The sequence below is a fragment of the Pseudomonas sp. NPDC077451 genome (genome assembly GCF_044543345.1).
In the GTDB taxonomy this organism is placed as follows: Bacteria; Pseudomonadota; Gammaproteobacteria; order Pseudomonadales; family Pseudomonadaceae; genus Stutzerimonas.
This window is the reverse complement of the sequence record NZ_JBITVX010000001.1, coordinates 318,800-430,928: the sequence shown is the minus strand read 5'-3', so window position 1 is coordinate 430,928 and position 112,129 is coordinate 318,800. Positions and strand designations below refer to the sequence as shown.

Sequence of the window (112,129 nt, the reverse complement as noted above, 5' to 3'; positions counted from 1 at the left end):
ATCTAAGCATATAACCGTATCTAGCGATAAAATCCTTCCAGGTATACTCCCACCCGTATCAAGCCAAGCGAAGGAGCAAGCCATGAATGCCCGTGTTGAAGCGTTCTTCGATCCCGCGACCTTTACGTACAGTTATGTAGTCAGCGACCCAGAAACGCGTCAGTGTGCGCTGATTGACTCGGTGCTGGATTACAATCCGGCGTCGGGCCGCACCTCGCATGCCGGGGCTGAGCGGTTGGTCGACTACGTGCGCGAACACGACCTGAAAGTGCAATGGTTGCTCGAAACCCATGTGCATGCTGACCACCTGAGCGCCGCGCCATACCTAAAACAGCAGCTGGGTGGGACGTTAGCGATCGGTGATCAGATCACCGTAGTACAGGACACCTTTGGCACCCTGTTCAACGCAGGCAGCGAGTTCGCCACGGATGGCCGTCAGTTCGATCATCTCTTCCACGACGGTGATGTTTTTCAAGTTGGTCACATCCAGGCGCGGGCGATTCATACGCCAGGCCACACGCCAGCCTGCATGACCTATGTGATCGGCGACGCCGCGTTCGTCGGCGACACGCTGTTCATGCCCGATTACGGCACCGCGCGCTGCGACTTCCCCGGTGGAAATGCGCGGACGCTATACCAGTCGATCCAGAAACTGTTCACGCTACCAGCCGAGACCCGAGTGTTCATGTGCCACGACTACAAGGCACCGGGTCGCGAAGAGTTCCGCTACGAGACCAGCATTGCAGCCGAACGGGAGCACAACATCCACGTACACAGCGGCACCAGCGAGGACGAGTTCGTCGCCATGCGTACCGCGCGCGACGCCACCCTGGCGATGCCCACGCTGATTCTGCCGTCGGTGCAGATCAACATGCGTGGCGGTGAGCTGCCAGCGCCTGAAAGCAACGGTACTCGCTATTTGAAGATCCCTTTGGACGCGCTGTAACTGCCTGTGTGGAGGACGTCATATGCAAACCCTAAAACGCCTGACCCCCTTCATCTCGGTGGCCGCCCAGCTGGATCCGGCCGATATGGCCCTGCTGGCGGGAAGCGGCTTTCGCTGCGTCATCAACAACCGTCCGGACAACGAGGGCGAAGGCCAGCCGTCCAGCAATGCTATACGCGCTGCGGCCGAGCAATCAGGGCTTGAATACCACCACCTTCCGGTAGTTTCCGGGCAGATCAGCGATACCGATGTCGCCGCCTTTCGCGCGCTTCTGGAGCGGGTCAAAGGCCCCGTGTTGGCGTTCTGCCGGACCGGCACCCGTTCAGCCTCTCTCTGGGCGTTGGCCGAGGCTCATCATCTGGACCCTGATGAACTCATCCAAACCGCTCGACAGGCTGATTACGATTTGACTGCCCTGCGACCGCGCCTGGAGCAGTACTGGCAATATGCAGCGGGCGGACCGCCGCTGAGCCCTACTCCCACGTTCTCCGCCACGCCACGTTATGACGTGCTGGTAGTCGGCGGCGGAGCGGCAGGCTGCGCCGTGACGGCCAGTTTGCTCAAGCGCGACCCCGACCTGCGCATCGCAATCATCGAACCACGGGAACAGCATTACTATCAGCCGGGCTGGACGCTGGTCGGTGCCGGCGTGTTCGATCGCGCCAACACCGAACGCGCCATGAGCCGTTGTATCCCGACAAAGGCACAGTGGATTCGCGCAGCCGTAGAGGCCTTCGATCCGGAGCATCAGCAGGTGGTGCTCGAGGACGGCAGCCGCATCGGTTACCGCTCGCTGGTGGTCTGTCCGGGCCTGAGCCTCGACTGGGACGCTATCGAAGGTGTGCGTGACAGTCTCGGAAAATTCGGCGTGACGTCCAATTACGCCTTCGAGCTGGCGCCTTACACTTGGCAACTAGTACAGCATCTGCGCCATGGCAGAGCCCTGTTCACTCAGCCTCCTATGCCCATCAAGTGTGCCGGCGCACCGCAGAAGGCCATGTACCTATCCTGCGACCACTGGCTCAAGGGAAGCGTGCTGAAGGACATACAGGTGGACTTCTGCTCAGCTGGGGCGGTGCTGTTCGGCGTCGCCGAGTTCGTGCCTGGCCTGATGCGCTACGTGGAACGTTACGGCGCAATGCTCAACTTCAATAACAACCTGATTGCAGTCGACGGTCCGGCGCGTAAAGCCTGGTTCAAGGTGACCGACGGAACCGGCCAGAGCAGCACGGTCGAACGCGAATTCGATCTGCTGCACGTCGTGCCGCCGCAGCATGCCCCCGATTTCATTCGCCAAAGCCCACTGAGCAACGCCGATGGCTGGTTCGAAGCCGAGCATGAAACCCTTCGCCACCCCCGCTTCGGCAATATCTTCAGTCTCGGTGACGTCTGCTCTGCACCAAACGCGAAGACTGCTGCAGCGGTGCGCAAGCAAGCACCCGTTGTGGCGGAGAACGTACTGAGCGTGCTCAGGGGCAAGGGACCGCAAGCCATCTATGACGGCTATGGCTCCTGCCCTTTAACGGTCGAGTTTGGCAAAGTGATCCTCGCCGAGTTTGGATACGGCGGCAAACTGCTGCCGACTTTCCCCCTTGACCCCAGGGTGCCCCGGCGCCTGGCCTGGAAACTGAAGACACGGTGGATGCCGTCGATCTACTTCGACATGATGCTCAGGGGCCATGAATGGCTGGCCGAACCGAAACATCTGGACTTCGAGCCTCGGCCAGCCGAGGCCGTCAACGCCTGTGATTTCACTCAGGAGAAGAAGGGATGATGCAGCGGCTCGCCCGCCACCTACCGTGTCTGGAATGGGGGAAACAGTATGACAAGGCCGCTGCGGCCAAGGACAGTCTGGCCGCGCTGATCGTAACGCTCATGCTGATCCCGCAGAGCCTGGCCTACGCAATGCTTGCAGGCCTGCCACCGGTGACAGGCCTGTACGCCAGTATCCTGCCGCTGATTGCATACACGCTTTTCGGCACCAGCCGCACTTTGGCGGTCGGCCCCGTCGCCGTGGTATCGCTGATGACGGCTGCGGCCCTCGGCCCTTTGTTCGCATCCGGCAGCGCCGCGTATGCAGGCGCAGCATTGCTGCTGGCACTGATGTCCGGCGCGACCCTGCTGGCCATGGCGGTTCTACGGCTGGGTTTCCTCGCCAATTTCCTTAGCCATCCGGTGATCTCCGGCTTCATCAGCGCCTCGGGCATACTGATTGCCCTCGGTCAGCTCAAGCACATTCTCGGCATCTCAGTCACTGGTGACAACGCGCTGCAGCTGCTACGAGGATTGATCCAAGGCCTGCCAGAAACGCACGTGCCCACACTCGCCATCGGCACCAGCAGTCTGGTTTTCCTGTTTTTAGTGCGCAGCCGCCTGGGCCGCTGGCTGCAACGGCTTGGCATGAACGCCCGCACCGCTGGCACGCTGACCAAAATCGGGCCGGTCGTTGCCCTGCTCCTGGCGATAGCGGCGGTCAGCGGCTTTCAGCTCGCCGCTGCAGGGGTTCGAGTGGTCGGCGAAGTGCCCCAGGGGCTTCCATCATTGAGCCTGCCACCGCTAGACCTGGCCCTTATTGCTCAGCTTCTGCCTGCGGCAGTGCTGATCAGCCTGGTTGGCTTCGTCGAGTCGGTCTCGGTGGCACAAACCCTGGCCGCCAAACGCCGCGAACGCATCGAACCCAATCAGGAGCTAGTCGCCCTGGGTGGTGCCAATATAGCCGCGGCGCTGAGCGGAGGTTTTCCGGTCACCGGCGGTTTCGCCCGCTCGGTGGTTAACTTCGATGCCGGTGCACAGACGCCACTGGCTGGTGCGCTAACAGCAGTCGGCATCGGCGTGACGGTATTGTTCTTCACACCGCTGTTTCACAACCTGCCACATGCTGTGTTGGCCGCCACCATCATCGTGGCCGTACTCAGCCTGGTGGATCTCACCGCGCTCACCCGCACTTGGCGGTATTCCCGCCAGGATGCCGCCGCCATGGCTGCCACCATGCTCGGTGTACTGCTGATCGGCGTCGAGACCGGCATCATCATGGGCGTGGGCCTATCATTGCTGCTGTTTCTCTGGAGAACCAGCCAACCGCATATTGCGGTCGTAGGACAGCTCCCCGGCAGCGAGCACTTTCGCAACATCGAGCGTTTCGCCGTGGTACAGAGCCCCAGGGTGCTTTCGGTGCGGGTCGATGAAAGCCTCTATTTTCCCAACGCGCGGTTTCTCGAGGACCGCATTGCCGAGCTGTTGGGCCAATACCCACACGCCGAGCATCTCGTGCTGATGTGTCCCGGCGTCAATCTGATAGATGCCAGCGCGCTGGAAAGCCTCGAAGCCATCTCCGCACGTCTTCACACTGCTGGCGTCCAGCTTCACCTCTCCGAAGTGAAGGGCCCCGTGATGGACCGGCTGCGCCGCACCGATTTCCTCGAACACTTCGGCGGGCAGGTGTTCATCAGCCAGTACGAAGCGCTGCTCGCCCTGGATTCACAGACCACTCGACACGCACTTGAACGGCAGCGTTGCAACTGAACCAGCATGGGAGACCGTAGATGAAAAATGCACACGACCTCGTCGAACAGGCCCGGACCCGTATCCAGGAAATACCCCTAGGCGATGCCGAAGCGGCAATCCAGGCGGCGGATATTGTGATCGATGTACGCGAAGCCGATGAGTTTCGCGAGGGCCATATCAATGGCGCCACGAACATTCCGCGTGGCCTGTTGGAGTTCAAGCTAAGCGGTACGCCCGAGCTGGGCGCACGAGACATGAACATCGTGCTCTACTGCAAGACCAGTGGCCGCGCAGCGCTGTCAGCTGCATCGTTACAGGACATGGGCTATCTGCACGTGAAATCGATCGCCGGCGGTTTCGATGCCTGGACCGAAGCCGGCAAGCCGGTAGCGAAACCGAGCCTGCCGAGCTTTGAGTAACCCCGCAACGTCAGCATGTCCATAAAGCAGAAAACCGGCGTCAACGTCGGTCTTCTGCTGGACGAGCCTGCCCTCGCATCCTTGTCAGGGCTTGGTACTGCACGCCTTGCAAGTCTTGATACCGAGCAGCGTATAGGCCGGGCAAAAGCGGAAAAGGCCCGTGGCCAAAGGTAGCAGACCAATCCAGCCCCAGACGCCAATCATGCCAGCTAGAGTAAGGCCGATTAGCGCTAGGCCGATCACGATCCGCAGTGTGCGGTCAATGGTTCCGATGTTGGCTTTCATAATGACCTCCAGGTCAGCAAGCGCGCCGGCTTTCCAGCGCGGAGAACAGCAACATCCCGCCGAGCATGGCAAGGACAAACAAGAGCACCTGCCAGTGACCGCTGAGCAACACGGCGATCGCCGGGCCCGGACAAATACCGGCAATGCCCCAGCCAATACCGAATATCAGACTGCCGCCGATCAGACGCCCGTCGAGCTCGCGTTTGCTGGGCAATTGCATCGGAGCGTCGAGTAACGAGCGCTGGCGCGCCTTGGCCAGGCTGAAGGGCACCAGCGCCGTCCCGATCGCACCAACCATGACCATCGCCAGCGACGGATCCCAGGCGCCGAACAGATCAAGAAAGCCAATCACCTTGGCTGGGTTGGCCATGCCCGACAGCAACAACCCCAGCCCGAATAGCAGGCCGGCGGCAAACGAGGCCAGCTTGCGCATAGTCAGCCCCCGAGAAGATGACGAAGGACAAAGACGGTAGCGAAGCCGGCTGCCATGAAGGTCAGGGTCGCCACGATAGAGCGCGGGGACAGCCGGGAGATGCCGCACACTCCGTGGCCACTGGTGCAACCGGAGCCATAACGAGTACCGATGCCGACCAGCAACCCAGCCACTCCTAGCCCAAGCCAACCCGACTGAAACTCCAAGGCTGGTAAGGAGGTAAACGACACCCACAACAACGGCGCCAGCAACACGCCAAGAATGAACACCAGCTTTTCCCCCCGCCCCTCAGCATCGCGCTCCAGCAGGCTGGCGAGCAGACCGCTGATACCGGCGATACGGCCATTGAGCAGAACGAACAGCCCGGCCGCCGCACCAATCAGCACGCCGCCGGCCAGCGCGGTCCAAGGCGTGAAGTTGCCCCAATCGATCGTCATAGCTGATCCATTTTCCGAAACAAGTGGCAATGGGAGATGGCATGGCCGACACCACCGAAGCCCCGCCCTGCGACGAGCCTGATGCCTGACGCCGAGGAGTGTTCGCAACAGCGCCACAGGCTTATCCAGGTTGGCCGCCATCAATGAACATAGTTAATCGCATAACAATATATTTATCAATATATTGTTATGTAGCATAGACCGAAAGAAGTTGGCCGTAAGCGGTGGCATCGATAGCATGCCCCTACCGGTATGCAAGGCTGACTGGCCGTCCCGGTGACCGAGCATGTCAGCAGACGCCCTTTTCGTAACGCCAGGTATCAGCATGAATGACCAGATAACTCCCGCCGAATCCGTACAGTTACAGGATCAACAGCAGGCCATGCTGAAACGGCTGGCAAGGGTTGAAGGACAGGTGCGGGGCATCCAGGCCATGATCAAACGCGGCGAGGATTGCGAATCGATAGCCCAGCAGTTTTCCGCCGCTCGCAGCGCACTGGACAAGGCCTATCGGCTGATGCTGACTTGTCTGATTGAAGAGGCTATGCACGATCAGACCCAGGACACTGACGAGACGCTGGCGCGCGTGCGCAGCATTTTTACCAAGTACACCTGATAGAAAGGCGCGCGCAGTGGCGCCTGTGAGACAGCCAAAACCTTTGAAGAACGTCAGAAGTCGACTACCCGGACCACCCAGATATCCGCAGCGGCAAGCGGATAAACGAGGGTCCAGAAACGAAAAAAGCGACCCTTTAGGGTCGCTTTTTTAGCGCTTCGATATCTTTCAAAAAGACTCGGAGCAAATTTGGAGCGGGAAACGAGACTCGAACTCGCGACCCCGACCTTGGCAAGGTCGTGCTCTACCAACTGAGCTATTCCCGCAAATAATGGCGTCCCCTAGGGGACTCGAACCCCTGTTACCGCCGTGAAAGGGCGGTGTCCTAGGCCACTAGACGAAGGGGACGCTGCCCGGAAGCTACTGCTTTATCCGGCTTTCAACGTTTCGCTTTAGGGCTTCACGCTGCAAGTGGCGCGCATTCTATGGAGGTCGTTCATGGTCGTCAAGCACCATCTAGAAATATTTTATGAACCCAACGTATAGCGAGCGTTGAGCTATCAGCTTGCCATCCAACGCTCTACACTCGGAAAAAATCGTTCGGTCAGAGAGGTGCGTTTCGTGTCCCCAGTTCTGATTACTGGATTGGTCATTGCCGGCCTGTTCATCCTGATTGCAATTGGCGTCATCAATCAGATCGTAGAGAAGAACGGCTTGGAAAAGGCGCGCGTCCGCGCCGAACTCAGCGACCGCATGCGCCGCTGTGCCAACCTCTCCGAGAGTTTTCCAGGCCAGATGATGACGCCGGAACTGAAGCTGTTGCTGACGCGCCTGGAGCTGGGGCTGGGCGAGCAATTGCTCCCCCTAGACAAGAAGAACGCCACGCTCGGCCCCCGGCTAGCCGCTTTACGTAGCGCTGTTGCGGAAGGCGAAGACATTCCCGTGGCAAACGCGCCAGTCAAGGTCACCACCGAAGCACAAGCGAAGGAGATTCGCCTGTTGATGGAAGACCTGCATGCTCAGATTGTCTGGGCCAACAAGCAGAACCAGCTGGATACCACCGCTGCCAAGCGCTGGATCCAACAGATCCAGCGGATGATGGTGATGCTGCATGTCGAATACTTCAGCAATATCGGTCAGCAGTCACTTCAGCAGGGTAATGCGCACAAAGCGCGCCTGGCTTTCGAGCGCGGTATCCAGCACATCCGCAAGCAGCCCAACCCGGGCAAGTATCAAACCCAATTGAGCAAGCTCGAAGCGAGCTACAGCCACGCTAATAAGCTCGAGCAGACAGAACAACAGCCGAAGCTTGACGAACCGAGCGAGCTCGCCGAAGGTCTGAAGAGCCTCGAAAGCGAAGACGATTGGAAAAAGAACAACATCTACTAGGTACAGAGCGGACGAATTGAGACGGCCCGAGCGCCATGCTTAATTGATCCTCCGGCGTCCCCCTGCTGCCCTGCCCTGCCGTGGAGAACTGGTCATGCCCATAACCGTATTCGGTGCCCCGCTATCGCCCTTCGTTCGCAAGGTACGCCTTTGCCTGCAGGAAAAAGGCTTGGACTACGGACTAGAAGTCGTAATGCCATTCACGCCGCCCGAATGGTATCTGCAGCTCAATCCACTCGGCCGCATCCCAGCCATGAAGGATCAAGAGCTCTGCCTGGCCGACTCCAGCGTGATCTGTCAGTACCTCGACGAAGCTTACGACCAAACTGTTCGGCTGTATGGCGCCAACCCGACCGACCGAGCGCAGATACGCTGGCTGGAAAAATATGCCGATTACGAGCTAGCACCGCTGACGACATTCGGGGTCTTCCGCAACCGCGTCCTGAAGCCGAGCTCGGGCAAGCCCTGCAACGAAGAAACCGTACAGGCCGCATTGAACGAGAAGCTGCCACCGCACTTCGACTACCTTGAGCGTCAGCTGGGGGAGAACGCGTTTTTCATTGGCGAGCAACTGTCGATGGCCGACATCGCCGTTGCGTGCCAGCTGATCAACATGGAACACGGTGGCGAGGTGGTCGACGCGGGTCGCTGGCCCGCCCTGGCCGCGCACTACTCGCGCTTGAAGGCACGTGCATCGGTCGAGAACGTGCTGCCCGGCGAGCAGCGTATGACCGCCAAGCTCATCGAAATGGGCAAAAGGCCAACACCGCCGAACTGAACCTGATGCGCACCGCCCCAGAACCAAGCAACGGCCTCGGTTCCGAGGCGGGCCTCCTGCAAACTCCTGCCTACAGCAGGCGAATCCCCACCCACTGCCGAGCAAACTGATAAGCGCAACGGCCATTGCGGTTGCCGCGAGATGTGGCCCAGCGAATGGCGTCCTTTTCCAGCTCGTCGTCCCAGCTCCAGCTCAGCCCCGCCCGTGTCGCCAGCGAGCCGATCCAGTGCCGCACCACGTTGAGATAATGCGCCTGGCTGAACGGGTAAAACGACAGCCAAAGTCCAAACCGATCCGACAGCGCAATCTTGTCCTCTACCGCCTCGTTTGGATGCAGCTCCCCATCCACCATCTGCCAGTTTTCGTTGTCGCTCTGACGCTCAGGCACAAGGTGCCGGCGATTCGAAGTGGCATACAACAAGACATTCTCGGGGGCCCGCTCCAGCGAGCCGTCCAACACGCTTTTCAAGACCCGATAGTCGCCCTCGCCCGCCTCGAACGAAAGATCATCACAGAACACCACGAAATGTTGTGCCTGCCCAGCAAGCTGATCGACCAGTTTCGGCAGGTCAGCCAAATGGTCGCGTTCGATTTCTATAAGGCGCAGGCCCGCCGGTGCATGTTCAGCCAACAATGCTCGGATCAACGAAGATTTTCCAGTACCGCGCGCGCCCCAGAGCAGGACATGATTCGCCGGCAGCCCTGAAACGAACTGACGGGTATTGCGCGACAACAGCTCACACTGCCGGTCGATACCGATCAAATCGTTTAGCTTCATGTCGAGCGACACATTTAGCGCCTGCAGGTAGCCACCCTGCCCTTCACGATGCCAACGCGCGGCCAAGCTCGTGTCCCAATCCAGCGGTGCACGCTGCGCAGGAAGCAAGGGTTCCAGGCGCGACATCAGCGCATCAGCGCGCTGTAAAAAAGCTTTGAGCTCGGCATCCATTAAACGCCTCCAGAACGATCGCGACTGCAGCGTACAAAAGCGCTGTGGCGACCGGGAAATACAGGTTACAGATAAGCTTCGATATGCGCTGTCAGCGCGTCCGGCGAGGTTCGAGACGAAAAGCGGCTCACCGAACGCCCATTGTCGGTGACCAGAAACTTAGTGAAATTCCACTTGATCGCCTTGCTGCCCAGCAAACCGGGCGCGCGCTTTTTTAACTCCATGAACAAAGGGTGAGCATCGCTTCCGTTGACCCGGATCTTGGCGAACATCGGAAAGCTGACGCCGAAGTTACGCTCGCAGAACGCAGCGATCTGCGCCTCGTCCCCCGGCTCCTGATGGCCGAACTGATCACAGGGAAACCCGATCACCACCAGCCCCTGCTCGCGATAGCGCTTCCAGAGCGCTTCAAGCCCCTTGTATTGGGACGTGAAGCCACATTGACTGGCCGTATTAACCACCAGCAGAGCCTTGGCGCCAAAATCAGACAAGGTCTTCTGTTGGCCATCGATTGTGACGCAGGGAATATCCAAGAGCGCATCGTTCATGGGGTGCTCCATTGAGGCGTTGCGAAGCGCCTTTACGCGTCGCGCGGCTTGTGATTGAGAGACGCTGAATTGATGCAGTAGCGCAGCCCGGTCGGTGCCGGGCCATCCGGGAATACATGCCCCAAATGGGCATCACAGCGAGCGCACTTGACCTCAATGCGGTGCATGCCATGGCTGAAGTCGTCAATGCTGGCAATAGCTGTATCGCTAACCGGCTGAAAGTAGCTCGGCCAGCCACAGCCTGAATCGAACTTGGCGTCAGAATCGAACAGCGGTGCATCACAGCAGGCGCAGTGGTAGATGCCGGGTGCCTTGGTGTCGTTGTACTTGCCGCTGAACGGTCGCTCGGTCGCACCCAGACGGCAGACCTGGAATTGCTCGTCGGAAAGTTCTTCACGCCAGGTTTCGAGCGGTTTCTCAAGCTTATCCATCGGTACACCTCATGAGCTTAAAAAGGCACCTCTGTACCTTTTCCGGGGATCAGGCCGCACGTATGATGCGGTGCTCTTAAGACGCCTAGTCTGGCAGCGGGGTTTCATACTGCCAAGGCGCCCGGGTTCACGCCGTACGTAGCCAGCCCTTCAGAACGGCAGGCGCGTCATCACTTCGGGACACAAGGATCATGCAGGTCAGCAAATCGAACAAGCTCGCCAATGTCTGTTATGACATCCGTGGGCCGGTGCTCAAGCACGCCAAACGCCTGGAAGAGGAAGGCCATCGCATCCTCAAGCTGAACATCGGCAATCCGGCGCCATTCGGTTTCGAAGCCCCTGAGGAAATCCTTCAGGACGTGATCCGCAATCTGCCCACCGCGCAGGGCTACAGCGATTCCAAAGGGCTATTCAGCGCACGCAAAGCGATCATGCAGTACTACCAGCAGAAGCAGGTAGAAGGCATCACCATCGAAGACATCTATCTCGGTAACGGCGTGTCCGAGCTTATTGTGATGTCCATGCAGGCCCTGCTCAACAACGGCGATGAAGTGCTGATCCCGGCCCCCGATTACCCGCTGTGGACGGCCGCCGTGAGCTTGGCGGGCGGCAAACCGGTGCATTACCTCTGCGACGAGCAGGCCAACTGGTGGCCGGACCTGGCCGATATCAAAGCCAAAATCACGCCCAACACCAAAGCGCTGGTGCTGATCAACCCGAACAACCCGACCGGTGCGGTATACCCACGCGAAATACTCGCAGGGATGGTCGAACTGGCCCGTCAGCACAAGCTGGTGCTTTTCTCCGACGAGATCTACGACAAGATTCTGTATGACGAGGCAGTGCACATCTGCACCGCCTCGCTTGCCCCTGACGTACTGTGTCTGACCTTCAACGGGCTATCGAAGTCCTACCGCGTTGCTGGCTTCCGCTCCGGCTGGGTAGCGATCTCCGGTCCCAAGCACAAAGCGCAGAGCTACATCGAAGGCATCGACATCCTGGCCAACATGCGCCTATGTGCCAACGTGCCGTCTCAGCACGCCATCCAGACCGCCTTAGGCGGCTACCAAAGCATCAACGATCTGGTGTTACCACCAGGCCGCCTGCTTGAGCAACGCAACCGGACCTGGGAACTACTCAACGACATTCCCGGCGTCAGCTGCGTCAAGCCGATGGGTGCGCTTTATGCGTTCCCACGGATCGATCCGAAAATCTGTCCCATCCACAACGACGAGAAATTCGTCCTCGACTTGCTGTTATCAGAGAAACTACTGATTGTTCAGGGTACGGCCTTCAATTGGCCGTGGCCGGATCACTTCCGCGTGGTCACCCTGCCCCGCGTGGACGACCTTGAGCAGGCTATTGGCCGAATCGGCAACTTCCTCAAGACCTACAGCCAGTAGTGTTGGATGGATCTGCAAATCGATGACTTCTACCGGGACGCCGCGGCCGGGCTGCTGACGCTCTATCAGGCCTTTCCGCGGAAAGTCGCGCTGTACGTCGAGGACATCATCGGCCATGAAGAACCCGATGAGTTCGGCCTGCCCAGCAAGCGCCACCAAGGCTGCCTCGGCGCGCTGATATGGCTCGCCGAGGAAGGCTATCTGCGCTTCGAGAGTACCATTCATTTTCAGGCGCTCGACCAGGCTGTTCTCACCGAAAAGGCGTTCCTGCGACTGACAGGCACCATCCCTGATGCCTTCGCAGGTCTCGACGCACTGCCGCCGAGTGTCCGTCGGGTCCAGTCCAGCCTGGCGCATCAGCTACGCGAAGCGTTGCGTGAAGGGAACAGCGAGCGGCTGGCACAACTGACGCGCCAGCTGTTCGACAGCTCACTGCCTGAGCGCAGCTAAGCCCAGCCGGGCGGCAGGCGACATAGCTTGAAATAGTCGCTCGGTTGAATCGCGCCGGGCCGCCCCTTATATAGCCTATCGTTCTTTACTGTTCCTCTTGGAGTCTGCCGCAACATGATGCGCATTTTCTTGTTTCTGGCCACCAACCTGGCTGTGCTGGTCGTCGCTAGCATCACCCTCAAGTTGCTTGGGGTAGATCGCTACACGGGTCAGAACTACGGCAGCCTGCTGGCTTTCTGCGCCGTCTTTGGTTTCGCTGGTGCACTGATTTCGCTGTTCATCTCCAAATGGATGGCGAAAATGAGTACCCGTACAGAGATCATCACCCAGCCGCGCACGCGTCACGAACAGTGGTTGTTGCAAACCGTCGAGCAGCTGGCCCGTGATGCCGGCATCAAGATGCCAGAAGTGGGTATCTTCCCTGCTTATGAAGCCAACGCCTTCGCCACCGGCTGGAATAAGAACGATGCGCTTGTCGCAGTGAGCCAAGGGTTGCTTGAGCGCTTCTCCCCGGACGAAGTCAGGGCCGTACTGGCCCACGAGATAGGCCACGTTTCCAACGGCGACATGGTCACGCTCGCATTGATCCAGGGCGTGGTAAACACCTTCGTCATGTTTTTTGCGCGCATCTTCGGCAGCTTCGTCGATAAGACAATCCTGAAGAACGAAGATGGCCATGGCATTGGCTATTTCGTTGCCACGATCTTCGCCGAACTTGTGCTGGGGATCCTCGCCAGCATCATTGTCATGTGGTTCTCACGCAAGCGTGAGTTCCGCGCTGACGAGGCGGGGGCTCAGCTGGCCGGGACCAGCGCGATGATCGGCGCCCTGCAGCGTCTACGCGCAGAACAGGGCGTGCCAGTCGACATGCCGGACAGCCTCAAGGCCTTCAGCATCAACGGCGCCCTGCGCAACGGCCTGGCCGGCCTGTTGATGACTCACCCAACGCTGGAAGATCGCATCGAAGCCTTGCGCCAGCGCGGCTAAGCGAGCGAACCGAAACAAGGGCGGCATACACAAGCCGCCCTTTTTTTTCGTCTGCGATTTGCACGTAGTGGCTGTATGCCTGTCGAAGCAAGCGCCGTCTTCAGAAAAGGAACATCTCTACATGCGCCGCTTCTTTCTACTCGCCATCGCCCTGCTCACCCTGGCCGGCTGCCAGAGCGCCTATTACTCGGCAATGGAGAAGGTCGGATTGCATAAGCGCGACATTCTGGTTGACCGCGTCGAGGATGCGCGCGACTCACAGCAGGAGGCCAAGGAACAGTTCAAGGATGCCCTGGAGCGTTATCGCAGTGTGGTTCAGGTTAAAGGCGGTGAGCTTGAAGAGCGCTACGAGGCGCTGAACAATGAGTTCGAAGCCAGCGAAAACAGCGCTCGCGAAGTGCGGGACAGGATCGAAGCCGTCGAGGATGTAGCCGAGGCGCTTTTCGAGGAATGGAAACAGGAACTCGGCGAGTACAGCAACGCAAGCTTGAAAGCGACCAGTCAACGAAATCTGGAACGCACCCAGAAAGATTATCGTGTGCTGCTGCAACGCATGAAGGCAGCGGAAAAGCGTATCGATCCGGTGCTAGACGTATTGCGCGACCAGGTACTGTTTCTTAAGCACAACCTCAATGCACGTGCGATCGGCGCGTTGCAGGGCGAATACCGCACGCTGGAAGGAAATGTCGATCAGCTCCTCGCCGAAATGCAACGGGCCATAGACGAAGCCGACGTGTTTATCCGTCAACTCCAGCGCAACCAATAACCGAGATAACCGGCTGGTACTGTGGCGAAATCGTCGCGCAAGAACCACAACGGGCACGCCGCGGCGCGCCCGTCATCTCAACAGCTATCAGCACGACAGTCGATGCGCGCTAGGAGAGTTCACCGAGTCGGTAGCAGCTTTCTTCTAGGCGAGTGAGGCCACGCTGAAGAAATCTCCAATTGCTTTCGTTCAACACGTTGGCGCGCTCCAGCAGATCGACTTTCCAGTGCGCGCTCAAAGACATTCGAACTTCAGCATCACTCACAGCGAATGGCGGGCCGGACATCTGCTCCTGCTGGTAATCCAACGTGATCAGCAGCCCCTGACAGTTTGGCGCAAGGATGTTGACTAGATGGTTGACGTAACGCTGACGCATGTCGGCGGGCAATGCGATCAGCGCAGCGCGGTCGTATAGCGCCTGGCAGTCGGCCACATCAGCAGGTGTCATGGCGAAGAAATCGCCACAGCGGATTTCCACCATACCTGCCCGGTAAACCTTGAACTCACCCTGGACGCTGACGTCCGGGACTAGCTCGTGCTCGGCGAAAAAATCCTCGGCTGCGCGCTCGCTCAGCTCTACACCCAACACCGCAAAACCCTGATCGGCGAGCCAGGCCATGTCGAGACTTTTCCCACACAACGGCACCAGGACACGAGCCCCTTGCGCTAACTTCAAGCAGGGCCAATGGCGGCGCAGGTAGGGGTTGACCTCGTTTAGATGGAAGCCGATTTCGTTACGTGCCCAGCGACGCTGCCAGAACGCTTCGTCCATGTAGAGACCCTCTTGAGCGATGTTGGTCGGGGAGCTTATCAGAGCTACCTTCGTCCGGAACCCCGCTTCAACCGGAGCGCAGCGCCGACTCCGGGTCCATACCGGCATCGCGCATCTGAGCCAGTTTGTAACGAAGCGTCCGCGCACTGATACCTAGACGGTCAGCAGTCTCCTTACGGCGCCCGCGCTCGGCACGCAGGGTCTCGAGAATGACTTCGAACTCGCGACGGCGCAGGTCTTCACCCAACGCGCCAGCGACCTCGGCCGGCACTGAAACGCTCGCCGGGGCAGATTGCGTCGACACGATTGCGCTAGCGGCAGTACGCGCCAGCGAGGCGAAGCCGGCAGCAGCTGTCAGATAGAGGTCATCCGGACGAATAAATCCACCCTGCTGCAGGATCAGGGCTCGCTGAATCGCGTTGTCGAGCTCACGCACGTTGCCGGGCCAGGAATATCCGAGCAGGCACTGACGCGCCTCAGCTGTCAGCCTCGCGCCTGGCTGACGCATCTTTGTCGCATGATTGGCCAGCAACCGCTCGGCCAGCGGCACGATATCCGCCGGCCGGTCGCGCAATGCCGGCCAGGCGAGCGGAAAGACCGAGAGACGGTAGAACAGGTCTTCACGGAAGCGCCCGCTGCGAACCTCCTCAGCCAGGTCACGGTTGGTTGTGGCGACGATACGGATGTCGAGCGGTATCGGCTTGCGTCCACCCACACGCTCGACCTCACGCTCCTGCAGTACCCGCAGCAACTTGGCTTGTAATGCCAGCGGCATTTCGGAGATCTCGTCGAGCAGTAGCGTACCGCGATCAGCCAACTCGAACTTGCCTGGCTGCGTCGCGATGGCACCGGTGAAGGCGCCCTTCTCATGACCGAAGAGCGTCGCCTCCAGCATGTTTTCCGGAATCGCAGCGCAGTTGATGGCCACGAACGGCTTGTCGGCTCGCGATGACTGCTGATGAATAAAACGAGCTAGCACTTCTTTGCCAGTGCCCGACTCCCCTGAAACCAGCACCGTCGAATCGCTTTGTGCCACCCGTGCCGCCAGCGCCAATAGTTGCCGACTTGCAGGTTCAACCGCCACAGGCCCCTGCATATCGGTGGCACCAAGCTGGCCAAAGGCATGCCGGCCGACCAGGTCGAGCAACACCTTGGGCTCGAACGGTTTGACCAGGTAATCCACAGCCCCTAGGCGCATGGCCTCGACGGCGCGCTCGACGGCACCATAGGCAGTCATCAACAAGACAGGCGTTTGCGGATACCGATCGCGCACAATTGCCTGCAAGGCATGGCCGTCTATGCCAGGCATGTTCACATCACTGACCAGCAGGCCGAAACTCTCCTGATCCAGCGCATGCAACGCGGCCTCAGCGCACTCCACCGCGCGGTAGGCATAGCCGCCCAGTTCGAGGGTATCGCCCAGCGCTTCGCGCAAAGCGCGATCATCTTCGACCAGTAGAACTTTAACGCCCATAGGGCTACTCCGGGTGTGCGAGCGAGGACAGCGGAAGCAGCGGTAGCTGCAACGTGGCGCAGGTTCCTCTGCCAGGGCGAGAACGTAGCTCAAGTGCGCCTGAATGGGCTCGCGCTACTGAGTTGACGACGGCCAGGCCGAGGCCGGTACCGGTTGCCCGTGTGGTGAAAAAGGGCTCGCCGAGTCGGGCCAAGGTCGCTGCATCAATGCCTACACCGTTGTCGCTGATGCTGATGCGCAGCATTGAACCTCGTGCAAAGAGATGAACCTTCAGTTTTGTATCGCCGGTCGCCGCCTGGAGCGCATTTTCAATCAGATTGAGCAGTGCACCGACCAAGGTATCGCGATTGCACAACAGTGCACCGGTCCGGGCGTCGCATTGCCAGCGAACGGCGACGCCCTCTAACTTCATCTCGGTCGCCGCACGCAGCGCTCCCAGTAGCTCAGCGGGTGTTAGCCGGTCCTCCAGCGGCAGATCACCGCGCGCGAAAACCAGCATGTCACGAACTTGATGCTCCAACTCGTTCAGCCGGTCTTTCAAACGACCAGCAAACCGCTGCTGATGCTCGACCGACAATCCGCCCTGCTCCAGATGGCTTGCATACAGCAGTGCTGTCGATAGCGGGGTGCGTATCTGATGAGCTAACGACGCCACCATACGGCCCAGCGCAGACAAACGCTCATGACGCGCCAGTTGCTCTTGCAACCGCCGTGTCTCCGTCAGATCGGTCAGCAGCACCAGCTGCCCAGGCTCAACGTTCAAGGAACGGGTAGCGATAGAAACGCGACGCCCATCCCTCAATGAGATTTCGTGACCGTCATCCCTACGAGGCGAGAAACTCCGCGCGATCACCTCGCGCCAGAGCGCCCCTTCGAGCGGTGCGCCAAGCAGCTCAAGCGCAACCGGATTCGCTTCGCGAACCATACCCTGGCCATCGATGACAATCACACCGCCAGGCAACAGGTCCAGCAAGCTTTGCAAGCGGCTCGCCAGGCGCTCCTTCTCATCGAATTCCTGCAGGCGCTGCGCGGCGCTCTCCGCAAGCTGATCCTTCAACTCGGCTACTCGTGCCTGCAGCATGAGCTGGGACTCGCCCAATCTGCCGGACATGTGATGGAACAGTGCGAGCGATTGTTCAAGCTCGTCGCTTGAGCAGGCCTTGGCCGGGAATTGGACGGGATCAGGAGAGCAGGTCGCTGAAGTCACTGGCACACGTTTCCGTCAAAAGATGGTCGGTAACGTGAAGGTCAGCAAGGATCATGCCCAAGATGACTGATCAAGGAAGGGCCACGCCGCAAGCAAGAGCGACGTGGCAAAGGAAATCACTCGTCGAGATCGTCTTCGCGACGGTTCATTCCGTATTTACGCATCTTTTCTACCAGCGTGGTTCGCCGTACCCGCAGACGCTCTGCAGCACGCGCCACTACGCCGCCTGCATCTTCCAGCGCCTGCTGGATAAGCCCCTGCTCTAGGTTGCCCAGGTAATCCTTCAGATCAAGGCCTTCTACAGGAAGCATGGCATGTGCATCCGCCGGAATGATCGGGGAGTTTATTGCTGCACGCTCTTCCATCTCGTCATGCAGGCTGGTCGCGTACTGCTCATCGTCGTCATCGACGTGGCGGAATTTCTTTGGCAGCTCCATCACACCAATCACGCCGTACGGGTGCATGATGGCCATGCGCTCGACGAGGTTAGCCAACTCCCGTACGTTACCGGGCCAATCGTGACGACAGAGGGACATGATCGCCGCCGAATTGAAACGGATGGAGCCCCGCTTCTCGTGTTCCATGCGCGAGATGAGCTCGTTCATCAGCAGCGGAATATCCTCGATGCGCTCGCGCAAAGGGGCCATTTCGATGGGAAACACGTTAAGCCGGTAATAGAGATCCTCGCGGAAGCTGCCATCCACGATCATTTTTTCCAGGTCTTTGTGCGTTGCAGCGATGATGCGTACGTCGGCGTTCTGCGTACGGTTGCTGCCCACGCGCTCGAAGGTGCGCTCCTGCAGGACGCGCAGCAGCTTGACCTGCATAGGCAGTGGCATGTCGCCGATCTCATCGAGGAACAGCGTCCCGCCTTCGGCCAGCTCGAAACGACCGGCACGCGAAGTGATTGCGCCGGTAAACGCCCCCTTTTCGTGACCGAATAGCTCGCTCTCAAGCAACTCCGCCGGAATCGCTCCGCAATTGACGGGAACGAAAGGCCCATTACGGCGCTTGGAATGATAGTGCAGGTTGCGTGCGACAACCTCTTTGCCGGTTCCCGACTCACCGAGAATCAGTACGCTCGCTTCAGTGTCTGCAACCTGCTGCATCATCTGACGTACATGCTGAACTGCACGACTGGTGCCTACCAGGCTACGAAACAGATTTGGCTCGCGCTGCCGACCACGCGCCTTCGCCTTATCGTTCATGTCCCGGTAGATCTGGGCCCGGTGAAGCGAATCGAGCAGCTTGTTGTAGCTCGGCGGCATCTCGAGGCTAGTTAGCACGCGCTGGCGTATCTCATCCGGCCATTCGGCCGGTGCTGGCTCTCCAATCAACAGCAGGGGCAGGTTCTCGTCCCACTTGCTGATCTGCTTGAGCAACTCCACGGCGCCGCCCTTCGCTGCAACGTCACCAAGCATTACGCCGAGTATGCTGCGGCTTGATTCCAGGGTATCGACCGCAGCCTGCCATTCGCTGCTGGCGCATGACAAATGATCTTCGCTGAGAAAGTTCAGAATGACCGTCAGATCCCGGCGACGATCCTGATCGTCGTCTATCAACAAAATTTTGGTTTCACGCCACATCTTGTTTATAGCTCTAGAGGCTGAAAGAAAGCCCGCACACGTCCTTCGCAGAACGGCAGCGTCATCGGCAGATAGCCGGTAGTTAATTAAAAAAAACGGTCTGAGTCAAATTTATGACGTGATTCAACGACAAAATAGCAAGGAATGCATTCTGTTATTGACGTGGAGCAACTCGTTAGGAACGAGCCGGGATATGACGCGTTCAGCTTTTGCGTCTTTGCACTAGCTCAGGAGATCGAGACAGAACCGTCTGATTTCGAGCGGAAAGGTCAACTGTACGGCTAAGAATACCGTTGCTGACGCGGGCGTTTGAACCGCTTTGGTGTACCCAATTCGTTAAAATCGGGAGGTGAAAATCGTCACCTATCCGCGACCAATGGTCGCGGCAACTTTCAGGAACTAATCAGCCGAATAGTTTGTAGATATTGGCTCCTTGCTGCGACTGGTTAAGCTGAATCAGCTCATCTGCAACACGCTGCTTCTCGCTCTGACAAGTGCTAACCAGTTCGCGGTAGAGACACACCAGCTCTTGCAGACGCTGCCGAATTGCTGAGTCGTCCTCACGAGGCTCGACCATCGCAGCCTCAACAACTTGACGGCATTGCAGATCAAGCACGCTGATTGCTGTCCAGTCCTGCTGAGCCATGGCGTCCCGCAAGGCGTTGCCGGTTTCCTCAAGACGTTTGACTGCTGCACTCATGAATCCGCTCCGAATGAACTGGTAACAAGGCCGAACCGATACCGCCTGAACCACTGTCCGCGGCGCCTGATACTTTATCGGCAACCTCCACGTCGCCTTTAATTGCCACAGCGGAAAAATGTATGGTCAGTGCAAGCTGCGCAGCCCCGTTGGAACGCTAGGTGGCGCTACCGGCTCCCAGGGACCACCAGGCCGACCGGCGCAATACCAGTCGCCGTCCCAGCGGTAGTAGAGACGCTCGCGATAGAACAAGTCCTGCCCCTCCACAACGTAGACGCCCAGACGGTTGTCCCAATGCGCAGCAGCATGAGGCGGCGGCGCATAGCGTGGATGGCTTTTCTGGGTTGCCGGCGGGCGCGGTGCCGGTGGGGTGCGCACTGGGGGAGGCGTAGCAACCGGTTCGCGAGGCGGCGCCGATGCGGGCGGCGCCGGGGCGCGTGTAGGCCCGGACGCTTGGTAAGGATTGCCCGCACAGGCCCCAAGCAGCAACGCCAGCGTTACTACTGCGCTAACTCTGGCCTGGCGCTTAAACCTTGTTGAAACCCGCTCCTCCAGCATAATCAGTCGTCTCCCGAACCCCTGCGATCAGGGTGCTACAGGTTGGTCGATAGTCAGCTTGACCGCATCTGCATCATCCGGCGCCAACGGTTCGCTACTGCCTTGCCACTCACCGCGAGTAGCGTTCCCATCTCGGGATACGCGGGCAAACAATCTGACTTGTTCAAAGTTGGACAATCGAAGCTGCGGAGTCATTGCATCTGCGTCACTCAAGTTAACCGTCGCGGGTAAATCGGCAACCGTTATACGTTTCACGGCCAAGGGCATCGGCGGGCCGGACAACGCACGGGCGAAGATGAATACGGCATCGGTCGGTCGAACCTTGTCGACCACCTCGGCAGCCAGTTGCACTTCGACCGTCAGTCCCGCCCCGGTCTCGGCAACCATCTCGCCGGCCGGTTTGGTCACGCTCGCCGGAGCCGTCTCGCCGAGCTGCTCGCGTGCACGAGCGATACCGCCCTGAATGGCTTCACGCGATGGATCTTCCGCAGGCAGCGTTGCCACCAACCGCTCCCAGAACCCTATCGCCTCCGCGAACCGTTCTTCTTCGTAGGCGGCGATACCCAACAGCCCGAGGCTAGTGACCTCGTGTGGATCACCGCGTAATGCCTCGTCGGTCAGCTGTTGCAGCTGCTTGGACCATTGACGGTCACCAGCGAAATAGAGCGCCTGCGCCCACTGACCCAGGAGTTCCGGCTGACGCCCCGCCAGCTTGACAACCTGCTCGAAAGCAGTAGCAGCATCCGCTGGGCGCTCTCGGTTCATATAGGTCTTGGCCAGGAAATACCAGGCCTCGGCGGACTCGGGCTGAGCCTTCACTGCGCGCTCCAGCCGTCCGACCATCTCCTCCATCGTCGCGGGCTGCTCGGTGAACTCCCGCGCTAACTGCAGCTTATCGCTCGCGCCCCAGTGCAGATAGAGACCATATCCAACCAACGGCACAAGGATAGCCGCGATCAGCGGCACAACCCGACCCAAATGGTTATTGTGGCGAGTGGGGGTGGTGCCCTCGGTGTCATCAAGCAACTCGCGCGCCGCATCGGCGCGCCCTGCCTCGAGCTGTTCTGAATCAAGGGTTCCGGCCGCCTGTTGCGCCGCCAGCTCTCCAAGCCGCTCTTGGTAAAGCGCGACATTCAAAGCCGTCCGGTCTTCTTCGGCCTGTACACCGCGCCCACGCAACAACGGCAGCAGCAGGAACGCCAGGGCGGCCAGCAGCAACAGGCCTGCACCTATCCAGAAATCGATCATGGTTCTTTTCTATCCAACAACGTGGCCAGGCGCTCGCGCTCGGCCTCGGAAAGGGTGTTCGACGCGGGCTTATCGGACGCACGGCGACGACGTATCAGGATGAACGCCAAGACGGCGAATCCAATCACCAGCAGGACAATCGGTCCATACCAGAGAACAAGCGTTTTGGCATTGACGGGCGGTTTGTAGAGAACGAAGTCGCCGTAACGGGCGACCAGGTAGTCGACAATCTGCTCGTTGCTCTGCCCCTCTTCCAGCATGCGGTAGATTTCACGGCGCAGGTCCATGGCGATCGGCGCATTGGAATCGGCAATGTTCTGGTTCTGGCACTTCGGACAGCGCAACTCTTCCACCAACGTCCGGTACCGCTCGCGCTCGGCCTCGTTTTTGAACTCGTAGGCGTCAATCGCCGCCGACGCGCTGCCCAGCAGACACAGCGTCAGCAAAAGTCCGTGAATCAGCTGCTTCATTCGTCCACCAGTTGTTGATAAAGCGCGGCAAGCTGTTCACGCCAAACACGCTCGTCTATGACGCCGACATACTTGTGACGGATGATGCCCCGCTTGTCGACGAGGAAGGTTTCGGGCGCACCGTACACACCCAGATCCAGCCCCAAGCTGCCCTGCTCGTCGCGAATGTTCAGCTGGTAGGGATCGTGAAAGTCCTTAAGCCATTTCTGTGCTGCCGCATTGTCATCCTTGTAATTGACGCCATGGATGACCACGCCCTGCTCTGCAAGCTTGTTCAGCACTGGATGTTCGACCTTGCAGGCGACACACCAGGTCGCCCAAACGTTAACCAACGCGGGCTTGCCCTTAATATCCTCGGCGGTTACGACCCTCTGGGGATCCTCGACCGAGGGCAGCGAGAAGGAGGGCAGCGGCTTGCCGATCAACGCCGATGGCAACTCGGTCGGGTCCAGAAACAGACCGCGATAAAGAAACACGGCGACGAGTAGGAAGATCGCCAGCGGTAGCAACATCAACAATCTTTTCATCTCAGGCTCCTTGCTGCGCCAAACCGAGCGCCTCGCGAACACGGGTCCTGACCTTTACCCGGTAACGTTTGTCGCTCACCGACAGCACGCCCCCCAGCGACATCATCAGCGCACCTAACCAGATCCAGCGCACGAACGGCTTGATATGCACCCGGACCGCCCAAGCGCCGTTCTCCAGTGGCTCACCCAACGCCACGTAGAGATCCCGGGTGAAGCCCGCGTCAATGCCCGCTTCGGTCATCGGCATCTGTTGCACGGTGTAGAGGCGTTTCTCCGGATACAGTGTCGCCACCTGCTTATCACCTTCGAAGACGCGAATGGTGCCTTTGTCAGAGGTGAAGTTGGGACCTTCGAAGTGCTTGGCACCGTCGAACACGAAACTGTAACCACCGAGCTGCAGCGACTCGCCTGGAGCCAGACGCAAATCGCGCTCGTCGCTCTGCTGACTCGTGAACACCACACCCAACGCGCAGACCACCAGACCGAAATGCGCCAGCTGCATACCCCAATAACTCGGCGCAAGGCTCCGCAACCCCTTCAGCAATCCCTTGTGGCGGGTCTTGTCGAGGATATCGCGCACACCAGCGCTCACCACCCAGCCGGCAAGCATGCATACAGCCAGCACAGCCCAGTGGAAGTCACCGAAGAGCATCGAGCCCAGACCGCCAAGAACGGCACTGGTGATCAGCACGGGGGTCAGCATGCCGATCAACCATTTGACCGGCGTGTTCTTCCAGCGCACCAGCACGCCCACACCAAGGGCAAGCATCAGGGCGCCAACCAGCGGCAGGAACATCGCGTTGAAATAAGGCGGGCCGACCGAAAGCTTGGTATCGGATAGTGCGTCTAGCAGCAGCGGATACAAGGTGCCCAGCAGAATCATCGAGGTGGCAACAACCAACAGCAGGTTATTTACCAGCAGCAGCGTTTCACGCGACCACAGGCCAAAACCGATCTGGCTCTTTACAACCGGCGCACGCAGTGCGAACAGCGTGAGCGAGCCGCCGATCACGACCAGAAGAAAAGCCAGAATGAAGACGCCGCGCGCCGGGTCAGTGGCGAAGGCATGTACCGACGTAAGCACCCCAGAGCGGACCAGAAACGTGCCTAGCAAGCTGAGCGAGAAGGCAGCGATTGCCAGCAAGACGGTCCAGCTTTTGAACACGCCACGCTTTTCCGTAACCGCCAGCGAGTGGATCAAAGCGGTGCCCACCAACCACGGCATGAAGGATGCGTTTTCTACCGGATCCCAGAACCACCAGCCGCCCCAGCCGAGCTCATAGTAGGCCCACCAGGAACCCAGGGCGATACCGGTCCCCAGAAAGGCCCAGGCGATCAACGTCCAAGGGCGCGACCAGCGCGCCCAGGCCGCGTCCAGACGTCCACCGAGCAATGCGGCGATGGCGAACGCAAAGGCTACCGAGAAGCCGACATAGCCCATGTAGAGCATGGGTGGATGCACCACCAGCCCGAAGTCCTGAAGCAGCGGGTTGAGATCGCGCCCGTCCATCGGCGCCTGCGGCAGCAGCCGCTCGAACGGATTCGACGTGACGATCAGGAACAGCAAAAAGCCGATGCTGATCAGACCCATTACACCCAACACCCGCGCAAGCATGTCCTCCGGCAACTGGCGCGAGAAGATCGCAACCGCGAAGGTCCAGCCGGCCAGAATGAACGCCCACAGTAACAGCGAGCCCTCGTGCGCGCCCCATACGGCGCTGAACTTGTAGTACCAGGGCAAAGCGCTGTTGGAATTCTGCGCCACGTAGGCAACGGAGAAATCGTCCACCATGAAGGCATAGGTGAGACAGGCGAAAGAAAACGCCAAAAACGAAAACTGGCCCCAGGCGGCCGGTTGCGCCAGCCCCATCCATTGGCTGTCGCCGCGCCAGGCACCGATCAACGGCAGCGTGCCCTGCACAACGGCCAGACACAGCGCCAGAATCATCGCGAGATGACCGAGTTCAGGGATCATTTCGCATACTCCTGCTCGCCACCGCTGTAGGGCTTGCTCTTGCCACTTTTCTCCAGCGCTGCGGTGACTTCAGGCGGCATGTAGTTTTCGTCATGCTTGGCCAGCACTTCATCAGCGACCAGGACGCCGTCCGCGTTCACGCGCCCCAAGGCAACGATGCCCTGCCCCTCACGAAACAGATCAGGCAAGATCCCCTGGTACTGGATAGTGACCGCTTCGGCATAGTCGGTGACCCGAAAGGTCACCGTCAGCGAATCGTTACTGCGCTGTACCGAGCCCTCTTCGACCATACCGCCTGCCCGAATTCTTGTGCCTTCAGGCGCTTCGCCTGCCGCGATCTGCGTCGGTGTGTAGAAGAGGTTGATATTCTCTTGCAGGGCGGACAATGCCAGCGTTACCGCAACACCGACGCCAGCCAGAATCGCCAGAATGATGAACAGACGCTTCTTGCGCACAGGATTCACTTCATTTCCTCCCGGCGCAAACGACGCGCCTCGTCTTGCAGATAACGCCGACGCGCCATGACTGGCAGCGCCACGTTGAGAATCAGAACCGCCAGGCTGATGCCGTAGGACGTCCAAACGTACAGACCATGGTTACCCATGGCGATGAATTCCGAAAACGACGAAAAATTCATGCTTTACCCACCAGTGCTTTCACTTCCGCTTTGACCCAGCTGCTTCTCGACTCTCGCCGAAGCACCTCGAGGCGCATGCGCATCAGCAGAACCACCGCAAAGAAACAGTAGAAGCCCAGCACCATAACCAGCAGAGGCAGCCACATTTCCATCGGCATGGCCGGCTTTTCCGTCACGGTGAAGGTGGCCGGTTGGTGAAGCGTGTTCCACCATTCAACCGAATATTTGATGATCGGGATGTTCACCACTCCCACGATAGAGAGCACAGCACAAGCTTTGGCTGCGCTGTCTCGATTGGTAATGGCCTGCCCCAGCGCAATGATGCCGAAATACAGAAACAGCAGGATCAGCATCGAAGTCAGACGTGCATCCCACACCCACCAAGCCCCCCAGGTCGGCTTGCCCCACACCGCACCGGTGACCAATGCGATGACGGTCATCCAGGCACCAATGGGCGCCGCTTGCTGGAGTGCAACGTCGGCCAGCTTCATTTTCCACACCAGCCCGACCAGCCCCGCCACCGCCAGCATCACATAAATAGACTGTGCTAGAAACGCTGCCGGAACGTGGATATAGATGATCCGGAAACTGTTGCCCTGTTGGTAATCCTGCGGGGCAAACGCCAAGCCCCAGACCACCCCGACCCCAACCAACAACAATGCGGCCCAGGTCAACCATGGCAGCCAACGACCGCTGATGCCGTAGAACCATTTAGGCGAACCCAGCTTGTGGAACCATGTCCAGTTCATAGAGCCTGCCTCACGCCTGCTACGTTTGCCGATACTGCGCCGAAACCGGGCAACCGCCGCTTGTTCGGGATCATGAAACCCATCGTTGCGATAACCGCTCGCCTCGCATCGGCTAACTGCGTTCCGCTATTGGATAGAAACATTCTGCCAATCCGTCATTCGCCGACGCTGATTCTCAGGCCGGCCGCTATTGCAAAGGGTGTCAGGGTGACTGCCAGGGCAGTCAGGCTGGAAAGCCACAACAGATAACCGAGCGCTGGCAACCCTTGCAGGGCTGCCTGCAATGCTCCGCTGCCCAGGATCAAAACGGGGATATAAAGCGGGAGGATAAGCAGCGCCAGTAGCAAACCGCCGCGCTTGAGCCCAACGGTCAAGGCCGCCCCGACTGCCCCCAACAGGCTCAGCACCGGCGTACCCAGCAGCAGCGACATCAGCAGCACCGGCAGTGCGCTGACCGGCATGCCCAGCATGAGGCCCAGCAACGGCGCCAGAAGCACCAGCGCCAATCCGGAGAAAATCCAGTGTGCCAGCACCTTGGCGAGAACCAGAAGCGCTAAGGGGTGCGGCGAAACGACCCACTGCTCAAGCGACCCATCTTCAAAATCACTGCGAAACAGGCCGTCCAGCGAAAGCAGCACTGCCAATAACGCCGCGACCCAGATCAGCCCGGGCGAAATGGTCTGCAACAGCTGCGACTCAGGACCGACCGCCAGCGGGAACAGAGCGATGACGATGGCGAAGAACACCAATGGATTGGCCAGTTCCGCCGGTCGACGGAACAACAGCCGACTTTCGCGAGCCAGCAACAGCGTAAAGACGTTGCTCATGCGGCTCTCTGTCCCAGGTCGATCACGCGGAAGCCCGCGGGCATCTCAACGAGCGAATGATGAGTGGTCAGCACGACCATGCCGCCTTGTTCGCAGTGGAATGCAAGATGCCGTTCAAGCTGGGCCACGCCACCCTTATCGAGCGCCGTGAAGGGCTCATCGAGAATCCACAAAGGGGGGGGCGACAAATACAGCCGGGCCAACCCAACCCGGCGCTGTTGACCGGCGGAGAGCGTATGGCAGGGCACGTCTTCGAAACCGCGCAGTCCCACAGCATCGAGCGCCTGCCAGATCGCATCACGCGACGCCGGCTGATGCAATGCGCACAGCCAAGTGAGATTTTCCTCGGCGCTTAGCAAGCCTTTGATGCCCGCTGCATGACCGATCCACAGTAGATTGCGGGCCAATTCACCGCGCTGGCTTTCCAGTGTTTCCCCCTTGAGCAAGACCTCCCCGGCGGTTGGCTGCATCAAGCCAGACAGCAACCGCAGCAGGCTCGTCTTACCACTGCCATTGGGGCCGGCGATCTGCAACATTTCCCCTTTGACGATCTGCAGGTCTAACCTCTCGAACAGCAGGCGCCAGTCTCGCTCGCAGGAAAGCGCCACAGTTTCAAGAAAGGGACTGGACACGCTAGGGCTACCTCAAGATGAAAGGAGCCCGGCCGCTACATCGTGATCGGGCGGGCGGCGGAATTATACATGGCGAACCCTGGCGCCAAAGACCACAACGTAGAAAGGTTGTAAGAGCATTTAAGTAAGATGACCGAGATCAAAAGCACTCAGGCGATTCCCGCCGCTGGTCCAGCTCGCCCGGCAGTGGCGCCCGCTGACCTCGCGCTGAAATTGCTGCAGCCGATGCAGGGACTGCTTGCCGCGGGCGAGAGTGCCGAGGCGGAAGTCATCAGTATCAAGGAGGTGCTGCAAAGCTTTCAGCTGACGCTGCGCCTGACCCTGACCAACGGACGTCAGGCAACGGTCGAAACGACCAGCCCGAAAGCCGCCACACCCGGAGCCGCTCTGCTCATCACCGCCGTGTCCGATTCGCGCCTGATGGCCACGCTGCAGCCCGGCCATCGCCAGCCGCAGAGCAGCATCGATCTCTCGCAACTGCCAATAGGCAGCGTGGTGCAAGGCAAGGTGACGGCCAGCCAGCAGACCCAGCAGGACGGCAAGCTCCTTTTCAAGGTCGTGATCACCCTGCTCAATTCGCCGCTCGCTGGACAGAAGCTCAACGTCGAATCCGCTATGCCGCTCGCGCCGGGCAGCCTGATCACAGCGCGCGTTCAGGGCGACCAGTCGTTGGCTTTCGTGCCACTGAGCGGCCGCCTCGATCAGTTGGTGCTGGGTCAACAGCTGACCGCGCAGCATGGCCGCCAAGGCTCGATTGAGGGGCTGCTCAGCGCGCTGGGATCCAGCTCGGCTCTGCCCGACCAGTTGCGCGGGGCAGCCGAGCGGCTGCTCGGCCTAGTGCCGGATATGCAACAGCTTGGCGATGCCAAGACGTTGGCGCAGGCATTGGCGCGCAGCGGGGTGTTTCTCGAAAGTAGTCTTCTGCGTGGCGAAGCAAGCAATCTGCCGACAGACATGAAAGCCGCTCTGCTACGCCTAATCGCGCAACTACCGGGCCTGCCGGGTGGAGGGCCGCTAACAGCGGCGCAGGCCGGTGCAAACCTCGGCCAGGCTCTGCCGGCTTTCGCCCGTAATGCACTCGGTGCGCTTGGCCAGCCAAATCCGCGCCAGTTAGCGCAAAACTTCCCTTTGTCGAGCCGACTGCTGCCCAACGCCGATGAAGAAGCCGACCTTGAGATTCTGCTGAAACTGGCCGCGGCTGCAGTATCGCGGCTACAGACACATCAGTTGTCCAGCCTTGCCCAGACGCAGACCAACCCGGACGGTACCCAGGTCACAACCTGGCAGCTTGAGGTACCGATGCGCGACCAGCGCGATATCGTGCCACTGCAGGTGAAATTCCAACGTGAAGAAGAGTCTCAGCAAAACCGCAAGGACAAACCGGAAACGCTGTGGAAGGTAGAGCTCGCATTCGATGTCGCTCCCCTCGGCCCGCTGCAAGTCCAGGCACAGTTGCTTCAGGGTAGCCTTTCGAGCCAGATCTGGGCCGAACGCAGCGGTACCGCCGAGCTGATCTCGGCTGAGCTCGAGCACCTACGTCAACGCCTGGTCACGGCCGGGTTGAACGTCGGCGAATTGGCCTGCCGGCAGGGAACGCCGCCGCAGGGGCCGCGTACTTCATTGGATCAACGCTTCGTGGATGAAACCGCATGATCACCAGCACACCGCGCCAGGCCATCGCACTCACCTATGATGGCGCCACCGCACCAACCCTTTCAGCGAAGGGGGACGACGAATTGGCCGAAGCGATACTGGCTATCGCCCGCGAACACGACGTGCCGATCTACGAAAATGCCGAACTGGTTAAATTGCTGGCGCGCCTGGAACTGGGCGATGCGATTCCGGAAGCGCTCTATCGCACCATCGCCGAGATCATCGCCTTCGCCTGGTACCTGAAAGGCAAATGTCCGCCAGGCTTTAGCGATCCCAAAGACACACCGGACGTCCCGCGGCTCAATGGGCCTGTGCATTAAGCGTTGCGATGCTATTTATCTGGCCCTTCTCCTGAGGAAAATCAGCCAGCATCCACGCGAAATAGCCTTCCCGGAAGTAAAACACCTGCTGGTAACCCCACGCGACCGCAAGGCGAACCGCCTCGGCACTGGCGGGACAGACCTCGCTGTTGCAGTAGACCACCAGGGGGACGCTTCTTGGCCATTCGGTCCGCGACAGTCCGAAGAACTCACGCGCCAGACTCATGTGCACCGCGCCTTCAACGTGACCCCAGGCCCACTCGTGCCGCGGGCGCACGTCGATGAACACGGCGCCAAGCGCATGGAGCTGCCGAGCCTGATAAACATTGACGGTCATTGCACCGTTTACTTGCGGCGGCGCTTCCGCTGCGCAGAGCCAAGCCGGGCTCGCCAGCAGGCACAGCATTAGAATGCGCAGCATCACATCCTCCTTGCCCTCGGGCACAGGCCTGCACCAGACATGGCGAAACCTTGTCCAGTTTGGAGGAAGCAATAGTCATATCGTTCACTGCCACAGCCAGAGGGCCGACGGTTGTCACCGGAGGGCGGCGACACACCTGCCTGGCACTAATCAGGATTGCGACGCGCCTGATGCAGCTTGCGCATCAGCTCGGCTTCGGACTGGGACAGACCGCAGGATTGCGTCAGATCATCGACGCTGGCGCCCATACCAACCAGTTTGGCCGCTTGGGAAAAGGAGAAATTGTTCGGATCGCGCTGCTCGAGCTGGCCCAGCTTTTCTGGCAACGGGGCAACGATGCGCGACAGCTCATGCAGGTCTTTGCCCATCCGAACGTTGCTTTCCAGGTAGTTATCCAGCCGGGTGGTGAGCGTCTTGATGCGCTGGTCACGGGCAGCGTCTGCGAGCGCTTGCGTTTCTGCCTGCTGTCGCTGGCGGCGGAACAGCCAGATGCAGCAACCGAGCAATGCGAGGCAGCACAAGGCAAGCGCAACGACCGCCGCTACCAGCGACGCGATCATGTTTCAGATGCTCTCAAGTTCCGCCCATTCTTCTTCGCTCATCATCTTGTCTAGTTCGACCAGAATTAGCAGCTCATTGTTCTTGTTGCACACGCCTTGGATAAACTTCGCGGATTCATCGTTACCGACGTTAGGTGCGGTTTCGATCTCCGATTGGCGCAGGTAGACCACCTCGGCAACGCTGTCGACCAGGATGCCAACCACCTGGCGGTCTGCCTCTATGATGACAATACGGGTGTTGTCCGATACCGGCGCCGTGTCGAGACCAAAGCGCTGGCGCGTATCGATCACCGTAACGACGTTGCCGCGCAGGTTGATGATGCCCAGCACATAGCTGGGGGCACCCGGCACGGGGGCGATTTCGGTATAGCGCAGCACTTCCTGAACCTGCATCACGTTGATGCCATAGGTCTCGTTATCCAGACGGAAGGTTACCCATTGCAGGACCGGATCATCGGAACCCTGTGCGGAAGTCATCTTCATAGCCCCACCTCTTCATGTACCGCACTGGCGGTTGATTCTATCGGTTAGTCGGGGCGCTTACGTGCCCCTCTGTTTGTTCAAGTCGTTACGACGGAACGCCCTTGAGATGTCGGGTCGCACCGCTGGCGATCAGCTCGGCGAGCGCGGTCACGTCCACCAGCGCACACATGTGGTCAATCACCGTCCCTGCGAGCCAAGGGCGCTGAGTACGCTGAGTACGCCACTTCACTTCTTTCGGGTCCAGACGAATCGAGCGGCTGACCTGGTGTACCGCCAGCCCCCACTCGTAGCCCTGCACCGAAATTACATACTGAAGTCCGTCGCGGAAATCGTCGCGATACCGCTCAGCCATCACCCAGCGTGCGGTATCCAGGACTTTCAAATTGCCAGCCTGGCTCGGCAAGATGCCGAGGAACCAGGCCGGCTGGCCGAACAACGGCGTCAGCTCCTGCCCGGCAAGCGGATAGATCGAGCCGAGACTGACCAGCGGCACCGCCAGCGTCAGCCCGGCCACGTCGAACAACAGGCACTCGAACGGCTCCTCGCCCCACTCTGGCTGGCGGCTCAGGATTGCTGGCGGACCGCCCGGCGCTTGGCCCTGCGACTCAAGTATGGCAACGGGTTCGACTGGTACAGGCGGCGCTTTCGCGGGTAACTCGGGTGGCAATTCGAGCAACGGCTGCGCCTCGACTATCACCGGAACGGCAACAGCTTCGGGTTCGGGCGGAGTAACCGGGCGCAGCGCAACCACCCGCTGTGTATCGCGCTGTTGCTCCTCGAGCACGGCAGCCTGAAACTCGTCTGCACTGACCGATTCGGCCAATCCGATGACGGCGTCCTGCAACAGGGCGTCGAGATATGACTGCAGCGTCTGTTGCGATCGGCTTTCTTTAAGAACGGTACGACTCATGGAACCAACTCGTGCGAACCCACTGGATAGGCTATCGGCCGCACCCATGTCGAACTTGAACGGCGAACGCGGCCGTACGTCGTCATTCAGGCCACCTGCGGCGAAGCTTGCGCCGCCAGCAGTGTTTTGAGCAGCGCGCGATAGGCGAGCACGCCCCGGCTGCTCGGATCATGCTGGGACGGCGTAAGGCCGGCACGACTGGCATCGCGCAAACGTGTATCGATCGGAATGAAGGCTTGCCAGAGGTTGTCCTGGTAGCCATTACGCAAGACCCTGAGTGTGCTCATCGAGGCTGCAGTGCGGCGATCGAACATCGTCGGCACGATGGTGTAAGGCAAGGCCTGCCGGCGCGACCGATTGATCATGCTCAGCGTGCTGACCATTCGCTCCAGGCCCTTCATGGCCAGAAACTCAGTCTGCACCGGAATGATCAACTGCTGGCTGGCTGCCAGCGCGTTTACCATCAGGACCCCCAGCAGCGGCGGGCTGTCGATGATGGCGTAGTCGAAATCCTGCCACAGCTGAGAAAGACTTTTGGCGATTACCAGACCGAGACCGTTCTGGCCGGGCGACTGACGCTCCAGCGTCGCCAGTACCGTGCTGGACGGCAACAGGGAAAGGCGCTCATGGCTAGTCGGCAGCAGCAGTTGCCAAGGCAAACCCTCGGGAACCGTGCCCTGGTGCTGGAACAGATCGAAGACGCTGTGATCGAGGTTATCCGGGTCATGACCGAAATAGCTCGTCATCGAGCCATGGGGGTCGAGATCCAGCGCTACGACCCGCTTGCCCGAATCGGCCAGCAAACCGGCAAGTGCTATGGAGGTAGTGGTCTTGCCCACTCCACCTTTTTGATTGGCTACAGCCCAGACTCTCATATGTATCTTTCCATCCGGATCGAACCAGACCGGGATCGGCCGTCTCGGCCTTGGCCGGCGACGGAGAATTGACGACGCCGCGAGCGGCACCTAACGATCAGAAGGAACAGCACGTTGTGTGCCAGGTTGCGGGGCCACCCCGACAGGTCGAGCATTCCCACTTCCCACACCACTGACGCTGCGACGAACGTCCAGGTTGCGTGAAACAACCAGAATCACCCGACGATTACGCGCCCTGCCCTCGGCGGTGGAGTTATCCGCAATGGGTTGAAATTCGCCGTAACCCACTGCGGCCAAGCGTGCCGGGTCGACGCCGTCGGCCGCTAGCATTCGCACCACACTGCCTGCACGGGCGGCGGAAAGCTCCCAGTTGGTAGGAAACTTTTCGGTGTTGATCGGCAGGTTATCGGTGAATCCTTCGACATGGATGGGATTATCGAAAGGCGCCAGAATCCCGGCAATCTTCTCCAGCAGATCGAACGCATGGTCGTTAGGCAACGCATCGCCGCTGGGGAAAAGCAGGCTCGAATTCAGTTCGATTTCAACCCAGAGCTCGTTGCCGCGAATTGTCAGTTGCTTCGAATCGATCAGATCGGCAAAGGCCGCCTGCATGCTCTGCATGATGCTTTGCAGCGGATCGATTGGCTGCTGAGACGATTGCGGCTCGTCGATCTGGGATGCATCCGGCTGCGTGGTACGTGGTCTCTCTTCACCTATCGGAATCGGCTTGACCGCTCGGTCGACCTGATTGAAAACGCCTACTAACGAATCGGACAGAATCTTGTATTTGCCCTCGTTGAGCGAAGAGATTGAATACATCACCACGAAGAAGGCAAACAGCAGGGTGATGAAATCCGCGTAGGACACCAACCAACGCTCGTGATTCTCCGGCTCTTCGTGAGTGCGGCGACGGGCCATTCAGATGCCTCCAGCGTTTAGCGCGCAACTCATCGAGCTAGGCGTTTCAGAGCCTAAGTTGATGATCGTCTTGACTGGAGCCTTTTCCATCTTCGTTCCCAGGACCGCAGCGGCAAGGGTGCCGTTGGCATTCCGTCAATTAATCGATGAAACCCTGGAGCTTCATTTCGATTGAACGAGGGTTTTCTCCTTCGGCAATCGACAGAACGCCTTCGAGCAACATTTCGCGGTAAGCGGTCTGCTTCTGCACCACGCTTTTGAGCTTGTTGCCCATCGGCAAAACCAGCAGGTTGGCAAAGGCCACACCGTAAATCGTCGCAACGAAGGCAACCGCAATACCACTGCCCAGCTGACTGGGATCGGCGAGATTGCCCATGACATGTATTAGCCCCATCACCGCACCGATGATGCCTACCGTGGGCGAATAGCCACCCATGCTCTCGAACACTTTCGCCGCCCTCAGATCGCGGGTTTCCTGCGTGTACAGGTCAACCTCGAGAATGCTGCGAATCACTTCCGGCTCAGCACCATCGACCAGCAGCTGCAAGCCTTTGCGTGCGTAGGGATCAGGCTCGGTTTCGGCGATCGGCTCAAGCCCCAGCAAACCCTCCTTTCGCGCCGTAGCGCTCCAACTCGTGACCAAGCTGATACCACGGACCATGTCGATACGCGGGGGAAACAAAATCCACCCCATCACCGACATCGCTCGCATGAACACCGCCATCGGCGTTTGCAGCAGCACCGCACCGAGCGTACCGCCGAGCACGATCAGTGCGGCCGGGCCATTGAGCAGCGCCGACACATGCCCGCCTTCGAGGAAGTTACCCCCGACAATGGCAACAAACGCAAGGACCAGCCCGATCAGGCTGAGTACATCCATCAGATGCACGCCTCGCTCAAATGGCGACCGATGTCATCGAGCCCGTAGACGGCATCGCTGAGGTTGGCCTTCACCACTGCCATCGGCATCCCATAAATCACACAACTGGCCTCATCCTGCGCCCAGACCTGACTGCCGCTCTGCTTGAGCATCCGCGCGCCTTCACGGCCATCAGCTCCCATGCCGGTCAGCACGACCGCCAGTACCTTGTCTCCGTACGCCTTGGCGGCGGAGCCGAAGGTGACATCGACGCAGGGCCTGTAGTTGAGGCGTTCGTCGCCCGGCAGAATGCGCACTGTGCCGCGCCCGTCGACCATCATCTGTTTGCCGCCCGGCGCCAGCAGTGCCAAGCCTGGACGTAATAGATCGCCGTCTTCGGCCTCTTTGACGCGGATCTTGCAGAGCTTGTCCAGACGTTCGGCGAAGGCTTTGGTAAACGCGGCCGGCATGTGCTGAATCAGCACGATAGGCGCCGGAAAATTGCCGGGCAGCTGCGTTAGCACGCGCTGAAGCGCCACCGGCCCGCCAGTTGAAGTGCCAATGGCGACCAGCCGGTACGATTTCCGACGAGGCGCCGAAGCCGGCGCCGTATGGGCGGGCGTCGTATGCCGGGCAACAGGAGCCGTGCCCGACACGACGCTAGCTGACCGGGGGCCCGCCACCGTAGCAGCCGGAGCGACACTGGTACTGCTGAAGCGGCGATTGCTGCGCGAAATGGAGTGGACCTTTTCGCAGAGCAGTTGCTTGACCTTGTCCGGATTTCGCGAGATGTCCTCGAAGTTCTTCGGCAGAAAGTCGACGGCTCCCGCATCCAGCGCGTCGAGTGTGACCCGTGCGCCTTCGTGGGTTAGCGATGAGAACATCAGCACGGGTGTTGGACAGCGCTGCATGATTTGCCGGACCGCGGTAATGCCGTCCATCATCGGCATCTCGTAGTCCATGGTGATGACGTCCGGTTTCAACGCCAGCGCCTGGTCGATTGCCTCGCGGCCGTTGGTCGCGGTTCCGATCACCTGGATATTCGAATCTGAAGAAAGGATCTCCGATACACGGCGGCGGAAAAAGCCGGAATCGTCCACCACCAGGACCTTGACTGCCATAAAACAACTCCTAGCGGCAGCGGTCCGTGAAAAACCGCTGCCTACTGATCAGATCCGGCGTGCGTAACGCTTAAGCATGCTCGGGACATCCAGGATCAAGGCGATACGACCATCGCCAGTGATAGTCGCACCGGACATTCCCGGAGTGCCCTGCAGCATCTTGCCCAACGGCTTGATCACCACCTCTTCCTGCCCCACCAGCTGATCGACGACGAAGCCGATACTCTGGTTGCCGACGTTGAGGATCACCACGTGCCCTTCGCGCTGCTCTTCGAGCTCGGCACCGCGCACCAGCCAGCGCTTGAGATAGAACAATGGCAGCGCCTTGTCGCGAACGATCACCACTTCCTGACCATCAACCACGTTGGTACGGGACAGGTCGAGGTGGAAGATCTCGTTAACACTTACCAGCGGGAAAGCGAATGCCTGGTTACCCAGCATCACCATCAGGGTTGGCATGATCGCCAGCGTCAGGGGCACTTTGATTACAACGCGCGAGCCCTGGCCTTTGTTGGAGAAGACGTTGACCGTGCCGTTGAGCTGCGAAATCTTGGTCTTGACCACGTCCATGCCAACGCCGCGGCCGGAAACGTCGGAGATCTCCGTCTTGGTCGAGAAGCCCGGCGCAAAGATCAGATTGTAGGATTCCAGATCGCTCAGGCGATCGGCTGCGTCCTTATCGAGCAAGCCCTTCTCCACCGCCTTGGCGCGCAGAACGTCTGCATCCATGCCTTTGCCATCATCGGTGATCAGCAACAGGATGTGGTCGCCTTCCTGTTCTGCGGAGAGTACGACCTTGCCGGTACGCGGCTTGCCTGCAGCTTCGCGCTCTTCCGGTGTCTCGATGCCGTGATCCACCGCGTTGCGCACCAAGTGCACCAGCGGATCAGCCAAGGCTTCGACGAGATTCTTGTCCAGGTCGGTTTCTTCGCCGACCAGTTCCAGATTGATTTCTTTCTTGAGGCTGCGAGCCAGATCGCGAACAAGACGCGGGAAGCGACCGAACACCTTCTTGATCGGTTGCATGCGTGTTTTCATCACCGCGCTCTGCAGGTCAGCGGTCACCACATCGAGGTTGGACACGGCCTTGGCCATGGCCTCGTCGGCGCTGTTGGACCCCAGGCGCACCAAGCGGTTACGCACCAGTACCAGTTCACCCACCATGTTCATGATTTCATCGAGCCGCGCGGTATCGACTCGAACAGTCGTCTCAGCCTCGCTCGCGGGCTTCTCCAGAGCTGCAGCAGACTTGGATGCTAGCTCTGCTTTCGCCGGGGCAGCAGCCTTGCTCGCTACGGCATTTGCTGCCGGTTTCGCTGGTGCAGCCTTTTTCTCGGCAGGCGCGGCAGCCGGTGCGGGCTTGGTGGCAGGCACAGCTGCAGCCGCGACTGGCGCGGCAGCATCAGGTTCAAACTTGCCCTTACCATGCAGCTGGTCCAGCAGCGCTTCGAATTCGTCGTCGCTGATGTCATTGCCACCCGCCGCGGCAGGCTTGTCAACGGACCCGGCAGGGGCAGCAGGTGCAGCGGCAGCCGGTTCGGCGAACTGGCCTTTGCCATGCAGTTGATCGAGCAATGCCTCGAATTCGTCGTCGGTAATCTCGTCGCTGGCAGACTGTCCCGCCACCGCAGCAGCAGGAGCGACCGGAGTCGGTTGCTGCTCCGTCGCGAAATGACCCTTTCCATGGAGCTGATCGAGCAGCGATTCGAACTCCTCGTCGGTAATTTCATCTGGGGCGCTTGAAGAAGGTGCCTCGGCAGATTCGTCCAGCGCGCCAAGAAACTGCTCGAACTCGCTGTCGGCGGTCGTAGCGGGCTCAGACTCAGGCTCAGTCTCGACAGACGCTTCGACTATGGGCTCCTGCGCTCCGGCCGGCTCGGCCAAACGGGCCAGCGCTGCCAGCAGCTCGGGCGTCGCCGGGGTTACTTCGGTCCGCTCGCGCACCTGGCTAAACATTTCATTGACGGAGTCCAAGGCCTGCAGCACGACATCCATCAATTCCGAGTCGACGCGACGCTCACCCTTGCGCAGGATGTCGAAGACGTTTTCAGCGATGTGGCAGCACTCCACCAACTCATGCAGCTGGAGAAACCCGGCACCGCCTTTTACCGTATGGAAACCGCGAAAAATCGCATTGAGCAAGGCTGTGTCATCGGGGCTGCTTTCCAGCTCCACCAGCTGCTCTGACAATAGTTCGAGAATCTCGCCGGCCTCTACCAGGAAATCCTGGAGGATTTCTTCATCGGCGTCGAAGCTCATATTTAACTTCCCCTAAAAGCCCAGGCTCGAAAGCAGATCATCAACGTCGTCCTGCCCGGATACGACGTCTTCACGTATATCGGCATGCATCTGCGGACCTTCACCATTGGAAGGCAGTTTTTCTTGTTTTTTCATTTCCTGCTCGGCGCGCATCGCGTCGCGGTCGTGCTGGATGCCCGCCACGCGGTCAACCTGGCCGGCCATCAGCACCAGATTAAGCAGGTTACTTTCGAGTTCGGTAATGAGCCGGGTCACTCTTTTGATCACCTGACCGGTAAGGTCTTGGAAATCCTGAGCCAGCATGATTTCGCTAAGGTTCTGCGACAGCTGACTGCCATCGTTCATGCTGCGCTGGAGAAACTGGTCGATGCGCTTGACCAGCTCACGGAACTGTTCAGCGTTCATATCGCGCCGCATGAAACGCTGCCAATCAGCAGTGAGGCTCTGCGCCTCGTAACTCACGTAATTGACCAAGGGCGCCGATTCTTCAACCAGGTCCATGGTGCGGTTGGCCGCTTTCTCGGTCATCTCCACCACGTACGACAGCCGATCAGTCGCATCGGTGATCGGTGACGGATCCCCCCCGGTGGCACAGGTATCCATCTCGAGCTTTACGATGGCGTTGTGCAGCTCCCGGGTGAGCTTGCCAACTTCCAGGTAGATCCCGTGATTGCGCGCCTGATTGAGCTCATTGAACATCTGCGTCGCTTCGTCGAAACGACCCTGTTGCAGACTTTCAATCAATTGGGGTGCGTGAGCCTTCAGAGTTGCTTCGAACTCTGCCAGGGTTTGGTCTGCTTGCGTCATAGTGCCCTCGCGGCGTTACTGCTTCAGCCGTTGACGCGCTCGAAGATCTTTTCGATCTTCTCTTTGAGCACTTGAGCCGTGAATGGCTTGACCACGTAACCGTTTACGCCCGCTTGCGCGGCCTCGATGATCTGGTCGCGCTTCGCCTCGGCGGTCACCATCAATACCGGCAGATGCTTCAAGCGCTCATCGGCACGCACCGCGCGCAGCAAATCGATGCCGCTCATGCCGGGCATATTCCAGTCGGTGACGAGGAAATCGAAACTTCCGCTCTTGAGCATCGGCAGCGCAGTGGTGCCGTCATCTGCCTCGGCAGTGTTGGTAAAACCCAGATCGCGCAAGAGGTTCTTGATGATCCGTCTCATGGTCGAAAAGTCGTCGACGATGAGGATTTTCATGTTCTTGTCCAAGTACACCTCCGTAAATCCCGAATCGAGACCTGCTCACGGTCTGTTTGCGAGCCTCATGAATGAAGCTCGTAAGCGGTCTCTAATGCTTTTGTCGCAAACCGGTCGTTAACGCGCGCGCCACTCGCCAAGACGAGCCCGCAGACGGGCCGCGCACTGACTGTGCAACTGGCTCACCCGTGATTCACTGACGCCCAGTACCTGACCGATTTCCTTCAAGTTCAACTCTTCGTCGTAATACAGCGAAAGCACCAACTTTTCACGTTCGGGCAGGTTACTGATGGCCTCGGCCAACGCCTGTTGGAAACGCTCGTCTTCAAGATCGCGGGACGGTTCCGGATGGGTGCTGGCTGCATCCTCCTCGAACTCCCCGTGCTCGCCTTCCTGAAGCAGATCATCGAAGCTGAACAGGCGGCTGCCCAGGGTGTCGCCCAGAATGCCGTAGTACTCATCGAGACTCAATTTAAGTTCGGCCGCAACGTCCTGATCTTTAGCGTCGCGTCCTGTTCTAGCCTCAATTGCCCGAATTGCCTCACTGACCATGCGCGAGTTTCGGTGTACCGAACGCGGCGCCCAGTCACCTTTGCGCACCTCGTCGAGCATGGCGCCGCGGATGCGAATACCGGCGTAGGTCTCGAAACTCGCCCCTTTTCCGGCGTCATATTTTTTTGACGCCTCCAGCAAGCCGATCATGCCGGCCTGCATCAGGTCGTCGACCTGCACGCTCGCTGGCAAACGCGCCAGGAGGTGATAGGCAATGCGCTTGACCAGCGGTGCGTACTGATCGATGAGTTGATATTGCGAGTCTTTAGCCTGAGCTTTGCTGTAATACATACCGAATCCAGCCGCTATTGTTCGTTAGGCTCTGCGGCGGGCCTGACCAGGCGCTCCACAAAGAACTCCAGATGACCGCGTGGCGTTGCCGGCAACGGCCAAGTGTCCACCTTCTGCGCGATAGCCCTGAACGCCAGCGAGCACTTTGCGCGCGGGTAGGCCTCATAAACGGCGCGCTGCTTCTGCACAGCCTTGCGCACCGCTTCGTCATACGGGATGGCGCCGACGTACTGCAGCGCCACGTCGAGGAAGCGCTCAGTCACCTTGGTCAGCTTGGCAAACAGGTTGCGCCCTTCCTGCGGCGCATGGGCCATGTTGGCCAAGACCCGGAAGCGGCTGATGCCGTAGTCACGATTGAGCAGTTTGATCAGCGCATAGGCATCGGTGATTGACGTGGGCTCGTCGGTGACCACCAGCAACACTTCCTGCGCGGCGCGAACAAAGCTCACCACACCGTCACCAATGCCAGCGGCGGTGTCGATGATCAGCACATCGATATCATCGCCGATGTCGCTGAAAGCCTGGATGAGGCCAGAATGTTGAAGCGTCGACAGCTGCACCATGCTCTGAGTGCCGGAAGCGGCCGGAACAACACGTATGCCGCCCGGCCCCTGAATCAGCACATCGCGCAGGTCGCATTCACCGGAAATGACATCGGCCAGGGTGCGTTTTGTCGTCAGGCCGAGCAACACGTCGACGTTAGCCAGACCAAGGTCAGCGTCGAGCAATACCACTCGACGCCCGAGATCGGCCAGCGCCAAGGCCAGATTGACCGACACGTTGGTCTTGCCGACGCCACCCTTGCCGCCGGTCACTGCAATAACCTGTACGGGATGCATACCCATTTTCACACGCCTATCTCTTGCTGGAGCCCTTGGGCCATCGATGCGTTCAGCGGGAACGCGTCTTCTTTGTGTGTCTCTCGGAGCATTGCGTTCATCCGACCTTCCTAGAACCGTTGTACAGATCGGAGAACATGTCAGCCATGGTTTCCTCGCTAGGAGCCTCTTCCGATTGCAGGCTCACCGCGCGGCTGACCAACTGGTGACTGCGTGGCAGATGCAGGTCATCAGGAATGCGCGGCCCATCAGCGAGGTAAGCGATGGGCAGGTGCTGACTGATGATAAGACCAAGTACGTCACCCAAGCTCCCGGCTTCATCCAGTTTAGTCAGAATGCAGCCAGCCAGCCCGCAACGACGGTAGTTGTGCCAGGTGGCCTTGAGCACCTGACTCTGGCTGGTTGCAGGCAGGACCAGGTAATTCTTCGCTTTGATGCCGCGGTCCGCCAGGGCCTCGAGTTGCACCTTCATCATCGAGTCACCCGCTGGCAGGCCGGCGGTGTCGACAAGGATCAGGCGCTTACGGGCTAGCGGCGCCAAGGTTTTGCTCAAGGGCTGGCTGGGGTCCAGCTGAATGACCGGAACGTCGAGAATCCTTCCCAGGGTTTTCAGCTGTTCCTGAGCACCGATGCGGTAGTTATCCATGCTCGCCAAAGCGATGCTCTGCGGGCCGTGCTTGAGCACGTAACGCGCCGCGAGCTTGGCCAGCGTAGTGGTCTTGCCGGCACCGGCCGGGCCGACCAGGGCAATGACGCCGCCCTCTTCCAGCGGCTCGACCTTGCTGACCTTGATCGATTGCGCCAGATACGCCAACAACATCCGCCAGGCCTGGCGTGGCTCCGATACGGTCGAAACCTTTTCCAACAAGGCGCGCGACAGTTCGGCAGGCAGACCGATGCGCTGCAGGCGGCGCCAGAGGCCAGCCTGTTGGGGACGGCGGCTCTGCTCCTGTCCCCAGGCAATCGAACCGAGCTGCACTTCGATCAGTTCGCGCAGCCCCTGTAGCTCTGACTGCATCGCCTCGACCGCACGCGACTCGAACGACGAAGTTGCGGCAACCGGAGCTGCTTGGGCAGCCGCAGCCGGCTTTTCGTCAAGCAGCTGACGATCCTGGCCGACCGAACCACGCGATGGCGCGCTCATTTCGGCATGCGCGCTGGCAAGACGAGCCTGAGTCTTGCGCAGCTCGGCTTCCAGGGCCGGGTTCGGCTGCTTCGCCGCCGCCGACTCCATCGGATAATCAAGCACTGCGGTCAACTCGACGCCACCAGCGACCCGACGGTTTCCCGTGATCACGGCATCGGCGCCCAGCTCGTCACGAATCATCTTCATGGCGATACGCATGTCGGCTGCGAAGAAACGTTTGACCTGCATGGCCTGTAGCCCTCAGTTAATTCTGACCCACCGTCGAAACGATGGTGACCTGCTTGTTATCCGGTATTTCTTGATAGGCCAGGACATGAATGTTCGGTACAGCGAGCCGGGCGAATCGCGACAGCATCGCGCGGACCGGACCTGCCACCAGCAAAATCGCCGGCTTACCTAACATTTCTTGACGCTGTGCCGCTTCTACCAGAGAACGTTGCAACTTTTCGGCCATTCCCGGCTCGAGGAGGATGCCATCTTCCGAGCCTTGTCCTGCCTTCTGAAGGCTATTGAGCAATATCTGTTCCAACCTGGGTTCAAGCGTGATGACAGGCAGCTGCGGCTCAAGCCCGACAACGTTTTGCACGATTGCACGTGACAGCGCGACACGTACCGCAGCCACCATCGCGGCGGGATCTTGACTCTTGGCGGCAACGTTGGCGATGGCCTCAGCGATGGTTCGGATGTCACGCACCGGCACCTGCTCCTGTAGCAGCGCCTGCAGGACTTTAAGCAACGTAGACAGCGAGATCATCCCAGGCACCAGTTCCTCGGCAAGCTTGGGTGAGCTCTTTGCCAGCAACTGCAGCAGTTGCTGAACCTCCTCGTGGCCGAGCAGTTCATGGGCATGCTTGTGCAGTATCTGGTTGAGGTGGGTCGCCACTACGGTGCTGGCGTCGACCACCGTGTAGCCGAGCGACTGCGCCTGATCGCGCTGGCTGGCCTCGATCCACACCGCTTCCAGGCCGAAGGCCGGATCCTTGGCGGCGATGCCGTTGAGCGGGCCGAAAACCTGACCCGGATTGATCGCCAACTCACGATCCGGGTACACCTCTGCTTCCGCCAGGCTTACACCCATCAGCGTCAAGCGATAGGCGTTGGGCAGCAAGTCAAGATTGTCGCGAATATGCACCGACGGCATTAAAAATCCGAGGTCCTGGGACAGCTTCTTGCGCACACCCTTGATTCGAGCCAGCAGCTGTCCACCCTGATTGCGGTCGACCAGCGGAATGAGCCGGTAACCGACCTCCAGACCGACCATGTCCACCGCTGTCACATCATCCCAGCCCAGCTCTTTGGTCTCAGCTGTACGCTGGGCAGGGAGCATTTCCTGCTGCTTCTGCACGTCCTGTTCGGCCTTTTGCGTGACCTGATTCTTGCGATGCCAGATCCAGTAGGCGGCGCCGGCGGCGGCACCACCGAGACCAAGGAAGGACATGTGTGGCATGCCAGGCACCAGGCCCATGGCAATCATGATGCCTGCCGATACCGCCAGTGCTTTCGGCGATGCGAACATCTGCCGGTTGATCTGCTGCCCCATGTCTTCGGAGCTGGTGACGCGGGTCACCATGATGGCTGCAGCGGTCGACAGCAACAACGACGGGATCTGAGCGACGAGGCCGTCACCGATGGTCAGCAGTGCATATACCTGGCCGGCTTCACTGAAGCTCATCCCATGTTGAACCATGCCAATGCCGACGCCACCAATCAGGTTGATGAACAGGATCAGCAGGCCCGCAATGGCATCGCCGCGCACAAACTTGCTGGCACCGTCCATGGAGCCGTAGAAGTCCGCCTCGGAGGCAACTTCGACACGGCGCAATTTGGCTTCGGATTGATCGATCAATCCGGCGTTGAGGTCGGCGTCAATCGCCATTTGCTTGCCAGGCATGGCGTCGAGGGTGAAGCGCGCGCTGACTTCGGAGATTCGGCCGGCGCCCTTGGTGACCACGACGAAGTTGATGATCATCAGGATCGCGAAGACGACGATACCGACGACGTAGTTGCCGCCGATTACCACGTTACCGAAGGCCTCGATTACATGGCCCGCCGCCGATCCGCCCTCATGGCCGTTAATCAGCACCACCCGCGTCGACGCCACGTTGAGCGCGAGACGCATCAGCGTGGCGACCAGCAGAATCGTTGGGAACACGGCGAAATCCAACGGCCGCAATGCATAGACGCTGACCAGCAGCACGACGATCGACAAGGCGATGTTGAAGGTGAACAGCAGATCCAGGAGGAACGGCGGCACCGACAACATCATCATGCCCATCATCACCAGCAACAGCAGCGGCACACCCAGGTTGCCCCGCCCTGCGCCCGCTAGGCCATTGCCGAAATTGATGAGTTGCGTGCGATCCACGTAGACCCCGTCAGACAAGAACAAAGAATTGACGCGAAAACGCATCCTGTTCGAGCTATAGCAAGAAGGAGTCCAATTTTTGATCCCGCATCGATACGGCCCCATCCGCCCACGACGGGCCAATCGAACGCGCCTGGGCTGAGGCAGTCAGACAGTCGACGGGTGGCGTGACGCTGCCCTCCTTCAGTCAAACAGGAGCGTGCTATGAAACAGTGGTTAATCGCTGCAATGGCTAGCTGCGCCGCGGTTGGCGTGCAGGCCGAAACCCTTTCAGTCGAAATGAACAAGGTCAACGATCAAGGCGTTGCCAGCTCTGTCGGCACTGTGAAGATCGAAACCACCGATCAGGGTCTTGTATTTCGTCCGAATCTGTCAGGCCTGAACGCCGGCGCGCATGGCTTCCACGTCCACGCCAATGGCAGCTGCCAGCCTGCAGAGAAAGACGGCAAGCAGGCCGCAGCCGTTGCAGCCGGCGGCCACTGGGATCCGAAGAACGCTGGCAAGCATGGCGAACCTTGGGGTGAGGGACACATGGGTGACCTGCCCGTCCTGGTGGTTGATGCCGAGGGCAATGCCAACCAACCAGTCCTGGCGCCGCGCCTGAAGAGCCTCGGCGATCTCAAAGGGCATGCATTGATGGTTCACGAAGGCGGCGACAACTATTCTGATGAACCCAAACCGCTCGGCGGTGGCGGCGCTCGGGTGGCCTGCGGCGTGATCGAGTAACGCGGCTTCAGGCTTCAGTCGGGCTGGGCCTCTGCGACCCGGAGATCCGCATTGGTGGGCTGAAGCCCACCCTGCCGGGTACAAGTCGAATGATGACCGCCGTAGGGTGGGCTTCAGCCCACCAGTCCGGTAGGACGGCTCAACCCGCCAAGAAGATGAACACGGAGGACGGCGAACTAACCTACCGGACGGCTCCACGCCCAACGTTTCAAACCTCGAAACACCAAACTTCACACCGAGCGTATTCCCACTCGATCATTCATCGCGGCGCAAGTCCGGTGGAATGGGCAGACTGCTCAACGGATCTGGCCGCTTGCCCTTGCCGGAGCGGTACTGGCGTAGCTGATATACGTACGCCAGTACCTGGGCCACAGCGAGGTACAGCCCCGCTGGAATTTCCCGGTCGAGTTCGGTTGAGTAGTACACTGCTCGCGCCAGCGCAGGGGACTCAAGCACCGTCACCTTATGCTCGTTGGCGATTTCGCGAATCTTCAGAGCGACAAAATCCCCACCCTTGGCCACCAGCATTGGCGCCCCGCCTTTGCTGCCGTCGTATTTCAACGCTACGGCGAAGTGGGTCGGGTTGGTGATGACCACATCGGCGTCAGGGACGGCCTGCATCATCCGGCGTTGGGCAGCATCGCGCTGCAGCTGTCGAATCCGCGATTTGACCTCGGGCTTACCCTCGCTGTCCTTGTACTCGTCGCGCACTTCCTGCTTGGTCATCATCAGCTTCTGCTTGTTGTCCCAAAGCTGGAAAGGGACATCCACCGCGGCAATCAAAATCAGCCCGCAGGCCATCCACAGCGCGCACCAGCCGACCACCTCGACACTGTGCATGATGGCCAGATCCAGCGGCTGCTTGGCGATCGACAGCAGGTCGTCCTGATAGGCACTGAGCACGGCCAGCGCCACCGACAAAACAACGAGAAATTTGCCCAGTGCCTTCAGCAGCTCGACCAGCGCTTTGGTCGAGAACATCCGTTTGAGGCCTGGCCCGGGGTTCATACGACTGAACTTGGGTGCCATCGCCTTGGCTGAGAAAAGCCAGCCACCCAGCGAAATCGGGCCGATGATCGAGACGAGCAGCAGCACGATCAGCAGCGGCATGATGGCTTCCAGCGCAATCATGCCGCTCCCCATCAACAGCCTCACCATGGAGGCTTCGTCCAGCAGGGTTTCGCGGCTGAGCTCGAAGCTGCCCTGCATGATGGCAATCAGGCTGCCAGCCAGGCTGCCACCAGACGCCAATAAACCGCCAATGCCACCCAACGTTACCGCCACGGTGTTCAATTCACGAGAGCGGGCCAGCTGGCCTTTTTCACGGGACTCACGGATGCGTTTCTCCGTGGGTTCCTCGCTTTTATCGGCACCGCTTTCGCTCTCAGCCATGTACGGCCTCCGGCAGCATTAAGGAACGAATCAGCATCAGCGTAGACCGATCAGTTCGCGCAGCATCGCCAAGGCTTCACTGACGAAGGTCTGGTATTGGGCAAGAATGTCGGCCATGCCGATCCAGACGATGATCAAGCCGAGCACTAGCGTTAGCGGAAAACCGATCGAAAAAATGTTCAGCTGCGGCGCAGCGCGGGTCATCAGGCCGAACGCCAGGTTGACCACAAGCAGTGCCGTGATTGCTGGCAGTACCAACAACAGGCCGGCGCCGAGCACCCAGCCCAGCTTGCCGGCCACTTCCCAGAAATGGTTGGTGCCAACCAGCCAGCCGCCGATCGGCAGGGTAACGAAGCTTTCGGTGAGGATTTCCAGCACCACCAAGTGCCCATTCATCGCAAAGAACAGCAGAATCACCAGCATATTGAAGAACTGGCCGATCACCGGCACCGAAACACCATTAGCCGGATCGATCATCGACGCGAAGCCCAAACCCATCTGCATGGCAAGCAGTTGTCCGGACACGATGAACACCTGAAAGAACAGCTGAAGCACGAAGCCCAGCATGACCCCGATCAGGATCTGCTCCGCAATCAACACCAGCGCCTGCCCGCTCAGCGCGTCCACCATCGGTACTGCTGGCAGCCCAGGCACGAGGACGACCGCAATCGCGACCGCCAGATAGAGCCGAACCCGCATCGGCACCAACTGAGTACCGATGATCGGCATGCTCATCAGCAGTGCCGCAATGCGAAACAACGGCAGCAGAAACTGCCCGACCCAGGCGCCGATCTGCGCATCGCTGAGTTCAAGCACGGGCGCGCACCTGGCGCGAGGTATCGATCATCAGGGTCAACCGATGATCAGCGGAATGTTCTGGACCAGACCCTGGGTGTACTCCATCAGCTCTCGAACCAGCCAAGGGCCGGCCCAGATCAGCGTCAACAGCATGACCAACAGGCGCGGCAGAAAACTCAGGGTCTGTTCGTTGATCTGGGTGGCCGCCTGAAACATCGCCACCACGAGGCCGACCAGCAGACTGGGCACGACCAGCACGCCAACGATCATGGCGGTCATCCAGAGGGCCTCACGAAACAGGTCAACCGCGACTTCGGGTGTCATGCGTGTCTCCCTATAGGCCCTAGAGCGTGCCGAAACTACTGGCCAGCGTACCGATGATCAAACCCCAGCCATCGACCAGCACGAACAGCATGATCTTGAACGGCAGCGAGATGATCAGCGGCGAGAGCATCATCATGCCCATCGCCATCAGCACGCTGGCGACCACCATGTCGATGATCAGGAACGGGATAAAGATCATGAAGCCGATCTGGAACGCGGTTTTCAGTTCGGAGGTCACGAATGCCGGAACCAGGATGGTCAGCGGCGCCGCGTCCGGGGTCTGGATATCGGTCCGGCGCGACAGCCGCACGAACAGCTCCAGATCGCTTTCGCGAGTCTGCGCGAGCATGAAGTTCTTCAACGGCACCTCGGCCCGTGAAATCGCCTCGGGCGCAGACAGCTGCTGGTTTAGATAGGGCTGCACCGCCTCGTTGTTAATGCGCTCGAACACCGGCGCCATGATGAACAACGTCAGAAAAATGGTGAGGCCCACCAGGATCTGGTTCGACGGTGTCTGCTGCAGGCCAAGCGCCTGACGCAAGATCGAAAAGACAATGATGATGCGGGTGAAACTGGTCATCAGCATGACGAACGCCGGGATGAAACTCAGCGCTGTCATGATCAGCAAAATCTGCAGGCTGACCGAATATTCCTGCTGTCCTTGGGCATCCGTGCTTAGGGTAATGGCCGGTATCGACAGAGGATTGTCGCCCTGCGCGATCAAACCACCCGCATCCTGGCCCACAGCGAACGGGGCGGCCAGAATCAACAGGGCCGCCAACAACAATCGAAGCATCAGGGCTTGTCCTTATGGTCCCGCCCGAGCAGCTCCATTAGGCGCTGGGCAAACTCCGGGTTGGCCGGCTCGGCATCCGGCAGGTGTACCGGCTCCTCAAGCACATGCAGTGGGGTGATCCGACCGGCGCTCAGGCCGAGCAGCACTTGTTCACTGCCGACCTGCACCAGCACTAGCCGCTCGCGAGGGCCCAGCGCGTGGCTCGAGATCAGCTTGATCGCCTGGTTGCTGCGCGGGTTCAACTGCTGCATCCGGCGAAGTAACCAGGCAAGCAGAAAGATCAGACCGATCACCAGCAGCAGCCCAAGCAGCAACTTGGTCATCTGTGTGCCCATGCCAGTGCTGCTCATGCTTGCTGCGGGCTCAGCGGCCACCGCTGGCAAAGCCAGTAACAGCGAGGGGAGCGCCAGGAACCGCATGTCAGCGCAACTTCTTGATGCGTTCGCTCGGACTGATCACGTCAGTCAGACGAATGCCAAACTTTTCGTTCACCACCACCACTTCGCCGTGGGCGATCAGTGTGCCGTTCACCAGCACATCCAGCGGCTCGCCGGCCAGCCGATCCAGTTCGACCACCGAACCCTGATTGAGCTGCAACAGATTGCGAATGCTGATTTCGGTACTGCCGACCTCCATCGAGATCGACACCGGGATATCCAGAATGACGTCCAGGTTCGGCCCTTCGAGTCCTGCGGGCACAGCAGCCGACTTCGGGCTGCTACCAAACTCCTCCAGCGGCGCACGAGGCGGCGCCGGCGCTGCTGCCGGGCCCTGGTTCAGCAAGGCATCGATATCATCCTGATTGGCGTCACCGGCCTCGGCCAGTGCCGAAGCCCACTCGTCGGCCAGCGCCTGCTCCTCGGGGGAAGTGTTTTCGTGTTCATCTGCCATCGCTAATCCTCGACCGGCGGGTAATTGAATAAAGTCTGAATCAACGTGGTCGCAATACGGATTCGAGCACTTGCAATGCCAGGTTGCCCTTGTGCGCACCCAGCTTGACCTTGAAAGCCGGCATGCCGTTGGCGCGCATGATTATGTCTTCCGGCATTTCCACCGGTATCACATCGCCCGGCTGCATATTGAGAATCTCGCGCAGCTTGAGCTGACGCCGCACCACCGTCGCACTGAGCGGCACGTTCACATCGAGCACGTCCTCGCGCAGCGCGTTTACCCAGCGCTCGTCCTGATCGCTTACATCTGACTGGAAACCGGCATCGAGCATTTCGCGGATCGGCTCGATCATCGAGTACGGCATGGTGATGTGAAGATCGCCACCGCCACTCTCGAGCTCGATATGGAACGTCGACACGACCACCACTTCGCTAGGGCTGACGATGTTGGCCAACGCCGGATTCACTTCCGAATGCACGTATTCGAAATTGACGTCGAGTACCGCGTGCCAGGCTTCCTTCAGATCGACGAAAGCCTGGTCCAGAACCATGCGCACCACACGCAGTTCGGTGGGCGTGAATTCTCGGCCCTCGATCTTTGCATGGCGTCCGTCACCGCCAAAGAAGTTGTCCACCAGTTTGAACACCAGTTTGGCGTCGAGGATGAACAGTGACGTTCCGCGCAGCGGCTTGATCTTCACCAGATTGAGGCTGGTCGGCACATACAGCGAGTGAATGTATTCGCCGAACTTCATCACCTGCACGCCGCCTACTGATACGTCTGCCGAGCGGCGTAGCAGGTTGAACATGCTGATGCGTGTGTAGCGGGCAAAACGTTCGTTGATCATTTCCAGGGTAGGCATGCGCCCACGGACGATCCGGTCCTGGCTGGTCAGGTCGTAGCTCTTGATGCTGCCCGGTTCGGAATCGCTTTCGGTATCGACCAGACCGTCATCGACTCCGTGCAGGAGCGCATCGATCTCGTCTTGCGAGAGCAGGTCTTGAACAGCCATCTGAAACGACCCCTATTGCAATACGAAGTTGGTGAACAGGACTTGCTCGATCGCGAGCTTGCCGATTTCCTTCTGCGCCAGCTCCTGAACGCTGGCGGTCGCCTGCTGCCGCAGCATCTCCTGGCCGACAGGCGTCGCCAGGCTGGCAAAGTCCTGACTGGAGAACAACATGACCAGTTGATTGCGTAAAAGGGGCATGTGTTCCTTCAATCCATCGAGCGCCGCCTGATCGCGCGACATCAGCGCAACGCTGACTTGCATGTAGCGCTGGCGCCCACCGGCATTGGTGAAGTTGACAATGAAAGCCGGCGCCAGCACTTCGTAGATTGCCGCTTGGCGCTGGGGCGCAGCATCCTCGCTGGCAGCATCGTCCGCCGGCTTATCTGCCTCGCCTTGAGACATGAAGTACAAGGTAGCGCCCACCGACACCCCGACGGCCAACAGCAATCCTAAGACAATCAGAATGATCAGCTTGAGTTTGCCCTTTCCTTCGGTCGCAGCCGCAGGACTCGGAACGTCCGGAGGTCCTTGTTTCTTTGCCATGCCAAATATCCGTCATTACAAGTGTTTTCACTCGCCTCATAAAGGAAGCGAGCAACTGCTGTGCCAAAGTATCGGCTAGCGAACAGGCAGCGTAAACGATTGCCATGGCGCGTCCGTCTTTTGTAGACGAATAGTCGGAGACTCAGGTTGCCGTGAGCAAAAAAAACCGGGCGCAAAGCCCGGTTCCTGTCAGCACGTTACGGTCACGCGTAGTAATCCACCAAGCCGCGATCGCCACCGGTACGCGCGGAGCTGATCTCCATGCTGCCCTGAACGACCTCATCATCCCCTGTAGTCGATACACCGGCGGCGCCACGTTCACGCGATTCACCGCCGCCGTCACCGCGCCAACCTCGCGACTGGTCAGAGACGTTCACGTCCATCGTCATCCCCTGCTGAGCGAACATATCGCGCAGTCGCTGCATCTGCCCTTCCAGCGCATCGCGTACGCCTGCATGCGGGCTGAGGAAGGTCACCTGGGTTTGATCCTTGGTCATGTCGATACGAACCTCCATGCGGCCCAGCTCGGCCGGATCAAGCTGAATTTCGGCCGACTTGAGGTTCTGGCTGGACAACCACATCACCCGATCGACCACGGCTTCGCTCCAGCCGGCCTGCTGCATCTGCACAGGTTGTCCTGGCACCATCGTAGGCCGCTGCAGCTGCTGGGTCTGATTCTGCTGAGCAAGCGCCTGAGTCAATGGATTGAGCCGGTTGAGTGCCGCCTCTCCGCTGACGCTTGGGCGACTATCCTTCGACGCGTCCAACTTCTCGAGCAGTTCACCGAAACCTTCCTCAAGCGAGCGATCATCGCTCTCCTCGGCCAGAGCCTCGCCTTCAAGCAGAGCCGCGGGGAGGGTTTCTTGCGCATCGCTCGCGCCTTCCTCAACCAAGACGGAAGTCGTGACAGGGCTTTTCTGAGTCGCCGACTGAAGCTCCAGCGTACGCTGTCCTGCCAGTACCGTCTCGCCTTCTGCCTCGAGACTCTCGGCAGCCACAACCGGCTGTGCCAGGCCAACCAGTAACTCGCTGTCTGGCAGCGGCAGTCCGTCGACGGGCGGCGCCTCGCTGACCGTACCCTGCCCGCCCATGCCGAACAGCAACAGCGGATCAAGCTCGGCCTCGGGGTTCGGCACGCTGTCATCGACCGTCTCGAGGCTGGCAGGCAAGTCATTGCCGGTTTCGGCCGTTGCCGGCTTTTCGGTGCCGCTTGCCTTGTCGGTTTCCTGACTCGGCTCCTCGCTAGTCGTCTTGTCCCGGGCCGGCTTCGCCGCCGCGTTTTGCGCCTCGGCAGGCTTACCCTGGCGCTCTTTCGCGTAGACGTTAGCGAAGCTGGAGGCCTCGTCACGACTGGATTGTTGGGCCGGCTTGGAGGATGTGTTCGCTGCCTTGGCGGCGGCGGTCGGGGCCTTGATATTGAGCAACAGATCGGGGGAAACGGCCATGGATCTTTCCGCTGAGGATGGAGACGTGCTCATGCTCAAGCAAACTCCGGGCCACTCGGTTGCGAATGAAGGTTCAGCGGCAGCGTCGCGACCCCTGCGGGACTGCAGAGAAAAGGTTCCTGTTAGCCAGGTCCTCCCCAACGCTGGCGTTCGGCGCGATAGAGAATGCGCACAATGGCAAACTCGCGTTCGATGCGCTCAATCAGGACCGGCGCCTCATCCAGTTGGTCGCGCCTGGCGGATTCCTCCATCTCACGACAAAGTTCTGCCAGCATCGCGGCGCCCATGTTGCTGCAGCTACCTTTGAAACTGTGCGCAGCCTGACGCAAGCTCTCTGCTTCGCCGCTCCGACAGGCCGCCTGCAACAGCCGCAGTCGCTCTTCGGAATCGACGAGAAAGGTGTCCAGCAGCACCGGGTACTCCGCCTCCATCACTTCCTGAAGGGTGACCAGCACGCTGGTGTCGAGATGTTCGGCCACGGAGATGCTCCTGGCGGTAAACGGCGGATTATGCATGACCGGACCAGTGAAACTCCACGTTGAGCACCTTGCCATCGGGCTGCCAATAAAATCGCTCGCTTAACTGGCGAATCATGCGTAGTCCTCGCCCTCCCAGGTATTCGCTGCAGTATTGCTGGTTCAATGCACGCTGCACATCGAAGCCCGGCCCGCTGTCGCGAACAGCGATGCGCAGGTACCCATTGGCCCCTTCAGACTTGACGGTAAACTCGATAGACACGAAGCCTTCGCTAAGCGCGTCCAGGCGCCGCTGGCGTTCCCGGTAATAGCTGGCAAAGCCTTCCGCGTCAGACTTGATGGACGAGTCGAGCAACAACACCCCATGCTCCACGGCGTTGGCATAAAGCTCAGTCAACACCGTAAAAATGGTGCCGACACGGTACCGCAGGGGCGAAATCTGCAGCAAAAGCTGCATCGCCATCGGCAAAGGGTCAGCCGAGCGCAGGCTGCCGGGTCGTAGTTCGAAGCAAGTCGACCAATCTCTCGGGCGCAGCTCTCGGCTTCCGAGTGGGTAAACATGGAGCGGATGAGGCGCAACCGCCCCCGGCTCACCGATCATGCTCACTTCAACCAGGCTCAGGTCGTCAAGTATTTGACCATGGAAGTCATGCAGCGCCTCCTGAATGTCGTCGAACAGCGTCGCGGGGTCGGAGTTGGATTCCAACACGGCTAGCAGCCGTTGCTCGCCGAACAGCTGATCATCGGCGTTGCAGCTCTCCAGCAACCCGTCCGACAGCAATAGCAGGCGGTCGCCCAGCGCCAAAGGCAGTGTCTCGAAGGTGTCATCGAATGACGTCGCCTCTCGTACCCCTAGCGGCAAATGCCTGGACCGCAAGGGCAACCGTGTGCCGTCCACGGCCTTGATCAGATAACCGTCTGGCAAGCCACCGTTCCACACCCGCAAGATTCCTTGCTCGAGGTTGATGTCGAGAAAAGTGGCGCAGCAGAACATCTCGACCGGCAGGATCAGCTTTAGCTTGGCGTTGATATCGCGAAGGATCTGATTACTTGAGTAGCCCTTGGCGGTCATTCCGTAAAAAGTTTCCGCCAGCGGCATGGCGCCGATCGCGGCCGGCAAACCATGGCCGGTGAAGTCGCCAAGTAGCACGAACATCCTGCCGGCCGGCGCTTGGGCAGCGAGCAGCAGGTCGCCATTGAACAGCGCTCGAGGAGATTGTCGATAACGGATGTTGGGGGCGTTAAGACAGCCGGCGTGAGCGACCTTGTCGAAAATGGCCTTGGCCGCGCGCTGCTCGTCGAGCAATTGCTGATTGCGGCGGCCGATCAGATCGCGCTGCTCCAGCACCGTCGCTTGCAGTCGACGCAAGCGATTCATGGCCTGGATCTTTGCCTCCAGAATGATCGGGTTGTACGGCTTGGCGATAAAGTCATCGCCGCCCGCCTCGAGGCAGCGAACCAGCGCTTCGTTTTCGGTCAGCGAGGTAAGAAAAATGATTGGCACCAGCTCATTGCCGGCCAGTTGCTTGATCTGTTGTGCCGCTTCGAAGCCGTCCATCACTGGCATCAATGCATCCATCAATACCAGCTGTGGGCGCTCGCGCTCGAACAGCTCCACCGCTTCGGCGCCATTGGCGGCGGTCACCACGTGATGGCCCTGTTGGCGGACGATAGCCGCCAACAGCATGCGATCAGCCGCACCATCCTCGGCAATGAGTATGGAGAGCCGACGAGGCATCAGGCGATCGCGAACAGTTGTTCGAAGTTGGAAACCGAAAGGACTTTGCGGACGTCAGGATTGCAATTGATCAGGCGAATATCGGCCTTGTCGCTGCCGGCATGATCACGCAACAGCAACAACATTCCCAGCGCAGAGCTGTCGAGATAGGTCGCGCCGTTGAGGTCGACCACATAACGTCGGGGCGAACTCCCAGCACATTGATAGGCATCGCGAAAAGCCTGGTGCGTATTGAAATCGAAACGCCCTCGAATCGTTATGGTCAGCTCCTGTCCATCTGCCGATAGCTGTGAACTGATGGTCATCTAGCACTCCTGATCCGAACGAGGTCGTGGCCTTTCGCCACGGCTGTCGTTATTGCTGGGTTGGTGCCGGCGCGCCGAATGGCGCCACGTCCAGGGCCTGCAGCTTCAATTCCAACCGCGCTAATGTAAAGAAGCTGATGAAGATTTAGCACCCTAAGCCCAGCACAGCAAGCCTCAATCCTGTTTGGGGCGACTCGAGAGTCGCTGGGAAAATTCGTCCAGCAGTTTTTGTTCTCGCTTGTCCGCCGCAGTCCTTGCCTCTTGCAGGTAGCGCTCGACCAGTCTGCGCAGTCCGTCGAGCCGGGCTCGTCGCTGCTGCCATTGTTCGCGCAGCTTGTCGAGGTTGTTGCGGTGCCAATCCAGGCTGCGCTGCTGCTGCCCGATGGCGGACTCGAGTTGGGAGAGAAAACGTTGGTAGTTCATCAGCCATTGGCCGGACACGCCCTGGCTGCCTTGAGCCATCCACTGCTGCTGGTAATCGGCGAAGTATTGCCGTAACTCGCCCAGCTTGGCTTCGGCCTGGGCGACTTGCGTCTGGCCTTGGCCAAATAGCTTAGCGGCCTCTCGCTCGGCACGCTCAGCCATATCGATCACCGGCGCCAGGCGCGCCGCTCGGCTGGCTGGCAAGGATTAGCCTGCGGCCTTGGGATTGAATACGTTGGCCAGCAGCGCTTCGCTCTGGGCCAAATGCTCGGCTTCGTCCAAACCCTGCCGAAGGTAGCGAACCATCTCCGCCTGTCGGGCGATGGCAAGGTCGGTTTCTGGATCGCCTCCCGGTACGTACGCGCCGACGCTGATCAGATCGCGGCTCTGCTGAAAACGCGACCAGAGCTGTTTGAAGCGCTGGGCATTGCGCATATGTTCAGCGCTGACCACCTGCGGCATGACCCGGCTGATTGAGGCCTCGATGTCGATGGCGGGGTAATGCCCCTCCTCCGCCAACCGGCGAGACAATACAAAATGGCCGTCCAACACCCCTCGCGCGGCGTCGGCGATCGGGTCTTGCTGATCGTCGCCCTCGGACAAGACGGTGTAGAACGCCGTAATCGAGCCGCCGCCCTCTTCCGCATTACCGGCGCGCTCCACCAGGCTGGGCAGCTTGGCGAACACCGATGGTGGATAACCCTTTGTCGCCGGCGGCTCGCCAATGGCCAGGGCGATCTCGCGCTGTGCCTGGGCGAAGCGGGTCAGCGAGTCCATCAGCAGCAGGACGTTCTTGCCCTTGTCGCGAAAATACTCGGCGATGCGCGTGCAGTACATGGCGGCTCGCAAGCGCATCAAGGGCGCGTCATCCGCCGGCGAGGCGACGACTACCGAACGCTTGATGCTTTCTTCGGTGAGAATGTTCTCAATGAACTCTTTTACTTCCCGGCCTCGTTCGCCAATGAGCCCGACGACGATGATGTCGGCCTCGGTGAAGCGCGTCATCATGCCGAGCAGGACGGACTTACCCACGCCGGTGCCGGCGAACAGCCCCAGACGCTGCCCGCGGCCGACGGTCAGCAAGCCGTTGATGCTGCGGATCCCGACATCCAGCGGCTCGCTGATGGGGTGGCGCTTGAGTGGGTTGATCACCGGGCCGTCCATGGGGACCCAGTCCTCGGCTTTCATTCCGCCCTTGCCGTCCAATGCACGGCCAGCACCGTCCAGCACACGCCCCAGCATCGAGGTCCCCATGGGTAGACGCCCGGTATTGGCCAAGGGCACCACGCGCGCGCCGGGGGCGATGCCCGCTAGGCTGCCGACCGGCATCAGGTACAGCTTGCCACCGGAAAACCCCATCACCTCGGCTTCGACCTGGGTCGGATGGTAGCTGTCCTCGTTGATCACCAAGCAGCGGCTGCCAACCGCAGCACGCAGGCCTTCGGCTTCCAGCGTCAGCCCGACCATACGCAACAACCGACCCTCGAGGATCGGTTGGCTGGGAAGCTTGATCGCCTCGCCGTAGGTTTCAAAGCGCTTGGCGAAGCTGGTTCGTTCAAGACGCATCGGCTGGCTCCGCGCCCGATCCGAGATCAAGATGCAGGTCAGCCTCAGGCGGGCTGGTGGCGTTTTCCCGCTGCTGTTCGAATAGCTGGCTGATCGCCTGGCCCAGGCGCGTTTCGACACTCGCGTCGATACGGCTCTGTTCGGTCTCGATCCGGCAACCGCCCGGCAGCAGATCACTGTCTTCCACAATGCGCCAGGTCTCTTCGTGGCGCTCGCGCAGCGCTTTGACCAGGTCGAAATCCTGCGGGTTGATGTAGATGCGCACGTTGCTGGCTCCCATGGGCAACAACTTGAGCGCTTCGCGCAGCACCTGGCGGATCTGGCTGGAGTCGACCAGCAGATCGCGCTGAATCACTTCTCGCGCCAGTTGGCTAACCAGTGTGACCATTGCGTGTTCGAGGTTTCGATCCTGATCGGCGATGGGTTCGAGCAGCTGCGTCATCAGCTTTTCCAAGCTCTCCAGCTTGGGGTTCAGCGCCGCCTCGGCTTCTTGCCTGGCCTTGAGCTGACCGGCGTGAAAGCCATCCTTTTCGCCCGTACTGAAACCTTCGTTGTAAGCCTCCTGACGAATGGCCTCGAGCTCGTCGAGCGTCAGAGGTTTGACTTCCTCGACCGGCACGTCTTCGCTGCGTGACAAGTCCTCGTCTTCAACCGGCTCCTCGCCAATCTCTGGGTCTTCCGGTGCCGCACCCAGAGGGTCGAAGCTCGGTAAGGCCCAGCGATCGAAAACGTTGACGTCTTTCGCGCGGATCACATCGCTGGGGTTTTCCTTGGACATTCAGTTTCAGTGCCTTGCTTGCTAGACCATTTCCTCGCCGCCTTTACCGCCGAGCACGATTTCTCCGGCTTCGGCCATGCGGCGAGCGATAGTGAGAATTTCCTTCTGGGCACCTTCGACTTCGCTGATGCGCACCGGCCCTTTGGCTTCCAGATCGTCACGCAGCAATTCACCGGCGCGCTTGGACATGTTCTTGAAGACCTTCTCCTTGATCGCTTCATCGGCGCCCTTGAGCGCCAATACCAGCACATCGGAGGATACTTCGCGCAGCAGCACTTGAATGCCCCGGTCGTCGACATCGGCAAGATTGTCGAACACGAACATCAGGTCCTCGATCTGCGACGACAGATCCTCGTCGACATCCCGGATGGCGTCCATCAGCTGGCCTTCAACGGAGCTGTCGAGGTAGTTCATGATGTCCGCGGCGCGTTTGACGCCGCCCAGCGTTGCCCGCGTGGTATTGGCGTTGCCGGAGAACTGTTTTTCGAGGATCAGGTTCAGCTCTTTCAGCGCGGCGGGCTGCACCGTGTTGAGCGACGATACGCGCAGGACGATGTCCAGCCGCACCTTGTGGTCAAAGTGAGAGAGCACCTCGCCAGCCTGATCCGGGTCCAGATAGGCCACCACAATCGCCTGGATCTGCGGGTGTTCGTAGCGAATCACATCGGCAACGGCACGTGGCTCCATCCACTTCAGGCTGTCCAGGCCGCTGGTGTTGCCACCGAGCAGGATGCGGTCGATCAGGCCACCCGCCTTGTCCTCACCGAGGGCCTGCGTGAGCATCTTGCGGATATAGCCGTCCGAACCCACTCCAAGGCTGGTCTGGTCGCCGACGATCTCGACAAACTCACCCATCACCTGTTCGATCTGGTTCTTCTGCACGTTGCGCAACTGCGCCATTGCCGTGCCGACTTTCTGTACTTCCTTCGGGCCGAGATGACGCAGCACCTGCGCCGCGTCGGCCTCGCCCAGCGAAAGCAGCAAGACCGCCGCCTTGTCGATCTTGTTCAGCTTGACCGGAACTCGAGCATCACTCATCTGCGTTGATCCACTCTTTGACGACCTGAGCCACCCGGCCCGGATCTTCTGCTACCAGATTCTTGATGGCATTCAATTGCGCATCGTATCCCTCGGTCGGGCTTGGCAGCATGATGCTCTGCGGCCCGCTCAAACTGACTCGATCATTGGACAGCGCCCCGTCGATGCCTTCCATGTCACCGAGCTCGGCATCACCGCCCACTGTTTGCAGTTCCTTGCTCTTGCCGGCGTTGGTCAGGTTGTTCAGCACGGGCCGCAGCACGCCGAACACCAGTACCAGGATGAACAGGACGCCGAGCACCTGCTTGACGATGTCCCAGAACCACGGCTGCGAGTAGAACGGACTTTCAATAAAGGCCTCGTCGAGCGAGTCAGCGGCGAACGGCGCATTGATCACACTGACGCTGTCACCACGGCTTGCATCAAAACCGACCGCGTCCTGTACCAGCCGAGTGAAGCGCGCCAGTTCTTCGGCGGTACGCGGTACCCGAGTGGTGGTGCCGTCAGCGGCAATGGTCATCTGGTCATCGAGCACCACGGCAACCGACAGCCGACGCAGGCGTCCCTGTTGCTGCTTGGTGTAGCTGATCGACCGATCCAACTCATAGTTGCGGGTCGCCTGCTCACGCTTGTCTGCCGGATACGGCGCCAGCATCGGTTGACCGGTTGCGGGGTCCATGACTTGCTGACCATTGGCATCCAGCAACGGCTGGCCCGGAGCGATGGCACCCGCCGCGCCAGCCTGCCCGGCAACAGCATTCTCGGGCGCAGCAGCGGGTCCCGGTGGTTGATTGCTGAGGGCCCCAGGCACACCTTGCGGGCCGAGGCTGCTCTGACGCTGCTCGCTGACGCTCTGCTCGCTGCGCAGTGCGGGCTGATCAGGGTTGAAGGTCTCGGACGTGGATTCGACTGCACTGAAATCCACATCGGCAGACACTTCAGCCTTGTAGCGACCGCTGCCCAGCACCGGCTGCAGGATGTTGTGCACGCGCTGGGTGTAAAGGCTCTCCATACGACGGCTGTAGTCGAACTGCTTGCCGGCCATGCTCAGCTCGGTCAACTCCTGCTGATCGGATAGCAGGTTGCCCTTCTGGTCGACTACGGTGATCTGTGACTTGGTCAGCTCAGGCACGCTGGTCGCGACCAGATTGATGATCGCCATTACCTGGCTTGGCTCAAGATTGCGGCCCGGATAGAGTTCGACCAGTACCGATGCGCTTGGCTTGCGCTCGTCGCGGACGAATACCGAGCTCTTCGGAATAGCCAAGTGGACGCGCGCGCCCTTGACGTTATTCAGACTGGAAATGGTGCGACCCAGCTCGCCTTCAAGACCACGGCGATAGCGGGTCGCTTCCATGAACTGGCTGGTGCCGAGGCCTTGCTCTTTGTCGAGAATTTCAAAACCGATATTGCTGTCGGTCGGAGCGATACCGGCACTTGCCAGCTTCAACCGCGCACGCGCAAGGTCGTCGGCCTTGACCAGCAGGGCGCCGGAGTTGGGCTCAACAGTGTACGAAATGTCGGCGGCCGCCAAGGTTTCCATCACCTGGTTGGCATCCATTCCGGCGAGGCTGCCCAGCAATGGCCGGTAGTCCGGCTGCTGCGACCAAAGCACCACGGCAAAACCAATAGCAACGCTCGCCGCCAAACCGACCAGCAGGCCGATCTGCCGCAGCATCGACATTTCAGACAGGTTTTCCAGAAAGGAAAGACCCAGCAAAGGCTTCTTCGGAGCATCCGAACCAACCGGCACCGGGGCATTGCTAAGCGCGTCAGCCATAGTTCAAATCCTGCCTTAGACCGGCATCTGCATGATGTCTTGATACGCCTGGACCAGCTTGTTGCGCACCTGAGTCATGGCCTGAAAGGAAACGCTGGCTTTCTGTGACGCGATCATGACTTCGGTCAGATCAATGCCACCCTGGCCCATCTCGAAAGCAGTAGCTAACTGATTGGAAGCCTGCTGGGTTTCGTTCACTTTATTGACGGCTTGGCCGAGCATGTCGGAAAAGCTCGGCGCGCCCACTTCTGGGGCCGCAGTCACGGGCTTGGAGCGTGCCATTGCATCGGTCTGCATGGCCCGCATTTCCAGCATCAAGCGATTGAATTCAATACCCTGACTCATCATTCCTCCAACAGCTGCGGTTTTTTTGACGCCTCGCAGCAGGCACAGGAGTAATAGCAACATCGGTGCCATTGTCCGCACGACCATTCCTATCCGCCGCCGCGCGGGAGACGAACGGCGCCAAGCAAGGTCAGGGCACTGTTACGCTGATCACGCTGCTGGCTGTACCGCGACGCGAAGCGCGCAACCCCCTAGCCTGTCGTGTATCGCTGGCGCGATGCGTTGAAGTAGGCCAAGCCCTGGTCCGTCAGCGAGTTCGCCCCGGCGTATCCATCCTTGAATCCGGACCCAAAGCTGACGATGACCGCCACCGCCGCCCCGCCTCACCACCTAATCAAGGACAGCTCGGCCTCTACCGTCGTGGCCGGCTTCATTGCCATGCTCACCGGCTATACCAGCTCGCTGGTGCTGATGTTTCAGGCCGGGCAAGCCGCTGGGCTCAGCGGCGGACAAATCTCTTCGTGGATATGGGCACTGTCGATTGGCATGGCGATATGCAGCATTGGACTGTCATTGCGCTACCGGACGCCGGTTGTCATCGCTTGGTCGACGCCCGGTGCGGCGCTATTGATTAGTAGCCTCCCTGGCGTTCCGTACGGCGAAGCGATCGGTGCCTTCATCTTCGCCTCAGCGTTGATCGCGCTCTGCGGGCTTACCGGCAGCTTCGAGCGGCTGATGCGCAAGGTGCCTGCTTCGCTGGCGGCGGCGTTGTTAGCGGGGGTGTTGTTCAACATCGGCAGCGAGATTTTTCGCGCCGTGGAAGTTCAGCCAGTGCTGGTGCTGGGCATGTTCTTCAGTTACCTGCTCGCCAAGCGCTTTCAGCCTCGCTATGCGGTGCTCTCGGCGCTGTTAATTGGCTGCGGCCTGTCGGCAATGATGGGTCTGCTGAACTTCAGTCAGCTGAGCCTGGAAGTCGCAGCGCCGGTCTGGACTACACCGGATCTATCGCTTGCCGCCATCTTCAGCATTGGCATTCCGCTATTCGTGATTGCCATGGCCTCGCAAAACATGCCGGGGCTGGCCGTGCTTCGCGCTGAGGGCTATCAGGTGCCGGCATCGCCACTGATCTCGGTGACCGGCATCGCCTCGGTGCTGCTGGCACCTTTTGGCTCTCATGGCATCCATCTGGCCGCGATCACCATGGCCATCTGCAGTGGCCCGGAAGCACATCCGGACCCCGCAAGGCGCTATACCGCAGCCGTCTGGTGCGGCGTCTTCTATGGCATCGCCGGAATTTTCGGCGCCACCCTGGCTGCCCTCTTCGCCTCCTTCCCGGCTGCCCTGGTGTTATCCATCGCAGCGCTAGCACTGCTCGGCTCGATCGGCAGCGGCCTGACCCAGGCCATGCAAACACCGCGTGAGCGCGAAGCGGCGCTGATTACCTTCATGGTGACGGCGTCGGGCCTGACCCTATTCGGCATCGGCTCTGCGCTGTGGGGGTTGGTAGCGGGTGTGCTGACGCTGCTGATCGTCAGCGCACCCAAGGGATCGGCCTGAATCGCCCCAGCGAATCAGATTGCCGTGGCACCGCCATCGACCGCCAGCGCGTGGCCGGTGGTAAAGGCCGCACCATCGCTGCAGAGATAGAGCACTGCAGCGGCAATTTCTTCAACCTTGCCTACACGACCTATCGGATGCATGGCAGCGGCGAACTCTGCCTTGCGTGGATCCGCCTCATAAGCACGACGAAACATGTCGGTATCGATCACAGCCGGGCAGACGGCGTTGACCCTGATTTTCTTCTTGGCGTACTCGATGGCTGCCGACTTGGTCAGGCCAATGACCGCATGCTTGGACGCCGAATAGATGCTCATCTTCGGCGCTGCCCCCAGGCCTGCCACCGACGCCGTATTGACGATGGCGCCGCCGCCCTGTGCGAGCATTAGCGGCAGCTGGTACTTCATGCACAGCCAGACGCCTTTGACGTTGACCCCCATGATTGCATCGAACTCGGCCTCACTGCCTTCAGCCAGGCGGCCCTGTTCGATTTCTATTCCGGCATTGTTGAAGGCGTAGTCGATGCGCCCATAGGTCGCCACCGCCTGCTCGACCATCGCCTTGACCTCCGCGTCGCGGGTAACGTCACAGCGCACGAATACAGCCTCGCCGCCAGCCTCATGAATGGCTTCGGCGCAAGCCGCCCCGCCTTGCTCATCCACATCAGCCACGACTACCTTCAGCCCCTGCTCGGCGAACGCCAATGCTGTCGTGCGGCCAATGCCTGCCGCACCGCCGGTAACCAATGCAACCTGACCGGAAAAAGACATGCTCATGCTAGATACCCTGATCGAATTAATGAAGGCGCCGAGTCCGAATGTGACTACAAGCCAAACCCTGGTCATGGTTATACCGCCATCCTTCCCTTCGATTAAGCAGGGGATGGCGATATCACTCACGCGGATGCCAATGCATTCCAGCGCACCCGCCTTGCTTGCAGTGCTGCGCCAGGGAGGCTAAACCAAGGGTTTGCACACAAAAGAGGTTTCCATGGACAAGACCAATCGCCAGTTCCTGCTGGCCAAGCGCCCGGTTGGCGCACCTAACCGCGAAACCTTCGAGTACGCGGAAAAACCGCTGGGCGAACTCGGCCAGAACCAGATACTGGTCAAGAACGAATACCTGTCGCTTGACCCAGCCATGCGGGGCTGGATGAACGATGCCAAGTCCTACATCCCCCCGGTCGGCATTGGCGAGGTGATGCGTGCCCTCGGCGTGGGAAAGGTCATCGCCTCCCAACATCCAGGGTTTGCCGAAGGCGATTACGTCAATGGCGCGCTGGGCGTGCAGGACTACTTTCTCGGTGAGCCGAAAGGCTTCTACAAGGTTGATCCGAACCAGGCGCCACTGCCTCGCTACCTGTCTGCACTAGGCATGACTGGCATGACCGCCTACTTCGGTCTGCTGTCTGTGGGCGAACCGAAAGCCGGCGAAACCGTGGTGATTTCCGGTGCAGCCGGAGCGGTTGGCAGCGTCGCGGGGCAGATCGCCAAAATCAAAGGCTGTCGCGTAGTTGGGATCGCCGGTGGCGCCGACAAGTGCCGCTTCCTCACCGAGGAGCTCGGATTCGACGCCGCCATCGATTACAAGAGTGAGGATGTTGCAGCAGGGCTGAAGCGCGAATGCCCGAAGGGCGTTGATGTCTATTTCGACAACGTGGGCGGCGACATCCTCGATGCAGTGCTGACGCGCATTGCCGTTGGGGCGCGCATCGTCATCTGCGGTGCTATCAGCCAGTACAACAACAAGGAGGCAGTCAAAGGCCCGGCCAACTACCTGTCGTTGCTGGTCAACCGCGGGCGTATGCAAGGCATGGTGGTGATGGATTATGTCTCACGTTATCCAGAAGCCATGAAAGACATGGCTGGCTGGATGCAGAGCGGCGAGCTGAAGAGCAAGGAAGATGTCGTCGAGGGCCTGGAGACTTTCCCAGAGACATTGATGAAGCTGTTCACCGGCGGCAACTTCGGCAAGCTGGTGCTGAAGGTCAGCTGAGCGGGCTAAAATCGCCGGTCGCCGCGATAGCGGCCGGCTAATCGATCACGCCAGTTCTGCAACGACTGCTGCCAACGCCTGAGCTGGATCGGCGGCCTGGGCGATCGGGCGGCCGATCACTAAATAATCTGAACCTGCTGTAATCGCCTGCGCAGGGGTGAGAATGCGCCGCTGATCATCCGCTGCGCTGCCGGCGGGACGAATGCCCGGCGTCACCAGCTGCAAACCGGCGAACTGCGCCTTCAAGGGCTGCGCCTCCTGAGCCGAGCAGACCAGCCCATCCAGCCCCGCCTTCTCAGCCAGCCCTGCGAGACGCAATACTTGCTGCTGCGGCGGCAGATCCAGGCCGATGTCAGCAAGGTCTGCCTGCTCCATGCTGGTCAACACCGTAACGCCGATCAGCAGCGGCTTCTGCCCGCTCAGCTTATCCAGCGCTTCCCGGCAAGCGGTCATCATCCTCAGGCCGCCGGAGCAATGCACGTTGACCATCCACACGCCCAGCTCTGCTGCCGCCTTGACGGCCATAGCCGTGGTGTTGGGGATGTCGTGGAATTTCAAGTCGAGAAACACCTCGAAGCCTTTGGCCTGCAAAGCTTCCACCACCGGTGGGCCGCAACGGGTGAACAGTTCCTTGCCGACCTTGACGCGACACAGAGCCGGGTCCAGTTGGCCGGCCAATGCCAGCGCAGCATCACGGGAGGGAAAATCGAGCGCAACGATGATCGGAGTCTGGCAGGGCATGGCACGTCCTCGGCAAAATTCGGCGCGTATTGTCGCAGAAAAACCGGTAACCGGCGGAGCTGCTCAGACGCCCGCAAGGCCATAGCCCGCGCCGGGATGGCCTAACGCTGCAGCCGGGCGTAAGGTGGTGCACATACCGATCAAGCTACTGGAGAACTCGCATGCCTTGGTATATCTGGCTTTTACTGGCTCTCGTAATCGGAACAATCATCGGCGGCTTGCTGATGTTGCGCGCAGGGGCCCGCAAGATTCCGCTGACCGACGAGCAAAAACAGCGCATCGCTCAGCGTAATGCCGAGGCAGATGCCCAAGACGCTCGGGATCGCTGAACACAGCCTTGGCGTAGCATTGCGTCCACTCGGCTTGGCACCTATGAACCGCGCGTCTATAAAGTGCTACAATCAGCGGCCGCCGATGGCCTTTAGCCATGATTCAGGCGATCATTCATCCTCTCAACAGGATGATTGAATGTCAGCATCTCGCTCCCTCACCGACAACCTCGACCCCAACGCTAAAAGCGCCTTCGCTCGTCGCACCCTGCCCGGCATCGCCTGCCTATTGGCGGCCGCGCTTCTGGCGGCTGCGGTTGCGGTTATCCAAATCGCCAGCACTATTGACAGTGATGCGCTTGTGCGGGAGCGCTTCCTGACGGGTAAGGCGTTTGAAGCGCACCAACGCAGCATGGGCCGCCACGTGGCGGATAACGCGTTCTGGGGTGATGCCTATGCCAATCTGAGCAGTCGGGTGAACCTGAACTGGGCATACGAACAAGAAAACCTGGGGCCTTCGCTGTACCAGGATTTTGGCTACGACGCCGTTTTCGTGATCGATCCGGACGGGAAAACCACCTACTCGGTCATCCGCGGCGAACTCCTTCAGGTCGATGCGCGGCAATGGCTTGAGAACGGGCTAAAAACACTGCTGACCGATGCCCGGATAGCCCTTGAGGATGACGAGACGTCCGCTGGCATACTTACCGCCGAAGGCCATCCGGCCATGGCGACTGCTGCAGTGATGACCACCGGCGGCAGCGATATCGAAGAGCAACCCGGCCCTGCCTCGGTATTGGTCTTTGTCGACCTGATGGACCCCAAGTGGCTGCTTGACCTCGGAGAAGCCTACGCCGTCGAAGGCCTGCGCGCAGACCGCGACAACGAGCAAATCGAGGGTGCACAGGTCAAACTCAACAGGCTCGATGGCTCGCCAGTGCGTTTTATCTGGAGCGTGTCGCAACCCGGTGATTATCTGCTGTGGATCACGTTGCCGGTGCTCGGCGCGGTCACCCTCGGGCTCAGCCTGCTGGCCTGGCTGCTGTTGTGCCAGGCACTCAAAACCGTCCGCATCATGGACGCCAGCTACAGGCGTCTGGTGATCAGCCGCACCGCATTGGCGGCCAGGGAAGAGCGTTTTCGTGACGTGGCGGAAGCTGCTTCCGACTGGATATGGGAAACGGACCAGCACGTACATCTCACCTACCTGTCTGCCCGCTTCGAGGAAATTACCGGGCATGTGCCTGCGACCTGGATTGGCCGCCCGCTGATCGACCTGCTGGTCACTGATCACGCCGCACTTCAGGAATGGCTGAGCAGTAAACACAACGTGCCGCTGCGTTGCAGCTACCACGCCGCGGATGGATGCGTGCGGTATTGCCGCTTGTCTGCCCGGGAGATCCACGACGGCGGCCAACTGCTGGGATATCGCGGCACTGCCAGCGATGTCACCGAAGAGACCAAGGCACAGGCTCGTGTCCAATACTTGTCTCAGCATGACGCCTTGACCGGCTTGCCCAACCGTAACCGGCTGCGCGATTACCTCGAGAGCAAACTTAATTCACTAACCACCGCGTCGCGGCTGACCGTTCTCTATATCGATCTGGACCGCTTCAAGCCGGTGAATGACACCCTCGGCCATGGCGCTGGCGACGAGGTCCTTATCGGTGTCGCCAACCGTCTGAAACAGTGCATCAGAGGTGACGATCTGGTCGCCCGCCTGGGCGGCGATGAGTTCGTCATGGTGATGAGCCGCCTACAACACAACGAAGACATTGAGGCGCTATGTGCCCGCGTTGTCGGTGCCATCAGCGAGCCATTCAGCTATGAGGACAAGCAGATTCATATAGGCGCCAGCGTCGGAATTGCCTTGGCGCCTACCGATGCCAGCCAGGCCAGCGAGCTGCTGCGGTGCGCCGACATCGCCTTGTATCAGGCCAAGGCCGACGGGCGTGGCACTTGGTGCTTCTATGGCGTCGAGATGGACAAGCGACTACATGAACGGCGCAATCAGGAAGACGAGCTGCGCCAAGCAATTGCCGAAGGTCAGTTCGAAGCGTATTACCAGCCCCGTTATCTGAGCGAAGACATGCGTATCAATGGAGCTGAAACGTTGCTGCGCTGGCACCATCCCAGCCGGGGCCTACTGCTACCCGAACAATTCATTCCGCTGGCAGAAGAGACCGGGCTGATCGTGCCACTGGGCGAATGGGTGCTGCGCGAGGCCTGCTTCGAGGCGGCGAACTGGACTGATGACCTGGTCGTGTCTGTCAATCTATCGCCGCTGCAACTTCGCATTGGCGATCTCTACCTGGTGATAGTCAGCGCGCTCGGTGATAGTGGCTTGCCCGCAAACCGACTGGAACTGGAGATTACCGAAACCGCGTTGCTGCAGGAAAACGAGAGCACTCTGGATGTGCTCAATCGGCTGAAATCGCTCGGCCTGCGGCTGGCAATGGATGACTTCGGCACTGGCTACTCATCGCTGAGCAACCTACGTAACTACCCGTTCGACATGATCAAGATCGACGGCAGTTTCATTGCGGGCATGTCCCTCTCAGTAGAAAACCATTCCATTGTCAAAGCGTTGATCGACCTCGGCCGTGGTTTGCGTATGCGCGTTACCGCTGAAGGTGTGGAAACGCTGGAACAGCTGAACCTACTGCTGGCTGACGGTTGTAGCGAACTGCAAGGGTTCCATATGAGCCATCCGCTGCCCGCGAAGGAGCTCAGCGCGTTGCTCAGCAAGGCCCGTCTGGCCGACGAGGCGAATCCATAATCCGTCAGCACATTCAACGCTTGAGTTCGAAATTGATCTGCGCCCCATCGATGATGGCTTCGTCCTGGGCCATTCCTGGCAAAAGCTCGCCGCTCATCTGCAGCGAGCGAGAATCCTGGGTGGATTCGAACAGCGGCGGCAGCAAACTCAGGTTCGTCGGTTCGTCCGCTGGACCGAGGCTTTCGGTCCAATCCTCCGGTAGGCTCAGGTCGAGATCCGGCTCGGGCAGTTCCACCTTCTCCAGCTTGGTCTTTGGCGCAGCGGCGGGTGCACCCTTGACCTTTGGCGGAGGGGCCGCGGGTTCGTTTGGTGATGGTTCGGGGTTCGCTACCAAAGCCGACTCGGTTTCGATCTCGATGCTCTCCGGGCGATCCCTTGCATCCAGCTTGGGCTCGGCTATTACCGGCGCAGCAGTATCAGGCGTCGAAACAGTGACCTTGGGCGGTGCAGGAGGCGCAGGCTGATCCGGAACCTTGTCGCAGGCGCCAAGGAGCGATAGCCCCACCAACATCAGCCATCTCATCTCCCGCCCTCCTCGTATCAATTAGCTCGATTGTCGGCAAAGCTCTCCAGCAAGCTCACCCAATGTCTTCAATGCTCGCTCCGCCTCGGCCGTCCAGGGCAGCGCGCAGTTGAGCCGCACACAGTGATTGAACTGCTCAGTGTTGCTGAAAATCAGACCCGGCGCGATGCTGATCCCACGCTTCAACGCCTGGACATGCAGATCCTTCGTATTCACCCGGGCCGGTAAGCTGACCCAGAGGATGAAACCGCCCGTAGGTCGAGTCATCTGAGTGCCTTCCGGGAAGTAACGTTGCACGGCCAATTGGAAAGCGCTGAGATTCTTCCGGTACTCGTGGCGGATGTAGCGCAAATGGCGGTCATAACCCCCATTTTCCAAATACGCGGCAACGCCCATTTGCGTAACACTGCAGGCCGAATGCGTGCTGAAGGTCTGCAAACGCTTTATCTCTTCACGGTAGCGGCCAGGAATAATCCAGCCAATACGCACACCGGGTGAAATGGTCTTGGAGAAGCTTGAGCAATAAATCACCCGCCCCTCGGTATCATTGGATTTGAGCGCCCGGATCGATCCTACGTCGAACAGCAACTCGCCGTAGATATCGTCTTCGACAATCTGAATGTCGAAATTCGCTGCCAGCTTCAGCAACTGCTTCTGCCGTACGTCGGGAACACTGCCACCGAGCGGATTGCTTAAACGCGCCGTCAGTACCAGCGCCTTGATCGGCCACTGGCTGGCCGCCAGCTGCAACGCTTCGAGGCTAAGCCCGGTATCCGGATCACAAGGGATCTCGATCACCTTGAGCCCGAGCAAATCGGCCAGTTGCAGCAAACCGTAGTAACTGGGCGACTCCGCTGCGATCAAATCGCCGGGTTTGGTCAGCACGCGCAAGGACATCTGCAGCGCATCGACGCAGCCGTGCGTAATCACCACGTCGTCAGGTCCGACGACCACGCCCGCGTCGCGCATGCGAATCGCCACCTGCCGGCGCAGCGGCTCGTAGCCGGGGCTGAACATGTAGCTGAACGCCTGCTGACTCTGGAAACGAGTGACCTTGGCGAGCTGTTGATGTAACGCACGAGCCGGCAGATAGTCCACGTGCGGTACGGCGGCACCCAGCGGTATAAGCCCGTCACGGCGCGACTCACTGAGCACCTGATTGATGATGCTGCTGCGGGTGACCAACGTCGGCCGTTCGACCTGAGCGATATCCGGTGTAGGCGCGGTCAGTGCGGGAGTGTGATGAACGTAGAAACCGGATTGCGGACGGGCGCGGATCATGCCCTGGTCTTCCAGATTGGCATAGGCCTGCAGGACCGTCGCGTGGCTGACGTTCAGCTGCATGCTCATTTTGCGCACCGAGGGCACCCGCTCGCCCGGGCGATAGACGCCTCGCCGGATATCGTCGGCGAGCTGGTGTGCAATACGCTGATAAAGCAACAGATTGGTCATTTCGTCCGTCTCCGCCAACTGGACCATAACAGTAGTACAACACCGTTATGCACGACCAATACAGTTATCCGCTAACTCGCCGACACAGTCAGTTACCTTTCTAACCATCTGAGTTCAACGGGGGCTGCTCAGACGTCCTTGCTCGTCAGAAAATAAAATCTCGACCCGCCGATTCTGTGCACGCCCGCGCGCCGACGCGTTCTCGGCGACGCGATATTGCTCGCCATAGCCGACCACCTCGATACGCCCCGCATCGATCCCGAGGCTCTGCATGAAGTCGCCGACCGTTTGCGCACGCGCCTTGGACAAGGCGAGGTTTTCGGCCGCATCCCCTCGATTGTCCGTATAGCCCTCGATCCGGACCCGCCGCTTGGGATTGAGCTGCAGGAAATGGACGACCTTGAGCAGCGTGCGGTTGGCGGATGCGCCTAGTTCGGCACTGGCCGCCCTGAACAGCACGTCACCCAGGGTCATGACCAGACCGCGATCGGTCTCGGCCGCCGCCAGGCTGACCATCTGATCCTCCAGCCAGCGCCCCTGATGTTGCATGTCAAGCATCCTGGCTTCCTGTACAGCCTGACGTAGACGCTCTAGCTCCATGCTCAGCTGGGTCGCGCGCCTTTGATTCTGTAACTGTTCGCTGTGCTGGCGGGCAATCTCGCTATAACGTTTGCTGAGGTAGGCATAATGAATGACATCCTCTGCGCTGCCCCAGTAGCCAGCGAAGCGCTTTGCGCGCTCCAGTGACTCGCCCGCTCGCATCACGTCCTTGGGCGCATCCTGAAGGATCTGCGGCACTTCACTGATGCTCTGAAAAGTCATGGCTGCGTCTTCCAGCTGCTGCTGCGACTCGAGCGTCGCGCAACCTGGAAGTGCGCCAAGCGCAACCAGCAGCGCGGGTATTAGATAGACCGGCTTCACTGCAACGCTCCCAGCTGTTCTCGCAAGCGCGCGATGCGGCGGTGCAACTCCGCCAGCTCCTGCTGACTTTTATCATTAAGCACGCGGGCCTCGGCAAGTCGCGCGTCAAGTTCGGCTTGCTCGGCTTGCAGGCGTGCCTCTCGATAATGCTCGCCCTTCATCGCTGCCTCCGCAGCCGCCAGTTTCTGCTCAGCCAGTGTCAGATCCGAAGCGCCCAACGAGCGTGCCTGGTTCAACGCCTGCTCGGTAAGTCGCAGCTGTTCAATGGGAGCGGGATCGCTGGCACAACCGACCATTGCGAACAGCACGAGCGTGCCGCAAAGATGTTTTATCAAGTGAAAATCCTACCGTTGCGAATTGCGTGTCGACGCTGACTGCTGCTTCCAGCGCTCGATGTTGTCCACCAGCAGTTGCTGCGGCACTCCCGCGGCGCGCAATTCTGTCATTTTTATCGCCAGCTGTCCGCGCAGCCATGGCCCGTTGCAGGCCGAGTCGTGAGCGACCGCAAAATGCAAACCGCGGATGAAAACCGGTGGGTCCAACCGCTGTATATCGGCTAGCAATCCCTGTCGGGCTGCATATGCAATCAGGCTGTAGCGCTCATGCAGCACATAATCAGCTTTGCCCGCCAACAGTGCGCTTAGCGCCTTGGCCAGGCTCGACACCGAGCGCAGATTGGGGTTGTCTTTGGCATAGCTGTCGAATGCACTGCCAAAGCCAGCCGTCTTGACATAAATGCCCGAGCGACCTGCCAGATCCTCCCGATTGGAGTAGAGGAACCCCGGCTCCTGACGTACCCAGGCAGACATCTGCAAGTTAGTGATCGATGGATGGATAAAGTCCAAATAGGCCAGCTCGCTGGGAGACAGTACCGCATCGGTCAGTACGTCCACTCGGCCGCTGCGCACTTGCTCAAGCGCCTTCGGCGCGTCACCTGTGTAGAGCACGTCAAGTTTCAAATCGAGCGAGTCGGTGATCTTTTTCAGCAGATCGGCATTCGCACCTACTAGACGCTTGGGATTTTGCGGATCACGCCAGAGAAAAGGTGGATTGTTCGCACCGCCAGTCGCGATCAGCCGGTCACACTTTGCTGCCGCCGCGTGCGTCGCGAGAGGTGTTGCCAACAACAAGGCGAGCAAGGCGGACTTCAGCGGAACGGCACAGCGCATGGAAAACCTCATTGTTCGAAATCGGACAGGCGCCTTCTCGCGCCTGCAGGAATCTTACCATTGGGCAACGCAGCCAAGCGCCCATAAAAAAACCCGCTGCGAGAGCGGGTTTTTCAACCTAGTCGGTCACACCAGCTCTTCAAGCTCTGGCAGGATCTCGAATAGATCGCCAACCAGGCCATAGTCGGCAACCTGGAAGATAGGCGCCTCCTCGTCCTTGTTGATCGCGACGATTACCTTGGAGTCCTTCATGCCCGCGAGGTGCTGGATCGCTCCGGAGATACCGACTGCGATGTACAGCTGCGGCGCAACGATCTTGCCCGTCTGACCGACCTGCATGTCGTTCGGCACGAAACCGGCATCGACCGCGGCACGCGAGGCACCAACGGCGGCGCCGAGTTTGTCGGCCAGCGAGTAGAGGTGCTTGAAGTTGTCACCGTTCTGCATGCCGCGACCACCGGAGACAACGATCTTCGCAGCCGTCAGCTCAGGACGATCAGACTTGGCCAGTTCCTCGCCAACGAACGAGGAAATGCCCGCATCGCCAGTACCGGAAACCTGCTCGACAGCTGCCGAACCCCCTTCAGCATTGACCGGATCAAAACCAGTGGCACGCACGGTAATAACCTTGATCGCCGCGCTGGATTGCACGGTAGCAATGGCGTTACCGGCATAGATCGGACGCTTGAAGGTGTCCGGGCTTTCAACGGCGATGATTTCAGAGATCTGATCAACGTCCAGCTTGGCGGCGACGCGCGGCAGGAAGTTCTTGCCGTTGGTAGTGGCAGCAGCCAGTACGTGGCTGTAATCCTTCGCCAGATCGGCAATCAGCGGCGCTACGTTTTCCGGCAGCTGATTGGCGTAGGCAGCATCGTCGGCGACAAGTACCTTGGAAACGCCTTCGATCTTGGCTGCAGCTTCACCGATCGCAGCGCAACCGGCACCGGCAACCAGCACATGAATGTCGCCGCCGATCGCCTTGGCCGCGGCCACGGTGTTCAGAGTGGCAGCAGCCAGAACGGCGTTGTTGTGTTCAGCGATAACCAGGATAGTCATTTAGATTACCTTCGCCTCGTTCTTCAGTTTCTCGACCAGTTCAGCCACGGACTTGACCTTGATACCTGCGCTGCGTGCGGCCGGCGCTTCGACTTTCAGGGTCTTCACGGTGGAAGTGGTGGTTACGCCGAGCGCGTCCGGCGTCAGCACTTCCAGCGGCTTCTTCTTGGCCTTCATGATGTTAGGCAGCGACGCGTAGCGCGGCTCGTTCAGGCGCAAATCGGTGGTCACAATTGCCGGCAGATTCAACGCAACGGTTTGCGCGCCGCCGTCGATTTCGCGCTCAACGTTCACCTTGTCGCCCGACACTTCGACTTTCGAGGCGAAAGTGCCCTGAGCAAACCCAGTCAGCGCACCGAGCATCTGGCCAGTCTGGTTGTTGTCACTGTCGATGGCCTGTTTGCCAAGGATCACCAGCTGCGGCTGCTCTTTGTCGACAACAGCCTTCAGAAGTTTGGCAACGGCCAAGGAATTGAGCTCTTCGCTGGACTCGACCAGCACGGCGCGATCGGCACCCAGTGCCAGCGCGGTGCGCAGCTGCTCCTGGGCAGCGGTCGGACCGATGGAAACCACGACGATTTCGCTCGCCACGCCCTTCTCTTTCAGGCGTACGGCTTCTTCAACAGCGATTTCGCAGAAGGGGTTCATCGACATTTTGACGTTGGCGAGGTCGACGCCGGAGTTGTCCGCCTTGACGCGAACCTTGACGTTGTAATCGACCACTCGTTTGACAGCTACAAGAATCTTCATGGATTCCTCGTTACTCTCCGGTGAATAGAATTTCGCCGAGGCGAACCGAGCCATGCTCAAGGACCGGGCCGCCATTAGCCTTCGGACCTGTTCGGCGAGCACAAAACTGCCCGTATCTTGACTGCAGGCAACAGCTGGGGTCAACAACGCAAATGACCCGTTATAAGCCGCTGTTTCCGGATTCTATCAGGCTTGAGAGAAATTCAAACAAACGTTTGTATTGGACCCTTTCGGGCGTCTATATATAATGCGGCAGCTCGGCTTGGTCAGGGATACGATCCAGCCCTCCACTATCTATAAAACAATCAAGCCTTGAGTAGGAGATAGCCAATGGAACGCGAATACATGGAATTCGACGTAGTCATCGTCGGCGCCGGCCCCGCGGGCCTGTCCGCTGCCTGCCGACTGAAGCAGCGAGCCGCCGATGCCGGAAAGGAAATCAGCGTCTGCGTCGTTGAGAAGGGTTCCGAAGTTGGCGCCCACATCCTATCCGGTGCCGTGTTCGAGCCGCGCGCCCTGAATGAGCTCTTTCCCAACTGGAAAGAACTGGAGGCGCCGCTCAACACGCCAGTCAAGCGTGACGACATCTACCTGCTCAAGACTGCCGAAGCCGCTCGCAAGCTGCCCAATGCGCTGGTCCCCAAAACCATGCACAACGAAGGCAATTACATCATTTCGCTGGGTAACTTTTGTCGCTGGCTAGCCCAGCAGGCTGAAAACCTCGGCGTCGAGATCTATCCCGGCTTCGCAGCCCAGGAAGCGCTGATCGACGAGCAGGGTGTGGTTCGCGGCATCCTTACCGGCGACCTCGGCGTGGACCGTGAAGGCAATCCGAAGGAAGGCATGTACACCCCCGGCATGGAACTGCGTGCCAAGTACACCCTGTTCGCCGAAGGCTGCCGTGGCCATATCGGCAAGCAGCTGATCAACCGCTTCCAGCTCAACGCCAATGTCGATCCGCAGCACTACGGGATAGGCATCAAGGAGCTCTGGGACATCGACCCAGCCAAGCACGAGCAGGGTCTGGTCGTGCACACTGCAGGCTGGCCGCTGAACGACGATAACACCGGCGGCTCGTTCCTCTATCACCTGGAAAACAACCAGGTCGTGGTCGGGCTGATCGTCGATCTCTCCTACAGCAACCCGTACCTCTCCCCGTTCGATGAGTTCCAGCGCTACAAGCATCATCCGGTGATCAAGCAGTACCTGGAGGGCGGCAAGCGCGTTTCCTACGGCGCGCGGGCGATCGCCAAAGGCGGCATCAATTCGCTGCCGAAGATGGTGTTCAATGGCGGCGCATTGATCGGCTGCGATGCCGGCACCCTGAACTTCGCCAAGATCAAGGGCAGCCATACCGCCATGAAGTCCGGCATGCTGGCGGCAGAAGCGGTAGCGGACGCCTTATTCGCCGGCCGTGAAGGTGGCGACGAGCTGACCGGCTATGAAGAGGGTTTCAAAGCCAGCTGGCTTTATCAGGAGCTATACGCCAGCCGCAATTTTGGCGCAGCGATTCACAAGTGGGGCGCCGTCAAGGGCGGTGCGTTCAACTTCATCGACCAGAACATTTTCAGCGGTAAGATTCCGTTCACGCTACACGACACCAAGCCGGACTACGCGTGCCTGAAGACTGCCGCAGAGTCGAAGAAGATCGACTACCCCAAACCGGACGGCAAGCTCAGCTTCGACAAGCTGAGTTCGGTATTCCTCTCCAACACCAACCATGAAGAGGAGCAGCCGGTTCACCTCAAACTGATCGATCCGAGCATTCCGATCGAAAAGAACCTGCCGATGTACGACGAACCTGCCCAGCGTTACTGCCCGGCCGGCGTCTACGAGGTGGTGGACAGCGATGACGGTGGCAAACGCTTCCAGATCAACGCGCAGAACTGCGTGCACTGCAAGACCTGTGACATCAAGGACCCGGCGCAGAACATCGTCTGGGTCGCGCCGGAAGGCACCGGGGGACCGAACTACCCCAACATGTGACAAGGCTGCCCTGCAGCTTAGCGAACCCCGCCTCGGCGGGGTTTTGCTTTTTAAGATCCACTACTTCGGCGACTGCGATAAACATCTGTGCCACCGAGAAGGTCACCAGAGCGCAGCCACCTAGCAAAAAGCCCTGAAAACGAAAAGCCCCGGCCTGGGCCGGGGCTCTGTCACAGTTTCGCTAACAGCCGAACGGCTGTTTAGCGAATAGCCGGCGGTTACAACCCAGCCACATCTTCCGCCTGCAGGCCCTTCTGCCCCTGAGTGACCGAAAACACGACCTGTTGCCCCTCGGCCAGAGAGCGGTGGCCTTCGCCACGAATCGCCTGGTAATGCACAAACACATCCGCCCCACTGCCACGCTGGATGAATCCATAACCCTTGGCATCGTTGAACCACTTAACGGTTCCGGTTTCGCGCTCAGCCATCCTACTTCTCCAACTCGATTCTTATTATTCCCGCTCGGGGATCAACGGACAGGCGTGATCTTCTTAGAATCAACGCCAGCGCCAAATATAGCGCAGCGGCCATGACAAGTACGTTTCTGGCGTTCGCCGGCGCATCAGCGTAGGCCCGGTTGGGGTCGGGGCGCTCAGCACGCAACACAAGCAAACCGCCAGGCTAGCCAGCTCACCACGCTCATACTGGTCGACGCCTGCGCCAGAACCACAGCAGCAACATCCCGAGCGTGAGTATCAGCGGCACCAGACCGATATTGAAGAATTTCAGCACCCGCCCCAGCGCCTCGATGTCCGCGTTGAGCTGGTAACGCACCTCACGCAACTCCTTGCGAATGAGCAGCTTCTGCTGCATGAAATCCTGCAGCGCGGCCTGTTGCTCAGCCGTCAGCTGTACAGCCCCTCCGGCGTCCGGCTCCTGCAGCTCGGCGAGTTGTGCCTCGGTGGCAGCCAGACGCTGCTGCAGCACTTCTTCCTTCTCACGAAAGCGATTCTCAGCCTGGCGCTGTAAGTCCTCGACGACTGTAAACGGGCGAGCGAATCGACCTCGTGAGCGCACGCTGATCAACGCATCGGTGCCGGACAAATTGTCCAGCGCATAGATCACGAAGGTGCCTTTGTCTGCCCAGGGCTGGGGCATACGCTGGCCAAAGAAATCATCGATTTGCACCCACATGCGATCGGCAAGCAGGTCGGTATCCGCCACGGCGAGCACGTTGATGTTGGTGCTTTCGTTCAGGCCATCCTTGCGGCCCTCTATACCGTTCGGATAAGCCGACTTAGCCGGGCCCTGGATACGCGCGGCAAGGGTATAGCGCTCGCCAGTGGGTTGCAGGTCCCGCAATAGCACCTCGGGATTTTCCAGTTTCGCAAAGCGCTCCGCCTCGATCGGCATGGCGTAGCTGGAGCTCTGGATCAGCGGCGTGAAACGAGTCGTCGCGCCTTCTAGCGGTTCCAGAAAGCCTGCAGTCGCCATGGTCAGGCTCTCCAACGAAAGAGGTAACGACGTCTTCGCTATCCATCATGCGCTGGGGCAGACTCAGCCAGGCCGGATGCCTGACCGGACGGCGTTCCTCTCCCACACCGACGGACATCGCATAGGACGCATCCAGCACCACCTGATTTGGCGCCATACGCGCGCCCCAGGCGGCGAAAAGCGGCTCCAGCTCTGACGTCTTGCCCTCACCGAACTCACCCGGCCCAATGCCCATACCAGGGTCCGCCTCGCTGTACGGATCGAGGAACACCAGCAACTTGCCGCCGCGCATGACGAACTGGTCGACGGCATACAGGGTCTGCTTCGGAAGCTCCTTCGGATGGATCAGCATGAGCACCGATACGCTGGGGGGAATCACGTCCACGTCGCGCTTAAGGGTTTCGATATGGAACAGCTGGCGGATGTTCTCTAGCACCATCCAGGGGCCGGGCGGGCGTTCGATATCTTCATCGCAGTTTCGCGACTTGCACTAGCCTCAAGCGAAGCAACGAGCAACGCGGAGCTCCCGACATGATCGAACGAATCTTTCGCAGCAGCCGCTTTCTGGTACTGGTTGCCGTTGCCACGACGGCGATCTCTGCCGTGCTGCTGTATGGGGTCAGCCTGAACACCATGATTCACCTTCTGCTAGAGCTGACTCAGCAGTTTCCTAGCAGCGCGAACGACAGCAAGAGTCTCGCCGTAAAACTGTTAAAGCTGCTGGACCTCCTGCTGATCGCGATCACCTTTCAGCTGATTGCCATCAGCCTGTACCGACTTTTCGTCAAACCACTGCCCGCAGAACAAAGCGCCTCTCTCGGGCCGCTGGATATCAGATCTTTCCATGACCTGAAGAAGACCCTGATTCAGGTCTCGGTAGTGATCATCGTCATACTATTTCTTGAGCATGCGGTTGAAGTGGGCGCACGACTGGAAACCCTGTATTTCGGAGCGGCCGTAAGCCTGGTGGTATTCTCGGCCGTCTACGCATGGAAAAACATGAAGTGAGCCGGGACGGCCGATAACAGCGATTTTGAATGACAACACCCTCCCCCTACCCGGCGCGTCAGCACACCGACCAGCGCCCTTCACCTACCAGAGATTTTGCTCACCAACACCGCATGCGGCACACTTGCGCGCCTCAAGGGCATTAACCCTTCTACAGTCGAATCTGCCGTATGACTCGTTCCCCGCTCCGCCGTCTCGTCTTCTCCCTCGTGCGTCGCCTGCTCTATTTCTGGGTGCGCTCGGAGACGATCAACCAGTCCGCTTTCACGCTCAAGCTGGACCGCAGCAAACCGGTGTTCTACGTGTTGCAACGCGCCTCGCTGAGCGATCTCGCGGTGCTCGATCATGAGTGCAGCAAAGCTGGACTGCCACGTCCGGTGGCCGATGTGGCGGTGGGCGATCACATCGAACCAGCGGCCTTCATTTTTCTCAACCCGGCCGCCAGCTGGTTCGGCACGCGGACGCGCGCTGTTACGCCAGAGCCACTGGTGCGCTTGGTCGGTGCACTGGAACAGAACGCGGTAGACAACGCGCAAATCATCCCGGTGACCATCTTCTGGGGTCGCTCGCCGGCTCGCGAGACCAGTGCCTGGAAGCTGCTTTTCGCCGACAGCTGGGCCGTCACCGGACGGATGCGCAAGCTGCTCAGCATCGTCATGCTCGGGCGCCAGACCCGTGTGCAGTTTTCCGCGCCCATCCAACTCAACGAACTGGTCGCGCAGAACAAGGGCCACGAGCGCACCCTGCGCATGGCCCATCGCATGCTGCGCGTGCATTTCCGCCACCAGAAGACGGCGGTGATCGGTCCCGACTTGTCGCACCGTCGCAACCTGGTCAAGGGTCTGGTGCACGCACCGCAGGTGCGTCAGGCAATCAAGGACGAGGCCGAGCGCGAAAACATTTCACTGGAAAAGGCCGAAGCCCGTGCGCTGCGCTACGGCAACGAAATCGCCTCGGACTACGCCTACACCGCCGTGCGCTTTCTCGAGGTGGTGCTGTCCTGGTTCTGGAACAAGATCTACGACGGCATTCGGGTCAATCATCTGGAGCCGCTGCAGGAAGCCGTCCAGGGTTACGAGGTCATCTACGTGCCTTGCCACCGCAGCCATATTGACTATCTGCTGCTCTCCTACCTGCTGTTCCGCAACGGCCTGACACCACCGCACATCGCCGCCGGCATCAACCTCAACATGCCGGTCATCGGCAGCCTGCTTCGCCGCGGCGGCGCCTTCTTCATGCGCCGTTCGTTCAAGGGCAACCCGCTTTATACCTCGGTGTTCAACGAATACCTGCATACCTTGTTCAGCCGGGGCTTTCCGGTCGAGTACTTCGTTGAAGGCGGTCGCTCACGGACCGGGCGGATGTTGCAGCCAAAGACCGGCATGCTCGCCATCACCCTGCGCAGCTACCTGCGCTCGTCGCGTCTGCCGATCCTGTTCGTGCCGGTCTACATCGGTTACGAGCGAGTGCTCGAAGGCCGCACCTATCTGGGCGAATTACGCGGCGCGGCGAAGAAAAAGGAATCGATCTTCGACATCTTCAAGGTCATCGGCGCGCTGAAGCAGCGCTTCGGCCAGGTCTGGGTCAATTTCGGCGAACCGCTGAAACTCAACGAATTTCTCGACCAGCAGCAGCCGGGCTGGCGCAAGCAGGATTTGGCACCGAACTTCCGCCCCGACTGGCTCAACGAGGCCACCAACAAACTGTCCGAACGCATCGCCCAGCGGCTCAACGAAGCCGCCGCGGTCAACCCGGTCAACCTGGTGGCGCTGGCGATGCTCTCCACCAGCCGTCAGGCCTTGGATCGCCGCTCACTGGCGCGAATCCTCGACCTCTACCAGAACCTGCTGAGGGCCGTGCCCTACTCGCCCCACACCACACTGCCGGACGGTGATGGCGAGGCGCTGATCAGCTACGTGAAAGAACTCGACCTGCTGGCCGAACAGAAGGATGCGCTGGGCAACATCCTCTATCTAAATGAGCAAAATGCCGTTCTGATGACCTATTACCGCAACAACGTAATGCACATCTTCGCCCTGCCAGCGTTGCTGGCGAGCTTCTTCCAGAGCAGCTCACGCATCAGCCGAGAACAAATTCTGCGTTTCACCGAGGCGCTCTATCCCTATCTGCGCGCCGAGTTGTTCATCCGCTGGGAGCCAGAAGAGTTGCCCGCCGTGATTGTTCAATGGCTGGCAGCCTTCGTCGAACAGGGGCTGCTCAAGCGCGACGGCGAAACCTACGTGCGACCGGCGCCCAGCTCGCGTCAGTTCGTCCTGCTGACCTTGCTGGCGCGGACGATCATGCAGACGTTGCAACGCTTCTACATGGCCATTGCGCTGCTGCTCAACAGCGGCCAGAACACCCTTGACGCGGAAGAGCTGGAAAACCTCTGCACGGTCATGGCTCAGCGCCTGTCGATCCTGCATGGCCTGAACGCGCCGGAGTTCTTCGACAAAAGCCTGTTCCGCCACTTCATCAAGAGCCTGCTGGACCAGGACGTGCTTCAGCAGGACGGCGCGGGCAAGCTCGGCTACCACGCCAAGCTGGGCGAACTGGCTGAAGGCGTGGCCAAACGTGTGCTCCCGGCTGAGATTCGCCTGTCGATTCGCCAGGTGGCGCTGGAGCGACACGACGAGGAACACCCCTCGGACTGATTGCGCTCGAAGCTCAAGCACGGACGCTCGCAGCCAAGTCCTCAGTGGCAACCACGCTAAGGACGGCCAGGCTTAATGCCGAAACGTTCGATTGATGACAGATGCGGCACCCATACTCAGCAGGTCACCCACCGAAAACGTCGGCGACCTGCCGAGAGGGGACTGTATGACGCACAGCCGTGTGATCGCCTTGTCGCTCGTCTTGGGGATGGGCGGTTGCGCGACGCCCACCCTGAACAACCTAACACCCTCCTCGGTTGCCCGGTCACCGGTGCCGCTCTACCCGTTGCGAGCGCAAGTGGATGGGCGTGGCAATCGCATCGCACAGGTCAACGTGGTCATCCATGGCACGCCCTGGGCCATGATGCCGTTGCCTAGTGATCAATACGCGGTGGGCTACTTCGCCGACACCTGCGAAACCAACATTCCCTATCACTTCAGTGTCGGTTATCAGCGCCGCAACTGGCTCGGCTCCGGCTATTCGAGCACCGTCCATGAGAAACGCTTTCCGGAAGCATCCGGTTACGTCATGAACGTCACTGGCGACCCGCTGCCCGGTGATTGCGCCGCCTCCATCGGCCTGACCCTGCGTGTGGACAGTACGGCCGACGAGGTGGATACCGAGCCGGGCGACGGCAACTGCCGATCCATTTCCAATCGCTGCACACTGAGAGCGGCGGTGATGGAGAGCAACGCGCACCAGGGCCACGATTTGATAGAGGTGCCGTCAGGGCATTACGTGCTCTCGTTGACCGGCACAGAGACCGCAGACGTGCCGAACGACGCGGTTGGTGATCTGGACATCACGGATGGTCTGACGCTATCGGGCCTCGGGCGAGCCGCGAAAAACGATGATTTGCAAGTCATCATCGACGGCGGGGCCATCGACCGGATTTTAGATATTTATGCTGCCGCGCCAAGGGCGGTAACGCTCAGCTATCTGCGGCTGGAAAACGGCAGGCCCATGGGCAGCGGCGGCGGCGCGATATGGAATCGAGGCAACCTGCGCATGGACCGGATGCTGTTACGTGGCAACACCATCGACCATGAACTGGAAACCTCCTGCGCGGCCTTTCCCAGCCGACGCCTGTGCAACCGTGGCGCGGGATTGTTCAACGAGGGACAGGCGCTGGTGGCGCGTTCGACCATCGAACAGAATTCGACCGGGTACCAGTCCGGCCATGGCGGTGGCATTTCCAATATGGGCTCGGCGGCGCAGCTGTATCTGCGCAACAGCCTGATAACCGCCAATGACGCTCGCTTTTGGGGTGGGCTGCTGAACTATCAGGGCACCGTCGACATTTTGAACAGCACCTTTGTCGACAATCGCAGTACCACCGGTGGTGTCCGAGCCGCAGAAATCGGCAACATCGACGGCAAAGTCTCGGTCCGCAACGCGACCTTCAGCAATCACTCGCAGCTGTTCAGCCATTCGGGTACTGGCGAGTTCCGCCTGGCCAACAGCCTGGTCGAAATCCGCACCTTCGGCGACATGCCGTTCTGCAGTGGCGCGCTGACCAGTGGCAGTTTCAATGCCATCGGTGGCTCCGGAGGAGGACTCTTCGACTTCCTGGGTGGCTGCGGCTTCACACCCACCACCGCGGACGAAGCAGGGGTTCGCCTGGCGCTCGGATCACTGCAGGACAACGGAGGTCCGACCCGCACCGTCGCGCTGCGCGAACCGTTCGAAGACAGCCCCTATTTCGACGCCATCGACATGGGCGGCGTGCTTTGCCCGGACACCGACCAGCGCGGCAACCCGCGTGACGATCGGCAGTGCGACCCGGGCGCTTTCGAGTTCTGACCCGCATGGCCGGCAGTCAGGTGCCGAGCACCTCCAGCTTGGCACGTATGAAGTCTGAATGCGGCACATACAACAGATCGGCGATACGGCGGATCAGGTGGTCTTCGTATCGGTGGATATCGCCATCGGCGGCGGCGACGCGCCATAGCGTTTTGATCAGAACAAATTTTTCGTCCATCGAATATTCAGCGTTGATCAGCGTAGTGAATTCATACAGTGACGTCGATCGCTCGGCGGATTCCTGCGCGGAGGCGACCAGGGATTCGAGCTCGCCGTCTTCCAACCCCGAGCCGAGGCGGATGGCTTCGATAATGGCTTTTTGTTCGTCTGCATCGCTTTCGTAATCCGCACGGCCGACTTCGATCAGCAGCGCCGCTGCGGCCACTTCAACGCTGTGTCCCGTAGGCTGATCTTCCCCACTGCGGTCGAACAGCGACTTAAGTGCTTTGAGCATGGTTTCATTCCTCTACACGGGTTGGTATTCGAACGGATCCGCGGCGAAGGTTCAGCCGCAATCGTGTCGTCGGTCAGCGCGTAGCGGATGTTCGCTTTGGCAGATTGATGAATCCGCCTCATGATGATCTTTTTGTAGCCGTGAAGCGGCTAAAAGTTGCACCAACGCGACCGTTATAGCGCCCCGCACCTGCGCTAGACCGAGCGGCAGACATCGCTGGATGCCGCCGGCCGGCAGCGAATGTCGCGGACGAGCGTCAACGAAACGGTCGAAACAAGCTGCTGCCACCGTTTGGCACGCCGCGCCAGGCCTATTAAGCTCGCTGCATCACTCAGAGGATTTGTCCATGCTACGCACCACTGCTTTGCTCACCGGTTTGATCCTCTCCGCCAGCGCTTGGGCGCTTTCGCTGTCCGACCTAAGTCAGGGCGATGCTAACAAGGCACTCAAAGACGCGCTCAGTCAGGGCACCAAAGTTGCGGTGCAGCAGCTCGGACGACCTGGCGGTTTCGGCAATGACCCGGAGTTGCGTATCGAGCTGCCGGGCAACATCGGCAAGGCTTCGCGCATGCTGAAAATGATGGGCATGGGCGCCCAGGTCGAACAGTTGGAAACCGGCATGAACAAGGCCGCCGAAGCAGCCGTTCCACAAGCTCAGGCGTTATTGCTGGATGCGGTGAAGAAGATGACCGTAGCCGACGCCAAGGCCATTCTTGCCGGTGGCAACGACTCGGCAACGCAATACCTGAACAAGACCAGCCGTGACGAGATTCGTGCCAGGTTCATGCCGATCATCAAGCAAGCGACCGACAAAGTCGGCGTCGCCCAGCAGTACAACGCGCTGGCCAGTAAGGCATCCGGGCTAGGCGCGATCGACGCCAAGTACGGCACTGTCGAAGGCTACGTGGCCGAACAGGCGCTCGACGGGCTGTTCACCGTCATTGCCGAGCAGGAGGCAGCCATTCGCCAGAATCCAGCACAGGCCGCCACCAGTGTGGCGAAAAAGGTGTTCGGCGCATTGATGGGTAATTGATCAACGGTTTCAAGGCTGCACACGATGTATCACGGAGAAAAATTCAACGCCTGGACGCACCTGACCGGTGGCGTGCTAGCGCTCATCGGAACGGTTTGGTTGCTGATCCTGGCAGCTATGGATGGAGACATGGCGAAGATCGTCAGCGTCGCCATCTACGGTTTCACCCTGGTGCTGCTGTACAGCACTTCGACGCTTTATCACAGCGTTCGTGGCCGTGCCAAAACAGTGATGCAAAAGCTCGATCACCTGTCGATCTATCTGTTGATCGCCGGCAGTTACACACCCTTCTGCCTGGTCACCCTGCGCGGCAGCTGGGGCTGGTGGCTGTTCGGGATCGTCTGGTCACTGGCGGTCATCGGCATGCTGCAGGAAATCAAACCGCGGTCGGAAGCGCGGGTGCTGTCGATTGTCATCTACGCGGTCATGGGCTGGATTGTGCTGGTGGCGGTCAAACCACTGCTCGCCGCACTCGGCACTGCCGGCTTCAGCTGGCTGGTTGCCGGCGGCGTGCTCTATACGGTGGGCATCGTCTTCTTTGCCTACGATCAGCGCTTCCGTCACTGGCACGGCATCTGGCACCTGTTTGTCATCGGCGGCAGCCTGCTGCATTTTGTGGCCATCCTGCGCTATGTGGTCTGACCCCGTTCAGCTGAGCGTGTCGATCAGAGTTCGTGCATGCGATTGACCTGTTGCGCCAGCCGCATGGTCTCGTGCTCCTCGAGCTGGAGCATCTCGCCGAGCAGCTCGCTCGCCTTGCCCAGTCCAGGCCGTTTTTCCAGCGAGCGATACAGATCGATGATCCGGTTGTGAATGGCGAACACTTCTCGTGAGATATCGTCGACACCCATCTGTACATAGGCCTCACCGTCGAGGTCCAGCGCAAGCACGTCACCCTCTAGCGCCTCGGGCAGCCGGGCTTGTAGGGCGCGCGGGTCGGCGTGTTCCTTGATCCGAGCAATCGTACGGGTCAACTCTTGCTCGTGCTGCGCGAGATAGACCAACAGCATCTTGGCCAGCGAGTCGCTGCGGTCCTCTGCGCCCTCGGTCATGCAGGTAGACAGTCGGGTATGGGCGTGGCTGGTCCAGTCAAGCAGCTCTTCGCATCGTTCGATGTTCATGGCACCTCCATCCGCCGCGTCTGTTTGCCGAGCAGGATAGCCAGCAAGTTGCCTGTAAAGCGGTAGCCCGATGCAAACACGTGCAGCCCGGATTGGCCAGTGCTGGGTATCGGTCACCGACGTGTTCACCGTTAACGAAGCGTTCCAAAGCCAGCGAACACTACCGGCCATGATCAGCCACGCGGGTGGAACACGATGTCAAACGACGTCCATCCGTCGCGGCTGCTGCAATGGATCTCGCCATGGTGCGCTTCGATGATCGAGTGGGTGATGGCCAAGCCCAGTCCTGCGTTGTTCGGGTTGCCCTCACGCCGCGCCGGGTCGACGCGATAGAAACGGTCGAACAGTCGCGGCAAGTGCTGTTCCGGGATGCTCGCACCGGGATTACCGATGCTCAACGCCACATTCTGGCCGGTCGCCGTGATATCCAGCCGGATCGTGCCGCCATCGGGCGTGTAACGCAGTGCGTTGGACAATAGATTCGACAGTGCCCGGTGCAGCATGGCGGGATCGCCACGGAGCCGCGCATCACCTGATAGCAGGAAGCGGATACCGCGTTCATCAGCGGTCAGCTGGTAGAAATCCAGCAGTTTTTGGCACAACGCATGCAATTCGATCGATTGCTCCTCGGGGATGATCAGCCCGTTATCAGCTTTCGCCAGGAACAACATGTCGTCGATCATCCGCGCCATGCGGCGCAATTCTTCCAGGTTCGAGTAGAGATTCTCCTGATAATCCTCGCGGCTGCGTGCACGGGTCAGCACCACCTCGGTGTGCGTCATCAGGTTGGACAGCGGCGTGCGCAACTCGTGGGCGATGTCGGCGGAGAAGTTCGACAGCCGCACGAAGGCATCCTCCAACCGCGCCAGCATCGCATTGAAGGCCAACACCAGCTGCTGCAGTTCGGCCGGTGTCGACTCGGTCGGAATGCGCTCGGTCAGCGACTTCGCCGACACCGATGCCGCCACCAGAGTGACCTCGCGTAATGGCTTCAGGCCGCTGCGCGCCAACAGCCAGCCGAGTACGCCACTGAGCAGCGCACAGAGCACCAACGCCCCCCAAAGCCAACCCGCAAGGGTGCGCAAGAACACCTTGTGTGTGGTGATATCGAGCGCCAACTCGATGCTCAGCGGCTTCCCCGCCACCTCGACCACACCAGCTTTGCGGCGCCATACCCGGGTTTCACGCCGCACCCCGCCGTCGGAGGAGCCGTGAGCATGCGTTTTCGCCGAACTAGTGGCACCGCTCGCGGCGAACAGCAACCTGTCGTTGGCGTCGACAATCCTTACCACCAGATCACTATGGCCGCCGAGCAAGGCCTTCAGTTGCGGGCGCAGCGTGTCGAATTGGGCTAGGTCATCGACGCCTTTCAGTAGCTCGCGGCCGGCCCGGAGCTTGTCTTCCAGCGTGTGCCGGTCCAGTTCGTCGAAATGGTGCTGACTCATCTGATAGAAGAAGAAGCCCGCCGCGCCGAGTACGCCGGTGACCGCCAACATGAACATCAGGCTCAGCCTGGCGGTTAGCGACAACTGCTTCATCAGCTTGGGTCCGGCTCGTCGAGCATGTAGCCCATGCCTCGCGCGGTGTGGATGAGCTTGGGCTCGAAACCATCGTCGATCTTGGCGCGAAGCCTGCGAATCGCCACCTCGATGACGTTGGTGTCGCTGTCGAAATTCATGTCCCAGACCTGCGACGCGATCAGCGATTTGGGGAGTACTTCGCCGCGCCGACGCAGCAGCAACTCCAGCAAGGCGAACTCCTTGGCGGTCAGGTCAATGCGCTGACCGGCACGGATAGCGCGGCGCTTGAGTAAATCAACCTCCAGATCGGCAATGCTCAGCTGGGTCTGCAAGGCAGCCGCATTGCCCCTGCGCAGCAACGTGCGTACCCGCGCCAGCAGTTCGGAAAAGGCGAAGGGTTTGATCAGATAGTCATCAGCGCCCAGTTCCAGCCCCTTGACCCGGTCCTCTACGCGATCACGCGCGGTGAGAAACAACACCGGCACCTCCTGCCCTGCCGCACGGACCATACGCAGCACTTCCCATCCGTCCAGCCCCGGCATCATCACGTCCAGGATCAGCAGGTCGTAAGGCGTACTCAGCACGTGCTGCAAGGCGTCGGTGCCGCTGATAACGCGGTCGACGGAGAATCCTGCCTCGCTGAGGCCCTGTTGCAGATAGGTCCCGGTTTTCGGTTCGTCTTCAGCGACCAGAAGCTTCATTCGGCTCGTCCTCTTTTTCATCGCCCAAGTCTGCCGGTATCACCGCTGACGAACCACAAGCTGACAGAAAAGTAATGTTCCGCTCAGCTTGCAGAAAGCCGCATCAGGCTATGTTGGTATCCAGACAAAGCGTTCGTTGTAGCACCTTGACCTTGCCATAAGGACAAGGTTGATGATCAAGCCTAGCCGGACTGACCGGCACCAACGGAGGGCTTTTCATGAATTTCACCCAGCTTCAGGTTCAGGGCATGACGTGCGGCGCCTGCGTTCGACACGTCACTCAAGCATTGAACACCGTTAGCGGAGTCAATGCCGTCGAGGTCGATCTGCAAAGCGGACGAGTACGCGTCGACGGGGATGCCGACAACGCTGCGCTGATTGTCGCGCTGGACGAGGCCGGCTATCCCGCTCAGCTCGCGAGCCAGACTACCCCGGCCGCCGCACCCAAGAAAGGCTGCGGCAGCGGCTGCGGTTGTCGTTGATTTCTCATTCAGGAGAGCTGTCATGCGTTTCATCAAACCCAAACTCGCGATCATCGCCGCTCTGTTCATGGCCGGCAGCGCCCATGCCGCCGACGTGATCGACGTGCACCGGGACGCCAACTGCGGTTGCTGTAAGGACTGGGTCAAGTACCTGCAGGACAATGGCTACGAAGTCCGCGACCACGTAGAAAGCAACATGTCAGCCGTCAAGCAGCGCCTGGGCGTCGCCCCGCGGCTAGGCTCGTGCCACACCGGCGTGATCGACGGCAAGTTCGTTGAAGGTCACGTGCCAGTCGCACAGATCCGTGAGCTGCAGCAGCGCGACGACCTGCTTGGTGTCGCTGCGCCCGGCATGCCAGCTGGCTCGCCCGGCATGGATTATGGCCAGCCGGCCCAGGCCTATCAGGTCATCGGCCTGACCGCCAAGGGCACTGACCTGGTCCTGGCAAACTACCCGGCAGAGTGAATCTGGCCGCAACCTCTTCGCCCGCCTGCCTCAGCGTTGGCGGGCGTATTCGCATTCAGAGCTGACCAAACAGGATCTCCATGCGCAGTACATCCTCGCGCCGTACCTTCGTCAAAAGCCTGGCCGCCGGAGGCCTTGTCGCCGGGCTGGGCGTTTGGCGTCAGCCCGTATGGGCTGTGGCACGCCCCGGCCAGTCGAACGACCAAGGTATATTGGCAGGCACCGAATTCGACCTGTCCATCGACTCGCTCGGCGTGAACTTCAGCGGCCGTGAACGCACCGCGATGGCGATCAACGGGAGCATCCCGGGCCCGCTGCTGCGCTGGCGCGAAGGCGACACCGTGACGCTACGGGTGCGTAACCGCCTGCCGCAGGACACCTCGATCCACTGGCACGGCATCCTGCTGCCCGCCAACATGGATGGCGTGCCGGGCTTCAGCTTTGCCGGCATCGCGCCGAACGGCATGTACGAGTACAGGTTCCACGTCAAACAGAGCGGCACCTACTGGTATCACAGCCATTCGGCCTTCCAAGAACAGCTTGGTGTCTACGGACCACTGGTTATCGATCCGCTCGAGCCCGAGCCCCTCGAATATGCGCGGGACTACGTGGTGATGCTCACCGACTGGACCGATGAAGGCCCGGCGCGGGTACTCGACAAGCTGAAAAAGCAGTCCGACTACTACAACCGCGGCCGGCGGACTTTGGGCGACTTTATCAATGATGTGGCGGACCAGGGCTGGCGCGAGACGATGAGTAATCGCTGGGCCTGGGCGAAGATGAAGATGACGCCCACCGATCTCGCGGACATCAGCGGCGAAACCTACACATACCTGCTTAACGGTCAGGCACCGGACGACAACTGGACTGGCGTTTTCGAGCCGAACGAACCGGTGCGCCTGCGCCTGATCAACGGCTCGGCGATGACCTATTTCGACTTTCGCATTCCCGGCCTGAAGCTCACTGTGGTGGCTGTCGACGGCCAGCATGTCGAGCCGGTCGAGGTCGACGAACTACGCCTGGCTGTGGCCGAAACGGTCGACGTCATCGTCTCGCCGGACGGCAGTCAGCCGGCCTACACGCTTTTCGCTCAGTCGATGGACCGCAGCGGCTACGCTCGCGGCACGTTGGCCGTTCGCCAAGGTCTGAGCGCGCCGGTGCCCGAGCCCGACGCGCGTCCCGAGCTGAGCATGGAAGACATGGGCCATGGCGATCACGGCGCGCATGCGGCCCAGCCGTCCATGCAGCACGAAGCTCCAGAACACGGCCAGATGGACCACAGCCAGATGCAACCATCGAGCATGGGCGGCATGGATCATTCAGCTATGGGCCATGGTGGCAGCGCCGTGGCCAGCGGTCAGATGCAGGCGCACCCTGCCAGCGAGAGCGGCAATCCGTTGGTCGACATGCAAACGATGATGCCGGTGCCAAAGCTGGATGATCCGGGTATCGGCCTGCGCGGCAACGGCCGCCGGGTACTGACCTACGCTGACCTGCGCAGCACCTTTCCCGACCCGGACGGCCGTGAGCCGACACGCACCATCGAGCTGCACCTGACCGGCCATATGGAGCGCTTCGCCTGGTCATTTGACGGCATTCCGTACGCGAAATCCGAGCCGATCCGTCTCAAGTACGGCGAGCGGGTGCGCTTCGTACTGGTTAACGACACCATGATGCACCACCCCATTCACCTGCACGGGTTGTGGAGCGATCTGGAGGACGAAAACGGCCATTTCCAGGTACGCAAGCACACCATCGACATGCCACCCGGCTCCAAACGCAGCTATCGCGTCACGGCTGACGCACTGGGGCGCTGGGCCTATCACTGCCACATGCTGATGCACATGGACCTCGGGATGTTCCGCGAAGTCCGGGTCGAAGAATGAAGGAGAACCTCATGCGCATTCTCAAACGCAACTCACTGATTGCTTTCGGCTTCCTCACGGCCTTGCCCTTTACTGCGCTGCAGGCGCAGACCGAGCACGACGGCCACCATCCGGAAGGAGCCCCGCCGCAGCAAACCGCTCCCAAGGCCGGCCACCCGCAGACGCAACAAGGTGGAATGATGCCCCATGAGGGGATGGGGATGGACCACGAGGGCATGGATCACGACAAGATGATGCAGATGCACAAAGAGCACATGGGGTCCGGGCAGATGGACCATGGCGGCATCGGCAAGGGCCCGCTGCCACCCCAAGGGAGCGACGAAAAGAGCCCCGAGCATGACCATTAAGGTCGCGCTGCTCGGCGCGCTCTGCCTGGCTGCGGCCACTAGCCACGCGCAGGAAGCGATGAACCACTCGGGTCATGCCGGTCACCCACCGGCGGTGCCCGCGCCCGCTGAACAGCATGGTCAGGACCACATGCAGCCGGACCACGGCATGATGGACCATCGCGCGATGGATCATTCAGGGCATGCAATGCCGCATCCCCCACCAACGGGGATCCCGCCGGGAGAGGCAACACGCCCTCCGATCCCGACCCTTAGCCCCGCCGACATCGAGGCGGCCTTTCCCGACCTGCCCGAACACGGCATGCATCAGGGCAGCAGCCATTTCATGTTTGTCGCCGACGAGTTGGAATGGCAGGACGCCGACGCCGGAAGCACGCTGGCCTGGGATCTGAGCGGCTGGGCTGGCGGGGACGTCGATCGGCTGGCCTTTCGCTCGGAAGGCGAGCGAACCAATGGACATACCGAAGAAGCGGAACTGCAGCTGCTCTGGAGCCATGCCATCGGGCCCTGGTGGGAAACCGTCGCCGGTGTTCGCCAGGACTTCAAACCCGGCTCGCCGCAAACCTGGGCTGCATTCGGCGTGCAGGGAATGCCACTGTATGGGCTGGAAACCGAAGCCACGGCGTTCATTGGCGAGGGCGGCCAGTCAGCACTCCGGTTGGAAGCCGAATACGACATGCTGCTGACTCAGCGCTGGGTACTTCAACCCACGGCAGAGATCAATCTACATGGTCGCACGGACGAATCCCGTGGCATCGGCTCCGGGCTCAGCGATGCCAGCATTGGGCTCCGGCTGCGCTATGAAATCAGCCGGCAGTTTGCGCCATACGTGGGCGTCAGCTGGAGCCGGGCTTACGGCAACAGCGCGGAGCTGCAGCGGGCTGAAGGTGAAGACACAAGCGAGGCCCGTCTGGTGGCGGGCATCCGATTCTGGTTCTGAGGTAATGGATGATGCTCAAAACCCTGACGACATTGCTACTGGCTGCGTTGGTCTTGCTTCTGGCAGCTACCGCCGTGGTGTACTTTGGAGTCGTCAATGTCGCGGCCGACGTTCCGCATAGCGGGCCGATCCGGGCGCTATTGGAGACAGCCCGCCAGCGCTCCGTCGCGGTTCGCGCCGAAGCTATAGAGGTGCCAGAACTGAGCGATGCTGGACTGATTCGCTCGGGCGCCGGTAACTACGAGGCGATGTGCGTCGCCTGCCATCTCGCGCCAGGGTTCGGCCCGACAGAACTGAGTGAGAACCTCAACCCTGCGCCGCCGAATCTGACTGACGCCAACCGCAGGCGCGACCCGGCCAAGGATTTCTGGACGATCAAACACGGGATCCAAGCCACCGGCATGCCCGCCTGGGGCCAGAGCATGGACGATCGCTACATCTGGGAGCTGGTCGCCCTGCTCGAGCAGCTGCCCGCGCTAACGGCCATGGAATATAGAACACTGGTGGCAGCCAGCAATGGCCATCATCACGGCGGCGGCGAGACTCACATGCCCAGCGGTTCACCCGGTGCTACAGCCGATCACCATGGCGAAATGCGCTCGGCTGAAGACCATCATCGGGCGATGGAGGCCAAACCTGACATCCACCGTCACGCCGACGGCAGCGATCACGCTCATTGATCGGCTGCCCCGCCGCGTCTCGATCAGACGCCGCGGAGGCCTTTCGGTTTAGCCCTAGGACGCTGCAACTGGTTCGATGCCGGAGGCTTCTTTACCGAAGTCAGGCTGGCGGTAGGCGTCGCGCCACGCCTGGTAGCGCTGATCCTGCCAGACCCGCAAGTGCAGCTGCGCCATACCGTCCGGGTCGTTCAGCAAGCGCCAGCGGGCCGCTTCGGCAGCACCATCCGGCCCTGCATCGAGGATCTGCTGCATCCGCTGCTCACGCAGCAACTCGGCACCCGGCACCACCTTGGCATGCCGCGCCCGCGCCATTCCGCACACCAGCGCGTTGTAGATCGGATCGACAGCGGCCGCGATAAAGCCTTTCGTCAGGGCATTGGCCTGGTTCTCCCGCGTATAGCGGTCGGTCGATGCCAGCTCCTGCGGCGGCTTGAACTCCTCCGGGATCAGGAACAGCTTACGGCGAAACGCCGCAAGACCGAGACCGGTACGGCTGGTGATCACCGATACAGGCGCCGACAGGATCAGCGAAACCACGATTGGCGCCAGCCACCAGAGGAAGGCAGGGTCGAGCCAGCCCACCAAAGCCGTCCAGAGCACGCCCAGCAGCATTTGCGGGCCGTGCCGACGCAAGGCTTCGCTCCACGGTGTCGCGTTATCGGCGCGCTGTGGTGAATTCCACTGAACCGACCAGCCGAGAAACGCAGCGCTGACAAATACCGTGTGGAACAACATGCGCACCGGCGCGGCCAGCATCGAGAACAGGCTCTCCAGCAGCATCGACAACAACAGACGAGTGCGCCCGCCGTACTCGTGAGCGCCCTGAATACAGATCAGCAATACGCTGAGCAGCTTCGGCAGGAACAGCAGGGTCAAGGTCGCCGTGAACAGCGCGATGGCTTCCTGCGGGTGCCATTGCGGCCACAAGGGATACAGCTGGTTCGGCTGCAGGAAATATTCCGGCACCATCAGCGTGTGAATCGCCAGCAGCCCTGTCGACAACGCCAGGAAGACAAACCACAGCGGCGCCGACAGGTAGGACATCACACCGGTCAAGAACACGAAGCGGTGCACCGTGTGCATGCCCTTGACCAGAAACAGCCGGAAGTTCATCAGGTTGCCGTGGCACCAGCGACGGTCGCGCTTGAGTTCGTCGAGCAGGTTCGGTGGCAGTTCCTCGTAACTTCCCGGCAAATCATAGGCAATCCACACGCCCCACCCCGCGCGACGCATCAGCGCCGCTTCGACGAAGTCATGGGAAAGGATATCTCCGGCGAACGAGCCCTTGCCGGGCAAGGGCGCCAGGGCGCAATGCTCAATGAACGGCTTGACCCGGATGATCGCGTTGTGGCCCCAGTAATGGGACTCGCCCAGCTGCCAGAAATTGAGCCCGGCCGTGAACAGCGGACCGTAGACCCGTGTGGCGAACTGCTGCATGCGCGCATACAGCGTATCCATGCCCGAAGCCTTCGGCGCCGTCTGGATAATACCTGCGCCGGGGTTGGCCTCCATCAGCCGCACCAGACTGGTCAGGCAATCGCCGCTCATCACGCTGTCGGCATCGAGCACCACCATGTAGCGGTAGCTGCTGCCCCAGCGACGGCAGAAATCATCGATGTTGCCGCTCTTGCGCTTCACCCGACGGCGGCGACGTCGGTAGAAGATATGGCCGAAGCCATCGACCTCGCGACAGACCTCCAGCCAGGCCTTCTGCTCGGCGACACAGGTATCGGGATCATTGCTGTCGCTGAGCACGAAGATGTCGAAATGCTCTAGCTGTCCCGTCGCCTTGAGCGACTCGAAGGTCGCGCGCAGCCCGGCAAACACACGCGGCACATCCTCGTTGGCAATCGGCATCACCAACGCCGTGCGCGCCTCGCGTGGGATTGGCTCGTCGCCAAGGGTAGTCGCCGAAATGTTGTAGCGGTCATTGCCTTTGAGCAGCTGAAAGAAGCCCATCAGCGCGGTCCAGAACCCCACCGACACCCAGCAGAACAACAGGGCGAACAGCAACAGAATGCTGGTTTGCACAACATACGGAAGAATCTGCCGCGCCGATTCTTGCAGCGGCTGCTGGAACACCTCCTGCAGATCGACCAGTGCCCAGCCCTGATACGGCAGCACCGATTTCATGTGCCAGGTGGCAACCACCGTCTGCAGCAGCATCAGCACCAGCAATGTAGCGCGCCGGACCGCCGCCACCCTGCGCCAACCCGAACGATCGGCGGACTGAGCCGGAGGCATTTCCACCGTGCGGTTCTTCTTGCGCAGCAAGCGCCACCAGCTAAGTCGTAACACGTTGGTATGCCAAGGCTCCGGCACCATGCGCGTACGCACGATGGGCGGTGTCGACTCAATGCAGACGCGCCCCTGATGGTCGCGCGTGAGCGCCTTGGCACGCTCCAGGGTTTCGCCCCAGCCGAGTTTCAGGCGAGCGGCGACCGAGCCCAGCAAATCGCCTCCGCTCGGCTCGACGTCACTGGCAGTTGGCACCGCCCGGCCCAATGCCCGATGAATATCCTCCAGCGCTCCATCGCCCTGAGCCATATTCTTGATCAGGGCTTGGCGTTGCGGGTCATCAAGGGGCAATTGGCTGATGTAGTGCCCTGTTATCGAAGGGTCCACGGGACTATTCATTGGTCGGGATCTGGTAGCTCCAGGTTTCGGAAAGCGTCTTCTCGCCATCCACCAGCGCTGCCCTTAGTTCAACCGGTTGTTTGGGATCTCGAACCTTCAAACGCAAGGTCAGACGCCAGCCGTCGGTCACCGGGTTATGCCGCAGGTTGTTTTCCACCAGCTCGGCATTATCACCAATGCTGACCCGCGTACTGACCGGCGCGTCTGCAGGCAGTTCGGCCAGGTTGGGGCCGATGAAATCCACGATCAGCGCCGTGCTGCCGTCAGGCTGGCGAATCAGGTTGGACTGTTTGACATCGCCTGCCGACAGGCGTGTCTGGCTGACCCAGGCAAGTTTCGGATCATGCAGCGCAGGTTCATCCATAGTGAAGTGCAGCCGGTACTCGAAATCCAGCGGCTCGCCGGGCTCCGGTCGCTGCTCCGGGACCCAGAAGGCAACGATGTTGTCGTTTGTTTCGTCAGGTGTAGGAATTTCGATCAGTTCCACGCGACCCTTACCCCAATCGCCCTTGGGCTCGACCCAGCCGCTGGGCCGCAGCTCGTAGCGGTCGTCCAGATCCTCGTAGCGGTTGAAGTCGCGGGTGCGCTGGAGCAGACCGAAACCGCGCGGGTTTTCGACCGCGTAGCTGCTGATAGCCAGCCGTTTGGGATTGTTCAGCGGCCGCCAGATCCACTCGTCAGCGCCGGTATGAATCGCCAATCCCTCGGAGTCGTGCAGCTGCGGCCGGTAGTTGAGCAGCTCGCTTGGCTGGTTGGCGCCGAACAGATACATGCTGGTGAGCGCAGCGATGCCCAGCTTCTCCACGGGCTCACGCAGATAGACCCGCGCTTTGACATCGACCGTGCTGTCCTTGCCCGGCGTGACCACCATCCGATAGGCACCGGTGGCGCGCGGAGAGTCAAGCAGCGCATAGATCACCAGATTGCGACGGTCAGCTTCGGGGCGCTCGATCCAGAATTCGCGGAAGCGTGGAAACTCCTCTCCGCTCGGCAGCGCTGTATCGATAGCCAGACCGCGTGCAGACAGGCCGTATACCTGATCCTTGCCGATTACCCGGAAATAGCTGGCGCCGAGCAGCGTCATCAGTTCATCGGCCTTATCCGGCTTGTTCAGCGGATAAAGCACTTTGAAACCGGCAAACCCAAGGTTTTCCAGCGCAGCAGGTTCGATCTCAACGTTGCCGAACTCGAACATCTCGGGGCTATAGCGCACCTTCTCGACGCCTTTGGCGGTGATCTCGTTGATTCGCACCGGCACATCGAAGTGCATGCCCTGATGGTAGAACTGCACTTCGAAAGGTGTCGGCGCGTCATGCCAGAGCGCCTTGTCACCGCGGAAGCGCAGCTGCTGATAGTCAGCGAACGCCATGTTGCGGAACACCGGCGGCAGATTGCTCTGCGGCGCTGCATAGCCTTCGGACGCCAGTTTTTCCGCCTTGGCCGCGACATCATCGAGGCTGAATGCCCAGCTACTGCAGGCAAACAGACCCAAACACAGACTCAACGTCATTCCCAGTGCCCGACCTGAGCGAGCCCCTGATTTGAAATGATAGGTACGTGACACATCGCCTCCTGAGCAATCACGATTACCGCTGACCGCGTTGCGGCCCGGTTTGCTGTTGTTGGTCTTCCGCAGCGGCAAATGATTCACTGGGAAGCCAAGCAAAGCGGCAAATCATCCCACGCCGCATGTGCGCCGGATAGCTACCTGGAGAGGACTTTTTTCACATTGCATGCGGTCGCCCAAACGCCCGGCCGTAGCGGGCTGAGGCCAGGCGACCAGCGGTGCGCTCGGTGGCTCACAGAAGGGTGAATTGCCCCCGCTTGACCTGCTCCGAATCCAACCCGATTTGCACCTCGAACACGCCGGGCTCGGCAACACGCTCAAGCTGCGCGTTTACGAATTTCAGGTCCTGTTCTTCGAGCTTGAAGCGGACCTCCCGCGTCTCGCCGGCCTTGAGGAAAACCTTGCGAAACCCTTTGAGCTCCTTCACCGGGCGGATCACCGATGCCACCTCGCCCCGAACGTACAACTGCACAACCGTCGCACCGTCACGCGACCCGGTGTTCTTCAGCGTCACGCTTGCTTCCAGGCCGCCGCCACGCGGCATGCTCGGGCTGGACAAGCGCACCTCGGACAATTCGAAATCGGTGTAGCTCAGGCCATAGCCGAAGGGATAAAGCGGCCCATTGGGCTCCTCAAAGTACTGCGAGGTGTAGTTGCCCGGCTTGCCCTCGACATAGGGCCGACCGACGCGCAGGTGGTTGTAATAGGTAGGAATCTGCCCCACCGAACGGGGGAAAGAGATCGGCAACTTGCCGGCGGGATTCTGATCGCCGAAAAGCACATCCGCGATGGCATGCCCCCCTTCGGTACCACTGAACCAGGTTTCTACAACTGCATCGGCATTGGCCTTCGCCCAGTTGAGATCCAGCGGACGGCCATTCATCAGCACCAGCACCAGCGGCTTGCCGGTCTTCTTGAGCGCTTTCAGAAGTGCTTGCTGGCTTTTCGGGATCTGCAGACTGGTGCGACTCGACGCTTCGTGTGACATGCCGCGCGATTCACCGACTGTGGCAACGATCACGTCGGCCTGTTTGGCCATTGCGACCGCTTCGGCAACCATCGTTTCCGGTGAGCGTGAGTCTTGCACCACCTCGGGTTTGTCCCAGTTGAGAAAGTTCAGGTACTCGACCATGTGCGGATCGTCGGTAATATTGGCGCCGCGGGCGTGACGCAGAACGGCTTTGTCACCCAACGCGTCGAGCAAGCCCTGGCGCAGGGTCACCGACTGTTTAGCGACGCCCGCAGCGGACCAACTGCCCATCATGTCGACCGGCGAATCGGCCAGCGGCCCCACCAGCGCGATGGTCCCGCGCTTTTGCAGCGGCAAGGTCTGGCCCTTGTTTTCCAGCAGCACGATCGATTCACGCGCGACGGCCCTGGCGGCCTCGCGATGCAAACGGCTTTCCGCGTTGACGTCTACCGGATCGTCTTTGGCCAAGCCGATGCGTCGGAACGGGTCGTGGAACAGGCCCATGTCGTACTTGGCGCCAAGCACCTCGCGCACTGCCGTGTCGATTTCGCCGATGCCGACCTCACCCGATGCCACCAGCCCCGGCAGCTCCTCGCGATACAGCGAGTCGGCCATGCTCATATCGATGCCGGCCTTGATCGCCAGCTTTGCCGCCTCGCGGCCATCTTTGGCTACGCCATGACGCATCAGTTCGCTGATCGCGCCGTGGTCGCTGAGAGCAACGCCGTCAAATCCCCAGTCGCGCCGTAGCAGATCCTGCAGTAGCCAGGTATTGGCGCTGGCTGGCACTCCGTTGATGGAATTCAGCGCCACCATCACGCCCCCCGCTCCGGCGTCGATAGCCGCTTGGTAAGGCGGCAGGTAGTCCTGATGCATGCGCATCGGGCTCATATCCACCACGTTGTAGTCACGCCCGCCCTCGACCGCACCGTACAGGGCGAAATGCTTGACGCTCGCGGTCACGCTGTCCGGTGCGGCTGGCGACTGGCCCTGGTAGGCCTGCACCATGGTGCGCGCGATTTCCGATACCAGATACGGGTCTTCGCCGAAGCCTTCGGATGTCCGGCCCCAGCGTGGATCGCGGGATATGTCGACCATAGGCGCGAAGGTCATGTCCAAGCCGTCAGCGCTGGCTTCAATGGCCTGCACGCGGCCACTGCTGGCGATTGTGTCGAGATCCCAGCTTGAGGCCAGGCCCAGGCCGATGGGAAAGATCGTCCGATGACCATGCACCACGTCATAGGCAAAGAAGATCGGGATCTTCATCCGGCTGCGCAGGGCTGCCTGTTGCATCGGCCGGTTGTCGTGGCGGGTGACGGTATTGAAGGTGCCGCCAATATGGCCCGCTTTCAGTTCGTCGAGGATGCGTTCGCGCGGCATGTCGCCGCCGATGCTGATCAACCGCAACTGGCCGATTTTCTCCTCCAGCGTCATCTGCTCGATAAGGCTGGCAATAAAGGCCGGCTTGTCATCCAGCAAAGGGGAACGAGGTTCGGCGGCGATGGATTGCAGCGAAAGACCGGCCATCAGGCCGAGCATAAACAGCCGTTTCATTATTGGGAGATTCCTGAGCCTGAGAGGCTAATGGGACGAACCATCTGATCCCGGCACCGCCGGGTTAAGCGTTGCCGAGTATGAGTTTTCCGATGGATTACAACCAGCGCTATCCAACGACGGCGCAGCCATTGCGGCGTGCCGCTATGGGCATTCGGAATTACAGGCGTGAGGGGCACGCCTTTCGTCTCACCAGGAACGAGCAGCGATCAGTTGATCAGGCCGCCAGGGGTACGCCATCCCTCAACCCATTCGGCAAGCGCGGCTGGCACGGACAGGATCGGGCCAACATGTCAGCGTCCCGCGTCACAGGGTTACTTTCCGGCGGGGAAACGCTTCACGGAGGCTAGCCAGGCGTCATCCAGACGGTTCTGATCGATATCCATCCCGCGCGCTTCCATCCTGTCGCGATGCTGATTGATTTCTTCTGTCACTTCGCTGAGCGAGGCGCTGTTGCCATCCAGCTGATGCATCTGCGTCAGCCCGAGATGGTAGAACCGCAGCAGTTTTATCGCCTCAGGGTCACCTGCTGCCACACCCGCCGTGACATGGTGCATGACGTTAGTCACGCTCATCAGGCTGCGTTTGAGGTTCCAGCCGTAAGCAGCGCAAGCCATCCAGGACTGCTGCAGATAGACAAAGCGCACCAATGCGGCAGTCAGCAGCAAACCGGACACGACCCCTGCCACGTTCCACTTCAGGTTATCTGCACCCGCCTCGCCGAACAGCGCAACGGCCAGCGTCGCCAGCCCCATCGCCAGCACTGCAAAGGTCAAGGCGACAACCAGCGTGCTGCGTCGCGTCTGTTTCCGGTAGGTTTCCGGGCTGAGCGACTTGATTTCGAATACCACCATGAGTTCGCGATCCTTGGGCTGGACGGAGAGAAAGTGCGTCGGCGTTGCATTATTACCCAGCCAAGCTTTGGGCAGCTGATACGGGACAGCCTTTGCGTCGCCCGTCGAAGACCACGATCGGCGCTGACGGACCCGGCATGCCAACGACGTCGCAGCGCAGACAGCACGACCAACCCGCTGGCTTTCAAGCGCCAGTGCCAGGCTCTATGATCAGCGCATCCTTTCCTTGGCAGTCAAAAGGGCCTCTATCATGAGCCGCTATGAAATATCGTTTTCCGGCGAACTCGCTCCGGGCGCAAAGCTGGAGCAGGTCGAGGCCAACCTGACTCGCCTGTTTCAGGCGGACGCCCAGCGCATCGCCGTGCTGTTTTCCGGTCGGCGGATCGTGATCAAGCAGGACCTGGACCATGCCAGCGTCGAGAAGTATCGCCAGGCCATGGCCCGCGCGGGTGCCATTGCCGAAGTGCGACCGATGCCGGTGGAAGTCGAGGAAATCGAGCTCGCCCCGCCGCCGTCGGAAGACGCGGTCCCGGCACAGCAGCCGTCTGCCGCTGCAGCATCGCCACAACCGTTGAAGGTCGCCCCGCGCGACGAATACATGGCGGCCTTCGTCGACGTCGAGGCGCCAGACTTCGGCATTGCACCGGTCGGCGTGGATCTTCAGGACGCCCGCGCGCCCGTGCAGCCGCCTGCTGTCGACTTGTCACAGTTCAGCCTGGCACCGGTGGGCAGCGATATGGGCGAACGGCGCCGTGCCAGCGATGCGCCTGTGCCGGACACCTCTCATCTAAAGTTGGTGGACTGATCCCCGCCCAGCAGGATGGCTTTTACTCCGCCCACCTGACCAGAGGCGACTTCCCGGCCCTGTAGGGTGGGCTTCAGCCCACCGACGCGACCTTGCAGGCGAACTCCCAACGCCGACCCGGGCTCCAACGCTACAAGCCCGCAAAGTGTCTGTATTCATGGATCTTGTCGTTGCCCGCCCCGAAGGCCTGTATTGCCCGCCTGGTGATTTCTACATCGACCCATGGCGGCCGGTAGAGCGCGCCGTCATCACCCACGCCCACGGCGACCATGCGCGCTGGGGCATGGGCCATTACCTGGCCTCCCGCGACAGCGAAGGCATCCTGCGCTCACGCATCGCCGCTGACATGCCACTGCAGACGCTGGCGTATGGCGAGCCCATCGAGCACCACGGCGTAAGGCTCAGCTTCCATCCCGCCGGCCATGTGCTCGGTTCCGCCCAAGTGCGATTGGAATACAAGGGCGAAGTCTGGGTCGCCTCTGGCGACTACAAGGTGGAGCCGGACGGCACTTGCGCACCCTTCGAGCCGGTGCGCTGCCACACCTTCATCACTGAATCGACCTTTGGCCTGCCGATTTACAAATGGCCCTCCCAGGCCGAGATATTCCGCGAGATCAACGACTGGTGGCGCGCCAACGCGGCGGCCGGGCGCGCCAGCGTGCTGTTCTGCTATGCCTTCGGCAAAGCGCAGCGCATCCTGCATGGCCTGGACGAAAGCATCGGCTCCATCGTCGTCCACGGCGCCGTCGAGCCGCTGAACAAGGTGTACCGCGAAGGCGGCATCTATCTTCCCCCGACCGTCTATGCGGGCGACCTGAAGAAAGGTGACCCGCGTTTGAAGCACGCCATCATCCTCGCCCCGCCCTCCGCCGGCGGAAGCACCTGGATGCGCCGCTTCGGTGACTACGCCGACGCCTTTGCCAGTGGCTGGATGATGCTGCGCGGCACCCGTCGCCGGCGCGGGGTCGACCGCGGCTTCGTGCTTTCCGATCATGCCGACTGGCCGGGCCTGCTCTGGGCCATCGAGCAGACCGGCGCCGAGCGGGTGATGGTGACCCATGGTTCAGTTGCGGTCCTGGTGCGCTACCTGCGGGAGATGCGCGGCCTCGACGCCCAGGCCTTCGAGACCGAATACGGTGATGAGGATGACGCCACGTCCCAGGAGGCCGAATGACCCGCAGTCATGCCTTACGCTTCCTACGGAAGAAAACCGCCGCTGAAATACGACGCCGCCCCTGTAGGAGCGAGCTTACTCGCGATCCGGAACCATTGCGCCGCCAGGGATCGCCAGCAAGCTGGCTCCTACCAAAGCGAATCAACACTGAGCTCCGTCAGCACCCTTGTAGCAGCGAGCTTGCTCGCGAACCGGGACCCTTGCGTCGCCATGGATCGCCAGCAAGCTGGCTCCTACCAAAGAGCATCAACACTGAGCTTCGTCGCCTCTCCTGTAGGAGCGAGCTTGCTCGCGCACCGAAACCCTTGCGTCGTCGCGGATCGCCAGCAAGCTGGCTCCTACGGAAGTGCACCCAAGCAGAAACGCGACCTAGCCCCAGTAGGAGCAGGATTGCTCGCGAACAGCCTGCCGCAGCTGTTACAGGCGGGCCGAAATGAAAGCCTTTGCCACCCTCTATAGCCGCCTCGACGCCACCACCTCGAGCAACGCCAAGCTCGCGGCGATGCGGGACTACTTCCGCGACGCCGATCCCGCCGACGCGGCCTGGGCGGTCTACTTTCTGGCTGGCGGCCGCCCGCGCCAACTGGTCCCGACCCGTGTACTGCGCGAAACCGCCACGCATGCCTCGGGCTTGCCGGAATGGCTGTTCGAGGAAAGTTATCAGGCGGTTGGCGATATGGCCGAAACCATCTCACTGCTGATGCCCGAAGCCGAGCACAGCTCCGACGACGGGCTGGCCGTGTGGATGCAGGACAAGTTGCTGCCGCTGCGGGGCCTGCCGCCGGAAGAGCTGAACGAACGCCTGCCCGCACTCTGGGCACAACTGGATCGCCTGAGCCTGATGGTCTGCATCAAGCTGATCACCGGCGCCTTTCGCGTCGGCGTGTCGAAACTGCTGGTCACCCGTGCGCTGGCCTCGCTGGGCGATCTCGACCCCAAACGCGTCGCGCAACGGCTGGTGGGATACACCGACCTGTCTCATCGCCCCAGCGCTGAAGGCTACCGCGCACTGATCGCCGAAGAGTCCGAACACGAGCACGCACAACGCGGCGGCCAGCCCTACCCGTTTTTCCTCGCCCATCCGTTGCAGGCGCCGGTCGAGGAGTTCGACACGCTGCTCGGCGCGCCGGAGGACTGGTACATCGAGTGGAAGTGGGACGGCATCCGTGCCCAGCTGGTCAAGCGCGACGGGCAGATCTGGGTCTGGTCGCGCGGCGAGGAGCTGGTCAGCGAACGTTTCCCCGAACTCTGCGAACTGGCCGGCTGCTTGCCGGACGGCACGGTGATCGACGGCGAGATACTGGTCTGGAAGCACGCGCCCGGCGAGCCTGCGACCGACTTCTTCCAGCAGCCCACGCGCGACGATAGCGAAGCAACAGAGCGCTTCGGCGTGCAGCCCTTCGCCCTGCTGCAACAGCGGATCGGCCGGAAGAATTTGACCGCCAAAGTACTGCAGGACGCCCCGGTTGCGGTGCTCAGTTATGACCTCCTGGAATGGCGGGGTGACGACTGGCGCCAGCGAGCGCACCACGAACGCCGGCAACAGCTCGAAGCCGTCGTCGCACAATGCCCCAATCCACGGCTGATGCTGTCGCCGCTGGTGACCGGCCGTGACTGGACCGATCTGGCGCGCCAGCGCGAGGCGTCCCGTGAGCGCGGGGTCGAGGGCATGATGATCAAGGCGCGCGCCGCGCAGTATGGGGTTGGCCGGACCAAAGACGTCGGCGTCTGGTGGAAATGGAAGATTGATCCGTATTCCATCGATGCCGTACTGATCTACGCCCAGCGCGGCCACGGCCGCCGCGCCAGTCTGTATACCGACTACACCTTCGCCGTCTGGGACGGCGAGCCGGGCGACCCCGAGCGCAAGCTGGTGCCCTTTGCCAAGGCGTATTCCGGGTTGACCGACGAGGAAATGCGCAAGGTCGACGCCATCGTGCGCAAGACCACCGTGGAGAAGTTCGGCCCCGTGCGCAGCGTGACCCCAACGCAGGTGTTCGAACTCGGCTTCGAGGGCATCGCCGCCAGCAGCCGGCACAAAAGCGGCATCGCCGTGCGCTTCCCCCGCATGCTGCGCTGGCGTCTCGACAAGCCGGTGGATGAGGCCGATACGCTGGAGACGCTAAAGGAATTGCTTGGATGATGCGGCCTAGAGAAGTCAGGCAGAAGCACGAGTCCTGTGTAGGAGCCAGCTTGCTGGCGATCAACATCCGCTCGGAGCTCAAGGCTCGCAAGCAAGCTCGCGCCTACGAAAAGCAGAAGCACGACTCCCGTGTAGGAGCCAGCTTGCTGGCGATCACCACCCGCACGGAGCCCAAGGATCGCGAGCAAGCTCGCTCCTACGAAATGCAGAACCACGACTCCTGTGTAGGAGCCAGCTTGCTGGCGATCACCACCCCCGCGGAGCCCAAGGATCGCGAGCGAGCTCGCTCCTACGAAAAGCAGAAGCACGACTCCCGTGTAGGAGCCAGCTTGCTGGCGATCACCACCCGCACGGAGCCCAAGGCTCGCGAGCGAGCTCGCTCCTACGAAAAGCACAACCACGACTCCCGTGTAGGAGCCAGCTTGCTGGCGATCACCACCCCCGCGGAGCCCCAGGCTCGCGAGCAAGCTAGCTCGTACGAAAAGCAGAACCACGACTCCCGCGTAGGAGCCAGCTTGCTGGCGATCACAACCCGCACGGAGCCCAAGGATCGCGAGCAAGCTCGCTCCTACGAAAAGCAAAAGCACGACTCCCGCGTAGGAGCCAGCTTGCTGGCGATCACCACCCCCGCGGAGCCCAAGGATCGCGAGCGAGCTCGCTCCTACGAAAAGCAGAACCACGACCCCCATGTAGGAGCCAGCTTGCTGGCGATCACAACCCCCGCGGAGCCCGAAGATAGCGAGCAAGCTCGCTCCTACGAAAAGCAGAACCACGACCCCCATGTAGGAGCCAGCTTGCTGGCGATCACAACCCGCACGGAGCCCAAGGATCGCGAGCAAGCTCGCTCCTACGAAGAGCGGAAGCACGACTCCCCTGTAGGAGCCAGCTTGCTGGCGATCAGCAACCCTCCGGAATCCGAGGTTCGCGAGCAAGCTCGCTCCTACGAAAAGCAGAAGCACAACCCTCGCTTTTATCGGGTGGCCTTCGGGTTATGAGTACGACGCCCGCGTCGCTTGCCGAACGTTGGTTTGCCAACCGCAACTGGCAGCCGTTCCCGTTCCAACAGCAGGTCTGGCAGGCAGTACACAAGGGCGAATCGGGCCTGCTCCATGCCACCACGGGCTCGGGCAAGACTTACGCCGTCTGGCTTGGCGCGCTCAATCGATTCGCTTCTCGCGGAGCCGATTGGTCCGCAGAAGCCCCGCAGCCGTCTGCCAAGCCATCGGACAAACCTGCTCCGCTCACCGTCCTCTGGATCACCCCCATGCGTGCGCTGGCTGCTGACACCGCCCGCGCCCTGCAAGCCCCATTGGACGATCTCGGCATCAACTGGAGCATCGGCCTACGAACCGGTGACACCAGCAGTTCCGAGCGCGCGCGCCAAGGGCGAAGGTTGCCGAGCGCGCTGGTGACCACACCGGAGAGCCTGACCCTGCTCCTGACCCGGGCCGATGCGCGTCAGGCATTCGCTGGCTTGCGCATGCTGGTGGTAGACGAGTGGCACGAGCTGCTGGGCAACAAGCGCGGCGTGCAGTTGCAGCTCGCGTTGGCTCGACTTCGCCAATGGATGCCAGACCTGATCGTCTGGGGCCTGTCCGCAACCCTTGGCAATCAACCGCACGCGCTGGAAGTTCTGCTGCATCCGGGCAGCGGCAGGCTGGTGCAAGGCCGGGTTGTCAAGGATCTGCGGGTCGATACCCTGCTGCCCGCAACTATTGAACGCTTTCCCTGGGCCGGTCATCTCGGGCTGCGCATGCTGCCGCAGGTGGTCGAGCAGATTGATTCGGCCGCCACGACACTGGTCTTCACCAACACCCGCTCGCAGTCGGAGATCTGGTATCAGGCGATTCTTGGGGCGCGGCCGGACTGGGCCGGGCTGATCGCGCTGCATCATGGCTCACTGGCACGAGAGGTACGTGACTGGGTAGAACTGGGCCTCAAGCAAGGCGCACTAAAGGCAGTCGTTTGCACCTCGAGCCTTGATCTGGGTGTCGACTTTCTCCCGGTCGAACGGGTGCTGCAGATCGGTTCGCCTAAAGGCGTGGCGCGGCTGATGCAGCGGGCCGGGCGCTCAGGGCATGCGCCGGGCCGTACCTCCAGAGTCACGCTGGTGCCTACCCACAGCGTGGAAGTGATAGAAGCCGCCGCAGCCCAGGTGGCGATCGCAGAGCGACGGATCGAGGCCCGCAGCGCACCGCAGCGCCCGCTGGACGTGCTTGTGCAGCACCTGGTCAGCATGGCACTGGGCGGAGGCTTTCGGCCTGATGAGCTGTTCGCAGAAGTTCGCCAGGCCTGGTCATATCGCGAGCTCACCGATGACCACTGGCAGTGGGCACTGGCCTTCGTGCGGCACGGTGGTCATTCGTTGACGGCATACCCGGATTACCAGCGCGTCGAGCCGGACGAGACCGGGCTGTGGAAGGTCCCCAGCCGCCGCGTGGCGCTGCGTCATCGCATGGGCATCGGCACCATCGTCAGCGATGCCAGCCTGACGGTGAAATTCTGGGCCAAGGGTGGCAGCGGCCGCTCACTGGGCACCATTGAGGAAGGGTTCATCGCGCGCTTGCGGCCCGGCGACAACTTTCTCTTCGGGGGCCGACTGCTGGAACTGGTGCGGGTCGAGAACATGACCGCCTACGTCAGTCGCGCCACGGGCAAGAAGGCCGCCGTGCCACGCTGGAATGGCGGGCGGATGCCGCTGTCCAGCGAACTGGCCGATGCGGTGGTCGAGCAGCTCGGCGCCGCCTCGCGCGGGCAGTTCACCACGCCCGAGATGCGGCTGGTCGAGCCGTTGCTGCGCGTGCAGATGGACTGGTCGGCGCTGCCCACCGAAACCACGCTGCTGGCCGAGGTGATGAAGTCCCGCGAGGGCTGGCACCTGTTTCTCTACCCCTTCGCCGGCCGCCACGTACATCTGGGGCTCGCCAGCCTGCTGGCCTGGCGCATGGGCCAGCACCAGCCGCTGACCTTCTCCATCGCCGTCAACGATTACGGGTTGGAACTGCTCTCGGCGACCGAGGTGGACTGGTTGCAGTGGCTGACACCCGACCTGTTCAGCCAGGACAACCTGCTGCACGACGTGCTCGCCAGCCTCAACGCAGGCGAACTGGCGCGCCGGCGCTTTCGGGAAATCGCGCGCATCGCGGGGCTGGTGTTTTCGGGCTACCCCGGCGCGCAGAAAAGCGCCCGACAGCTGCAAGCCTCCAGCGGGCTGTTCTTCGACGTATTTCGTCAATACGACCCGGCCAATCTGCTGCTGACCCAAGCGGAGGAGGAAGTGCTGCGCCAGGAACTGGAGGTCGAGCGACTGGAACAGACCATGAACCGTCTGCAACAGCGGCAATTGGACATTCACCCGGTCAAGCGCACAACGCCGCTGGCGTTTCCGTTGATGGTCGAACGCTTCCGCGAAAGCATGAGTTCGGAAAAACTGGCCGACCGCATCCGCCGCATGGTCGCGGAATTGGACAAGGCAGCAGGCCCCGGTGGCTATCAGCCAGAGGGCGGCGCCAGTATTGCCGTGGAGCGGGAAACCAGCCCCAAGCGCAAACCGCGCGCAACCAAGGACGGAACGCCAAGGCCTAAAAAGGCGCGACGCGCACCTTGAAACACGTCGTAGCGGCAAGGCGACCGCCTGCTCCCCGAAAACAAAAAGCTTCGCCCCGAGGGCGGGCCTCCCACAGAATCAGCAGCCCGCACCCAACCGTCCATGTGGGAGGCGCGCCCCGCGGCGAAAGCGAGCTTGGCGACGCCCAGTAAAAGCTTCGCCCCGAGGGCGGGCCTCCCACAAAATCAGCAGCCCGCACCCAACCGCCCATATGGGAGGCGCGCCCCGCGGCGAAAGCCAGCTTGCGGACGCCCAATAAAGCAAAAGCTTCGCCCCGAGGGCGGGCCTCCCACAGAATCAGCAGCCCGCACCCATCCGTCCATGTGGGAGGCGCGCCCCGCAGCGAAAGCCAGCTTGCGGACGCCCAATAAAGCAAAGCTTCGCCCCGGCGGGCCTCCCACAGGAAAAGCAAAAGCTCCTCCGAGGCGACGCCCACTCAGCATCAAAGCAGCACCGAACCGCCATAGGAGCCGCAGGCGCGATAAACTGCCGTCATGATTCCGCACCTCTCCATCGAACTCGAGCAGACGGAGCTCTGGTTGCTCCCCGACAAAGCCATCTACTGGCCTGATCGAAAAGCACTGCTGATCGCCGATATCCATTTCGGCAAGGCCGCCGCCTATCGTCGTCTTGGCCAACCGGTGCCACACGGCACCACCCAGGCCAACCTGCAACGGCTCGACGCCCTGCTCGACCGCTACCGCTGCGAGCAGCTGATTTTCCTCGGTGACTTCCTCCATGCGCCGGAATCACAGACGCCCGCCACGCTCAGCCAATTGCTCGACTGGCGTGCCAAGCACCCAGAGCTTGCGGTGACCCTGATACGGGGCAACCACGACCGTCGCGCCGGCGACCCGCCTGCCAGCCTGGAAATGACCGTGGTGCCCGAACCGCTGCTGCTCGGCCCGTTCGCCCTGCAGCACGAACCCGACCCGCATCCCAGCCATCACGTCATGGCAGGCCATCTGCACCCGGCGTTCCGCCTGCATGGACGCGGCCGCCAGTCGTTGCGCCTACCCTGTTTCTGCCTAGGCGAGCGGGTCAGCCTGCTGCCGGCCTTCGGCAGCTTCACCGGAATGATGGAAGTAGACGCCGACCCGGGCCGGCGCCTTTTCGTGGTTGGGGGTGATGGGGTATGGCAGGTGGCGTGACGTGGGTTTAAGCCTGTGAGATGCCGGTTACGGTGATACCAAAGCGCTCGCTCAAACGTGTGGCAGGGGTCTCCTCCACATCGGGGTCGTGCTCGTAGGCATCTTCTTCTCCGGCGTAATCCTGCTCGGCCTTGCGGGTGACCAGCTCTACTGCCTCGTCTATATCCGGCTGGCGATCGGATTCGGTCCGCAGAATGGAGGTATTGCCGTCTTTGCTGTAAGCGATGATCCAAGTCGTCATGGGTGCCCCTCGTGTCTTAGCGCCTTCGGCGGAAACTTGCTCGCCGAGATTGGCGTCGCTTTGGTTAGAGACTAGTCCGTCGCATTCAGTTCTGCCGCTTGTGCTTGTTGGATCAGCCGCCGGACGGTCTGAACGGGGCAATCCGCCGTCGGTCATCCTAGAAAGTAGACCAGGAGACGAGGCCATGATCCAGTCACGTCCACGACCTAAAGAATCGACTGAGGAACAGCTGGTAGAGCTGCTGCGCCGTAGCGCAACCGTATTGCCCGACATTGATGATCCGGAATTTGCCGACGCCTTCGAGCAGTTCGCTGACGCACGGGTGGTGTTGATCGGCGAAGCCAGCCACGGCACGTCGGAGTTCTACCGCGCCCGAGCGGCGATAACTCGCCGATTGATCGAGCAACACGGCTTCAGCATCGTCGCCGCCGAAGCCGACTGGCCGGATGCGGCAAAGATCGACCGCTACGTGCGTCAACATCAGCCTCCCGCCTGGGTCGAGGAAGGCTTCAAGCGTTTTCCGACCTGGATGTGGCGCAACCAGGAGGTCGCTGATTTCGCCCGTTGGCTGCGTGACCACAACGATGGCCTACCCGCCGAACAACGGGTGGAATTTCGCGGGCTGGACGTCTACAGCCTGGGTGCCTCGATTCAGGAGGTGCTCGGCTATCTCGACCGGGTCGACCCAGACGCAGCCGCGACCGCGCGGCGCCGATATGGCTGCCTCAGCCCTTGGCATGACGAGCCGGCGATCTACGGTCGCAACGTGATGCGTGGCGAACCGTCCTGCGAGGGCGCCGTGGTCGAACAGCTACGCGCCTTGCTCGACCAGCGGCTGGAATACATGAAGAAGGACGGCAGCAGCTTCTTCAATGCCGAGCAGAATGCCCGCGTTGTGCTCGCCGCCGAGCAGTACTACCGAGCCATGTACCAGGGCTCGACCGAATCGTGGAACCTGCGTGATCGGCACATGTTCGACACCCTGCAGGCCCTACTGGCGCATCGCGGTGAGGGCGCCAAGGCAGTGGTCTGGGCGCACAACTCGCACATCGGCAACGCCGCTTCGACCTCCATGGGCTGGGGCGGCGAATTCAATATCGGTGAGCTGTGCCGTACCGCCTTCGGTCGCGATGCGGTGCTGATCGGCATGGGCACCGACCGCGGCGAGGTGGCAGCGGCTGACAACTGGGACGAACCCATGCAGGTCAAACAGGTTCGGCCGTCGCGCCCGGACAGCTGGGAGCAGCTGTTCTTGCGCACTGAACTACCGGCTTCGCTAACCACGTGGCGCGACGATCCGCAGCTTCGCAAAGCATTGGCCAGGCCGCGCCTCGAGCGGGCCATTGGGGTGATCTACCGCCCGGCTACCGAACGCCAGAGCCATTATTTCCAAGCCATACTGTCAGAACAGTTCGACGCCCTGCTCTGGCTCGAACAGACCCACGCGGTCAAACCGATCGGCCCCCAGCAGATCGACGAAGAGAGCGTTCCGGATACCTACCCATTCGGAGAGTGAGTCATGCGCGTCTTAATGCCCGAATCGCAACTGTTTCGCGACCGCACCCATGCCGGCCAGGAGCTGGCCGAAGCCCTGCAGCACCTTGCGGCGGATTCGCCCCTGGTGCTGGCCCTGCCGCGCGGAGGGGTTCCGGTCGCCTTCGAAGTGGCGCAGCGCTTGAGGGCACCACTGGATCTGGTGCTGGTGCGCAAGATAGGCGCGCCGGGTAACGAAGAGCTGGCGCTGGGCGCGGTGATCGACGGCGCCGAGCCGAAGTGGGTGATCAACCAGGAATTGCTTAACCAGATCGCACCACCACCGAGCTGGTTCGAAGAAGAAATGCAGCGTCAACTGACCGAGCTGGAACGTCGTCGGCATCGCTACTGTGGCGAGCGACCAGCCCCCGTGCTCACGGATCGCTGCGTCATCGTGATCGATGATGGCATCGCCACCGGCGCCACGGTGCGGGCAGCGTTGAAGGGGCTCAAGCAATCGAAGCCGAGCCACGTGGTCCTAGCCGTGCCAGTGGGCCCACGGGATGTGATCGAAATGTTGAAAACAGAAGTGGACGAGCTGGTCTGCCTGGCAATGCCCGAGCCGTTCATCGGGGTCGGGTGTCATTACGGCAACTTCGAGCAAACCAGCGACGAGCAGGTGGTCGACCTGCTCGCGCAGGCCGCTGGTCCGGCGTGATGACGGCTGTCAGGCTACCGGGTCTGGCGGCGGCTGATCCGGGATAGTCGGCTCGCCGGGCTCGCTCGGCAGGTCCGGCACGCCAGGCTCTTCGGGGTCACCGGGCACGCCGTGGGCTTGCAAAGCTCGCGTGTCTATCTCATCCGAATAACGGGTGGTTTCCATATCGCGTCCTCCTGCTGTCGATTAGCCCGGATTGGGCTATAGCAGTAGAGGGCGTCTGGCCGGCATCTATCCGTCCATCCGTCAGCCGTTGCTGATATCCGCCAACCCCTGTTGTAGGAGCCAGCTTGCTGGCGATCCCGCACCCACGCAGTCATTTCTGATCGCGAGCAAGCTCGCTCCTACACGAGCGCCGGCTCAGGCAGGGCGACTTACCGCATCAGATCAGCAGCAAGCTGATAAGCCTGCCGCCCCCTTATTGTAGGAGCCAGCTTGCTGGCGATCCTGCAACCACGAGGTTTATTCCTGATCGCGAGCAAGCTCGCTCCTACACGAGCGCCGGTTCAGGCAGGGCGACTTACCGCAGCAGATCAACAGCAAGCTGATAAGCCTGCCGCCCCCTTATTGTAGGAGCCAGCTTGCTGGCGATCCCGCACCCACGCAGTCATTTCTGATCGCGAGCAAGCTCGCTCCTACACGAGCGCCGGTTCAGGCAGGGCGACTTACCGCAGCAGATCAGCAGCAAGCTGATAAGCCTGCCGCCCCCTTATTGTAGGAGCCAGCTTGCTGGCGATCCTGCAACCACGAGGTTTATTCCTGATCGCGAG

112 protein-coding genes, 2 tRNA genes and 1 pseudogene are annotated in these 112,129 nt (G+C 60.5%); 38 read left to right on the top strand and 77 right to left on the bottom strand.

Annotated elements, in window-relative coordinates; all coding sequences use genetic code 11:
* The first annotated feature begins 82 nt into the window (after positions 1-82).
* From ACIGHL_RS01990 to ACIGHL_RS01975, 4 genes are read left to right on the top strand one after another with little or no spacing between them, the layout of a single operon-like run.
* A complete protein-coding gene (locus tag ACIGHL_RS01990; protein ID WP_128119129.1) occupies positions 83-946 on the top strand; it encodes an MBL fold metallo-hydrolase in 864 nt (287 codons plus the stop codon).
* A gap of 22 nt (positions 947-968) precedes the next feature.
* On the top strand, positions 969-2,720 hold the full coding sequence (locus tag ACIGHL_RS01985; RefSeq protein ID WP_128119128.1) for a bifunctional protein tyrosine phosphatase family protein/NAD(P)/FAD-dependent oxidoreductase: 1,752 nt from the start codon (positions 969-971) through the stop codon (positions 2,718-2,720).
* Complete coding sequence (locus ACIGHL_RS01980; RefSeq protein ID WP_128119127.1) at positions 2,717-4,468, top strand: SulP family inorganic anion transporter; 1,752 nt, start codon at positions 2,717-2,719, stop codon at positions 4,466-4,468. Before ACIGHL_RS01985 ends, ACIGHL_RS01980 begins: the two co-directional genes overlap by 4 nt.
* A gap of 20 nt (positions 4,469-4,488) precedes the next feature.
* Positions 4,489-4,869: a rhodanese-like domain-containing protein gene (locus tag ACIGHL_RS01975; RefSeq protein WP_046162268.1), complete on the top strand. Its 381-nt coding sequence runs from the start codon at positions 4,489-4,491 to the stop codon at positions 4,867-4,869.
* Between the two features lie 84 nt (positions 4,870-4,953).
* Here ACIGHL_RS01975 and ACIGHL_RS01970 read toward each other — a convergent pair whose 3' ends face one another.
* Genes ACIGHL_RS01970 through ACIGHL_RS01960 form a run of 3 tightly spaced genes read right to left on the bottom strand, consistent with a single transcriptional unit; the run spans position 4,954 to position 6,024 of the window.
* On the bottom strand, positions 4,954-5,154 hold the full coding sequence (locus ACIGHL_RS01970; RefSeq protein WP_045425862.1) for a YgaP family membrane protein: 201 nt from the start codon (positions 5,152-5,154) through the stop codon (positions 4,954-4,956).
* 13 nt (positions 5,155-5,167) lie between these two features.
* Positions 5,168-5,587: a DUF6691 family protein gene (locus ACIGHL_RS01965; RefSeq protein WP_128119126.1), complete on the bottom strand. Its 420-nt coding sequence runs from the start codon at positions 5,585-5,587 to the stop codon at positions 5,168-5,170.
* 2 nt (positions 5,588-5,589) lie between these two features.
* Positions 5,590-6,024, bottom strand: a complete 435-nt coding sequence (locus ACIGHL_RS01960; RefSeq protein WP_128119125.1) for a YeeE/YedE family protein — start codon at positions 6,022-6,024, stop codon at positions 5,590-5,592.
* Between the two features lie 325 nt (positions 6,025-6,349).
* On the opposite strand from ACIGHL_RS01960, the gene ACIGHL_RS01955 reads away from it, so the two are divergent.
* Entirely contained in the window at positions 6,350-6,640 is a 291-nt protein-coding gene (locus tag ACIGHL_RS01955; RefSeq protein WP_128119124.1) for a metal-sensing transcriptional repressor, read from the top strand.
* A 190-nt stretch (positions 6,641-6,830) separates the two neighbouring features.
* On the opposite strand, the gene ACIGHL_RS01950 is transcribed toward ACIGHL_RS01955, so the two are convergent.
* A tRNA-Gly gene (locus ACIGHL_RS01950) sits at positions 6,831-6,906 on the bottom strand.
* A gap of 6 nt (positions 6,907-6,912) precedes the next feature.
* Positions 6,913-6,988 (bottom strand) — tRNA-Glu (locus ACIGHL_RS01945).
* Between the two features lie 213 nt (positions 6,989-7,201).
* Here ACIGHL_RS01945 and ACIGHL_RS01940 point away from each other — a divergent pair.
* Positions 7,202-7,969 (top strand): hypothetical protein, encoded by a 768-nt coding sequence (locus ACIGHL_RS01940; RefSeq protein WP_181689945.1) that lies wholly within the window; start codon positions 7,202-7,204, stop codon positions 7,967-7,969.
* Positions 7,970-8,063: 94 nt separating this feature from the next.
* Positions 8,064-8,747 (top strand): glutathione S-transferase family protein, encoded by a 684-nt coding sequence (locus ACIGHL_RS01935; protein WP_128119123.1) that lies wholly within the window; start codon positions 8,064-8,066, stop codon positions 8,745-8,747.
* Between the two features lie 70 nt (positions 8,748-8,817).
* Here ACIGHL_RS01935 and ACIGHL_RS01930 read toward each other — a convergent pair whose 3' ends face one another.
* From ACIGHL_RS01930 to msrB, 3 genes are all read right to left on the bottom strand, one after another.
* Positions 8,818-9,696: an ATP-binding protein gene (locus tag ACIGHL_RS01930; RefSeq protein ID WP_128119122.1), complete on the bottom strand. Its 879-nt coding sequence runs from the start codon at positions 9,694-9,696 to the stop codon at positions 8,818-8,820.
* 65 nt (positions 9,697-9,761) lie between these two features.
* Entirely contained in the window at positions 9,762-10,244 is a 483-nt protein-coding gene (locus tag ACIGHL_RS01925) for a glutathione peroxidase (RefSeq protein WP_128119121.1), read from the bottom strand.
* A gap of 32 nt (positions 10,245-10,276) precedes the next feature.
* The gene (gene msrB / locus ACIGHL_RS01920) at positions 10,277-10,675 is read right to left on the bottom strand and encodes a peptide-methionine (R)-S-oxide reductase MsrB (protein ID WP_128119120.1); all 399 of its coding nucleotides are present in this window, start codon (positions 10,673-10,675) and stop codon (positions 10,277-10,279) included.
* Between the two features lie 191 nt (positions 10,676-10,866).
* On the opposite strand from msrB, the gene ACIGHL_RS01915 reads away from it, so the two are divergent.
* The 4 genes from ACIGHL_RS01915 to ACIGHL_RS01900 all read left to right on the top strand — a co-directional run bounded on the left by ACIGHL_RS01915 (position 10,867) and on the right by ACIGHL_RS01900 (position 14,281).
* Positions 10,867-12,078, top strand: coding sequence for a pyridoxal phosphate-dependent aminotransferase (locus tag ACIGHL_RS01915; RefSeq protein ID WP_046162275.1), 1,212 nt, complete (start codon positions 10,867-10,869; stop codon positions 12,076-12,078).
* Positions 12,079-12,084: 6 nt separating this feature from the next.
* Positions 12,085-12,528, top strand: a complete 444-nt coding sequence (locus tag ACIGHL_RS01910) for a hypothetical protein (RefSeq protein WP_128119119.1) — start codon at positions 12,085-12,087, stop codon at positions 12,526-12,528.
* A gap of 114 nt (positions 12,529-12,642) precedes the next feature.
* Complete coding sequence (gene htpX / locus ACIGHL_RS01905) at positions 12,643-13,515, top strand: protease HtpX (RefSeq protein WP_128119118.1); 873 nt, start codon at positions 12,643-12,645, stop codon at positions 13,513-13,515.
* Positions 13,516-13,636: 121 nt separating this feature from the next.
* Entirely contained in the window at positions 13,637-14,281 is a 645-nt protein-coding gene (locus tag ACIGHL_RS01900; RefSeq protein WP_128119117.1) for a DUF2959 domain-containing protein, read from the top strand.
* Between the two features lie 109 nt (positions 14,282-14,390).
* Here the strand turns inward: ACIGHL_RS01900 and ACIGHL_RS01895 are convergent, their stop codons facing one another.
* From ACIGHL_RS01895 to ccmA, 15 genes are all read right to left on the bottom strand, one after another.
* On the bottom strand, positions 14,391-15,053 hold the full coding sequence (locus tag ACIGHL_RS01895) for a thiopurine S-methyltransferase (RefSeq protein ID WP_128119116.1): 663 nt from the start codon (positions 15,051-15,053) through the stop codon (positions 14,391-14,393).
* Between the two features lie 67 nt (positions 15,054-15,120).
* Positions 15,121-16,527 (bottom strand): sigma-54-dependent transcriptional regulator, encoded by a 1,407-nt coding sequence (locus ACIGHL_RS01890; protein WP_216706772.1) that lies wholly within the window; start codon positions 16,525-16,527, stop codon positions 15,121-15,123.
* A 4-nt stretch (positions 16,528-16,531) separates the two neighbouring features.
* Entirely contained in the window at positions 16,532-17,638 is a 1,107-nt protein-coding gene (locus ACIGHL_RS01885; RefSeq protein ID WP_241508984.1) for a sensor histidine kinase, read from the bottom strand.
* 212 nt (positions 17,639-17,850) lie between these two features.
* Positions 17,851-19,320, bottom strand: coding sequence for a sigma-54 dependent transcriptional regulator (locus tag ACIGHL_RS01880; RefSeq protein WP_128119114.1), 1,470 nt, complete (start codon positions 19,318-19,320; stop codon positions 17,851-17,853).
* A 403-nt stretch (positions 19,321-19,723) separates the two neighbouring features.
* Positions 19,724-20,020, bottom strand: a complete 297-nt coding sequence (gene fliT, locus ACIGHL_RS01875) for a flagellar protein FliT (protein ID WP_128119113.1) — start codon at positions 20,018-20,020, stop codon at positions 19,724-19,726.
* 126 nt (positions 20,021-20,146) lie between these two features.
* Positions 20,147-20,578 carry a hypothetical protein gene (locus tag ACIGHL_RS01870; protein WP_128119112.1) on the bottom strand — a complete coding sequence of 144 codons (432 nt, stop codon included), beginning with the start codon at positions 20,576-20,578 and terminating at the stop codon, positions 20,147-20,149.
* Between the two features lie 27 nt (positions 20,579-20,605).
* On the bottom strand, positions 20,606-21,826 hold the full coding sequence (ccmI, locus tag ACIGHL_RS01865; RefSeq protein ID WP_128119111.1) for a c-type cytochrome biogenesis protein CcmI: 1,221 nt from the start codon (positions 21,824-21,826) through the stop codon (positions 20,606-20,608).
* The gene (locus tag ACIGHL_RS01860) at positions 21,823-22,296 is read right to left on the bottom strand and encodes a cytochrome c-type biogenesis protein (protein ID WP_128119110.1); all 474 of its coding nucleotides are present in this window, start codon (positions 22,294-22,296) and stop codon (positions 21,823-21,825) included. Before ACIGHL_RS01860 ends, ccmI begins: the two co-directional genes overlap by 4 nt.
* A complete protein-coding gene (locus ACIGHL_RS01855; protein ID WP_128119109.1) occupies positions 22,293-22,823 on the bottom strand; it encodes a DsbE family thiol:disulfide interchange protein in 531 nt (176 codons plus the stop codon). Before ACIGHL_RS01855 ends, ACIGHL_RS01860 begins: the two co-directional genes overlap by 4 nt.
* Before the next feature lies 1 nt (position 22,824).
* The gene (locus ACIGHL_RS01850) at positions 22,825-24,798 is read right to left on the bottom strand and encodes a heme lyase CcmF/NrfE family subunit (RefSeq protein ID WP_128119108.1); all 1,974 of its coding nucleotides are present in this window, start codon (positions 24,796-24,798) and stop codon (positions 22,825-22,827) included.
* Complete coding sequence (ccmE, locus tag ACIGHL_RS01845; RefSeq protein WP_045425810.1) at positions 24,795-25,262, bottom strand: cytochrome c maturation protein CcmE; 468 nt, start codon at positions 25,260-25,262, stop codon at positions 24,795-24,797. Before ccmE ends, ACIGHL_RS01850 begins: the two co-directional genes overlap by 4 nt.
* The gene (ccmD, locus tag ACIGHL_RS01840) at positions 25,259-25,435 is read right to left on the bottom strand and encodes a heme exporter protein CcmD (protein WP_045425807.1); all 177 of its coding nucleotides are present in this window, start codon (positions 25,433-25,435) and stop codon (positions 25,259-25,261) included. The genes ccmE and ccmD overlap by 4 nt, the downstream gene beginning before the upstream one ends.
* The gene (locus ACIGHL_RS01835; RefSeq protein WP_128119107.1) at positions 25,432-26,184 is read right to left on the bottom strand and encodes a heme ABC transporter permease; all 753 of its coding nucleotides are present in this window, start codon (positions 26,182-26,184) and stop codon (positions 25,432-25,434) included. The genes ccmD and ACIGHL_RS01835 overlap by 4 nt, the downstream gene beginning before the upstream one ends.
* Before the next feature lie 155 nt (positions 26,185-26,339).
* Positions 26,340-27,011: a heme exporter protein CcmB gene (gene ccmB, locus ACIGHL_RS01830; protein ID WP_128119106.1), complete on the bottom strand. Its 672-nt coding sequence runs from the start codon at positions 27,009-27,011 to the stop codon at positions 26,340-26,342.
* Positions 27,008-27,643, bottom strand: a complete 636-nt coding sequence (gene ccmA / locus ACIGHL_RS01825) for a cytochrome c biogenesis heme-transporting ATPase CcmA (protein ID WP_128119105.1) — start codon at positions 27,641-27,643, stop codon at positions 27,008-27,010. Before ccmA ends, ccmB begins: the two co-directional genes overlap by 4 nt.
* 129 nt (positions 27,644-27,772) lie before the next feature.
* Here ccmA and fliK point away from each other — a divergent pair, with 129 nt between their 5' ends.
* Positions 27,773-29,296: a flagellar hook-length control protein FliK gene (gene fliK, locus ACIGHL_RS01820; protein ID WP_128119104.1), complete on the top strand. Its 1,524-nt coding sequence runs from the start codon at positions 27,773-27,775 to the stop codon at positions 29,294-29,296.
* On the top strand, positions 29,293-29,616 hold the full coding sequence (locus ACIGHL_RS01815) for an EscU/YscU/HrcU family type III secretion system export apparatus switch protein (RefSeq protein WP_128119103.1): 324 nt from the start codon (positions 29,293-29,295) through the stop codon (positions 29,614-29,616). The genes fliK and ACIGHL_RS01815 overlap by 4 nt, the downstream gene beginning before the upstream one ends.
* On the opposite strand, the gene ACIGHL_RS01810 is transcribed toward ACIGHL_RS01815, so the two are convergent.
* From ACIGHL_RS01810 to flhA, 15 genes are all read right to left on the bottom strand, one after another.
* Positions 29,597-30,037, bottom strand: coding sequence for a rhodanese-like domain-containing protein (locus ACIGHL_RS01810; RefSeq protein WP_128119102.1), 441 nt, complete (start codon positions 30,035-30,037; stop codon positions 29,597-29,599). The genes ACIGHL_RS01815 and ACIGHL_RS01810 overlap by 20 nt on opposite strands.
* Positions 30,038-30,183: 146 nt before the next feature.
* Positions 30,184-30,597 carry a DUF2802 domain-containing protein gene (locus ACIGHL_RS01805; RefSeq protein ID WP_128119101.1) on the bottom strand — a complete coding sequence of 138 codons (414 nt, stop codon included), beginning with the start codon at positions 30,595-30,597 and terminating at the stop codon, positions 30,184-30,186.
* 3 nt (positions 30,598-30,600) lie between these two features.
* Positions 30,601-31,080, bottom strand: coding sequence for a chemotaxis protein CheW (locus ACIGHL_RS01800; RefSeq protein ID WP_019340623.1), 480 nt, complete (start codon positions 31,078-31,080; stop codon positions 30,601-30,603).
* An 85-nt stretch (positions 31,081-31,165) separates the two neighbouring features.
* Positions 31,166-31,990 carry a CheW domain-containing protein gene (locus ACIGHL_RS01795; protein ID WP_128119100.1) on the bottom strand — a complete coding sequence of 275 codons (825 nt, stop codon included), beginning with the start codon at positions 31,988-31,990 and terminating at the stop codon, positions 31,166-31,168.
* A gap of 86 nt (positions 31,991-32,076) precedes the next feature.
* Positions 32,077-32,865: a ParA family protein gene (locus ACIGHL_RS01790; RefSeq protein WP_045425780.1), complete on the bottom strand. Its 789-nt coding sequence runs from the start codon at positions 32,863-32,865 to the stop codon at positions 32,077-32,079.
* Positions 32,866-32,955: 90 nt separating this feature from the next.
* Complete coding sequence (motD, locus tag ACIGHL_RS01785) at positions 32,956-33,783, bottom strand: flagellar motor protein MotD (RefSeq protein ID WP_064482598.1); 828 nt, start codon at positions 33,781-33,783, stop codon at positions 32,956-32,958.
* A gap of 139 nt (positions 33,784-33,922) precedes the next feature.
* Positions 33,923-34,663 (bottom strand): flagellar motor protein, encoded by a 741-nt coding sequence (locus ACIGHL_RS01780; protein WP_045425775.1) that lies wholly within the window; start codon positions 34,661-34,663, stop codon positions 33,923-33,925.
* On the bottom strand, positions 34,663-35,763 hold the full coding sequence (locus ACIGHL_RS01775) for a protein-glutamate methylesterase/protein-glutamine glutaminase (protein WP_128119099.1): 1,101 nt from the start codon (positions 35,761-35,763) through the stop codon (positions 34,663-34,665). Before ACIGHL_RS01775 ends, ACIGHL_RS01780 begins: the two co-directional genes overlap by 1 nt.
* Positions 35,764-35,811: 48 nt before the next feature.
* A complete protein-coding gene (locus ACIGHL_RS01770; RefSeq protein ID WP_128119098.1) occupies positions 35,812-38,022 on the bottom strand; it encodes a chemotaxis protein CheA in 2,211 nt (736 codons plus the stop codon).
* 12 nt (positions 38,023-38,034) lie between these two features.
* Positions 38,035-38,829 carry a protein phosphatase CheZ gene (locus ACIGHL_RS01765; protein WP_128119097.1) on the bottom strand — a complete coding sequence of 265 codons (795 nt, stop codon included), beginning with the start codon at positions 38,827-38,829 and terminating at the stop codon, positions 38,035-38,037.
* 23 nt (positions 38,830-38,852) lie between these two features.
* On the bottom strand, positions 38,853-39,227 hold the full coding sequence (locus tag ACIGHL_RS01760) for a chemotaxis response regulator CheY (RefSeq protein WP_172830728.1): 375 nt from the start codon (positions 39,225-39,227) through the stop codon (positions 38,853-38,855).
* 117 nt (positions 39,228-39,344) lie between these two features.
* Positions 39,345-40,070, bottom strand: coding sequence for an RNA polymerase sigma factor FliA (fliA, locus tag ACIGHL_RS01755; protein ID WP_045425763.1), 726 nt, complete (start codon positions 40,068-40,070; stop codon positions 39,345-39,347).
* 14 nt (positions 40,071-40,084) lie between these two features.
* A complete protein-coding gene (gene fleN / locus ACIGHL_RS01750) occupies positions 40,085-40,915 on the bottom strand; it encodes a flagellar synthesis regulator FleN (protein ID WP_045425761.1) in 831 nt (276 codons plus the stop codon).
* A gap of 91 nt (positions 40,916-41,006) precedes the next feature.
* Positions 41,007-42,284, bottom strand: a complete 1,278-nt coding sequence (flhF, locus tag ACIGHL_RS01745) for a flagellar biosynthesis GTPase FlhF (protein ID WP_127839674.1) — start codon at positions 42,282-42,284, stop codon at positions 41,007-41,009.
* 16 nt (positions 42,285-42,300) lie between these two features.
* On the bottom strand, positions 42,301-44,421 hold the full coding sequence (gene flhA, locus ACIGHL_RS01740; RefSeq protein ID WP_128119096.1) for a flagellar biosynthesis protein FlhA: 2,121 nt from the start codon (positions 44,419-44,421) through the stop codon (positions 42,301-42,303).
* A 204-nt stretch (positions 44,422-44,625) separates the two neighbouring features.
* On the opposite strand from flhA, the gene sodC reads away from it, so the two are divergent.
* Positions 44,626-45,147 (top strand): superoxide dismutase family protein, encoded by a 522-nt coding sequence (gene sodC / locus ACIGHL_RS01735; protein WP_128119095.1) that lies wholly within the window; start codon positions 44,626-44,628, stop codon positions 45,145-45,147.
* A gap of 255 nt (positions 45,148-45,402) precedes the next feature.
* Here sodC and flhB read toward each other — a convergent pair whose 3' ends face one another.
* From flhB to fliE, 18 genes are all read right to left on the bottom strand, one after another.
* Positions 45,403-46,539 (bottom strand): flagellar biosynthesis protein FlhB, encoded by a 1,137-nt coding sequence (gene flhB / locus ACIGHL_RS01730; RefSeq protein WP_128119094.1) that lies wholly within the window; start codon positions 46,537-46,539, stop codon positions 45,403-45,405.
* Positions 46,540-46,575: 36 nt separating this feature from the next.
* Positions 46,576-47,355 (bottom strand): flagellar biosynthetic protein FliR, encoded by a 780-nt coding sequence (fliR, locus tag ACIGHL_RS01725; RefSeq protein WP_045425751.1) that lies wholly within the window; start codon positions 47,353-47,355, stop codon positions 46,576-46,578.
* 36 nt (positions 47,356-47,391) lie between these two features.
* Positions 47,392-47,661, bottom strand: a complete 270-nt coding sequence (gene fliQ / locus ACIGHL_RS01720; protein WP_045425749.1) for a flagellar biosynthesis protein FliQ — start codon at positions 47,659-47,661, stop codon at positions 47,392-47,394.
* Between the two features lie 19 nt (positions 47,662-47,680).
* Entirely contained in the window at positions 47,681-48,457 is a 777-nt protein-coding gene (gene fliP / locus ACIGHL_RS01715; protein WP_045425746.1) for a flagellar type III secretion system pore protein FliP, read from the bottom strand.
* Positions 48,457-48,876 carry a flagellar biosynthetic protein FliO gene (gene fliO, locus ACIGHL_RS01710; RefSeq protein ID WP_046162299.1) on the bottom strand — a complete coding sequence of 140 codons (420 nt, stop codon included), beginning with the start codon at positions 48,874-48,876 and terminating at the stop codon, positions 48,457-48,459. Before fliO ends, fliP begins: the two co-directional genes overlap by 1 nt.
* Before the next feature lies 1 nt (position 48,877).
* A complete protein-coding gene (fliN, locus tag ACIGHL_RS01705; RefSeq protein WP_128119093.1) occupies positions 48,878-49,348 on the bottom strand; it encodes a flagellar motor switch protein FliN in 471 nt (156 codons plus the stop codon).
* A gap of 40 nt (positions 49,349-49,388) precedes the next feature.
* Complete coding sequence (gene fliM / locus ACIGHL_RS01700; RefSeq protein WP_128119092.1) at positions 49,389-50,360, bottom strand: flagellar motor switch protein FliM; 972 nt, start codon at positions 50,358-50,360, stop codon at positions 49,389-49,391.
* A 12-nt stretch (positions 50,361-50,372) separates the two neighbouring features.
* Entirely contained in the window at positions 50,373-50,903 is a 531-nt protein-coding gene (gene fliL, locus ACIGHL_RS01695) for a flagellar basal body-associated protein FliL (RefSeq protein ID WP_045425736.1), read from the bottom strand.
* A 203-nt stretch (positions 50,904-51,106) separates the two neighbouring features.
* A complete protein-coding gene (locus ACIGHL_RS01690; protein WP_128119091.1) occupies positions 51,107-52,348 on the bottom strand; it encodes a flagellar hook-length control protein FliK in 1,242 nt (413 codons plus the stop codon).
* A gap of 122 nt (positions 52,349-52,470) precedes the next feature.
* On the bottom strand, positions 52,471-52,863 hold the full coding sequence (locus ACIGHL_RS01685; protein ID WP_128119090.1) for an Hpt domain-containing protein: 393 nt from the start codon (positions 52,861-52,863) through the stop codon (positions 52,471-52,473).
* Positions 52,856-54,562 (bottom strand): fused response regulator/phosphatase, encoded by a 1,707-nt coding sequence (locus tag ACIGHL_RS01680; RefSeq protein ID WP_216706771.1) that lies wholly within the window; start codon positions 54,560-54,562, stop codon positions 52,856-52,858. The genes ACIGHL_RS01685 and ACIGHL_RS01680 overlap by 8 nt, the downstream gene beginning before the upstream one ends.
* Positions 54,562-54,867, bottom strand: coding sequence for an STAS domain-containing protein (locus ACIGHL_RS01675; protein ID WP_045425730.1), 306 nt, complete (start codon positions 54,865-54,867; stop codon positions 54,562-54,564). The genes ACIGHL_RS01680 and ACIGHL_RS01675 overlap by 1 nt, the downstream gene beginning before the upstream one ends.
* Before the next feature lie 174 nt (positions 54,868-55,041).
* Positions 55,042-55,494: a flagellar export protein FliJ gene (gene fliJ / locus ACIGHL_RS01670; RefSeq protein WP_081262942.1), complete on the bottom strand. Its 453-nt coding sequence runs from the start codon at positions 55,492-55,494 to the stop codon at positions 55,042-55,044.
* A 3-nt stretch (positions 55,495-55,497) separates the two neighbouring features.
* On the bottom strand, positions 55,498-56,856 hold the full coding sequence (gene fliI / locus ACIGHL_RS01665; RefSeq protein WP_046162305.1) for a flagellar protein export ATPase FliI: 1,359 nt from the start codon (positions 56,854-56,856) through the stop codon (positions 55,498-55,500).
* The gene (fliH, locus tag ACIGHL_RS01660; RefSeq protein WP_128119089.1) at positions 56,846-57,634 is read right to left on the bottom strand and encodes a flagellar assembly protein FliH; all 789 of its coding nucleotides are present in this window, start codon (positions 57,632-57,634) and stop codon (positions 56,846-56,848) included. The genes fliI and fliH overlap by 11 nt, the downstream gene beginning before the upstream one ends.
* 21 nt (positions 57,635-57,655) lie before the next feature.
* A complete protein-coding gene (fliG, locus tag ACIGHL_RS01655; RefSeq protein WP_045425720.1) occupies positions 57,656-58,672 on the bottom strand; it encodes a flagellar motor switch protein FliG in 1,017 nt (338 codons plus the stop codon).
* A complete protein-coding gene (gene fliF / locus ACIGHL_RS01650) occupies positions 58,665-60,452 on the bottom strand; it encodes a flagellar basal-body MS-ring/collar protein FliF (protein ID WP_128119088.1) in 1,788 nt (595 codons plus the stop codon). Before fliF ends, fliG begins: the two co-directional genes overlap by 8 nt.
* Before the next feature lie 15 nt (positions 60,453-60,467).
* Entirely contained in the window at positions 60,468-60,797 is a 330-nt protein-coding gene (fliE, locus tag ACIGHL_RS01645) for a flagellar hook-basal body complex protein FliE (RefSeq protein ID WP_073301514.1), read from the bottom strand.
* A 300-nt stretch (positions 60,798-61,097) separates the two neighbouring features.
* Here fliE and ACIGHL_RS01640 point away from each other — a divergent pair, with 300 nt between their 5' ends.
* Positions 61,098-62,294 (top strand): benzoate/H(+) symporter BenE family transporter, encoded by a 1,197-nt coding sequence (locus tag ACIGHL_RS01640; protein WP_128119294.1) that lies wholly within the window; start codon positions 61,098-61,100, stop codon positions 62,292-62,294.
* Between the two features lie 14 nt (positions 62,295-62,308).
* Here the strand turns inward: ACIGHL_RS01640 and ACIGHL_RS01635 are convergent, their stop codons facing one another.
* Positions 62,309-63,070 (bottom strand): SDR family oxidoreductase, encoded by a 762-nt coding sequence (locus ACIGHL_RS01635; RefSeq protein WP_128119087.1) that lies wholly within the window; start codon positions 63,068-63,070, stop codon positions 62,309-62,311.
* Between the two features lie 214 nt (positions 63,071-63,284).
* On the opposite strand from ACIGHL_RS01635, the gene ACIGHL_RS01630 reads away from it, so the two are divergent.
* Positions 63,285-64,289 (top strand): NADP-dependent oxidoreductase, encoded by a 1,005-nt coding sequence (locus tag ACIGHL_RS01630; protein WP_045425700.1) that lies wholly within the window; start codon positions 63,285-63,287, stop codon positions 64,287-64,289.
* A gap of 45 nt (positions 64,290-64,334) precedes the next feature.
* On the opposite strand, the gene pyrF is transcribed toward ACIGHL_RS01630, so the two are convergent.
* Positions 64,335-65,030 (bottom strand): orotidine-5'-phosphate decarboxylase, encoded by a 696-nt coding sequence (pyrF, locus tag ACIGHL_RS01625; RefSeq protein WP_046162312.1) that lies wholly within the window; start codon positions 65,028-65,030, stop codon positions 64,335-64,337.
* Between the two features lie 161 nt (positions 65,031-65,191).
* Between pyrF and ACIGHL_RS01620 the strand changes: the two genes are divergently transcribed.
* Entirely contained in the window at positions 65,192-65,359 is a 168-nt protein-coding gene (locus ACIGHL_RS01620; RefSeq protein WP_064503180.1) for a DUF2897 family protein, read from the top strand.
* A 139-nt stretch (positions 65,360-65,498) separates the two neighbouring features.
* Positions 65,499-68,078: a bifunctional diguanylate cyclase/phosphodiesterase gene (locus ACIGHL_RS01615; RefSeq protein WP_128119086.1), complete on the top strand. Its 2,580-nt coding sequence runs from the start codon at positions 65,499-65,501 to the stop codon at positions 68,076-68,078.
* A gap of 13 nt (positions 68,079-68,091) precedes the next feature.
* Here the strand turns inward: ACIGHL_RS01615 and ACIGHL_RS01610 are convergent, their stop codons facing one another.
* From ACIGHL_RS01610 to ACIGHL_RS01580, 7 genes are all read right to left on the bottom strand, one after another.
* Positions 68,092-68,601 (bottom strand): hypothetical protein, encoded by a 510-nt coding sequence (locus tag ACIGHL_RS01610; RefSeq protein WP_128119085.1) that lies wholly within the window; start codon positions 68,599-68,601, stop codon positions 68,092-68,094.
* A 21-nt stretch (positions 68,602-68,622) separates the two neighbouring features.
* Positions 68,623-70,053, bottom strand: a complete 1,431-nt coding sequence (locus ACIGHL_RS01605) for an aminotransferase-like domain-containing protein (protein WP_128119084.1) — start codon at positions 70,051-70,053, stop codon at positions 68,623-68,625.
* 114 nt (positions 70,054-70,167) lie between these two features.
* Positions 70,168-70,974 carry an OmpA family protein gene (locus ACIGHL_RS01600; protein ID WP_128119083.1) on the bottom strand — a complete coding sequence of 269 codons (807 nt, stop codon included), beginning with the start codon at positions 70,972-70,974 and terminating at the stop codon, positions 70,168-70,170.
* Complete coding sequence (locus tag ACIGHL_RS01595) at positions 70,971-71,270, bottom strand: DUF4398 domain-containing protein (protein ID WP_128119293.1); 300 nt, start codon at positions 71,268-71,270, stop codon at positions 70,971-70,973. Before ACIGHL_RS01595 ends, ACIGHL_RS01600 begins: the two co-directional genes overlap by 4 nt.
* 48 nt (positions 71,271-71,318) lie before the next feature.
* The gene (locus ACIGHL_RS01590) at positions 71,319-72,143 is read right to left on the bottom strand and encodes a substrate-binding periplasmic protein (RefSeq protein ID WP_128119082.1); all 825 of its coding nucleotides are present in this window, start codon (positions 72,141-72,143) and stop codon (positions 71,319-71,321) included.
* A gap of 126 nt (positions 72,144-72,269) precedes the next feature.
* On the bottom strand, positions 72,270-73,199 hold the full coding sequence (locus ACIGHL_RS01585) for an electron transfer flavoprotein subunit alpha/FixB family protein (RefSeq protein WP_046162318.1): 930 nt from the start codon (positions 73,197-73,199) through the stop codon (positions 72,270-72,272).
* Complete coding sequence (locus ACIGHL_RS01580; protein ID WP_045425680.1) at positions 73,200-73,949, bottom strand: electron transfer flavoprotein subunit beta/FixA family protein; 750 nt, start codon at positions 73,947-73,949, stop codon at positions 73,200-73,202.
* Positions 73,950-74,279: 330 nt separating this feature from the next.
* On the opposite strand from ACIGHL_RS01580, the gene ACIGHL_RS01575 reads away from it, so the two are divergent.
* Positions 74,280-75,935: an electron transfer flavoprotein-ubiquinone oxidoreductase gene (locus ACIGHL_RS01575; protein WP_046162319.1), complete on the top strand. Its 1,656-nt coding sequence runs from the start codon at positions 74,280-74,282 to the stop codon at positions 75,933-75,935.
* Between the two features lie 218 nt (positions 75,936-76,153).
* On the opposite strand, the gene ACIGHL_RS01570 is transcribed toward ACIGHL_RS01575, so the two are convergent.
* Together ACIGHL_RS01570 and ACIGHL_RS01565 are read right to left on the bottom strand one after the other, a co-directional pair.
* Positions 76,154-76,363: a cold-shock protein gene (locus ACIGHL_RS01570; protein ID WP_128119081.1), complete on the bottom strand. Its 210-nt coding sequence runs from the start codon at positions 76,361-76,363 to the stop codon at positions 76,154-76,156.
* Positions 76,364-76,574: 211 nt separating this feature from the next.
* A pseudogene (locus ACIGHL_RS01565) lies at positions 76,575-77,814 on the bottom strand (Gldg family protein); the annotation flags it as partial.
* 86 nt (positions 77,815-77,900) lie between these two features.
* On the opposite strand from ACIGHL_RS01565, the gene ACIGHL_RS01560 reads away from it, so the two are divergent.
* The 3 genes from ACIGHL_RS01560 to ACIGHL_RS01550 all read left to right on the top strand — a co-directional run bounded on the left by ACIGHL_RS01560 (position 77,901) and on the right by ACIGHL_RS01550 (position 82,835).
* Positions 77,901-78,377 (top strand): YqhA family protein, encoded by a 477-nt coding sequence (locus ACIGHL_RS01560; RefSeq protein ID WP_128119080.1) that lies wholly within the window; start codon positions 77,901-77,903, stop codon positions 78,375-78,377.
* 170 nt (positions 78,378-78,547) lie between these two features.
* Positions 78,548-81,031, top strand: a complete 2,484-nt coding sequence (gene plsB, locus ACIGHL_RS01555) for a glycerol-3-phosphate 1-O-acyltransferase PlsB (RefSeq protein ID WP_128119079.1) — start codon at positions 78,548-78,550, stop codon at positions 81,029-81,031.
* A gap of 166 nt (positions 81,032-81,197) precedes the next feature.
* Complete coding sequence (locus tag ACIGHL_RS01550; protein WP_446697488.1) at positions 81,198-82,835, top strand: choice-of-anchor Q domain-containing protein; 1,638 nt, start codon at positions 81,198-81,200, stop codon at positions 82,833-82,835.
* Positions 82,836-82,851: 16 nt separating this feature from the next.
* Here ACIGHL_RS01550 and ACIGHL_RS01545 read toward each other — a convergent pair whose 3' ends face one another.
* The gene (locus tag ACIGHL_RS01545; RefSeq protein ID WP_446697489.1) at positions 82,852-83,289 is read right to left on the bottom strand and encodes a tellurite resistance TerB family protein; all 438 of its coding nucleotides are present in this window, start codon (positions 83,287-83,289) and stop codon (positions 82,852-82,854) included.
* 346 nt (positions 83,290-83,635) lie between these two features.
* On the opposite strand from ACIGHL_RS01545, the gene ACIGHL_RS01540 reads away from it, so the two are divergent.
* Together ACIGHL_RS01540 and trhA are read left to right on the top strand one after the other, a co-directional pair.
* Positions 83,636-84,322: a DUF4197 domain-containing protein gene (locus tag ACIGHL_RS01540; protein ID WP_446697490.1), complete on the top strand. Its 687-nt coding sequence runs from the start codon at positions 83,636-83,638 to the stop codon at positions 84,320-84,322.
* A gap of 24 nt (positions 84,323-84,346) precedes the next feature.
* Positions 84,347-84,964 (top strand): PAQR family membrane homeostasis protein TrhA, encoded by a 618-nt coding sequence (gene trhA / locus ACIGHL_RS01535; RefSeq protein WP_446697491.1) that lies wholly within the window; start codon positions 84,347-84,349, stop codon positions 84,962-84,964.
* 23 nt (positions 84,965-84,987) lie between these two features.
* Here the strand turns inward: trhA and ACIGHL_RS01530 are convergent, their stop codons facing one another.
* From ACIGHL_RS01530 to ACIGHL_RS01520, 3 genes are all read right to left on the bottom strand, one after another.
* Positions 84,988-85,443 carry a hypothetical protein gene (locus ACIGHL_RS01530; protein WP_446697492.1) on the bottom strand — a complete coding sequence of 152 codons (456 nt, stop codon included), beginning with the start codon at positions 85,441-85,443 and terminating at the stop codon, positions 84,988-84,990.
* Positions 85,444-85,616: 173 nt separating this feature from the next.
* Positions 85,617-86,981, bottom strand: a complete 1,365-nt coding sequence (locus ACIGHL_RS01525; protein WP_446697493.1) for a heavy metal sensor histidine kinase — start codon at positions 86,979-86,981, stop codon at positions 85,617-85,619.
* Positions 86,981-87,664 (bottom strand): heavy metal response regulator transcription factor, encoded by a 684-nt coding sequence (locus tag ACIGHL_RS01520; RefSeq protein ID WP_446697494.1) that lies wholly within the window; start codon positions 87,662-87,664, stop codon positions 86,981-86,983. The genes ACIGHL_RS01525 and ACIGHL_RS01520 overlap by 1 nt, the downstream gene beginning before the upstream one ends.
* 218 nt (positions 87,665-87,882) lie before the next feature.
* On the opposite strand from ACIGHL_RS01520, the gene ACIGHL_RS01515 reads away from it, so the two are divergent.
* The 6 genes from ACIGHL_RS01515 to ACIGHL_RS01490 all read left to right on the top strand — a co-directional run bounded on the left by ACIGHL_RS01515 (position 87,883) and on the right by ACIGHL_RS01490 (position 92,465).
* Positions 87,883-88,146 carry a heavy-metal-associated domain-containing protein gene (locus ACIGHL_RS01515; protein WP_446697495.1) on the top strand — a complete coding sequence of 88 codons (264 nt, stop codon included), beginning with the start codon at positions 87,883-87,885 and terminating at the stop codon, positions 88,144-88,146.
* Positions 88,147-88,168: 22 nt separating this feature from the next.
* The gene (locus ACIGHL_RS01510) at positions 88,169-88,612 is read left to right on the top strand and encodes a DUF411 domain-containing protein (RefSeq protein WP_216706768.1); all 444 of its coding nucleotides are present in this window, start codon (positions 88,169-88,171) and stop codon (positions 88,610-88,612) included.
* A gap of 80 nt (positions 88,613-88,692) precedes the next feature.
* Positions 88,693-90,498: a copper resistance system multicopper oxidase gene (locus ACIGHL_RS01505; RefSeq protein WP_446697496.1), complete on the top strand. Its 1,806-nt coding sequence runs from the start codon at positions 88,693-88,695 to the stop codon at positions 90,496-90,498.
* An 11-nt stretch (positions 90,499-90,509) separates the two neighbouring features.
* Positions 90,510-90,845 (top strand): hypothetical protein, encoded by a 336-nt coding sequence (locus ACIGHL_RS01500; protein ID WP_446697497.1) that lies wholly within the window; start codon positions 90,510-90,512, stop codon positions 90,843-90,845.
* Positions 90,835-91,785, top strand: a complete 951-nt coding sequence (locus ACIGHL_RS01495; RefSeq protein ID WP_446697498.1) for a copper resistance protein B — start codon at positions 90,835-90,837, stop codon at positions 91,783-91,785. Before ACIGHL_RS01500 ends, ACIGHL_RS01495 begins: the two co-directional genes overlap by 11 nt.
* 11 nt (positions 91,786-91,796) lie before the next feature.
* Entirely contained in the window at positions 91,797-92,465 is a 669-nt protein-coding gene (locus ACIGHL_RS01490) for a c-type cytochrome (protein WP_446697507.1), read from the top strand.
* 54 nt (positions 92,466-92,519) lie between these two features.
* On the opposite strand, the gene mdoH is transcribed toward ACIGHL_RS01490, so the two are convergent.
* From mdoH to ACIGHL_RS01470, 4 genes are all read right to left on the bottom strand, one after another.
* Positions 92,520-95,102, bottom strand: a complete 2,583-nt coding sequence (gene mdoH / locus ACIGHL_RS01485; RefSeq protein ID WP_446697499.1) for a glucans biosynthesis glucosyltransferase MdoH — start codon at positions 95,100-95,102, stop codon at positions 92,520-92,522.
* A complete protein-coding gene (locus ACIGHL_RS01480; RefSeq protein WP_446697508.1) occupies positions 95,095-96,612 on the bottom strand; it encodes a glucan biosynthesis protein G in 1,518 nt (505 codons plus the stop codon). The genes mdoH and ACIGHL_RS01480 overlap by 8 nt, the downstream gene beginning before the upstream one ends.
* A gap of 289 nt (positions 96,613-96,901) precedes the next feature.
* On the bottom strand, positions 96,902-99,193 hold the full coding sequence (bglX, locus tag ACIGHL_RS01475) for a beta-glucosidase BglX (protein ID WP_128119066.1): 2,292 nt from the start codon (positions 99,191-99,193) through the stop codon (positions 96,902-96,904).
* 314 nt (positions 99,194-99,507) lie between these two features.
* Entirely contained in the window at positions 99,508-100,047 is a 540-nt protein-coding gene (locus ACIGHL_RS01470; RefSeq protein WP_128119065.1) for a DUF3087 domain-containing protein, read from the bottom strand.
* A 250-nt stretch (positions 100,048-100,297) separates the two neighbouring features.
* Between ACIGHL_RS01470 and ACIGHL_RS01465 the strand changes: the two genes are divergently transcribed.
* The 6 genes from ACIGHL_RS01465 to pdeM all read left to right on the top strand — a co-directional run bounded on the left by ACIGHL_RS01465 (position 100,298) and on the right by pdeM (position 108,927).
* Positions 100,298-100,852, top strand: coding sequence for a hypothetical protein (locus ACIGHL_RS01465; RefSeq protein ID WP_128119064.1), 555 nt, complete (start codon positions 100,298-100,300; stop codon positions 100,850-100,852).
* Between the two features lie 157 nt (positions 100,853-101,009).
* Positions 101,010-102,026, top strand: a complete 1,017-nt coding sequence (locus ACIGHL_RS01460; RefSeq protein WP_128119063.1) for a ligase-associated DNA damage response exonuclease — start codon at positions 101,010-101,012, stop codon at positions 102,024-102,026.
* Positions 102,027-102,459: 433 nt separating this feature from the next.
* Positions 102,460-104,169, top strand: a complete 1,710-nt coding sequence (locus ACIGHL_RS01455; protein ID WP_128119062.1) for an ATP-dependent DNA ligase — start codon at positions 102,460-102,462, stop codon at positions 104,167-104,169.
* Positions 104,166-105,164, top strand: coding sequence for a hypothetical protein (locus tag ACIGHL_RS01450; protein ID WP_446697500.1), 999 nt, complete (start codon positions 104,166-104,168; stop codon positions 105,162-105,164). Before ACIGHL_RS01455 ends, ACIGHL_RS01450 begins: the two co-directional genes overlap by 4 nt.
* Positions 105,161-107,776: a ligase-associated DNA damage response DEXH box helicase gene (locus ACIGHL_RS01445; RefSeq protein ID WP_128119060.1), complete on the top strand. Its 2,616-nt coding sequence runs from the start codon at positions 105,161-105,163 to the stop codon at positions 107,774-107,776. Before ACIGHL_RS01450 ends, ACIGHL_RS01445 begins: the two co-directional genes overlap by 4 nt.
* Positions 107,777-108,270: 494 nt before the next feature.
* The gene (gene pdeM, locus ACIGHL_RS01440; protein WP_128119059.1) at positions 108,271-108,927 is read left to right on the top strand and encodes a ligase-associated DNA damage response endonuclease PdeM; all 657 of its coding nucleotides are present in this window, start codon (positions 108,271-108,273) and stop codon (positions 108,925-108,927) included.
* Between the two features lie 7 nt (positions 108,928-108,934).
* On the opposite strand, the gene ACIGHL_RS01435 is transcribed toward pdeM, so the two are convergent.
* Entirely contained in the window at positions 108,935-109,168 is a 234-nt protein-coding gene (locus tag ACIGHL_RS01435) for a hypothetical protein (RefSeq protein WP_045425613.1), read from the bottom strand.
* 184 nt (positions 109,169-109,352) lie between these two features.
* Here ACIGHL_RS01435 and ACIGHL_RS01430 point away from each other — a divergent pair, with 184 nt between their 5' ends.
* Positions 109,353-110,684 carry an erythromycin esterase family protein gene (locus tag ACIGHL_RS01430; protein ID WP_128119058.1) on the top strand — a complete coding sequence of 444 codons (1,332 nt, stop codon included), beginning with the start codon at positions 109,353-109,355 and terminating at the stop codon, positions 110,682-110,684.
* Positions 110,685-110,687: 3 nt separating this feature from the next.
* Complete coding sequence (locus ACIGHL_RS01425) at positions 110,688-111,359, top strand: phosphoribosyltransferase (protein ID WP_128119057.1); 672 nt, start codon at positions 110,688-110,690, stop codon at positions 111,357-111,359.
* Positions 111,360-111,368: 9 nt separating this feature from the next.
* On the opposite strand, the gene ACIGHL_RS01420 is transcribed toward ACIGHL_RS01425, so the two are convergent.
* On the bottom strand, positions 111,369-111,524 hold the full coding sequence (locus ACIGHL_RS01420; RefSeq protein ID WP_181689944.1) for a hypothetical protein: 156 nt from the start codon (positions 111,522-111,524) through the stop codon (positions 111,369-111,371).
* Positions 111,525-112,129 lie beyond the last annotated feature (605 nt).

Coding starts and splice junctions, on each gene's coding strand:
- ACIGHL_RS01990 (WP_128119129.1), top strand. CDS start 83: ATGAATGCCCGTGTTGAAGCGTTCTTCGATCCCGCGACCTTTACGTAC.
- ACIGHL_RS01985 (WP_128119128.1), top strand. CDS start 969: ATGCAAACCCTAAAACGCCTGACCCCCTTCATCTCGGTGGCCGCCCAG.
- ACIGHL_RS01980 (WP_128119127.1), top strand. CDS start 2,717: ATGATGCAGCGGCTCGCCCGCCACCTACCGTGTCTGGAATGGGGGAAA.
- ACIGHL_RS01975 (WP_046162268.1), top strand. CDS start 4,489: ATGAAAAATGCACACGACCTCGTCGAACAGGCCCGGACCCGTATCCAG.
- ACIGHL_RS01970 (WP_045425862.1), bottom strand. CDS start 5,154: ATGAAAGCCAACATCGGAACCATTGACCGCACACTGCGGATCGTGATC.
- ACIGHL_RS01965 (WP_128119126.1), bottom strand. CDS start 5,587: ATGCGCAAGCTGGCCTCGTTTGCCGCCGGCCTGCTATTCGGGCTGGGG.
- ACIGHL_RS01960 (WP_128119125.1), bottom strand. CDS start 6,024: ATGACGATCGATTGGGGCAACTTCACGCCTTGGACCGCGCTGGCCGGC.
- ACIGHL_RS01955 (WP_128119124.1), top strand. CDS start 6,350: ATGAATGACCAGATAACTCCCGCCGAATCCGTACAGTTACAGGATCAA.
- ACIGHL_RS01935 (WP_128119123.1), top strand. CDS start 8,064: ATGCCCATAACCGTATTCGGTGCCCCGCTATCGCCCTTCGTTCGCAAG.
- ACIGHL_RS01930 (WP_128119122.1), bottom strand. CDS start 9,696: ATGGATGCCGAGCTCAAAGCTTTTTTACAGCGCGCTGATGCGCTGATG.
- ACIGHL_RS01925 (WP_128119121.1), bottom strand. CDS start 10,244: ATGAACGATGCGCTCTTGGATATTCCCTGCGTCACAATCGATGGCCAA.
- msrB (WP_128119120.1), bottom strand. CDS start 10,675: ATGGATAAGCTTGAGAAACCGCTCGAAACCTGGCGTGAAGAACTTTCC.
- ACIGHL_RS01915 (WP_046162275.1), top strand. CDS start 10,867: ATGCAGGTCAGCAAATCGAACAAGCTCGCCAATGTCTGTTATGACATC.
- ACIGHL_RS01910 (WP_128119119.1), top strand. CDS start 12,085: ATGGATCTGCAAATCGATGACTTCTACCGGGACGCCGCGGCCGGGCTG.
- htpX (WP_128119118.1), top strand. CDS start 12,643: ATGATGCGCATTTTCTTGTTTCTGGCCACCAACCTGGCTGTGCTGGTC.
- ACIGHL_RS01900 (WP_128119117.1), top strand. CDS start 13,637: ATGCGCCGCTTCTTTCTACTCGCCATCGCCCTGCTCACCCTGGCCGGC.
- ACIGHL_RS01895 (WP_128119116.1), bottom strand. CDS start 15,053: ATGGACGAAGCGTTCTGGCAGCGTCGCTGGGCACGTAACGAAATCGGC.
- ACIGHL_RS01890 (WP_216706772.1), bottom strand. CDS start 16,527: ATGGGCGTTAAAGTTCTACTGGTCGAAGATGATCGCGCTTTGCGCGAA.
- ACIGHL_RS01885 (WP_241508984.1), bottom strand. CDS start 17,638: ATGTCCGGCAGATTGGGCGAGTCCCAGCTCATGCTGCAGGCACGAGTA.
- ACIGHL_RS01880 (WP_128119114.1), bottom strand. CDS start 19,320: ATGTGGCGTGAAACCAAAATTTTGTTGATAGACGACGATCAGGATCGT.
- fliT (WP_128119113.1), bottom strand. CDS start 20,020: ATGAGTGCAGCAGTCAAACGTCTTGAGGAAACCGGCAACGCCTTGCGG.
- ACIGHL_RS01870 (WP_128119112.1), bottom strand. CDS start 20,578: ATGCTGGAGGAGCGGGTTTCAACAAGGTTTAAGCGCCAGGCCAGAGTT.
- ccmI (WP_128119111.1), bottom strand. CDS start 21,826: ATGATCGATTTCTGGATAGGTGCAGGCCTGTTGCTGCTGGCCGCCCTG.
- ACIGHL_RS01860 (WP_128119110.1), bottom strand. CDS start 22,296: ATGAAGCAGCTGATTCACGGACTTTTGCTGACGCTGTGTCTGCTGGGC.
- ACIGHL_RS01855 (WP_128119109.1), bottom strand. CDS start 22,823: ATGAAAAGATTGTTGATGTTGCTACCGCTGGCGATCTTCCTACTCGTC.
- ACIGHL_RS01850 (WP_128119108.1), bottom strand. CDS start 24,798: ATGATCCCTGAACTCGGTCATCTCGCGATGATTCTGGCGCTGTGTCTG.
- ccmD (WP_045425807.1), bottom strand. CDS start 25,435: ATGAATTTTTCGTCGTTTTCGGAATTCATCGCCATGGGTAACCATGGT.
- ACIGHL_RS01835 (WP_128119107.1), bottom strand. CDS start 26,184: ATGAACTGGACATGGTTCCACAAGCTGGGTTCGCCTAAATGGTTCTAC.
- ccmB (WP_128119106.1), bottom strand. CDS start 27,011: ATGAGCAACGTCTTTACGCTGTTGCTGGCTCGCGAAAGTCGGCTGTTG.
- fliK (WP_128119104.1), top strand. CDS start 27,773: ATGACCGAGATCAAAAGCACTCAGGCGATTCCCGCCGCTGGTCCAGCT.
- ACIGHL_RS01815 (WP_128119103.1), top strand. CDS start 29,293: ATGATCACCAGCACACCGCGCCAGGCCATCGCACTCACCTATGATGGC.
- ACIGHL_RS01810 (WP_128119102.1), bottom strand. CDS start 30,037: ATGCTGCGCATTCTAATGCTGTGCCTGCTGGCGAGCCCGGCTTGGCTC.
- ACIGHL_RS01805 (WP_128119101.1), bottom strand. CDS start 30,597: ATGATCGCGTCGCTGGTAGCGGCGGTCGTTGCGCTTGCCTTGTGCTGC.
- ACIGHL_RS01800 (WP_019340623.1), bottom strand. CDS start 31,080: ATGAAGATGACTTCCGCACAGGGTTCCGATGATCCGGTCCTGCAATGG.
- ACIGHL_RS01795 (WP_128119100.1), bottom strand. CDS start 31,990: ATGAGTCGTACCGTTCTTAAAGAAAGCCGATCGCAACAGACGCTGCAG.
- ACIGHL_RS01790 (WP_045425780.1), bottom strand. CDS start 32,865: ATGAGAGTCTGGGCTGTAGCCAATCAAAAAGGTGGAGTGGGCAAGACC.
- motD (WP_064482598.1), bottom strand. CDS start 33,783: ATGGCCCGTCGCCGCACTCACGAAGAGCCGGAGAATCACGAGCGTTGG.
- ACIGHL_RS01780 (WP_045425775.1), bottom strand. CDS start 34,663: ATGGATGTACTCAGCCTGATCGGGCTGGTCCTTGCGTTTGTTGCCATT.
- ACIGHL_RS01775 (WP_128119099.1), bottom strand. CDS start 35,763: ATGGCAGTCAAGGTCCTGGTGGTGGACGATTCCGGCTTTTTCCGCCGC.
- ACIGHL_RS01770 (WP_128119098.1), bottom strand. CDS start 38,022: ATGAGCTTCGACGCCGATGAAGAAATCCTCCAGGATTTCCTGGTAGAG.
- ACIGHL_RS01765 (WP_128119097.1), bottom strand. CDS start 38,829: ATGACGCAAGCAGACCAAACCCTGGCAGAGTTCGAAGCAACTCTGAAG.
- ACIGHL_RS01760 (WP_172830728.1), bottom strand. CDS start 39,227: ATGAAAATCCTCATCGTCGACGACTTTTCGACCATGAGACGGATCATC.
- fliA (WP_045425763.1), bottom strand. CDS start 40,070: ATGTATTACAGCAAAGCTCAGGCTAAAGACTCGCAATATCAACTCATC.
- fleN (WP_045425761.1), bottom strand. CDS start 40,915: ATGGGTATGCATCCCGTACAGGTTATTGCAGTGACCGGCGGCAAGGGT.
- flhF (WP_127839674.1), bottom strand. CDS start 42,284: ATGCAGGTCAAACGTTTCTTCGCAGCCGACATGCGTATCGCCATGAAG.
- sodC (WP_128119095.1), top strand. CDS start 44,626: ATGAAACAGTGGTTAATCGCTGCAATGGCTAGCTGCGCCGCGGTTGGC.
- flhB (WP_128119094.1), bottom strand. CDS start 46,539: ATGGCTGAGAGCGAAAGCGGTGCCGATAAAAGCGAGGAACCCACGGAG.
- fliQ (WP_045425749.1), bottom strand. CDS start 47,661: ATGACACCCGAAGTCGCGGTTGACCTGTTTCGTGAGGCCCTCTGGATG.
- fliP (WP_045425746.1), bottom strand. CDS start 48,457: ATGCTTCGATTGTTGTTGGCGGCCCTGTTGATTCTGGCCGCCCCGTTC.
- fliO (WP_046162299.1), bottom strand. CDS start 48,876: ATGCGGTTCCTGGCGCTCCCCTCGCTGTTACTGGCTTTGCCAGCGGTG.
- fliN (WP_128119093.1), bottom strand. CDS start 49,348: ATGGCAGATGAACACGAAAACACTTCCCCCGAGGAGCAGGCGCTGGCC.
- fliM (WP_128119092.1), bottom strand. CDS start 50,360: ATGGCTGTTCAAGACCTGCTCTCGCAAGACGAGATCGATGCGCTCCTG.
- fliL (WP_045425736.1), bottom strand. CDS start 50,903: ATGGCAAAGAAACAAGGACCTCCGGACGTTCCGAGTCCTGCGGCTGCG.
- ACIGHL_RS01690 (WP_128119091.1), bottom strand. CDS start 52,348: ATGGCCGTTTCCCCCGATCTGTTGCTCAATATCAAGGCCCCGACCGCC.
- ACIGHL_RS01685 (WP_128119090.1), bottom strand. CDS start 52,863: ATGCATAATCCGCCGTTTACCGCCAGGAGCATCTCCGTGGCCGAACAT.
- ACIGHL_RS01680 (WP_216706771.1), bottom strand. CDS start 54,562: ATGCCTCGTCGGCTCTCCATACTCATTGCCGAGGATGGTGCGGCTGAT.
- ACIGHL_RS01675 (WP_045425730.1), bottom strand. CDS start 54,867: ATGACCATCAGTTCACAGCTATCGGCAGATGGACAGGAGCTGACCATA.
- fliI (WP_046162305.1), bottom strand. CDS start 56,856: ATGCGTCTTGAACGAACCAGCTTCGCCAAGCGCTTTGAAACCTACGGC.
- fliH (WP_128119089.1), bottom strand. CDS start 57,634: ATGTCCAAGGAAAACCCCAGCGATGTGATCCGCGCGAAAGACGTCAAC.
- fliG (WP_045425720.1), bottom strand. CDS start 58,672: ATGAGTGATGCTCGAGTTCCGGTCAAGCTGAACAAGATCGACAAGGCG.
- fliF (WP_128119088.1), bottom strand. CDS start 60,452: ATGGCTGACGCGCTTAGCAATGCCCCGGTGCCGGTTGGTTCGGATGCT.
- fliE (WP_073301514.1), bottom strand. CDS start 60,797: ATGAGTCAGGGTATTGAATTCAATCGCTTGATGCTGGAAATGCGGGCC.
- ACIGHL_RS01640 (WP_128119294.1), top strand. CDS start 61,098: ATGACCGCCACCGCCGCCCCGCCTCACCACCTAATCAAGGACAGCTCG.
- ACIGHL_RS01635 (WP_128119087.1), bottom strand. CDS start 63,070: ATGAGCATGTCTTTTTCCGGTCAGGTTGCATTGGTTACCGGCGGTGCG.
- ACIGHL_RS01630 (WP_045425700.1), top strand. CDS start 63,285: ATGGACAAGACCAATCGCCAGTTCCTGCTGGCCAAGCGCCCGGTTGGC.
- pyrF (WP_046162312.1), bottom strand. CDS start 65,030: ATGCCCTGCCAGACTCCGATCATCGTTGCGCTCGATTTTCCCTCCCGT.
- ACIGHL_RS01620 (WP_064503180.1), top strand. CDS start 65,192: ATGCCTTGGTATATCTGGCTTTTACTGGCTCTCGTAATCGGAACAATC.
- ACIGHL_RS01615 (WP_128119086.1), top strand. CDS start 65,499: ATGTCAGCATCTCGCTCCCTCACCGACAACCTCGACCCCAACGCTAAA.
- ACIGHL_RS01610 (WP_128119085.1), bottom strand. CDS start 68,601: ATGAGATGGCTGATGTTGGTGGGGCTATCGCTCCTTGGCGCCTGCGAC.
- ACIGHL_RS01605 (WP_128119084.1), bottom strand. CDS start 70,053: ATGACCAATCTGTTGCTTTATCAGCGTATTGCACACCAGCTCGCCGAC.
- ACIGHL_RS01595 (WP_128119293.1), bottom strand. CDS start 71,270: ATGGTCGGTTGTGCCAGCGATCCCGCTCCCATTGAACAGCTGCGACTT.
- ACIGHL_RS01590 (WP_128119082.1), bottom strand. CDS start 72,143: ATGCGCTGTGCCGTTCCGCTGAAGTCCGCCTTGCTCGCCTTGTTGTTG.
- ACIGHL_RS01585 (WP_046162318.1), bottom strand. CDS start 73,199: ATGACTATCCTGGTTATCGCTGAACACAACAACGCCGTTCTGGCTGCT.
- ACIGHL_RS01580 (WP_045425680.1), bottom strand. CDS start 73,949: ATGAAGATTCTTGTAGCTGTCAAACGAGTGGTCGATTACAACGTCAAG.
- ACIGHL_RS01575 (WP_046162319.1), top strand. CDS start 74,280: ATGGAACGCGAATACATGGAATTCGACGTAGTCATCGTCGGCGCCGGC.
- ACIGHL_RS01570 (WP_128119081.1), bottom strand. CDS start 76,363: ATGGCTGAGCGCGAAACCGGAACCGTTAAGTGGTTCAACGATGCCAAG.
- ACIGHL_RS01560 (WP_128119080.1), top strand. CDS start 77,901: ATGATCGAACGAATCTTTCGCAGCAGCCGCTTTCTGGTACTGGTTGCC.
- plsB (WP_128119079.1), top strand. CDS start 78,548: ATGACTCGTTCCCCGCTCCGCCGTCTCGTCTTCTCCCTCGTGCGTCGC.
- ACIGHL_RS01550 (WP_446697488.1), top strand. CDS start 81,198: ATGACGCACAGCCGTGTGATCGCCTTGTCGCTCGTCTTGGGGATGGGC.
- ACIGHL_RS01545 (WP_446697489.1), bottom strand. CDS start 83,289: ATGCTCAAAGCACTTAAGTCGCTGTTCGACCGCAGTGGGGAAGATCAG.
- ACIGHL_RS01540 (WP_446697490.1), top strand. CDS start 83,636: ATGCTACGCACCACTGCTTTGCTCACCGGTTTGATCCTCTCCGCCAGC.
- trhA (WP_446697491.1), top strand. CDS start 84,347: ATGTATCACGGAGAAAAATTCAACGCCTGGACGCACCTGACCGGTGGC.
- ACIGHL_RS01530 (WP_446697492.1), bottom strand. CDS start 85,443: ATGAACATCGAACGATGCGAAGAGCTGCTTGACTGGACCAGCCACGCC.
- ACIGHL_RS01525 (WP_446697493.1), bottom strand. CDS start 86,981: ATGAAGCAGTTGTCGCTAACCGCCAGGCTGAGCCTGATGTTCATGTTG.
- ACIGHL_RS01520 (WP_446697494.1), bottom strand. CDS start 87,664: ATGAAGCTTCTGGTCGCTGAAGACGAACCGAAAACCGGGACCTATCTG.
- ACIGHL_RS01515 (WP_446697495.1), top strand. CDS start 87,883: ATGAATTTCACCCAGCTTCAGGTTCAGGGCATGACGTGCGGCGCCTGC.
- ACIGHL_RS01510 (WP_216706768.1), top strand. CDS start 88,169: ATGCGTTTCATCAAACCCAAACTCGCGATCATCGCCGCTCTGTTCATG.
- ACIGHL_RS01505 (WP_446697496.1), top strand. CDS start 88,693: ATGCGCAGTACATCCTCGCGCCGTACCTTCGTCAAAAGCCTGGCCGCC.
- ACIGHL_RS01500 (WP_446697497.1), top strand. CDS start 90,510: ATGCGCATTCTCAAACGCAACTCACTGATTGCTTTCGGCTTCCTCACG.
- ACIGHL_RS01495 (WP_446697498.1), top strand. CDS start 90,835: ATGACCATTAAGGTCGCGCTGCTCGGCGCGCTCTGCCTGGCTGCGGCC.
- ACIGHL_RS01490 (WP_446697507.1), top strand. CDS start 91,797: ATGCTCAAAACCCTGACGACATTGCTACTGGCTGCGTTGGTCTTGCTT.
- mdoH (WP_446697499.1), bottom strand. CDS start 95,102: ATGAATAGTCCCGTGGACCCTTCGATAACAGGGCACTACATCAGCCAA.
- ACIGHL_RS01480 (WP_446697508.1), bottom strand. CDS start 96,612: ATGACGTTGAGTCTGTGTTTGGGTCTGTTTGCCTGCAGTAGCTGGGCA.
- bglX (WP_128119066.1), bottom strand. CDS start 99,193: ATGAAACGGCTGTTTATGCTCGGCCTGATGGCCGGTCTTTCGCTGCAA.
- ACIGHL_RS01470 (WP_128119065.1), bottom strand. CDS start 100,047: ATGGTGGTATTCGAAATCAAGTCGCTCAGCCCGGAAACCTACCGGAAA.
- ACIGHL_RS01465 (WP_128119064.1), top strand. CDS start 100,298: ATGAGCCGCTATGAAATATCGTTTTCCGGCGAACTCGCTCCGGGCGCA.
- ACIGHL_RS01460 (WP_128119063.1), top strand. CDS start 101,010: ATGGATCTTGTCGTTGCCCGCCCCGAAGGCCTGTATTGCCCGCCTGGT.
- ACIGHL_RS01455 (WP_128119062.1), top strand. CDS start 102,460: ATGAAAGCCTTTGCCACCCTCTATAGCCGCCTCGACGCCACCACCTCG.
- ACIGHL_RS01450 (WP_446697500.1), top strand. CDS start 104,166: ATGATGCGGCCTAGAGAAGTCAGGCAGAAGCACGAGTCCTGTGTAGGA.
- ACIGHL_RS01445 (WP_128119060.1), top strand. CDS start 105,161: ATGAGTACGACGCCCGCGTCGCTTGCCGAACGTTGGTTTGCCAACCGC.
- pdeM (WP_128119059.1), top strand. CDS start 108,271: ATGATTCCGCACCTCTCCATCGAACTCGAGCAGACGGAGCTCTGGTTG.
- ACIGHL_RS01435 (WP_045425613.1), bottom strand. CDS start 109,168: ATGACGACTTGGATCATCGCTTACAGCAAAGACGGCAATACCTCCATT.
- ACIGHL_RS01430 (WP_128119058.1), top strand. CDS start 109,353: ATGATCCAGTCACGTCCACGACCTAAAGAATCGACTGAGGAACAGCTG.
- ACIGHL_RS01425 (WP_128119057.1), top strand. CDS start 110,688: ATGCGCGTCTTAATGCCCGAATCGCAACTGTTTCGCGACCGCACCCAT.
- ACIGHL_RS01420 (WP_181689944.1), bottom strand. CDS start 111,524: ATGGAAACCACCCGTTATTCGGATGAGATAGACACGCGAGCTTTGCAA.